The 115,343-nt window shown below is 48.3% G+C and carries 47 protein-coding genes, 1 tRNA gene and 1 pseudogene (2 of these 49 running past the window's edge); 7 read left to right on the top strand and 42 right to left on the bottom strand.

Annotated features, from left to right (window positions below):
* The 14 genes and pseudogenes from bamC to MJQ52_RS01900 all read right to left on the bottom strand — a co-directional run.
* Positions 1-3,585, bottom strand: partial view of a bacillomycin D non-ribosomal peptide synthetase BamC gene (gene bamC, locus MJQ52_RS01965; RefSeq protein WP_191073318.1) — the 5' portion only. 4,281 nt of this gene lie to the left of the window's left edge; only the first 3,585 of its 7,866 coding nucleotides appear in the window; the start codon lies at positions 3,583-3,585; its stop codon lies off the left edge, out of view.
* 83 nt (positions 3,586-3,668) lie between these two features.
* Positions 3,669-19,760, bottom strand: a pseudogene (gene bamB, locus MJQ52_RS01960) (bacillomycin D non-ribosomal peptide synthetase BamB).
* A 44-nt stretch (positions 19,761-19,804) separates the two neighbouring features.
* Positions 19,805-31,753, bottom strand: coding sequence for a bacillomycin D hybrid PKS/NRPS BamA (bamA, locus tag MJQ52_RS01955; protein ID WP_191073320.1), 11,949 nt, complete (start codon positions 31,751-31,753; stop codon positions 19,805-19,807).
* A 19-nt stretch (positions 31,754-31,772) separates the two neighbouring features.
* Positions 31,773-32,975, bottom strand: a complete 1,203-nt coding sequence (gene bamD, locus MJQ52_RS01950) for a bacillomycin D biosynthesis malonyl-CoA transacylase BamD (RefSeq protein ID WP_094246888.1) — start codon at positions 32,973-32,975, stop codon at positions 31,773-31,775.
* A gap of 558 nt (positions 32,976-33,533) precedes the next feature.
* On the bottom strand, positions 33,534-34,319 hold the full coding sequence (locus MJQ52_RS01945) for a 3-hydroxybutyrate dehydrogenase (RefSeq protein ID WP_070081905.1): 786 nt from the start codon (positions 34,317-34,319) through the stop codon (positions 33,534-33,536).
* A gap of 12 nt (positions 34,320-34,331) precedes the next feature.
* Complete coding sequence (locus MJQ52_RS01940) at positions 34,332-34,994, bottom strand: CoA transferase subunit B (RefSeq protein WP_094246887.1); 663 nt, start codon at positions 34,992-34,994, stop codon at positions 34,332-34,334.
* Between the two features lie 17 nt (positions 34,995-35,011).
* Positions 35,012-35,713, bottom strand: coding sequence for a CoA transferase subunit A (locus tag MJQ52_RS01935; protein ID WP_003153920.1), 702 nt, complete (start codon positions 35,711-35,713; stop codon positions 35,012-35,014).
* 24 nt (positions 35,714-35,737) lie between these two features.
* On the bottom strand, positions 35,738-37,183 hold the full coding sequence (locus MJQ52_RS01930) for a GntP family permease (RefSeq protein ID WP_094246886.1): 1,446 nt from the start codon (positions 37,181-37,183) through the stop codon (positions 35,738-35,740).
* A 302-nt stretch (positions 37,184-37,485) separates the two neighbouring features.
* On the bottom strand, positions 37,486-38,682 hold the full coding sequence (locus MJQ52_RS01925) for a cytochrome P450 (protein WP_094246885.1): 1,197 nt from the start codon (positions 38,680-38,682) through the stop codon (positions 37,486-37,488).
* A gap of 1 nt (position 38,683) precedes the next feature.
* The gene (gene bioB, locus MJQ52_RS01920) at positions 38,684-39,703 is read right to left on the bottom strand and encodes a biotin synthase BioB (protein WP_079004869.1); all 1,020 of its coding nucleotides are present in this window, start codon (positions 39,701-39,703) and stop codon (positions 38,684-38,686) included.
* Positions 39,704-39,705: 2 nt separating this feature from the next.
* Positions 39,706-40,407 carry a dethiobiotin synthase gene (bioD, locus tag MJQ52_RS01915; RefSeq protein WP_070081911.1) on the bottom strand — a complete coding sequence of 234 codons (702 nt, stop codon included), beginning with the start codon at positions 40,405-40,407 and terminating at the stop codon, positions 39,706-39,708.
* Complete coding sequence (gene bioF / locus MJQ52_RS01910; protein WP_094246884.1) at positions 40,404-41,564, bottom strand: 8-amino-7-oxononanoate synthase; 1,161 nt, start codon at positions 41,562-41,564, stop codon at positions 40,404-40,406. Before bioF ends, bioD begins: the two co-directional genes overlap by 4 nt.
* A complete protein-coding gene (gene bioA / locus MJQ52_RS01905; protein WP_094246883.1) occupies positions 41,554-42,900 on the bottom strand; it encodes an adenosylmethionine--8-amino-7-oxononanoate transaminase in 1,347 nt (448 codons plus the stop codon). The genes bioF and bioA overlap by 11 nt, the downstream gene beginning before the upstream one ends.
* Positions 42,897-43,667, bottom strand: a complete 771-nt coding sequence (locus MJQ52_RS01900) for a 6-carboxyhexanoate--CoA ligase (RefSeq protein WP_094246882.1) — start codon at positions 43,665-43,667, stop codon at positions 42,897-42,899. Before MJQ52_RS01900 ends, bioA begins: the two co-directional genes overlap by 4 nt.
* Positions 43,668-43,946: 279 nt before the next feature.
* Between MJQ52_RS01900 and MJQ52_RS01895 the strand changes: the two genes are divergently transcribed.
* The 3 genes from MJQ52_RS01895 to MJQ52_RS01885 all read left to right on the top strand — a co-directional run bounded on the left by MJQ52_RS01895 (position 43,947) and on the right by MJQ52_RS01885 (position 45,919).
* Positions 43,947-44,354 carry a GtrA family protein gene (locus MJQ52_RS01895; protein ID WP_094246881.1) on the top strand — a complete coding sequence of 136 codons (408 nt, stop codon included), beginning with the start codon at positions 43,947-43,949 and terminating at the stop codon, positions 44,352-44,354.
* A 6-nt stretch (positions 44,355-44,360) separates the two neighbouring features.
* Positions 44,361-45,254, top strand: a complete 894-nt coding sequence (gene galU, locus MJQ52_RS01890) for a UTP--glucose-1-phosphate uridylyltransferase GalU (RefSeq protein ID WP_094246880.1) — start codon at positions 44,361-44,363, stop codon at positions 45,252-45,254.
* A 74-nt stretch (positions 45,255-45,328) separates the two neighbouring features.
* On the top strand, positions 45,329-45,919 hold the full coding sequence (locus MJQ52_RS01885; RefSeq protein ID WP_003153904.1) for a DedA family protein: 591 nt from the start codon (positions 45,329-45,331) through the stop codon (positions 45,917-45,919).
* 54 nt (positions 45,920-45,973) lie between these two features.
* Here MJQ52_RS01885 and MJQ52_RS01880 read toward each other — a convergent pair whose 3' ends face one another.
* From MJQ52_RS01880 to MJQ52_RS01795, 18 genes are all read right to left on the bottom strand, one after another.
* Positions 45,974-47,503 (bottom strand): acyl-CoA carboxylase subunit beta, encoded by a 1,530-nt coding sequence (locus MJQ52_RS01880; protein WP_094246879.1) that lies wholly within the window; start codon positions 47,501-47,503, stop codon positions 45,974-45,976.
* A gap of 17 nt (positions 47,504-47,520) precedes the next feature.
* Positions 47,521-48,300: an enoyl-CoA hydratase gene (locus MJQ52_RS01875; protein ID WP_058906072.1), complete on the bottom strand. Its 780-nt coding sequence runs from the start codon at positions 48,298-48,300 to the stop codon at positions 47,521-47,523.
* 13 nt (positions 48,301-48,313) lie between these two features.
* Positions 48,314-49,213 carry a hydroxymethylglutaryl-CoA lyase gene (locus tag MJQ52_RS01870; protein WP_094246878.1) on the bottom strand — a complete coding sequence of 300 codons (900 nt, stop codon included), beginning with the start codon at positions 49,211-49,213 and terminating at the stop codon, positions 48,314-48,316.
* Between the two features lie 15 nt (positions 49,214-49,228).
* Positions 49,229-49,441 (bottom strand): acetyl-CoA carboxylase biotin carboxyl carrier protein subunit, encoded by a 213-nt coding sequence (locus tag MJQ52_RS01865; protein WP_007410121.1) that lies wholly within the window; start codon positions 49,439-49,441, stop codon positions 49,229-49,231.
* Positions 49,438-50,787 (bottom strand): acetyl-CoA carboxylase biotin carboxylase subunit, encoded by a 1,350-nt coding sequence (locus MJQ52_RS01860; protein ID WP_094246877.1) that lies wholly within the window; start codon positions 50,785-50,787, stop codon positions 49,438-49,440. The genes MJQ52_RS01865 and MJQ52_RS01860 overlap by 4 nt, the downstream gene beginning before the upstream one ends.
* 21 nt (positions 50,788-50,808) lie before the next feature.
* A complete protein-coding gene (locus tag MJQ52_RS01855) occupies positions 50,809-52,449 on the bottom strand; it encodes an AMP-binding protein (RefSeq protein WP_094246876.1) in 1,641 nt (546 codons plus the stop codon).
* A gap of 44 nt (positions 52,450-52,493) precedes the next feature.
* Positions 52,494-53,636 (bottom strand): acyl-CoA dehydrogenase family protein, encoded by a 1,143-nt coding sequence (locus tag MJQ52_RS01850; protein ID WP_003153894.1) that lies wholly within the window; start codon positions 53,634-53,636, stop codon positions 52,494-52,496.
* 140 nt (positions 53,637-53,776) lie between these two features.
* Positions 53,777-55,315, bottom strand: coding sequence for a glycoside hydrolase family 10 protein (locus MJQ52_RS01845; protein ID WP_094246875.1), 1,539 nt, complete (start codon positions 55,313-55,315; stop codon positions 53,777-53,779).
* 121 nt (positions 55,316-55,436) lie between these two features.
* Positions 55,437-55,817, bottom strand: coding sequence for a DUF1360 domain-containing protein (locus MJQ52_RS01840; protein ID WP_058906078.1), 381 nt, complete (start codon positions 55,815-55,817; stop codon positions 55,437-55,439).
* Between the two features lie 75 nt (positions 55,818-55,892).
* Positions 55,893-59,696, bottom strand: a complete 3,804-nt coding sequence (locus MJQ52_RS01835; RefSeq protein ID WP_094246874.1) for a non-ribosomal peptide synthetase — start codon at positions 59,694-59,696, stop codon at positions 55,893-55,895.
* 18 nt (positions 59,697-59,714) lie between these two features.
* Entirely contained in the window at positions 59,715-70,490 is a 10,776-nt protein-coding gene (locus tag MJQ52_RS01830) for a non-ribosomal peptide synthetase (protein WP_094246873.1), read from the bottom strand.
* Positions 70,491-70,515: 25 nt separating this feature from the next.
* The gene (locus MJQ52_RS01825) at positions 70,516-78,165 is read right to left on the bottom strand and encodes a non-ribosomal peptide synthetase (RefSeq protein ID WP_094246872.1); all 7,650 of its coding nucleotides are present in this window, start codon (positions 78,163-78,165) and stop codon (positions 70,516-70,518) included.
* Between the two features lie 15 nt (positions 78,166-78,180).
* Complete coding sequence (locus MJQ52_RS01820) at positions 78,181-85,878, bottom strand: non-ribosomal peptide synthetase (RefSeq protein WP_094246871.1); 7,698 nt, start codon at positions 85,876-85,878, stop codon at positions 78,181-78,183.
* A 25-nt stretch (positions 85,879-85,903) separates the two neighbouring features.
* Entirely contained in the window at positions 85,904-86,698 is a 795-nt protein-coding gene (locus MJQ52_RS01815) for a condensation domain-containing protein (protein ID WP_434181851.1), read from the bottom strand.
* Positions 86,667-93,563: an amino acid adenylation domain-containing protein gene (locus MJQ52_RS01810; RefSeq protein ID WP_434181850.1), complete on the bottom strand. Its 6,897-nt coding sequence runs from the start codon at positions 93,561-93,563 to the stop codon at positions 86,667-86,669. Before MJQ52_RS01810 ends, MJQ52_RS01815 begins: the two co-directional genes overlap by 32 nt.
* A gap of 479 nt (positions 93,564-94,042) precedes the next feature.
* Positions 94,043-95,518 (bottom strand): D-alanyl-D-alanine carboxypeptidase/D-alanyl-D-alanine endopeptidase, encoded by a 1,476-nt coding sequence (dacB, locus tag MJQ52_RS01805; RefSeq protein WP_094246869.1) that lies wholly within the window; start codon positions 95,516-95,518, stop codon positions 94,043-94,045.
* Positions 95,519-95,536: 18 nt separating this feature from the next.
* Positions 95,537-96,505: an aldose 1-epimerase gene (locus MJQ52_RS01800; RefSeq protein WP_077723164.1), complete on the bottom strand. Its 969-nt coding sequence runs from the start codon at positions 96,503-96,505 to the stop codon at positions 95,537-95,539.
* Positions 96,506-96,619: 114 nt separating this feature from the next.
* Entirely contained in the window at positions 96,620-98,008 is a 1,389-nt protein-coding gene (locus MJQ52_RS01795) for an MATE family efflux transporter (protein ID WP_094246868.1), read from the bottom strand.
* A gap of 228 nt (positions 98,009-98,236) precedes the next feature.
* On the opposite strand from MJQ52_RS01795, the gene MJQ52_RS01790 reads away from it, so the two are divergent.
* Positions 98,237-98,779, top strand: a complete 543-nt coding sequence (locus MJQ52_RS01790) for an IseA DL-endopeptidase inhibitor family protein (RefSeq protein WP_094246867.1) — start codon at positions 98,237-98,239, stop codon at positions 98,777-98,779.
* A gap of 145 nt (positions 98,780-98,924) precedes the next feature.
* On the opposite strand, the gene MJQ52_RS01785 is transcribed toward MJQ52_RS01790, so the two are convergent.
* The 3 genes from MJQ52_RS01785 to MJQ52_RS01775 form a co-directional block, all read right to left on the bottom strand.
* Positions 98,925-98,997: transfer RNA gene (locus tag MJQ52_RS01785), tRNA-Arg, on the bottom strand.
* 42 nt (positions 98,998-99,039) lie between these two features.
* Positions 99,040-99,585 carry a site-specific integrase gene (locus MJQ52_RS01780; RefSeq protein ID WP_003153850.1) on the bottom strand — a complete coding sequence of 182 codons (546 nt, stop codon included), beginning with the start codon at positions 99,583-99,585 and terminating at the stop codon, positions 99,040-99,042.
* 315 nt (positions 99,586-99,900) lie between these two features.
* A complete protein-coding gene (locus MJQ52_RS01775; protein WP_003153848.1) occupies positions 99,901-100,131 on the bottom strand; it encodes an excisionase family DNA-binding protein in 231 nt (76 codons plus the stop codon).
* Between the two features lie 243 nt (positions 100,132-100,374).
* Between MJQ52_RS01775 and ggt the strand changes: the two genes are divergently transcribed.
* Positions 100,375-102,150 (top strand): gamma-glutamyltransferase, encoded by a 1,776-nt coding sequence (gene ggt, locus MJQ52_RS01770; protein WP_077722426.1) that lies wholly within the window; start codon positions 100,375-100,377, stop codon positions 102,148-102,150.
* A 46-nt stretch (positions 102,151-102,196) separates the two neighbouring features.
* On the opposite strand, the gene MJQ52_RS01765 is transcribed toward ggt, so the two are convergent.
* The 4 genes from MJQ52_RS01765 to MJQ52_RS01750 form a co-directional block, all read right to left on the bottom strand.
* Positions 102,197-103,372: an MFS transporter gene (locus MJQ52_RS01765; protein ID WP_434181849.1), complete on the bottom strand. Its 1,176-nt coding sequence runs from the start codon at positions 103,370-103,372 to the stop codon at positions 102,197-102,199.
* Between the two features lie 143 nt (positions 103,373-103,515).
* The gene (locus MJQ52_RS01760; protein WP_007407355.1) at positions 103,516-103,818 is read right to left on the bottom strand and encodes an ArsR/SmtB family transcription factor; all 303 of its coding nucleotides are present in this window, start codon (positions 103,816-103,818) and stop codon (positions 103,516-103,518) included.
* A 31-nt stretch (positions 103,819-103,849) separates the two neighbouring features.
* Entirely contained in the window at positions 103,850-105,784 is a 1,935-nt protein-coding gene (gene thrS, locus MJQ52_RS01755; protein ID WP_025650406.1) for a threonine--tRNA ligase, read from the bottom strand.
* A gap of 387 nt (positions 105,785-106,171) precedes the next feature.
* Positions 106,172-107,038, bottom strand: a complete 867-nt coding sequence (locus MJQ52_RS01750) for a LysR family transcriptional regulator (RefSeq protein ID WP_094246864.1) — start codon at positions 107,036-107,038, stop codon at positions 106,172-106,174.
* Positions 107,039-107,156: 118 nt separating this feature from the next.
* Here MJQ52_RS01750 and MJQ52_RS01745 point away from each other — a divergent pair, with 118 nt between their 5' ends.
* Positions 107,157-108,137 (top strand): zinc-binding dehydrogenase, encoded by a 981-nt coding sequence (locus tag MJQ52_RS01745; protein ID WP_094246863.1) that lies wholly within the window; start codon positions 107,157-107,159, stop codon positions 108,135-108,137.
* 26 nt (positions 108,138-108,163) lie between these two features.
* Here the strand turns inward: MJQ52_RS01745 and MJQ52_RS01740 are convergent, their stop codons facing one another.
* The 3 genes from MJQ52_RS01740 to gltB all read right to left on the bottom strand — a co-directional run bounded on the left by MJQ52_RS01740 (position 108,164) and on the right by gltB (position 114,570).
* The gene (locus MJQ52_RS01740) at positions 108,164-108,316 is read right to left on the bottom strand and encodes a hypothetical protein (RefSeq protein ID WP_153986667.1); all 153 of its coding nucleotides are present in this window, start codon (positions 108,314-108,316) and stop codon (positions 108,164-108,166) included.
* A 196-nt stretch (positions 108,317-108,512) separates the two neighbouring features.
* Positions 108,513-109,994 (bottom strand): glutamate synthase small subunit, encoded by a 1,482-nt coding sequence (gltD, locus tag MJQ52_RS01735; protein ID WP_003153838.1) that lies wholly within the window; start codon positions 109,992-109,994, stop codon positions 108,513-108,515.
* A gap of 16 nt (positions 109,995-110,010) precedes the next feature.
* Complete coding sequence (gene gltB, locus MJQ52_RS01730) at positions 110,011-114,570, bottom strand: glutamate synthase large subunit (RefSeq protein ID WP_094246862.1); 4,560 nt, start codon at positions 114,568-114,570, stop codon at positions 110,011-110,013.
* Positions 114,571-114,715: 145 nt separating this feature from the next.
* Here gltB and MJQ52_RS01725 point away from each other — a divergent pair, with 145 nt between their 5' ends.
* A protein-coding gene (locus tag MJQ52_RS01725; protein WP_094246861.1) for a LysR family transcriptional regulator crosses the window boundary here: on the top strand, positions 114,716-115,343 show its 5' portion. Its footprint extends 275 nt past the window's final position; only the first 628 of its 903 coding nucleotides appear in the window; it begins with the start codon at positions 114,716-114,718; the stop codon falls past the right edge of the window.

The raw sequence follows: 115,343 nt of genomic DNA, 5'->3' as shown, positions 1-115,343 counted from the left end.
CGGGTGATCGGACAAATATTTGATCAGGCCGTAACCTATTCCTTTTTGGGGGATCTGACGCAAATTTTCTTTCACTGTTTTAATCCGCTCCGGGATATCCTGATCAGCTTTGATTTGAAGCGAAACCGGATATAGGCTTGTGAACCATCCCACCGTACGCGAAATATCGAGATCCGGAATGATAGACTCTCTGCCGTGTCCTTCAAGGTGAATGAGAATGTCTTCATATCCGGTCCAACGATGAACAGCAATTCCCAGACCGGTCAGTAATAAATCGTTCATATCGGTCGAATAAGCCCTGTGAGCGTTTTTTAATAAACGTTCGGTTTCCTCGACGGTCCATTGAACAATGACCGTTTCCTTGTCTTTGGCCAGACCGGTCTCCTGTCCATTGTCCTTTGGCAATGTATGTTGCGGATTATGTTTCTGTCTGAACCAGTATTGATTTTCCGCTTCGAATTCCTGACTTTCTGCATAACGATTCAACTGTTCAGCCCATAACAGGTAAGAGTCCGTTTTCTTCGGAAGCCGGATCGCTTCGCCGTTTTGAAGCTGCTCATAAGCTGCCGCTATATCCTCAAGTAAAATCCTCCACGATACGCCGTCGATGACCAGATGATGAACCGCAATCAGCAAATGATCTCCCTCTTGACACCGGAACAATCCCAGTTTCATGAGCGGTCCTTCGGCTAAATGAATGGATTGCTGAATCTCATTGGAAATGCTTTCTATCGTCTGGGACACATTTTTTTCTTCGCGTAATGAGATCACTTCAAGGCTGAACAGATCACCTTCATCGATCCCCCGATTTCGGGCTTCATATCCATCTTCTGTCGGAACATAGACCATGCGCAAAGCATCGTGATGCTCTGTGATCTTCTTCATGACGTCCCGAAGCTTGGATTCATCCAGTCCCTCTTTCCAATAAAGCATAATCGCTTGATTGTAATGGTGTAATTCCGGGTATTTCTGGTCGAAAAACCAATGCTGAATCGGTGTCAGCAACGCACGGCCTTTGATTTCTCCTTGTTCTGCGATTCGGGTTACCGGCTCTACGTATGGAACAAGCTCGGAGATGGTTGGGTATTTAAACAAGTGTTTGATTTCAAACTTATACCCGGCTTGGTATAATCTTGAGGACACTTGAATCGACTTAATGGAATCGCCCCCCAATTCGAAGAAATGATCTGAGATTCCGACCCGTTCTAAGCCTAAGACCGACTCCCACACCGCGGCCAGTATTTTTTCCAGTTCTGTTCGAGGAGCTTCATAGTTCATGCCTGTAAGATTCTCTCTTGGAGAAGGAAGGGATTTACGGTCTATTTTCCCGTTGAAAGTAAGCGGCATCTCTTCCAGCTGAACGAAATAAGCAGGTATCATATAGGATGGAAGCTGCCGGGACAGCTCTTCACGGAGCTCGCCTGCAGTTAAAGCATGTTGTGCGGTATAATAGGCGCACAAGGATGTTTCCCCATCGATTTCCCGGGCGATGACGATGGCTTCTTTGATCGCCGGAAGCTGAAAAAAAGCGCCTTCGACTTCGCCGATTTCAATGCGGTAACCGCGGATTTTCACCTGGTGATCAATCCGGCCCAAATACTCGATATTGCCGTCCGGCAGCCATCTTGCCAAGTCTCCCGTCCGGTATATCCGTTCTCCTGATGCAATCGGATGGTTTACAAACTTCTCGGCCGTCAGTTCGGGACGATTCAAGTAGCCCCTTGCAAGCCCGTCGCCCGCTATGCACAGTTCTCCCGCCACACCGATCGGCTGCATATGTTCCAAATCAGCATGTAATATATACAATTGAATGTTGGAAATCGGTTTGCCTATCGGAATCGTTGCATATGTTTCTTCCGTCTGGCAATCAAAGTATGATACATCAATTGTTGCCTCAGTCGGTCCGTACAAATTGATGATTTGAGCCTGGCTCACCGACGTGATGATGCGTTTGAAGCCTGCGACATGTACAGGCTTCAAAGCCTCACCGCTTGCAAACACATGTCTTAATGACGCTAATTTTTGTTTCAACATCCCGCTTGGCTTCTGATCCATGGATTCCAGGAAGGCATGCAGCATCGCAGGTACAAAATGCATTGTGCTGACGCCTTTTTGTGCAATTGTATCTAAAATCAGCTCGGGATTCTTTTCTCCTCCGCTTGGCAGCAGCACCAGTTTAGAACCTGCCAGCGTCCACCAGAACAGTTCCCACACTGATACGTCAAAGGTGATCGCAGTTTTTTGCAGAATCGCATCCCGCTCATCCAGAGGGTATTTTTCCTGCATCCACACCAGCCGATTGATGACCGACCGGTGCTCAACCATAACCCCTTTCGGCTTGCCCGTTGAACCCGATGTATAAATAACATAGGCCAGATGATCCGGACCAGCAGCCGGCTCTACATTCGACCCGTCTGCACAAAAGTTTTGGGGATCTTTCATATCCAGCACTTTTCCCGTAAAAGGTACTCTCTCTTGCGATTGATTCTGCACCAGTAACAACTTCGTATCCGAATCCTCCAATATGTATCGAACCCGTTCCTCGGGATAGCCCGGGTCAATCGGTACATACGCCCCGCCGGCTTTCAAGATCCCGAAGATCCCTAAAATCATATCCAGGGAGCGTTCGGCCATAATCCCGACCGGCTGATCCGGCTGCACGCCTTCAGATTGCAGTGTCCGAGCGAGTTGATTCGCCTTTTCATTCAATTCCCGGTACGTCAGACGGCTATCCTCGTAGACAACAGCCGTTTGATCAGGGGTGCGTTCCGCTTGTTCCTCCAAAAATTGATGAATCGTTTTTTCTGTTGGATACTCTGCAGCCGTTTGATTATAGGCGATGAGTTGATTTGTCTCTGAGTCTGACAGAATATTAAGCTGTCGGATCATAAGGTCGGGTTGGAATAACAAACTTGAAAAAACCCGGTTTACATGTTCGATCACTTGCATCATATACTGGCGATCATAAGCTTGTTCATTATAAGTTAACTTTAAATGAATCGAATCATTTTCGATGGAAAACTGAAATAACGTATCAGCAGCAGCCGTTTCTATAAAACGAATGGGATGAAGCTGATCTAGTGATACGATCGTATGGATCATTGGCAAATGATTTGAATCGTAGTTCAGATTTAATGGACCGGCCATTTTATCGAAAGGAACGTGCTGATTTAAGATGGCTCCGTTCAGCGTATGCTTGAATTCATTAAATATGGATTTAAATGTGCTGTCCGCATTTATGTTTTGTTTGATTAACATGACTTGATCTAAACGAAGGTCTTCATCGGTTTCGTCTTCAAAGGTCGGTACACCTACAATAACGCCCTCTTCCCCCGTATATTTGTACAAAAGACACTCGATTCCGACCAGGAGAACCATATAAACGGCCATTGGCGATTTATTCGTCATCTTCATGATGCGCAGGGATACATCGGAGCTCAATGAACTGTGAATACGGTTGGGTGCACTCGGCGCATCGTGCTCTATTGTTGAGTCCGACATTTGAAACGAAGGGATTGCACTGGGACGATCTTCCGCATCGAACATGCTGCTCCAGAACAACTCCTGTTGCTTGAATTCTGACATTAATATCCCTCCAGTGAGTTTTAGCCGGCTGACCGCTGTCCCCGTAAAAACATCATGCCGGGGACAGCCGGTACCGGCCGTTTTTAGAAATTCAATTCGATTTCGTTTGCAAAGTGTTCACTTTTATTTACTTTCTCACTTAATTGAATTTCTTTTAAAGGAATCGATGGGTCTTTTATGATCGCCGACAGAATCATGGCGTAATCCTTGCTCAGCGTAGCGATGGTTTTCTGTTTAAACAGCTTCGTGCAGTACTCAAAGCTTCCTTGAATCTCGTGCGGATTCATCACGAAAGTCAGCTGTAAATCAAATTTGGCCGCCGTATTTGTTTGTTCATATGGTCTGACCGCGAGAGAGTCCAATTCGATATCCGTTTGTTCCGTATTTTGCAGAACAAACATCGTATCGAATAACGGATTACGGCTTAAGTCCCGTTTCACTCCCAGTTTCTCAACTAATTCTTCAAAAGGATATTCTTGATTTTCATAAGCTTTCAGCATCGTTTCTTTTGTTTCCGTTACATAGTCCATAAAGGTCTTTTCTCCAGCCGGGGCAGTACGGATGGCCAGCGTATTCACAAACATCCCGATAATATGCTGTAAATCTTCATGCATTCTTCCCGCAATAGGCGTACCGACGACGATATCTTCCTGACCGCTGTATTTGGCCAGCAGTATGTTATAGGCTGACAGCAAGATCATGTAAGCGGTCGATCCGGTCAATTCTTCCATCTGTTTAATCCCCTGGACCACAGTCTCATCGAGAGCGAAATTGTATCGCTTGCCTTCAAAGCTTCGAATTCGCGGTCTGGCAAAATCTTTCGGCAGCTCAAATGGCGGGAGTTCCTCATGAAATACATTCAGCCAATAGTTCTCCTGCCTTTTGATGCGTGCCCTCTGCTCCGCCTGCTGCTGCCATACAGTGTAATCTTTGTATTGAATACGGAGCGGGGTTAATTCTTTGCCGTCATACAATTGAATCAGTTCTTCAACAAAAATATTCATAGAAGCGCCGTCTGAAACGATATGATGCATGTCAAACATGAAAACATGTCTGTCCTGTTCTAATTCGATGAGTCCGGCCCGAAGCAATGGAGCCTGACTGAGATCGAAAGGCCGCACGAAATTGCGGAACAGCTCCTCGACCTGCTTATCAGCTGCTTTGTACCTTTCTATAGAGAAATCCGCCTGCGGCTTGATCACCTGCACCAGCTCTCCCCGGACCATTTCAAATCCGGTTCGTAGCGATTCATGGCGCTGGATCAGACTTTGGAACGCAGATTGTAAACGATTCATGTCCATCCTGCCTTCCAATGTCAAAATCCCCGGCATGTTGTAACTTAGTTCTCCGCCTTCAATTTGTGTAGACAGGTAAACCATCTTTTGTACGGAAGATACAGGATAAACATCTTTGGCTTCTGCAACAGGGATTTCATCCGGTCCGCTGGTTTCCGCGCCCGCAATGACCCTCGCCATTTCTTCAACCGTCGGGTATTGAAACACTTCTCTCAATGAAATGCTTTTGCCGAATTGCTTATGGATCTTGGTAACGAGCGTCATCCCCCGTAACGAATGCCCGCCGAGATCGAAAAAGTTATCTTTGACGCCGACTTGTTCTAACTTCAATACTTCTTTCCAGATGTGAACCAGCTGCTCTTCCGGCTTTGTCCTTGGAGCAACATAGTCAATCCCGGTCTGCAAGCCTGCTTCAGGCAGCGGTAACGCGCTGCGATTCACTTTTCCATTGGAGGTTAACGGCATTTGTTCCAGTTGCATCAGGTATGAAGGAACCATGTAGCCTGGTATTTGATCGGAGAGTTTTTCTTTAAGCTGATTGATCGGCAGTGACTTCTCCCCTGTAAAATAGGCATACAAATCGCTTTGTCCCTCTGCATTTTCTCTGGCCAGGATCACCGCTTCTTGTACATGCTCGATGTTGAGAAGAGCGGCTTCCACCTCGCCAAGTTCGATCCGGTAACCGCGAATTTTGACCTGATGATCCTTTCTTCCGGCATATTCAATGTTCCCAACCGGCAGGTAACGGGCAAGATCGCCTGTTTTATACATCCGCTCTCCGATTACAAACGGATCGGCTACAAACTTTTCACCCGTTAATTCAGGCAAGTTCAGATACCCTCGTCCTACTCCGTCTCCGGCGATGCACAGCTCACCCTTTACACCTATAGGCAGCATCCGGTCATGGGAATCAACAATATACACACGGTTGTTGCCTAGCGGCTTGCCGATCGGCACGTAACCGCCGTCGTCAGCGGATGCCAATGTCTCCGGTACGATATGGAAGACCGATGCATCCACGCAGGTTTCCGTCGGACCGTATACATTGGTTATGAGCGGCATTGATGACCCGTTCGAAGCGAACAATTCAAGCAATTGCGCCACCGTCGCCTGCGGGAGCGCCTCTCCTCCAATAAGCATGTGCCGGATCGTTACCCCATGAAGGCTGTCTGCAGCGATAAGCAATTGCAAATGTGACGGTGTTCCGTCTGTTACGTCAATGCGGTGGGTGCGATAATAGTTTGACAAGGCATAACCGTCTGATACTGATGCTTTAGGGACGATATACAGTGCATGTCCCCCTAACAGTGCCGCGAAAATTTGCTTGACCGATGCGTCGAAATAGTACGGTGCCAACAGAGACACACGCAATCCCGAATCATAAGCACCGTACACTTGTCCGCGGAGCCCCTCCATCAAATGAAGTACCTGGCGATGCTCAATCAGCGTGCCTTTTGGCTTGCCGGTTGTGCCTGATGTGTAAATCACATACGCCAAGTGATCCGGTCCGGCTGCCGTCACCAGATTCGAGCCATCCCCGCTGTTCATTCGTTCGTCATTCAGCAGTAAAATCTCTCCGGCAAAGGATACACGATCTTGTAAATGGGGCTGTGCCAGCAGAACCTTTGCTCCTGAATCCTCCAGAATATAGCGGATGCGTTCCTGCGGGCTGTCCGGATCCATCGGCACATACGCGCCCCCGGCTTTCAGGATCGCCATAATCCCCACGATCATTTCCAGAGAACGTTCTGCCAGAATACCCACAGGCTGGTCAGGCTGCACGCCTTCGCTTCTTAAAATCCGTGCCAGGCGGTTGGCCCGCTCATTCAGCTCACGGTATGTGAATCGGCTTTTCTCGTAAACTGCGGCCGTAAGTTCCGGCGTACGCTCCGCCTGCTCCTCGAACAATTGGTGAATTGTTTTGTCCCTTGGGCAGTCTATTGCCGGTTGGCCCCATCTCTCCACAATCTGCTCTTTCTCCTTCGCGGTGATCATCTCCAGCCATGAAAGCGGCGCCTGCGGATCATTCGCAATCGCCTCGATCAATTGGATAAAGTGCTTTGCCATGCGTTCTGCAGTTTCCTGCTTATACAGCGCTGCCGCGTAACTGATCATACCTGTAATTCCGTCTTCATTTTCTGCCGCTTGGAACGTCAGGTCGAACTTCGCCATCGCATGGTTGTCCGGATAAGGGGTAAAACGCACATCATCGAGGCTCAATTCTCCACGTTCTGTGTTTTGCCATATGAACATCGTGTCAAACAGCGGATGGCGGCTGAAATCCCGGGACACATTCAGCTTGTCCACCAGTTCGTCGAATGGATACTCCTGGTTTTCGTACGCTTTTAATGTATGCTCTTTGACTTCCTGCACGTACTCCCGGAATGTTTTTTCCCCGATCGGTTTCGTTCGTATCGCCAGCGTGCCCACGAACATGCCGATTAAGCTTTCCAAATCCGAATGGGTTCTTCCGGCAATCGGGCTCCCTACTACGATGTCTTCTTGCCCGCTGTATTTGGCAAGCATGGTCGTATAAGCAGCCAGCAGCACCATGTACAGTGTGCTTTCGCTCTTCACCGCCAAGCCTTTCAGCTGTTCCGTCAGCTCCGGTCCGATAACAAACTCGATTTGTCCTCCTTCAAAGCTCCGCGCAGCCGGTCTTCCGTAGTCGGTTGGCATATCCAGCACCGGAACCTCTCCGCTGAACACATCCAGCCAATACGCTTCCTGTTTCTTCATCCGTTCGCTTTGCATATCCGCCAGCTGCCACGCCGCATAATCTTTATACTGAACCCGCAATGGCGGCAATTCTTTTCCTTCATATAATGAAACGAACTCTTCAATCAAATTCTTGATAGATACGCCGTCTGAAATGATATGATGCATGTCAAACAGCAGCAAATGGCGGTCTTTTGCAAGCTCAATCAGTCCTACCCGCAGCAGCGGCGCTTTCTCCAAGTCAAATGCCCGCACAAACCCATGAACGAGGACTTCCGCCTGTTCTTCTTTCGCCTGAGTGAATTCCACTGCAAATGGGACGTCGTCATAAATCCGCTGCACCGGTTCTCCGTCTATCAATTCAAAGCCGGTACGCAGCGTTTCATGGCGCTGAATCAGCTTGCGAATCGCCTTCTCGACAAGTTCCCGATCCAGAGCTCCATCGGCCCTCATGACACTCGGCATGTTGTAGCTCAGCTCTCCGCCTTTCAGCTGATTCAAAATGTACAGCCGTTTTTGCGCCGAGGAGACGGCATAGTATTCTTTTGCGTCAATGGTCGGGATAGATGTATATGCTGTGTGTTTCATTCCGGTAATCGTTTCTGCCATTTCTTCAATTGTTGGTGACCGGAACACTTCCCGCAGCGGCAGGCTGACCCCCATCTCTTTGTGCAGCTTCGCCGTCAGAGTCGTTGCCCGCAGCGAGTGACCGCCGATGTCGAAGAAGTTATCTTTCACGCCGATACGCGGAAGTCCAAGCACCTCTTTCCAGATATGCGCCACCTGCGCTTCCGCCGCTGTACGGGGAGCAACGTATTCGCCCCCTGTTTGCACGCCTCCTTCTGGTGCTGGCAATGCTTTGCGGTCGACTTTTCCGTTTGCCGTGAGCGGAATCGATTCAACAAAAGCCCATTTCACGGGAATCATATAGTCAGGAAGGTTTTTGGCCAGATCTTTCCGTAATGCTGAAGGATCAGTCGCTTTTGAGACGCTGCAGTACGCGCACAATTCATTTTCACCCAAAGCGTTTTTTTGAATAAGGACGGCTGCTTCTCTCACCGCCGGGTGATTGGCCAATATGACCTCAACTTCTTTCGGTTCGATCCGGTAGCCCCTTATTTTCGCCTGATCATCAATGCGGCCGATGTATTCGATTTGCCCGTCCTCACGCAGCCTTGCCAAATCTCCGGTGCGGTACATAACGGCTCCCTCTCTGAACGGATCAGGCAAAAATTTCTCTCCCGTTAAAGCCGGGTTATTCGCATAGCCTCTCCCGGTATTTGCTCCGGAAATATACAGTTCTCCCGCAATGCCCAAGGGCTGAAGCTGTTTGTTCTTGCTGATGACATACATATTGTTATGGCATATCGGTTTTCCGATCGGCGGAAATTCAGGAATATCATCTCCCGGTTGAATGGTATACGTCGACACCACATGAGTTTCTGACGGACCGTAATGATTGTGCAAATGCAAGCCGTGGGTGCGGAGCACTTGCTGAAATAAACGGGATACTGTCAATTGTTCTCCTGCTGTAATCAAATGCTTCACACAGCGCGGAAATGAATATGCATAGCTCTCTTCGCTAAAAAGCATTTTGGCAAAAGCAGTCGGGAAAAAGACGATGTCCGTCTGATGTTTATTAATAAACGAAAACAGCTGAGCCGCGTCCCGCTTTATTGATTCAGGCACGATGTGGAGTGTGCCGCCGCTGAGCAGGGCTGAAAACAGCTCTTGATAGCAGACATCAAATGCCGGAGATGCGTATTGAAGCACATTGGTTTTGAAATCGATGCCTGAGTTTGTAAATTGGTCATACAGCAAATTGGCCATATTTCTATGTTCAAGCAGCACACCCTTCGGTTTCCCCGTCGTTCCTGATGTATAAATAACGTAAAGCAGATCCTCCGCCGTGTTTATCGTCTGCACATTGCTCCCGTCCGGTTCTGTCACCGCTTCTTCTATGAATGTGACAATCTGCGTTGCTGCCTCGGGGACTGACCGGTCTTTCTCTGTTACAACATGAGTGCAACTGCTGTTTTCAATGATATAGCGGATTCGTTCGGAAGGATGGCTCGGATCAATCGGAACAATGGCACCGCCCGCTTTTAAAATGCCTAAAACAGCAATCGCTAATGATGGTGAACGCCCGGCGATCACAGCCACCGGCTCCTGATGCTTCACACCTCGCTTACGGAGAATCCGCGCCAGTTTATTGGCCGTTTCGTTCAGCTCTTTGTAAGAAATCTCCGCCCCTTCGTATTGAACTGCGATTTCTTGCGGCGTTTGTGCCGCCTGGCGTTCAAACATAGTATGAATCGTTTCGTATTCAGGCTTCTCTGTTCCCCCGGAAAGCGGAGTGAGCAGCTGTTCTTTTTCTTGCTGCGTCAGAAGTTCCATTCCTTCTATTTTGACAGACGGCTGCTGCAAAATTTGGTGAATGAGCTGTTCAAAATGTCCGCGAATCCGCTCTGCCTCTGATTGTCCATATTCATTTTGGTTGAAATCAAAATGAACGGTGAGTTGTTCGCCAGGGATGACAACTACATTAAAATCGTAATGGGTATGTTCTTCTATATGGAAATTCACGATATTTAAATCCGCAGCATCATGGCCCTTTTCGACTTGCTGCTCTATCGGATAATTTTCAAAGATCAGTATATGATCAATTAAGTTTTGCTTTTGTTCCGTTTGGGCCTGAATTTCGTATAAAGGATAGGTATCGTATGATTGGGAAGCCAGAGCGTTTTGTTGAACCATTTGCATCATATCAGCAAAAGTGCTGTCCTCATCGCAGCGGATGCGAACCGGAATGGTATTGATGAACAGGCCGATCATCTGTTCTACATCAGGAATTTCCGCCGGCCTTCCCGACACGACACTGCCGAAGATAACGTCTGCGGACCCGCTGTATTTCTGTAATAAAACTCCCCATAACGTTTGGATCAACGTATTTAATGTAACCTGATGCTGATTTGCGATCTGCTGTAATTGTTTTGTCTGTTCGTGATCAAATCGGCAGATCACATTGGCATAGGCGTATTCTTTTTGTTCATGCTGCTCTATTTTATGAAGAAGCGTGGTTTCACCTGTATATCCTTCAAGATACCCGCTCCAGTACCGCTTTGCCGCTCCCTGATCTTGGCGGTCAAGCCACTCGATATAGTCGCTGTAAGGAGCTGCCGATGACGGTTCTGGTTCCCTGCCTTCCTGTAAGGCGCGATAATGATCAAACACTTCCTTCGTGATAAGAGACAGGCACCAGCCATCCATCACAATATGATGGAAGCTCCAAATCAAATGATATTTGCGGTCTTCCATACGGAAAATCGCTATACGCATCAGCGGACCCCGAGCCAAGTCAAATCCTTTTGCCTTATCTTCTCTTTGATAGGCTGCGATTGCATCCTCTCTCAGGTGCTCCTCTATATCACGCAAATCTGCAAAATGAATTTGCGGTTTTTGCGTTTTATAGACAATTTGTAAAGGAGTATCGTTCCAGCCGCTGTAAAAACGGGTTCTGAGCACGGCGTATGTTTCAAATAATCGTTCAAGGCTTGCTTTAAACCAATCAATCTTTAATTCTCCCTGCAAATCGAACGATGCTTGTTCAAAATAAGAACTTGAGGCCTCGTCCAGCAGGCTGTGGAAGAGCATTCCTTTCTGCATCGGAGTGAGCGGATACACGTTTTCAACCTCACCTGCATGCGGCAGTTGAATGAGGAGCTGATCCAATTCGTCAATGGACATGCCTTTTAACAAAATATCGCTTGGCGTCAGTTCCGATTGTTCTTTATGAACGCAATGCGTAATGATTGTCCGCAGGCGGCTTTGAATCGTTTCCGATAACCGCATGATCGTTTCTTTTGCGTACTGTTTGCTGCTGTAGCTGATCGTAAGCTTCAGCCGGCAGTCGGTGATCATTCCGTTTATATTCAATACATACGGTCTTTCTTGATCTCCGCTTGAGTCTGAACCGCAAGAATAAGAAGATAATTGAACCCCATGCTGCTGTAAATCTTGGTCAAACTGTCCCAGGTAGTTAAAGCTGATCTCAGGATTGAGTTTCGATGGCATTCCGCCGCTTAAGTACCTTGCTATTCCATATCCGATCCCTTTATGCGGAATTTGGCGCAATCCTTCTTTGGTCGTCTTGATATAATCAGAGATCTCTTTGCCCGGATGCGCGTGCAGCACAACCGGATACAGACTTGTAAACCACCCGACCGTGCGGGAGATATCTATATCTTGTATAATCTGTTCTCGGCCGTGTCCCTCTAAATGAATCGGAATTTGTTCCAGTCCTGACCAATGCGATATGGAAAGACCCAGAGAAGTTAAGAGCAAATCGTTTATTTCCGTGTTATAAGCGCGATTCGCTTGTTTTAATAGCAGCTCCGTTTCCTCTTTCGTCCATTCCACAGTTGCTGTTTCACTGTCTTTTGCAGTTGTATGGGTTTCATGAAAATCTTTAGGCAGCGGTTTGACTTCGGTTTGTTCGATCTTTGTCCAATATTCCTGTTCCTGTTTTATGGTTTCACTTTGCGCATATTCTGAAAGTCTCTTAGCCCATAATTGGAAAGAGTCTGTTTTTTGCGGCAGTTGAATCACTCGCCCGTTCTCGGCTTGCTTGTAGCCGCTAACGATATCTTCCAGTAAAATGCGCCATGAAATCCCGTCTATAATCAAATGATGGATGGCAATGAGCAGATGATCTCCATTTGCGCATTGAAACAACCCGGCTTTCATTAACGGCCCATCACTTAAACGCATACTGCTTTGTATCTCATCAGCTTTGGCTTCAATTGTCCGTCCCGGATCGGAATCTTCTTTCAGATTCAGGACGTCTAAGCGGTACAGTCCGCTTTGGGCGATTTCTTCATTCTGTGCCTCGCAGCCATTTTCCGTAGTCCGGAACGTCATGCGGAGCGCATCGTGATGTTCAGCAAGCTTTTGCAGGGTTTGACGAAGCTGCGTTTCCTGAAAACCTTCCGGCGCATGCAGCATGACGGCTTGATTATAATAATGCTGATCTGTCGTTATGTGATCAAAGAACCAATGCTGAATAGGAGTCAGGCTGACTTTTCCTTTGACCTCACCTTGATCGGCTATACGCAGATTCTGCTTGATATGCGGACTCAATTCTGCAATTGTTGCATATTGAAACAAGTCTTTGATTTCCATTTTGTATCCTTGCTGATTTAATCTGGAGGATACTTGAATGGATTTAATGGAATCTCCGCCAAGGTCAAAGAAATTATCAAGAATACTGACGTTTTCAGCGCCTAATACCGATTCCCAGGCAGAAACTAATATTTCTTCCGCTTTTGTTCGGGGAGCTTTATACTCTGCTCTGTCCTGCAGCTCGAAATCCGGAGCCGGCAGCCCTTTTTTGTTTATTTTTCCGTTAGAAGTTAAAGGCATTTCATCAAGCTCGATAAAATAAGCCGGAACCATATAACTTGCAAGGGTATGAGACAATTGTTTCCGGAGCCGGGCAGCCGTTGTTTGCCCGCCGCTTACGTAATATGCACACAATTGTTTAAACCCGTGGACATCCTCTCTGGCTGTAACGACAGCTTCCTTGATCGCTTCTTCTTGAAGCAGTGCCGCCTCGATCTCGCCTAATTCGATACGATAGCCTCTGATTTTCACTTGTTCATCTATTCTGCCCGCATATTCAATGTTTCCGTCCGCCAGCCACTTCGCCAAATCTCCGGTCTTATACATCTTCGCTCCGGGTTCAAACGGGTCATCGACAAATTTCTCTGCCGTTAATTCGGGACGATTCAAATATCCTCTTGCCACACCGGCGCCGCTGATATAGATTTCTCCCGGCACTCCGATCGGTGCGGGTTTCATATTCTCATCAAGAACGTAAATGCTCGTGTTTGCCGCAGCGGTTCCGATCGGTACCGATTCCCGTCTGTCCTTTGCGGCATCATAACGGTAAATCATGCAGCCGACAACGGTTTCCGTCGGTCCGTACTCATTGCATATTTCAACCCGGCCTTCGAACTGTTCATGAATGCTGCGGGCTAACCGGGTGCTTAAGTTTTCCCCGCCCACAATCATTCTTCGGACAGCCGTTTGATCGGCAATGTTCATTTCTTTCAAAACCTGCAAATGGGCCGGAGTCAATTTAATGATATCCACCCTCGGGTCCCTCACAATCGATTCAAGCAGAGCTGTTTTATCTTCTCCGTCATAGACGATGATTGCATTTCCTGTGACAAGCGGCGTGAAAATAGAAGTCACCGTCAGATCAAAAGAAATTGACGAATACAATGGGAAGTTGGCTTTCTCGCCTTTTACATAAACCTCTTTCGCCCACCAAATATAATTGGTCAAGCCTTGGTGCTCGATTAGTACGCCTTTTGGCCGGCCTGTGGAACCTGACGTATAAATGACATATGCCAAATGGCTCACATCATTTATCGGAGCAAGGTCAGAGCCATCTTGGTGATAAGAACTTTCATCATCAAGTAAAACCGTGACGCCTTCATAGGCGAGCTGTTTCCTGACGTCCCGCTGCATTAAAACGATTCCGGCTTGGGAGTCATCCAGCATATACCGGATGCGGTCTTGCGGATATTCCGGATCTATAGGGACATAGGCTCCGCCTGATTTTAAAACGGCAAGGATTCCGACCACCGATTCGATGCTGTTTCTTGTGATGATGGCTACAGGCTGATCCGTCTGGACTCCTTTCGCTCTTAACGTTCGCGCCAGTCGGTTGGCCCGCTTATTGAGCTCTCCGTAAGTGAGCTGCCTGTCCTTATCAATGACGGCTGCTTGATCGGGCGTACGCTGCGATTGCTCTTCAAATAATTGATGAACCGGCGTCTGCGGAAACGGCGCGGCCGTGTCGTTAAGCGTCTGCAGAAGGGTTCTTCTTTCGCCTTCCGTTAACAATTCCGCTTGATCCACCCGGATATCCGCATCTGTCACGACTTGATGCAGGATTTGCATGAAATGTTCCCGAACCCGCTCTATGCTTGCCCGATCATACACATTTGCATTGTATTCAAAAGAGATGGTCATCTCGTCGCCCGGTATAACGGTCAAATTAAAATCGTAGTTGGTCTGTTCTTCCATTTGTACGTTGGAGATCGTGATGGATGTTCCGTTCTGGCGGCCTATGCTTTCCATATACTGATCAACCGGATAATTTTCGAATATCATTAAATGTGTAATTAAATCTTGTTTTTGCGTTGTACGCGCTTGAATATCGTACAGCGGGTGCGTCTCAAATTGTTGAGACGCTACAGCCCTTTCCTGCGCCTCTTTCATAAGCTCGGCAAACGTTGTCCCGGCTTCGCACCGGAACCGGACGGGAATGGTGTTAATGAATAAGCCGATCATGGTTTCCACGTTTGGAATTCCAGCAGGTCTTCCGGATACAACACTTCCAAACACAACGTCCCGGCTGCGGTTATATTTCTGCAGCAAAACCGCCCATGCCGTCTGCAGCAGCGTGTTCAGCGTGACATGATGCTCGCCTGCCGTCCGCTTCATTTTTGAAGTGAGATCGGAGCTTATGTCACACGTCACTTTTTCAGGAACGTATCGTCCGTCTTCCGCTGCATGGTGATCCTTAGGAAGGCCGGTTTGCTCCTCATATCCCTCTAAGTATTGATCCCAATAAGCCGTGGCCTTTTTCGCATCTTGCCGGCCGAGCCATTCAATATATTGACTGTACGGAGTAATTGATGATTGTTCAGGCTGCTTTTGCTGAAGCAAGGCAAAGTAATTCTCGAATATTTCTTTTGTAATCAGCGGCAGGCACCAGCCGTCCATCAAAATATGGTGGAAGCTCCAGATAAAACGGTATGTCTTTTCATCCGTACGAAGGATGAATAGCCGCATTAACGTGCCTTTTTCTAAGTCGAACCCCCGCATCTTATCTTCTCTGGCATACTGCTGAATCATCGCTTCTTTTTGTGATTCCTTCATCTCTCGTATGTCATTGAATTGAAAACCGATTTTTTTCGTTTTGAATATAATTTGGAGCGGCTGATCCTTCCAGCCTCTGTAAAAATTCGTGCGGAAAATATCATATTTTTGCGATAAGCCGTCCAAGCTTTTTGAAAATGAATCAATCTCCAGATCTCCATGCAGATCAAACATCGTTTGCTGAAAATAAGCACCTGAATTCGGATCAAATAAGCTGTGAAACAGCATGCCCTTCTGCATCGGCGTTAATGGATAAATATTTTCCGCTTCGCCTAATTCACGCGTCTGCTCCAAAAGCTGTTCCAGTTCGTCGATTGAGATATCTTTTAACAGGATGTCACTTGGTGTGAGAGAAGTCTGGCTGCCGGCTTACGCAATGCGCAATGACTTCTTGCAGACTTTCTTTCAACCCCCGGGCAAATTGCGCCATAGTAGATCTTTCGTATTGTTTGCGCTGTAGCTCAGTGTCAGTGATAATGTCCCTTCGGCAATCATGCCGTTCAAATCAAGCACGGCCGTTCTCTCTTGGTTTTCGTTCATCGATAACCCTGTGGAATATGGCGATATGCGCAAAGCCTGATGCTTCAGGTCTTGGTCAAATTGTCCCAAATAGTTAAACGATATCTCCGTATTCAGCTGCAGGCTGTCGGCTTCCGGGTGCCCGGATATATATTTGATGATGCTGTAATTCATTCCTTTATCAGGGATGCGGCGCAGCCCTTCTTTCACGATCTTGATTCGCTGCGACAGGTCTTTTCCGGCTTCCATCCTCAGGACGACAGGGTACTGGCTTGTGAACCATCCTATCGTGCGGGAAATGTCAGCATCCGGAATAATCGGTTCTCTCCCGTGGCCTTCCAAATTCACGACAATGTCTTCCGTGCCTGTCCACTTGTGAACGGCCAGCCCTAACGAAGTCAGCAGCAGATCGTTGATATCCGTGTTGTAGGCGCGGTTCGCTTGTTTTAATAATTGCTCCGTTTCCTCTTTTGTCCATTGAATCGTCACTTCTTCGCTGTCACTTAATAACGATCCTTCGCTGATAGTGTCCTTAGGCAATGGCTGAGGCTTTATGCTTGAAAGCTCAGTCCAATAAGCAATCTCCTCTTTCATGTCGGTTTCCGCTGCATGCTTGGACAATTGATCGGCCCAGAATGGAAACGAATCTGTTTTTTGCGGGAGCTGGATCGTTTGTCCGCGTTCTGCCTGCTCATAACCGCTTGCAAAATCTTCGAGCAAAATACGCCAGGATACTCCGTCAATCAGCAAATGATGAATTGCAATCAGCAAATGATCTCCGTCCGGACATTGGAACAAACCGAGCTTCATCAATGGCCCTTTGTCTAATACCATGCTGCTTTGAATCTCATTCGCTTTATCGGCAATCGCTTGAGCCGGATCGGTTTCCCCTTTATAATTCATCACTTCCAGATGGTATAGTTCACTTTCATCTGTTCCTGTAATTCGCGGAGCGTATCCATCCGGCGTTTTTTCAAAAATCATCCTCAAGGCATCGTGATGCGACGCGATCTGTTCCATCGTCCGGCGAAGCGGAGCCTCTTTAAAGCTTTCCGCCGAATATAACATGACGGCCTGATTGTAATGGTGTGCATGCGGCATGTTTTGTTCAAAAAACCAATGCTGAATCGGGGTCAGCTTGGTTCCGCCATTCACTTCTCCTTGATCAGCCACCCTGCTGACCGGCGCTACAAACTGACTAAGTTCAGCAATCGAGGGGTGTTTAAACAAATGCTTCATATCAACCTTGTATCCGGCTTGATACAATCTGGATGACACCTGAATTGACTTAATCGAATCTCCGCCAAAATCAAAGAAATTATCCAGAATTCCTATACGTTCTGCCCCTAATACTTCTTGCCAGATAGACGCCAGCAGTTCTTCTATTGTGTTCCGCGGGGCTATGTATTCGTATTCCGCCCGCGTATTTTCGTCAGCAGCAGGCAAAGCTTTCAGATCAATCTTCCCATTGGAAGTGAGCGGAATGCGTTCCAATGGGATAAAGCGGGAGGGAATCATATAATTCGGCAGTTCCCGGGATAATTCTTTTCTGAACTGCGCAGCGGTCAAAGAAGGCTCGCCGACATAATAGGCATACAATTGTTTGGCCCCGTCTGCGTCTTCCCGCGCGACGACTGCGGCTTCACGAACGTTTTCCAGATTGAACATGGCTGCCTCTACCTCGCCGATCTCAATCCGGTAGCCGCGAATTTTCACTTGATGATCAATCCGCCCTAAATATTCGATTCTTCCATCCGGCAGCCATCTGGCGAGATCACCCGTTTTATACATCTTTTGACCAGGGACATGCAGATGCTCCACAAATTTTTCCTCCGTCAATTCAGGACGATTGAGGTAGCCGCGGGCCACTCCCGCTCCTCCGACATACAGCTCTCCCGGTACGCCGATCGGCTGGATTTGATGGTGCGCTCCTAAAATATAAGCTTGATGGTTGGCCACCGGGCTGCCGATTGTGATCTGTTCATCAGCGGACTGAACAGGGTGAAATGTAGATACCACGCTGTTTTCTGTCGGTCCGTATTCATTATTGATCCGAATGCGAGGCTGCAGAGAATGCAGCTTCTCAACTGTATCTGTTTCCAGCTGCTCACCGCCTACAACAACATGCTGAACATGGATGAAGTCCTCTGTGTTCATCTGTTCGATCATCGTTTTCAGAAGACGGGGAGAAGTTGAGAAATGAGTAATTCTCTCTTGTTTTATGGCATTTTGAATGGCGAAAGTTTCTTTATTCTCTTCATTAGGCAATAGGTGCAAAGTTGCCCCCGAGATGAGCGGGCCGAAGAAATTTAAAATGAACGCATCAAAAACATACGGGTACAAGACAAGCACGCGATCCGCCGGAGAATGCTTAAAAAACGCCTTCTTCCATTGGAGCGAATTCACAATGCCGCCGTGTTCAACCATGACTCCTTTCGGCTTTCCTGTTGTACCCGACGTATAAATGACATAGGCTAAATGGCTGTGTCCCGCTACTGGTGATAACAATGAGCTATCGGCATGGTATGATGTTTCATCATTCAAATCAATCACCGGGCCGTCAAAGGTGAGACTGTTTTTTAAATGACGCTGAACAAGGAGAACGTCTGCATCCGCATCATGAAGCAAATATTGAAGCCGCTCTTTTGGATATTCAGGATCCAGGGGCACATAAGCGCCCCCTGCCTTCCAAACGGCTATAATGGATACGATCATCTCTAATGAACGATCGGCGAGAATGGCGACTAACGTATCAGGTTGAACCCCGCAATTACGCAATGTTCTTGCCAAACGGTTCGCCTTCTCATTCAGTTCCCTGTACGTCAAATGGTCGTTTTTAAACTTGACGGCCGCATGCTCAGGTGTTCTTTCTGTTTGCTCTTCAAATAATTGATAGACTGTTCTGCTCCCGGAGAAATCTCTGACGGTATCGTTAAAATCAAACAATAGCTTCTGTTTTTCCGCTTCCGGTAAGATCTCTGCCGTATGGATCGCGGCTTGAGGCTGAAACAGGATCACAGACAGCAGCTGATCCAAATGGGATACAATTTGATTGATATAGCGCTCATCGTACAGGTTGCCGTTATAAAAAAGCTTCAAATGAATCCCGTTGTTCTCCAAATCAAAGTGAAACAGCGTATCGGCTGCAGTATCTTCTTTAAATTGCAAGGAATGAATTTCGTTAAGCGAAACGACGGTATGAATCAACGGCAGATGCTCGTCATTGTATTGCACGCTCAGATGCTGAACCATTTTTCTAAACGGCAGGTTTTGATTTTTCAGAGAATCATTAACGGCTTCTTTCAGCTGTCCGAATACGGTTTTAAATGTACTCTCGTTTGAAAGCGTATTTTTTAAGAGGACAATGTTGTTAACGGCTGACTGGCCGGATTTTTGCTTCGATACCGTCGGAATGCCAAGAATCAGGCTCGTTTGATCCGTATATTTATATAACAAGCATTCAATACCCGCCAATAAAATCAGATAGGCCGCCATATCGGAATGATTCGCCATTGTCATGATTCTTTGAGATACTTCCGGAGATAAGGAACGGCAGATGCATTTTTCCTGGTAGCCGGTACGGGCCAACGACGCTTTATCCGCTGCTTTAAAGTAAGGGAATGCGCTTAGTCCGTCTTCTTCATCAAACAGGTTTTCCCAGTACGTTTCTTGGTTTTTAAATACCGACATTGGAGCACCTCATTTTATATAATTTAAAGAAATAATGCTTTTCCCTAAAAGTTCAATTGAATAGAATCAAGCGCGTTCTCTTCTTCCTCATTGCTGCCGCTCAATCCGATATGTTCGATTAGAATGCTTGGCTGTTCCAAAATCGCCGATAGGATGTGTAAGTAGTCGTTTGATAAAACCTCGATTCTGCTTTTCTTAAACAGTTTTTTCGAATATTCAAACAGTCCGTGATAGTTGTCGCGGTCCGCCTGAATCGACAAGGTCAAATCGAATTTCGCAACCGGATGATGAAATGGATACGGCTTGAGTTGAAGAGAATCGAAAGTCAATTCAGCATGATCGAGATTTTGCAGCACAAACATCGTATCGAATAAAGGATTGCGGCTTGAATCTTTTGGAAGATGCAGATGCTGAATTAATTCTTCCAACGGATAGTCTTGATTTTTATAGACGTTCAGCATGTTTTCTTTTACTTCGTTTAAGTAGGCATCAAATGTTTTACGGCCCGCCGGGTGATTGCGAATGACTAACGTATTGACGAACATTCCCACGACCGGCTCTACATCCAAATGAGTCCGCCCGGCAGATGGCGTTCCTACGATAATATCTTCTTGTCCGCTGTATTTGGATAAAAGAATCGTATAGGCTGCCAATAAAATCATATACAGTGTTGCTCCTGTGTCTTCTTCCATTTGGCTTAAACGCTGTTTCAAGTGTTCTGGTATAAGAAATTCAAATGATTCGCCTTCGTAATCGCGTATGGCAGGTCTCTCATAATCCGCAGGCATATCCAGTACAGGAATATCACCGTGAAACTGATCCAGCCAATACGCTTCCTGGCTCTTGATGTTCCGTTTCTGAATGTCCGATTGCTGCCAAACTGCAAAGTCTTTATATTGAATAGAGAGCGGGTCCGGTTCGTTCCCCTCGTAGATTCGGCTTAAATCTTTCATCAGAATATTGACGGACACGCCGTCAGAAATGATATGATGCATATCAACCACAAGCACGTGCCGCGCAGGTTCAATTTCAATCAGTCCGGCCCGCATCAGCGGCGGTTTGGCTAAGTCAAACGCTTTGATGAAATCCAGCACACGGTCTTCCGCTTCTTCTTCGCTTGCTTGAATCCGTTCTATCGTAAAGTCGACGTTCTGATGAATACGCTGTGCCGGCTCGCCTTCATATAAATCAAAGCTGGTCCGCAACGCTTCATGACGCGCGATTAATTTTCGGAAAGCGGCGTTTAACCGTTCGGGATCGATCGTCCCTTCCACATTCATGGCACCCGTCATATTGTAAGTCAGCTCGCCGCCTTCTGTGTGACTTAACAAATACATCCGCCTCTGAGCTGAAGAAACCGGATAATATGGCATTTCCTTTGCAGCCGGAATCGGTACATATCGATTTTTGTCCATGTGTAACGCCTTGTCAGCCAATTGTTCAATGGTAGGAAACTTGAATATGTCTTTGAGAGACAGATTCACATCCAGCTCTTTGTGAATTCTGGCGGCTAAGGCAGCCGCTCGGATGGAGTTGCCTCCGAGATCAAAGAAATTATGTTTGATCCCCGCTTGGCTTATTCCGAGCACTTCCTTCCATAAATCTGTCAGTTTGGACTCCGTCTCATTACCCGGCGGAACATATTCAGCTGTCAGCTGCAGACTCGCTTCTGGTGCTGGCAGTGCCTTACGGTTTATTTTCCCGTTGGACGTTAACGGCATATGCTCCAGATGGACAAAATAGGACGGAACCATGTAGTCCGGAAGCTCCGATGACAATTGTTCCCTAAGCTGCGCAGCCGCTATAGGCTTGTCGCTTACGTAATACGCGCATAATTGTTTTAAGCCGTCTTCTTCTTCTTTCACCGTAACCGCGGCTTTTTGCACCGCTTCCGCGTTATGCATTGCTGCTTCAATTTCACCAAGCTCGATTCGGTATCCCCTGATTTTGACTTGTTCATCAACGCGCCCGATATATACAAGATTTCCGTCCTTCAACCGCTTAGCCAAATCCCCTGATTTGTACATCTTCGCTCCCGGGACATACGGGTTTTCAACAAATTTCTCTGCCGTTAAATCCGGACGGTTCCAATACCCTCTGGCAACACCCGGTCCGCTGATATATATTTCGCCGATTACCCCGATCGGAACCAGGTTTCTGCTTGCATCGGCCACATAAATATCCGTGTTGGCAGCCGGAGTGCCGATCGGTACAAATTCCCGCTTGTCCCGTTCTGCGTCGAAGTGATAAATCATACATCCGACGACAGCTTCCGTCGGTCCGTATTCATTGAAAATGTCCAGCCGGCCTTTAAACTGCTCGCTGACACTTTTGGCCAGACGGGTGCTTAAATTTTCTCCGCCGACAATCATTTTCCGTATTGCGGTGCCGCCAGCGATATTCATCTCCTTGATGACGTGCAGATGTGCCGGGGTCAATTTGATCATGTCTATTCTTGAGTCCCGCATAATCTCAGAAAGCACAGCGCTTTTATCTTCGCCGTCAAAGACAATGATGGTATTTCCCGTAACCAGCGGTGTAAATATCGAGGTCACAGTCAGATCGAAAGAGATGGAAGAGTATAATGGGAAGTTGGTTTTCTCACCTCTTACATAAACCTCTTTCGCCCACCAAATATAATCAGCCAGTCCCTGATGCTCAATGAGTACACCTTTTGGATTTCCCGTGGAACCTGACGTATAGATCATGTAGGCCAAATCATGCGCATCGCTGTCCGATTCAAGATTCGAGTGATCCTCATGGTATGAGTTTTCCTCATCCAAAAGCACAACGTCACCATCATACGGTAATTGATCCAGCAGGCTGCGCTGTGTCAACACAACCTCCGCCCTTGAATCTCTCAGCATATATTGGATCCGATCTTCCGGATATTCAGGATCAATGGGCACGTATGCGCCGCCGGCTTTCAGAACAGCCAAAATTCCGACAATCAGTTCGATCCGATGCGGGCAGATGATGGCAACGAATTGATCCGCTTGTACGCCTTTTGTCCGTAACGTCCGCGCCAATCGGTTCGCCCGTTCATTGAGCTGTCTGTACGTATACCGCTCATTGCCAAAAATAACGGCTTCATGATCGGGACTCTGTTCCGCTTGCATTTCAAACCATCGGGTTACTGTTTCGTTATGCGGATACGGCGTCTTTGTGCCATTACACTCCGTCAGCAGTTGATGCCGTTCGGTTTCAGACAGCATAGGAACGGAAGACAATGTCATCTCCGGCTGCTCAACAAGACTGTTTAAAATGCCGGTATAGTGTTTGGTGATCTGTTCAATGGTGTCTTTTGTGAATCGTCCCGGTTTATAATCAAAATGCATCTCTATCTGTTGACCGGCATCTTCGATCGTGAGCATCAAATCATACAAAGAGACCCCTGGATTTCGTTCTTTCACTTTAAATGTACATTCATTGTGCCGGATTTCATGAAATTCAATGTTTTGAAACACAAACATCGTGTTAAACAGAGACTTTCCGGTTGTTTCCCGCTGCACATTTAATTTCTCCACAAGCCGGTCAAATGGATAGTCTTGGTTTTCGAAAGCGTCAAGCGTCTGCCGCTTTACTTCTTCCAGATAATCCGTGAACGTTCTATTGGCGTGCGGCTTCGTCCGGATTCCAATGGTTTGTATGAAAATACCGATGATCTTTTCGATATCCGGATGATTTCTTCCTGAAGCAGGCGTGCCAACGACAATGTCTTCTTGTCCCGTATATTTATGAAGCAGCACATTATAGGCGGCCAGAAGCACCGTATAGAGAGTGGTTTCCGCCTTTTGCGCCAAATCTTGAAGCGAGCGGATGACATCCGGCTGTAAGGAGCATGTCACACGCTGTCCCTCAGAAGACCGTTCTGCCGCTTTTGAACCGTCTGTCGGCAGGTTAAGGATGGGAATTTCGTCTTGAAATTGTTCCAGCCAATATGTCTCCTGCCGCTTCATAGCATCCTCATTCAGCCGTTGGTTTTGCCATTCTGCGAAATCTTTATATTCAAATTCAATGTCCGGTAATGGTTTCTGAAGATATAAAGCCAGCAATTCATTTGTAAGGATGTTGACGGAATAACCGTCCGAAATGATATGATGCATATCGATGAGCAGTTCGGCCTGCTCGTTTTCAATCTTGATCAGCTCCGCACGAACTAACGGAGCTTGGTCCAGGCGGAACGGTTTTACAAACCGGTCTGAATAGGCATCAAATTCGTCCCGGCTCATTGTCCGGACATGAACGTTAAAATCAACTTCGTTTTCAAGTTTCTGAACGATATCGCCATCTATAATGTCGAAATACGTGCGAAACGCTTCGTGCCGCTGCATCACTTGTTGAAGAGATGAGATCAGGGCTTGCTCATCGTACTTCCCTGTTATTGATATTTGGCCGAACATATTTTGCGCCAGCTGATCCGGTTCCAGCTGGTGCAGGAAATATACTCTTTGCTGCGCCGGCGATGTCGGGTAATACGCTTTTTTCTCGGCAGCCTTCATCGGGAGGTGCACGACTTTTGTTTCGTTCTGAATGAAATGTGCTAATTCCTTAACAGTCTGGTGATTGAAAAATTGTCCGATGGAAACCTTTTGATGAAATGTCTTCTGAACTTTGGAAAGCATAAGCGTCGCCTGGAGTGAGTTTCCTCCCAGAGCCAGGAAGCGATCTGATCTGCCGACCCGTTCAAGGCCGAAAAGTTCCTCCCAAATCCGCGCCAGCTGCCGCTCCGTTTCATTTACCGGCGCCTCGTAGGCTTCAGTGAAATTTGCTGTATTGCTTCCTATTGAAGAGACCCGCTTCTGGTGTTCGGCATAAAGTGCTTGTAAATCATGCTGTTCTTCATCGGAAAACAGCATCATGGCGTCAAGAGGGATTGAATCTCCCTCAACCATTTTTTGCAGCAATTTTGTAAAACCCGCTCCCCACTTTTTCATGATTTCCGGACTGATGACGTTCGTATTAAAGTCGAAATCAAGAACATATTCTTGATGCGCGTCTGTTATGTTAAGAAATAAATCATACAGGGTGCATTTTACCGGGTATGCAACGGGCTCCGCTTCCGCCTTTCCGAAATGCAGCTTTCGAAAAGGCCTGTCTAAATTAAAGATAATACGCATATCCGGCACTTGATCGTGCGGAAGCTCTCTGGCCACCAGTGTCATCGGGACGGCTTGGTGCTGCATTGCAAGATTCACGCTTTCTTTCATACTGCCAAGATAACCGGATAAAGTGCTTTCTGAAGAAGACGTGTTCTTCACCGGAATCATATTGACGCAATTTCCAATCAGATCATGCTGTTTCATATGCGATTGACCTGCTGCGGGGACCCCGATCACAAGGCCTGACTGTTTGGTAAGCCGGTGCAGAAAAAGATGAAATGCACCCAGCATCGTCACAAATACGCTATTTTTCATCTGAATGCTTAATGACCTTAAAGCCTCGCTCAATGGCCGTCCAAGCCTGACGGTACACCGGTCTCCCTCATACCCGTTCGGATAACGGACAGAAGCTGCGCTCGGCAGAATTGGCTGCTGTATCGGTTCAGAGAAATGACGCCGCCAATACCGGACCCCTTCTTCATAATGGCCGCTGTCAATCTGTACCTGCTGCCAGTCTAAGTATTGGCGAAACGAAACATCTGCCTCTTTCGGTGAAATCGGCTTTCCTTGTACAATTGCCGCGTAGTTGCTCTCCAGTTCTTGAACAAAAACGGCGATTGACCATCCATCGGCAATGATATGATGGAACGTGAGCACAATCAGATGTTCATTGTGAGCCGCAGTAAGCACATGGATTCTAAACAAAGGCTTTTGTTCATGGAAATGCAACGGCCGCTTGGCATCTTCTGTCAGCCATTTTTGAATTTCCGACTCCCGATGTTCATGCGGGTGACCGGTAAAATCAATGACTGGTATTTCTATATTCATCCGTTCCTGCACTTGCTGTACCTCGTCATCGGGATGAATCACCGTACGTAAAGCTTCATGACGGTCAACGATATGCCGGACGGCTTGTTTTAATGGCGTATGCTGCAGTTCGCCCTCCACTTTCAGCATAATGGACTGGTTTAAAGCGGCGGAAGCTTCATTCCCGTAATGGGATGCCATAACCAACTGCTTTTGTTCAGGTGAAAGCTCGCGCGTCCCGGACTTTTTACGGCCTCCGCCATCAGGGGAATCCGGGCCTTCCGGAATAAATCCGCCTCGGCGAAGATCCTCCACCGTGTCTTTCACCGCTTGAATAATATTTTCGATATCATCTGCGGTATGCGCGACGGACAAGAAGCAGTTGCGTCCTTCCCACACATAGACACCTTTATAGTTGAGATGGTAAAAGAACAAGTCATTATCAAGCGATGAGACAAACCGGAATAAAGAACCGAATCGAACCATGCGGATAGGCACTTGCGCTTGTTCGAAGCAGCGATTCAGCTCATCGACCAAGTAGGCTGTTTTTTGATTCAGCTGCTCATACAGATGTTCTCCCTCGGTTTGTAAATGACGAAGGACGGCTAATGACATTCTCATGGTAAGCGGATGAGTATTGAAGGTGCCGGCCACAAACGTGCGTTTCGCCTCGTCTTGCGGGTAGGAATCGTCCCCATACTGCCAGGTACCCCCGTCGATCGCATTCATGAACTCAGCTTTTCCGGCAACTACCCCTAACGGCTGTCCGCCGCCGATGATTTTTCCGTAGGTCACTAAATCAGCCTGAATGCCGAACCATTCCTGTGCGCCGCCGAGACCGATCCGAAATCCGGTAATAATTTCATCCATAATCAGAGCTGTTCCGGATTGCTGCGTGATCGCCCGCAATTCTTTCAAAAATGCCCGCGGCTGCAAATCCGGCCTGCGGCTTTGTACAGGTTCCACCAGTACGGCTGCCAATTCATCACCGAGACTGCGAATCACATCAAGCGAATCGGGATTGTTGTAATGTAAAATAATCAAATCATCCATATAGCTCTGCAGTATACCCGGAGCCAGCGGATTCGCAGACGAGGCTCCGCCTTTAGTGCCGGCAACCCCTAATACGCCGTCAAACGTGCCGTGATAAGATCCCGAGAACGCCACGACTTTCTTTCTTCCTGTTGCCGCCCGCGCCAAACGCAGGGCAACCATGACGGCCTCTGTTCCGGAATTATAGAAAGCGACCCTTTCCACCCCGGTACATGTGCGGATCCGGTCGGCAACTTCACCGGCGACATCTGACATCGGTCCGAGCGGAGGCAATGATGAACGGGCTGAATCATCGATAACCTGTGTAATAAAGGAAGGATGATGCCCGAAAAGGTTAACCCCGAATCCCATGGTGATATCGATATATTCATTTCCGTCAATATCCCACATTTTAGAACCGTCAGAACGTTCGGCGATAATCGGGTATACGATTTCCTTCCAATACGAACGGAAGCTGGACAAGTTGCGGTTGTTTGCATGAGCAAATCGGGTGTTGTCCGTATATTGTTTGGAACCTTTCGTTTTATCTGCGTATTTCTTGATGAAATCTTCTAAGTATTGTTTTTGCCGTGCGGTATAGTGTCCCTGATCATGCAGGTTCTGGGGCTGGAAAGGAACATAGGGTTTCGCTTCTTGAGCCGCTTTCTTTTCTGCTGTGACGGCCGGAGGCCCCTGCTTGACAGAAGGAATTGATTTCTCTTGCGCTTTAGCGTATTCTTTCTCATCGGAATGATGTCCGCTGTTTCTCAACAAATTAAAGCTATTTAATTGAGCTTGCAAGGTATCCTGAATTAATTGATTCTGAGAAGCGATTATTTTTTCGAGCATATGCTCTTGATGACCTTCTCTGCGATCCGATTCAGACTGTGCTTCTGAAATGACCTGTATTTCCTGCGCCGGAACATTCTCTTGAGGCGGAGCGGATGCAAAGGACGGTGGAACGGTCTCAGCCAAGTAATCTATGACACTTTGAAGGTTGTTCATCGTATCAAAAAAACGATCCATCGGGATGTCTGCCCCAAATTCGTCCGCGATAGCTTTTTTGACCTGTGACAGCATGATAGAATCCATTCCGAGTCCGATAAAATGAGCATTCAGATCGAGTTCCTCCGCTCTGATCCCCGAAGCATTGCTGATTACAGTTTTCAGGAAGGATTCAATGTGCGCCTTCGATTGATTGATATTCAATGCCGCTTCTCCTCTCTTTTCGTCCTCGTTTAAGCGCAATTGGTCAGCTTCAGCCCAGCATCGGCTCCGTTCAAACGGATACAGGGGCAATGGCGTCTTTTGTACAGTTTCACCGGAATAAAGCGCGCGCCAATCGATAACGGCTCCTTGCACAAATAATTCGGCAGTGCGATGCAGCCATGTGATCCGTTCATCTTGCGTACGTAAACGCTGCTTAATCAGTGCGGCTGCTTGTTGATTCAGCTCTTCTTTATGAACAGGCAGCATTTCCTTCATATTCTTGTAGCCGATGTATACACCGGGAAGGTTTCTGTCTCCCTGAATCAGGCTGGTCAGCTTATCCGATAGTTCTTGTTTACCGGATACAATCATGGCAATGCCATGATCCAAATGAGCCCTGCCCGTACTGGCTGTATAGCAAATGGACTTTAATGAAGCTTGGCTGTCATCCGATACATATTGCCGGTACTGCTGTGCGAGTTCATAGAGTGATTTTTCAGTATGAGCGGATAAAACAAATAGGTGCGGCCCATGTTCATCCTCGGGCGCATACTTACTTTGAGAAATATATTCTTCCAATACCACATGAGCGTTCGTCCCGCTAAAGCCAAATGAGCTGACTCCGCCTCGCAGCGGCTCTTCACCGGATGTGAACGCTGCAGCTTCCTGGTTTACGTAAAATGGTGAAGAGTGAAAATGAATGAGCGGATTAGGTTCATTAAAGTGCACTAACGGCGGATTTTTCTTGTGATTCAGCATGAGGACAGATTTGATCAGCCCGACGATGCCTGCCGCTTCAAACAAATGACCGATGTTCGATTTAACAGAACCAATCGCACAAAATTGTTTTTTTGCCGTATACTTTTCAAACGCTTTACAAAGCCCGTTAAATTCAACCGGATCGCCGAGCTTCGTTCCGGTGCCATGCGCTTCGATGAAAGACAGTGTTTCAGGGGCAATGCCCGCGTCTTTCCAGGCCGTCTCAATGACCTCAGTCTGAGCTGCCGGATTCGGTGCTGTAATCCCGGCGGTTGTTCCGTCTTGATTCAGCGCGCTTCCCTTGATTACGCCGTAAATATGGTCTCCGTCGCGAACAGCATCCTGCAGAGGTTTTAGCAGGACTGCGGCCGCGCCTTCACCTGTGCCAGTACCGTCCGAATCTTTGCTGAACGTTTTCGTGTACCCGTCCGAAGATTCCATATCAAGTCCGATACAGATCGGCAAGAGCGATGTCCGGATACCGCCGGCAAGAGCCATTTCACAATCGCCGGATATTAAAGATTTACATGCCATATGAACGGCGGCAAGCGATGAGGAGCATGCCGTATCGACTGTGACCGCCGGCCCTTTTAAATTTAGGAAATAAGCGATTCGGCTGGCTAACACGGAAGGAAGATTGCCCACGATATATTGATGAAGCTCCTCCGGATAATTCGCAGAAAGGAGACGTTCATAATCGTAGCCCACCTTCGAGTACCCTGCATATACCCCGACACGGCTCCCGTTCATGCTGCCGCCGGCATAGCCCGCATCTTCAATCGCATGCCATACAGACTGCAAAAACAGTCTTTGGTTAGGGTCCATAAACTGAGCCGTTTTAGGAGCTAAACCGAAGAACGAGTAATCAAAGCGGTCGATTTCATCTAAATAGCCGCCCTTCACAAACTGATTCTCATTGATTTCGCTTTGGATGGACTTTAAATAATCCGCCGCATCTTTCAGCCGGGATGCAGGGTATTCTCGAATGCTGTGCTCACCTTTTTCAAGCAGATTCCAAAAATCACTTTTCGTTGATGCTCCAGGGACATTGAGCGACATCCCGATAATGGCGATATCTTTCGGCGTCACATGGCTTGGTTTCGCTGCCGCGTCCTGCTTGATTTCAGCCCGGCTTTCAGACAGATATGCCGCTAAATCAGTGATAGAAGGATACGTAAAGAGATCTGAAACGGCAAGCTCGCGTCCGAATTTCTGTTCTATGCGCTCGGCAATCTGCGATAACTGTAATGAATTTGCTCCCATATCAAAATAACTGTCAGCGAGGTGAACCTTTTTCCCATTGAGCACATCGGAAAAGATAGACAGTAATTCCGTTTCAATTTCATGAATGGGAGTCTGTCCGGATGTTTCCGGGCTGCTCTCCAAACATTCATTGATAGCGGCAGACTCTGTTGAAAAATTCCCTGCCTCATACTGTCTGGCAAGTTCGTAGCGTTTAACCTTTCCGCTGGTTGTTTTAGGGAGTTTTCGGATCGGAAGGACTTCTTTTATGCTCCAGCCGCCTCGCTTGAGCAAATGCTTTTTTATCTCTTTGACAAGCGGAGCGAATTTTTCAGGTGATTTTTTGTAAACAACAAAGAGCACGATTTCTCCGCTTTGTGTCTTTTGATCATATACACCGCAGGCGGCAACTCTTCCTAAGTCAACCTCTTCCATTTCAATCGCGACCCGTTCAATATCGTGCGGGTAGATATTTTTTCCGTTCACGAAAATAATGTCCTTTTCTCTTCCGGTTACGACTAAGTTACCACTTTCACTAATGAATCCGAGGTCCCCCGTTTTTACCCAGCCGTCAGAAGTCAGCGCTTTTTCCGTACTCTCGGGGTTGTTATAATACCCTTGTGTCACATTGTCTCCTTTGATCTGGATATGGCCGATGATTCCGTCTTCTACTCTTTCATTTGCTCCATCGGAGATCCGAAGCTGACAATAGTCAATAGGTTGTCCCACTTCGACGAATGAAGCGCAATTTTGATCCTCTTTGCTTACTTTTACAGCTCTTTCACCAAGATTTAAATAGTCACGATGCAAATAAACGGGAACGAATTCTTTACCTAATTTAGAGAATGCTGCGCCGACCGAAGCTTCCGCTAAACCGTAAACATTCAAAATGGCGGATCTTTTCAGATTGAATGCTGCGCATCTTTTCAAAAATTCGTCACATAGCTCCGGCAATATCGGTTCTGCACCGTTTGCGATGACCTTGATGTGGGATAAATCCCAGTCTGGTTCGTTTTTCAGAAATTTAAGGAAGTAGTTGTACCCGAAATTTGGAGAGGATAGAATACTGGCTTTATGTTCATGAGCTTTTTTCATCCAAAGAATAGGTCTGCGAATAAATAATTCTGTAGGCATTAGATTTTGATTGATTCCGGTTATGAAGGGAACAAGGTGGCAGGCGATGAGCCCCATATCATGCGTTAAAGGCATCCACGATAAGAAAGAGTCTTTCGAATGAACGGCTAGGGCATTCCCAATGGCGCACGTGTTATGTATTAAGTTGTGATGCGTTAACATGACTCCTTTTGGATCTCCTGTCGATCCTGAAGAAAATTGGATAAAGGCGAGTTCATCCGCATCAGGTTCATAAAACGAAGCGGGGTAATCGTAGGTTTGATCTTGAATGATGTCAGATTTTTCGTTTAATTGATGATGGAAATCCTGTAAATCGTGTTCTGCAGCATATTTCTTTATTTTGTCCAATACTTTTTCAGAGGCAATCAGAAACGGATGATTTAATATATTCCAAATGCGCCAGACCTTCAGCTTATGGTCATCATCTTCTCCGATACTGACCGGCACCGGGATCATTCCTCCTAATATACAAGCCCAAAAAGCAACGACAAATGATTTGTTTTCTTGGATTTGAAATACGATTTCCTGCTTCGGCTGAATGCCGAGATGCTGTAAATAGCCAAGATACCTTTGCGCCTCTTCAAACAATTGGCGATAAGAGACAACCGTCTCGTTTTTATCGGATTCGATAAAACGGATCCCGCGATCAGAGATATTGCTTCTTTCCCGAATGACTTCTACTAAGGTTTGGAATTGACTGGTATACATAGGTCCCCTCCTGGGCGCTTTATTTTAAAATCCGCAATTCTTCCCAAGCCGGAAGCTGTTTAGCTTCACAAATTAATTTGCATAAATGGATCGAATGTTCGAGTTCTTGTTCTGAAAGCACGTCTTCATGCTTTTTCATTCTCTCTTTCAGCTCTTGGATTTGCGTAAATAATGGCGTCGTCATATTGGAATAAGCCGCTGAATCCTTGTTGTAATTGCGCGCAATGACGGATTGAATCATCAATTTATTCAGTTGTTTTTTGCGTAAACGGACAATATGTTTCTTTCTTTCCGCTGAATTGGAAAGCAAGTGAACATCAGATGTCTGTCCTAAGGGATAAGGTACAATGTGATTCGTTGTTTTTCTCAGCAGACCGGCTAAGACATTGTTCGGACCCATTTCGATGACTTCTGTGACTCCGTGTAAAAGCAAGTAATGCATCGATTCCGTCCATCTTACCGGCATCGTCATGTGCTGCTTGAGATGTTCGCTGATCGAATTTCCGCTGCTGTAAGGGCGTGCGGTGACATTTGAAATGATCGGCCATGCGGCATCCCGGAAGGAATACCGGTGTAATACAGTCTGGAATTGTTCAGATGCTGATCGTATCATCGGACTGTGAAAAGGCGCACTGACATTCAAATAAGTGTATGCCGCTCCCTTTTCCTCCGCCATCTTGATGACACGTTCCACAGCTTGCCGGTGTCCGGAAATCACATGCTGCTGTTCTGAATTCATGCAGGCTACTCCTGCCGGAAAGTCTTCCGTCGACACTTTCGAACATATTTCCTGCAACGTTTGAAGAGAGAGGTGAGTCACGGCGGCCATCGTCCCCTGCTGCTGAGGATCCGCATTTTGCATAAGAATTCCCCGCTGCCTTACAAGTGTAACGGCATCCTGAAAAGAAAGGGCGCCGGCACAGACAAGCGCTGAATATTCGCCTAAGCTATGACCTGCCAGGAAGCGGGGCTTCACCCCTATTTCCTGCATATACACTTGAAAAGCAATAACACTGACCGTTAAAATAGCGGGCTGCGCGTTCATTGTCTTTGTCAATTCATTCATATCTCCGTTAAAACACAGTTTTTTTACATCCAAGGAGATCGCATCGCTCGCTTCTTCAAACAATCTCTTTGCGAGCACAAAATCATTCCAAAATTGTTTGCCCATTCCTACAAATTGAGACCCTTGTCCAGGAAATAAAAAGGCAAGATTGTTCATGAGATTCCTCCGATCATATTGAACAGAAATACAATATCCTACAAATTATCCCTTTATCTAACATCCTAGCATGATTATAACAAATGTGTATAGAATACTTTCGGAGGAGTTATTGTTCGATTTTACAAACGAATTAGATATATTTATTCATAAAATAAAACATGGGGGTTTCACCGAAAATCAGTCTTAAAGAGAGATGATGAAAAGCCGGAGTGGAGCCTGTTACCGCCTCTTCTTCACTTAGGACGAGCTCTTCATGTTTCATATGTTTTAGGGCTATTGGCGTTATTGTGTCAGAAATTACATATTTTCTGTTTATTGTAAAAATTCATTTGTATATCTGTGAAGGATTGTAAACTGAGGGCGTTTGATTATAAATGCGGCGCAAGAGATGGATCTGGTGAGGAAAATCTGCAAGGACAAAATACGCCGCAGAACAAGTAAATGACCCAGCCCGGATACCGATTGACGCAGTAAATCGGCCTATTGAGTGAACAAGGTTTTCAGGCATAAAAAAAACAGCCGTTCAGAGCGGCTGTTTTTTAAATAGTACAAGAACTATTGAGCGGTATACCCGCCGTCCATGACTACGGCCTGACCTGTGACCCCTTTTGCTTTGTCGCTGGCCAAAAATACGGCGTAATCAGCGATTTCCTTCACTGACAGCAGCCGTTTTTGGGGAACGAGCGGAAAGATGACGTCCTCAAGCACCCGCTCGTACGGTACATTCCTTGTTGCGGAAATGTCCTTTAACTGATTGCGGACAAGCTGAGTGTCCACATATCCCGGACAAAGCGCATTGACGGTAATGCCGTCAGCCGCGCCTTCAAGTGCACCGACTTTCGTTAAACCGATGACGCCGTGCTTGGCGCTGTTATATGCCGCTTTCCCGTGAAAACCGATCAGCCCGTTGACAGACGCCATATTAATGATTCGACCGAATTGCTGTTTTTTCATAATGGGGAATGCATGCTTCATTGCGATAAATGGCGCAGTCAGCATGACACGAATGAGCCGTTCAAACTGTTCGGTGGGAAATTCCTCGATGGGCGCGACATGCTGAATGCCCGCATTATTCACAAGGATATCGAGACGTCCGAATTGTTTCTCGACCGTCTGCAGCATGTCGGCCACTTGCTTTTCATTTGTTACATCGCATGTGATGCTGACTGCTTCACAGCCTTCATCTTTAAGTCCTGCCGCCGCTTCTTTCCCCGCTTGTTCGTTTACATCAGAGATGATGACGGCTGCTCCTTCACGGGCGAATTCTCTTGCAATTTCAAGCCCGATTCCTCCGGCTGCTCCTGTTACAACGGCTGTTTTTTCAATAAGCAATGAATCCATGGCGGCACCTCCTCATTTTGGTCTGACCCCGTTTTTTAACGACTGGCTGACAGTAAAATGACCTTCTGTTTTCTCAAAGACCTCCTCCATTGTTACACCTTCCTGCAGTTCGGTGAGCGTCATACGACCATCATGAAAATCGAATACAGCCAAATCTGTGATCAGCCGATCGACCACCTGCCTGCCGGTTAAAGGCAGCGTACATTCCCTTCTCACTTTAGATTCCCCATATTTATTAACATGCTCCATAATGACAATAATCCGTTTTGCTCCGTGCACCAGGTCCATGGCGCCGCCCATTCCTTTGATCATTTTTCCGGGGATCATCCAGTTCGCCAAATCTCCCCGTTCGGAAACTTCCATCCCGCCGAGAATCGCTACATCAATGTGGCCGCCGCGAATCATGGCAAAGGATTCGGCACTGTCAAAATACGAGGCTCCCTTTACCTCGGTAATGGTTTCTTTTCCCGCATTGATCAGATCGGGGTCAACCGTTCCTTCCGCCGGATAAGGCCCGATCCCGAGCAAGCCGTTTTCAGACTGAAGCAGGACGTTATAATCATTCGGTATCTCATTGGCTACAAGCGTCGGCATCCCTATTCCCAAGTTCACATTCATTCCGTCCTTAATTTCCTTTACAGCCCGTTTGATCATTCGTTTTCTGCTATCTCTCATTCTGTCAGCCTCCTTTATCATGCTTGCCGGACGGTGCGGCGTTCAATCCGTTTTTCATGAATCCCGCCAAGCAGCACATGCTGCACAAAAATACCCGGCGTATGAATTTGATCCGGATCAAGCTCTCCGGCATCGACGATTTCTTCAGCCTCTGCAATCGTCACTTTGCCTGCCATTGCAGCGAGCGGATTGAAATTTCTCGCCGTCTTTCTGAACATCAGGTTGCCCAGAGGATCGGCTTTCCAAGCCTTTACGATGGCGGCGTTCCCTGTAATCCCTTTCTCCAGAAGATAGGTGCGCCCGTCAAATGTCTTATGTTCTTTTCCCTCGGCTACTGATGTTCCGACGCCCGCAGGTGTATAAAACGCCGGAATGCCCGCCCCTCCCGCGCGAATTCTTTCTGCGAGCGTTCCTTGGGGCACCAATTCGACTTCCAGCTCTCCGCTTAAAAACTGCCGTTCAAAGGTTTTGTTTTCTCCGACATAGGATGCGACCATTTTTTTGATCTGCCGGTTTGCAAGCAGGAGGCCTAACCCCCAATCATCAACACCGCAGTTATTACTGACAACGGTCAAGTTTTTCACGCCGCTGTCCCTGATCGCGAGAATTAATTGTTCCGGAATGCCGCACAGGCCGAAGCCTCCTGCGATGAGGGTGTCTCCATCCTTGATCAGTGCAGCAGCATCTTTATAAGAGTCCATCACTTTTCCTTTTCCCATATTCGTTTCCCCTTTCTGTTTTGGCTACACAAGGCCCGTCAGACTGTAAATAGCGATGATGACAAACACAGCTGCTGTTTTAATGACGGTAATGGCAAAGATATCCTTGTAGGATTGGCGGTGGGTCAACCCGGTGACCGCGAGCAGCGTAATGACGGCGCCATTATGCGGAAGAGTGTCCATCCCGCCGGAGGCCATCGAAATCACCCGGTGCATGACCTCCGGCGGGATGTGGAATGTATTGATTGCTTCTGTATACGCTGCTGACATCGTGCTTAAAGCGATGCCCATTCCTCCTGATGCCGATCCTGTAATCCCGGCAAGCGCAGTGGTCGTCACCGCTCCGTTGACGAGCGGATCAGTAAACGTCTGCGATATGCCGCTGCTGACCATTTTAAAGCCGGGAAGCGCCGCAATGATGCCGCCAAATCCGTATTCGGCTCCTGTATTCATCGACGCCAGCAAGGCACCCCCGATGCCCTCATTCAGTCCTTCTTTCAAATTAAAGAGCACTTTTTTCCAATCGAACAAAATCGTTGTCATGATTCCGATGAACAGTGCGAGTTCTACTGACCAGATCGCAGTGACGGAGGAAAGGTCAATCTTCCCGAACGCTTCTAAACCGAGCTGCGCAAAATCAAATCCGTCAGGGTACCAATGCGGGAGCCACATCGTGAAGCATTTGTTCATGACCCCCACAAGGATAAGCGGAACAAAAGCGAGCACTTGCCGCGCGGGGCTGGGTTCTGCCTCCTGCGGTAAAACAGGCGTATGTTTTTCATTAGCCAGACCTGAGGGTTCCTCTGCAGCGGAAACTTCAGATTGAAATCCAGCATAGCCTTCTCCGGCATTGGCCGCTTTTTTGCGCCGTGATTCTAAATAAATCATTCCGGCCGTAAGCACAAATGCTGCACCAATCAGTCCGAGCCAGGGAGCGGCATAAATGTTTGTTTTAAAAAAAGCTGTCGGAATGACATTTTGAATTTGCGGTGTGCCGGGAAGTGCATCCATTGTAAAAGTAAAGGCGCCCAATGCAATCGTACCGGGTATCAGACGCTTGGGAATATCAGCTTTAATAAATAGGTTTTTAGCAAACGGATAAATGGCAAACACCGCTACGAAGAGACTGACGCCGCTGTACGTTAAAATCGCACCCATTAAGACGATGGCGAGAATGGCTCTTTTTGCTCCCACAAGCCTGACGATTGTTTTTGCAATCGACTCGGCGAGCCCGGATATTTCAACAACCTTGCCAAAAACGGCCCCTAAAAGAAATACGGGAAAATACAGCTTAATAAATCCTACCATCTTCTCCATAAATATATTCGAGAAGAAAGGAAGTACGAAGCTTGGATCTGTAAGAAGCACGGCAAACAGCGCACAAATCGGGGCGAATAAAATGACTGAAAAGCCCCGGTAAGCCGCAAACATCAGCATGCCTAATGCCAATAAAATAATAACAATGTCCACAAATCCCCCTCTTTTCTGCTCAAAATTAGTAAGCGCTTACAAAAATCGAGAAAATAAAGCAAAAAACATGCCGGTTTTGCACAGTTTCTGAGGCTGAAAAAATGTGCATCACGGTGAATTTTCCGTTTTGGCGAAAAAAAGGAGACCCTTGCTTCATGATATTGATTGGCTGAGCAGTGAGTTTTTTTAGGGATAGTGAGATGGATCAGAGAGGATTTTTGCTTTATAAATATGTATTCTTTTTTCTTTCATTTATTTCCTGCAAGAGGAACCGATAAAATCCGGCCCTCCTGCATGGTCATTCAGCCAAGGACAACCGGAAGCTCTTTGAGCGACCTAAAACCAATGAGCTTGCGGTATTCAAGGCGGTGTGCGGCCAGCCGAAGCTTAGGCATCCGCTCAAACAGTGTGAGAATTGCAATTTGTGCTTCGATGCGCGCTAATGAGGAGCCTATGCAAAAATGGGCGTTCTTTCCGAATGCAAGATGCGGATTCGGTTTTCTTTGGATGTCCATTTTATGAGGCTGATCGAATATGCTTGGATCGCGATTGGCTGCTCCTAAAAAGATGTATACCTGCTCTCCTTTTTTTATGGTTTTTCCATTTATTTCACAGTCTTCTGAAGCGGTGCGTGCCGTCAGCTGCGCGGGGCTGTCGTAGCGCAGACATTCCTCGACAGCAGTTTCAATAAGCGAGGGGTTTTCTCTCAGTGCGCTAAGCTGTTCAGGGTGTTTCAATAAAGTAAACACACCGTTGCTCATGAGGTTTACCGTCGTCTCGTGTCCGGCTATGACAAGTAAGATACATGTCGCGAGCACTTCGTCTTTTGAAAGCTGTTTCCCCATGATAAACCTGCTGATTAAGTCTTCCTGAGGATGTGCTTTCCGCTCGTGAATCAAATCTCTGAAATATGCAGTCAGCCTGCCTGCGGTGTCGCTTGCTCTGACTAACGTCTTTCTTGACCGGGTAAGATCAATGGCCTGAATGACGTCTGCCGTCCATTGTCTGAATTGATATCTCTCCTCTTTCGGCACTCCGAGTATCTCCGCAATGATGAGGCTTGCCAATGGAAAGGCAAACTCTGAAACAAGGTCTGCGGTTTTTTTGTTTTGGATTTGATCCAACAAGTCATGAACCGTTTCTTTTATACAGGGGCGAAGTGATTCCGCCGTCTTTGCGGTAAATTCTTTACCTATAAGCATCCGCATCCGCTTATGGTCTGATTGATTTTTAAATAACAGCATATCGTGCTGGATATGCGATAGATTTTGATATTTCGTTGAAGCTTCCGGAAGAGGAATGCGGTTTTTAAATCGGGTGTCTTTCAGAATCGATGCCGCCTCTTTGTACCCGGTGACATACCAGCCCGGATGTTTTAATACGGTTCCTTTATAAACAGGATCAATGGATCGCAGTTTTTCATAAAACGGGTAAGGGTCATTCCAAAAATCCGAATCCGCATGGAGAGACGGATGTGCACTTGATAGGCCAGCCGTCATCTTATACCTCCGTATTGCAGGCGGATTGCAGGCCGGCTTTCATTTCTTCAACGGATTCGACTTCAAACCCTAAATCATGGAGCATTTGATGATCCTCTGTTTCATGCTGCCCTGCTGTCGTTAAGTAATCTCCGACGAAAATCGAATTTGCGGCGTAAAGTCCCAGCGGCTGCAGCGAACGAAGGTTGACTTCCCGGCCTCCTGAGATACGGATTTCTTTTGTCGGATTGATAAAACGGAACAAGGCGAGCACTTTCAGGCAATACACCGGATGTAATTCGCTTACCCCTTCTAACGGAGTTCCGTCAATCGCATGCAGAAAATTAACCGGGATGCTGTCGGCGTCAAGCGCTTTTAAGCTGTTCGCCATATCAATGACGTCCTGTTTCGTTTCTTTCATGCCGACGATGACACCCGAACAAGGCGACATCCCCGATTGTTTCGCCGTTTCCACTGTATTGACCCTGTCGTCATACGTGTGGGAAGTCGTAATGTTTGAATGATTCCTTTGTGATGTATTGATGTTATGATTGTACCGGTCTACTCCTGCCTGTTTCAGCCGCTCTGCCTGTTCCGGCTTCAGCAGACCGAGGCATGCGCAGATTTTTAAACCGTACGTTTCTTTAATTTCTTTGACAGCATCAACAACTTGATCTACTTCTCTGTTCGACGGTCCCCGCCCGCTGGCGACGATGCAGTATGTCCCTATATTCAGGTCGTGGGCGCGTTTTGCCCCCTTAAGCAATATATGCTTATCCACCATCCGATAAGACTCGATCGGCGCTTTTGATATTGAAGATTGTGAACAGTACCCGCAATTTTCCGGACACAGACCTGATTTTGCATTCATAATCATATTCAGCTTTACTTTTTTTCCGTAAAATCGTTTTCTGATATGAAAAGCGGCATGCATCAGCAATAAAAGATCCTCATCAGGACAATTTAAAATGGCCAGCGCTTCTTGATTCGTTACTTCCGCCCCGTCCAGCACTCTCTCTGCAAGATCCATCCATTGATTCATGTTTATCTCCCCATTTGTGTCAGATTCATGAAAGAGGAAACATCTATATGTTTCTCAATCATGTGTTGAATGTTTTCCGGTGAAACGAGATCCAGCTTCGGTGTGATTCCCAAAATCGGAACTTTGCATAATGTTTCAATCATGCTCGGGTTTGTCTTCTCGTCCAGCCCCGGCCTGTTCCTTACGCCGTTGATCATAATGCCGAGAACCTCTATCCCCATGTTTTTCGCATATTCAACGGTTAAATATGTGTGGTTGATGGTTCCGAGATCAGGCCTGGCGACAATCACTGCCGGTAATTCCAAGGCTTTTATCAAATCACTGACTAAGTAATTTTCACCAAGCGGAACGGAAATGCCGCCTGCCCCCTCGACGATGAAACACTCATGACGATTTTTGATCTTACTCCAGTGGGCCATGACTTCATCCATGCTCACGCATTTCCCCTCAAGCATGGCGGCCGTGTACGGCGCAAGCGGCTCTTTCCATTCAAATGGCGTAATTTCTTCATGAGACAGTGCGGTTTGTGACATGTTTTTCAACAGCGAGGTGTCACTTTCCGGATGAGTCCGCGGCACGCCGCTTAAAAACGGCTTAAACACTCCGATATCCGCCTGTTTCTGCCTGAATGCCGCGGCAAGTCCGCAAGAAACGATGGTTTTTCCGACGCCGGTATCTGTTCCTGTGACAAAAAAACTTCTCATTTGTTTATATTCAGCTCTTTTCTAATGGAATCAAATGCTTCTGTCAGCTCGTCTATGTCCTGTAAGCTGCGATCCGCCGTAACGGTCAGCCTGATTCTGCTTTCGCCTTCCGGAACGGCGGGCGGGCGGATGGCCGGGGCGCAGATTCCCTTTTTCTCCAGCAGCGCAGCGGCTGAAACCGCTGTTTTTGCATCACCGATGATAACGGGGATAATCGGTGTATCCCCGCCTCTTACGATAAAGCCCATATCGGCCAGACGCGTTTTTATCTTTTTGACAGACGACTGCAGCTCACGGCGCGTATCGTGCATATCTGATATGAGGTCAAATGCCGTATGCGAAGCCGCACAAATTGACGGCGGGAGGGCCGTCTGAAAAATAAACGTCCGCGCCTGATTCAGCAAAAAATCAATAAAAATGTTTGATCCCGCGGCAAAACCGCCTTCCGTTCCTACAGCTTTGCTTAATGTGCCGATGACAACATCAGGACAAACACCGAAATAGTCACTGGTTCCTCCGCCGTTTTCCCCGAGTACACCGGTTGCATGCGCGTCATCTGCTATCACAAATGCCTGGTACTGCTTTGCAAGCGCCATTATGCGGTCAAGAGGCGCAATTGTGCCGTCCATGCTGAAAACGCCGTCTGTGACGATAAAGCGGCGGTTCCGCGTCTGGACGGAGGCAAGTTTTTTCTCAAGATCATCCATATCAATATGGCGGTACACGATGGTTTCCGCTTTTGATAAACGGCAGCCGTCAACAATGCTCGCATGGTTCAGTTGATCGCTTAAAATGACATCGCCTTTTTGAGGCAGTGAGGCAAGCACGCCGATATTCGCCAAGTAACCGCTTGAAAATAATAAAGCCGCTTCCGTCTGTTTAAAGTCCGCGATTGTTTGTTCAAGTTTTTCGTGCCACACAGTATTTCCTGTCGTTAACCGTGAGCCGCCGCTTCCCGCTCCGAACCGGCTCAGCGCTGTTTGCGCGGCTGTGATCAGCCGTTCATCTTTTGACAGGCCTAAATAGTCATTGGACGCCCAGGTCTGCCGCTTTTGCCCCTTGGTTTTAAGAGCGGTTTCCTGTGTTCGCAGCGTCCGATACAGCCCGTCTCTTTTCACCGCATCGAGCCTTCCGAGGAGCCATCCGTCAAAATCCACGGCCGGTCACCTCGGCTATCGCTTCTTTCATAATGGAGATCATGGCTTGTAACTGGTCGGTTGTGCTGGCGAGCGGCGGAAGAAAGGCGATGACGTCACCGAGCGGCCGTGTCAGCATACCCAGCTCTCTCATTTTCAAGGACACCTTGTATCCCATCCGCTTTTCAGGCGGATAAGGCTGTTTTGTCCCCTTATCCTGCACAAGCTCTATGCCGCACATCAAACCGAGCTGGCGGACATCGCCGACATGAGGAAGCTGCTTCAGATCATGAAGAAATTTCGCAGCCGTTTTTGATTTTTCGGCGACTCGTTCAACGATGCGCTCTGATTCGAATAAACGCAGATTTTCAATTGCCGCGGCACAGCCAAGCTGATTTCCTGTATAGGAATGGCCGTGGAAAAATGTTTTCATTTTGTCGTAGTCATCGTAGAAGGCTTCATAAATGGCTTCTGTGGCAAACGTCACAGCGATCGGCAAATAGCCTCCCGTAATGCCTTTCCCTGCCGCCATCAAGTCCGGCTGGACATTTTCATGCTCGCAGGCAAACATTTTTCCGGTGCGGCCGAACCCCGTCGCCACTTCGTCAACGATCATTAACACATCATATGCCGTACACAGCTTTCGTACGCCTGCCAGAAAGCCTTCAGGCATGACGATCATCCCGGATGCGCCTTGCACCATCGATTCAATCGTAAGTGCGGCAATCTCTTCGTGGTGCTTTGCAAGCAGCTGTTCGAGCGCGTGAAGGCATTCATCCCGGCACTGTACGGGGTCGCCGCTTTCAGATCTGTATACATAAGGAATCGGGGCTTTGTAGCTTTCAAACATCAGCGGGCCGTACACATGGTGGAAGAGTTCAATGGAGCCGACGCTGACGGCTCCGATCGTATCGCCGTGATAGCCGTTCTGCATCGAAATAAACGACTGCTTCTTAGGTCTCCCTACGTTTTTCCAGTATTGAAAGGCCATTTTCAGAGCGATTTCCATTGCTTCCGCTCCGCTGTCGGAGTAAAAAACGCGTGTCAGCTTTTCCGGTGTGATGCCCGTCAGCATCTCGGCAAGTTCTGTTGCGGGAACGTTCGTCATACCCAGCAAAGTCGAATGAGCGATTTTTTCAAGCTGTTTTTGAATCGCTTCATCCATTTCTTTTTTGCGGTGGCCGTGTACATTGAGCCATACTGAAGAAAAGCCGTCATAATATTCTTTGCCGCTGATGTCTTTCAGCATGATCCCGTTTCCGCTTTCAATGATTAACGGATCTTCATCGTAATCTTTCATTTGTGTGAAAGGCAGCCAAAGATGCTGTTTGCTTTTTTCAATCATTGATTGTTTCATATGTTCCCCTCCCGCTGAATGAATACAGGCTGCTTCTCTAAAAAATGGATACAGCTCTCCGTATCTATAGAGCCATCAGTAAAGAAAATCCGGCATCCGCTTTCATCTCCGGCATTCTTCATCTTGGCAATCCGCTGATATCCCAGCTTCTTTGCGGCAACGTAGCCTGTTATGTAATCAGGGTCATCTGACCAGCACAATTCGGCAATAATTCCCGGATGTGCGCAAACTTTTGCCGCGATGGCATGTGCTTCTTTTATTCGTGAATTTTCCGGCATGTTGTGAGTAAAAGCCCATTTTTGAAAATCATGTGACGGCCAATCCACTCGGGATACCCGCACACCTCTATTTCCTCTGCCGTCAATGCGTTTTCCTGCCCGGATATCAAACAGGACCGCTCCTCTTGCTTCTGCATATTCCGTAATGTTTTCGTACGCTTTCTCTATCATGTGCGGAGGAATCCCCGCCTTTTGCAGAAGCTTGCGGGCAATTGCTTGTCCTTTTTCCGGCGTGTCTGTTTGATGGAGGGCAACCGGCAAAGGGCGGATCGTTTCGATCGGTTCATGAACGCTTTCAAGCTGAATCTGCATAAAATCAGGTATCCCTCTTGAATGTGAGAAGCCTTTATGTAATAAGCCATCTACCGCTTCCTGTAAACCGCTGTAAGTGATGAGCCGTTCTCCGCCGGAAATATGTTTTCCGCCCTGCTCATGGGGGGCGTTTCGGGAAGCTCTCATTCTGACGCTGTAATAGGTCTCTTCCCGCATGAAAATTTCCCTCCTTTCTTTTATTTCGAAATTTAATGTTAACCAAAATAATAAAAGGTTAACACTCATACAGAATATTAGTGTCTTGCACGTAATATGTCAACCTAAACTATAAAACTGTTAACTTAATGGGTTTTACAAAGCCTCATTACGTTTTCATGTTTTGTTCATATTTTAGTAATTGTTTATTCAACACTGTCCGCTAAAGTAATCCATATCAACAAATAGGACAGCGATCCGCATCTTACTTATGAAGGGAGGTCAAAACCGGATGCCGTTATGCTGAAAGAAAAAGTAAAGACTGCAGGCCGTTTTTGCACCGTGGGCGCCGGCAATACGCTGATCGATTTTGGTGTCTTCTTTCTTCTCACCGCCTGCCATGTCCCCTATCTGCCGGCGCAGATCTGCTCCTATTCGGCAGGGATCATCAACAGCTATGTGTGGAACCGGAAGTGGACGTTTCGTGTAAAACACAAGGCTGACGGGAAAGAGATCGTGCGCTTTCTCATCATTAATCTTGCCGCGTCGGGAATCACCTTTTTGCTGCTGTACGCATTTCAAAAAGGCGGCTGTTCGCTTTTGGTGAGTAAGCTCGCCGCCACTATCGGCGGAATGATGATGAATTTTATCGGAAACCGAATCTGGGTATTTGGAGATTCGCTGAAAAACATACAGGATCAGGAGTGAAGATGAATGAGAAAAAAAGTGAGAAAAGCGGTCATCCCCGCAGCGGGTTTAGGAACGAGATTTCTGCCGGCGACAAAGGCGCAGCCGAAAGAAATGCTGCCGATCGTCGACAAACCGGCAATCCAATATATTGTCGAAGAGGCAGCAGCGTCAGGAATTGAAGATATACTGATTATTACAGGGAGAAACAAACGCTCGATTGAAGATCATTTTGACCGGTCGGCGGAGTTGGAATTCAATCTTGAGGAAAAAGGCAAGTCAGAGACGCTGAAGGAAATGCAGCGGATTGCCGATTTGGCCAATATTCATTACATCCGTCAGAAAGAACCGCTCGGACTAGGCCATGCAGTGCTGTGTGCGGAGCATTTTATCGGAGATGAGCCTTTTGCCGTTCTCTTAGGTGATGATATTATGGTATCTGACACTCCCGCTCTTTTACAGCTCATAGACGTCTATAACCAACACGGCACAGAAACGATCGGCGTACAGCCCGTCGATCCTGCTGATGTCAGCAAATATGGTATTATACAGACGGGGCGGCAGAGCGGTCATGTGTACCGGGTTGAGGATCTGATTGAGAAACCGGCTGTTGAAAAGGCACCCTCTCATATTGCCGTGTTGGGCCGCTACATATTAACCCCTGCCATTTTTAAAACGCTGAAGACGATCGGAAGAGGCGCGGGCAACGAAATCCAATTGACAGACGCGCTGCGCGAAATATGCCGCACCCGAAGCATTTACGCGCGGGAGCTTGAAGGAAGCCGGTTTGATATAGGAGATAAGTTCGGCTGTTTTAAGGCCGGCACGGAGATCGGGCTTCTGCGGGAAGAAATGAGACCGAAACTTTTAGCTTATTTAGAAGAGGTGTTAAAAAGAGAATCTGAAGAAATCGTGCGTTAAAAAATAATTTGTAACCATTTTGCTTGTCAATCAGTCATATAATTGGGTAAAAAGATAAAGAGGTTGTGAACAGTGTGGGCAATTTTATTAATGAAATATTATCCTGGCTGACAAGTATGGGCTATTTAGGGATTGCGCTCGGATTAATGATCGAAATCATTCCGAGTGAAATCGTTCTGGCTTACGGAGGCTATATGGTGTCAGAAGGCACGATCAGCTTTATCGGCGCCATTGTCGCCGGTGTGATCGGGGGAACGATCGCGCAGTGCTTTATTTACTGGATCGCCCGTTATGGGGGACGGCCGTTTTTGGACAAGTACGGCAAGTACTTACTTCTGAAAAAGCATCATGTTGATGTTGCGGAAAACTGGTTTCGCCGTTACGGCGCCGGCGTTGTGTTCTCGGCGCGGTTTATCCCGGTCGTCAGACATGCGATTTCCATCCCGGCCGGCCTTGCGAAAATGCCTCTTTCCAAGTTTGTCATATTGACGACGCTTGCCATTATTCCGTGGTCTGTCATTTTCGTTTATCTCGGGTATCAGCTCGGGGGACAGTGGAAAGACGTAGACAGCTATGCCGGAATGTATACAACTCCGATCATTATATTGGCTCTCGTATTTATTGTTGTTTATTTTGTTGTGAAGAAAATGAGATCAAGACTGTGAAAAAAGACTGCATAAGAACGGCTGCCGAGCCGGATCTATGCAGTCTTTTTTTATTTATACCGGGTATACGGGGTGTTTCCGGTGTGTGAATGTCAGTTGTTTGGACATGTAAGCAGTGAGGCGTTTATTGAGTTCTTCCCGCAAGGAATCAGCAGGAACAATGCCGTCAATCACCATTTCAGAGGCAAGCCGGTAAAGGTTAATGTCTTCCTTATATTCATCACGCTTTTCTTGAATAAAAGCCGGCCTTTCTTCAGGGGCCAGCTCGCTGATTTTGTTTGCGTAGACCGCATTCACCGCTGCTTCAGGACCCATTACGGCAATTTGCGCAGTCGGAAGCGCTAAACAGCAGTCCGGTTCAAAAGCAGGCCCCGCCATCGCGTATAATCCGGCACCGTAGGCTTTTCTGACGATAACGGAAAGCTTCGGAACAGTCGCTTCCGCCATTGCGGAGATCATTTTTGCGCCATGCCTGATGATGCCCGCCTGCTCAACCTTCGTTCCGATCATGAATCCGGGAATGTCTGCTAAAAACAGAAGCGGAATATGGAATGCGTCGCACAAAGCGATAAATTTTGCGGCTTTATCCGCCGAATCGAGAAATAAAACTCCGCCTTTGACACGCGGCTGATTGGCGATAATGCCGACCGGCTGTCCGTGAATCCGCGCGAGCCCCGTTATTAATTCCTGCGCAAATAACGGTTTAATCTCAAAAAACGAGTCTTCATCAATGACACGTTCAATTAAATCCATCATGTTGAACGGTGCGTTTTGATGTGCCGGGATGACATCTGAGAGCGGTTTTTCAAAAGCTTTCGGGTTCTTAGATTTGTTGACGGGCGCTTTTTCAGTATAATTTGCCGGAAAGTAGCTGAGATATGTCTGCGCCATCATGATTGCTTCCTGTTCCGTCGGGGCGAGGAGATCACCGCAGCCTGATACGGAACAATGCATACGGGCGCCGCCCATTTCTTCAAGCGATACTTTCTCGCCGATCACCATTTCTGCCATGCGCGGGGAACCTAAGTACATGGATGCATTGCCTTCGACCATAATGACAATGTCGCAAAAGGCCGGAATGTAAGCGCCGCCCGCAGCGGAAGGACCGAACAATAAACAGATTTGCGGAATGCGGCCCGACAGCTTTACTTGATTATAAAAGATGCGGCCGGCTCCCCTTCTGCCCGGGAACATGTCAACCTGATCCGTAATTCTCGCACCTGCGGAATCGACTAAGTACAAGAGCGGACACTGAAGCTTCTCCGCCGTCTCCTGAATGCGGATGATTTTTTCCACCGTTTTCGCGCCCCACGAGCCCGCCTTTACGGTTGAGTCGTTTGCCATCACACAAACGGTTCTGCCGCCGATGGTTCCGATCCCGGTAACGACCCCGTCAGCCGGCAGTCCGTCTGACATGCACTCGGCGAAAAAAGCGTCTTCAACGGATATGCCGTCATCCAATAAAAGCTTCAGCCTGTCTCTTACAAAAAGTTTTCCCTTCTTTTCATTGCTTGCGTGATATTTCGCGGCTCCTCCCTTTTCAATCGTTTTGCTGCGTGTCTGCCGTTCTTTTTCGTAATCCATCCGAGTCCCTCCATGTTTTATTTTCCTTTGTATTCAGGGGGTCTTTTTTCTTTAAAAGCGCGCAGGCCCTCTTCTCTGTCAAGTGTGGGGATGACTTGTTCATATGCTTTTCGTTCGATTTCGAGCCCTGTATTGAGATCTGTCTCCAGACCCTTGTTTATCGCGGATTTTGCTTGTCTGACGGCGATCGGCCCATTAGCGGCGATGCGGCCGGCCAGTGCTTTTGCTTTTTCCATAAGTTCATCGGCTTCACAAACATGCTCGATCAGCTTCATGTCTTTTCCCTCTTCGGCAGAAAGCCTTCGGCCGGTATAGATCAATTCTTTTGCCGCGCCGGGGCCGATAAGCCGGGGCAGTCTCTGCGTTCCGCCCGCCCCGGGAATGATTGCAAGCCCTGTTTCAGGAAGGCCGAGGCCCGCCCGGCTGACGGCTGTTCTGATATCGCAGGCGAGAGCGAGTTCAAGGCCTCCTCCGACAGCGGTTCCGTTCAGCGCTGCAATGACCGGCTGCGGGAGAGCTTCAATGGATGCAGCCGTTTCACCGATACGCCTGACGCTTTTCTTAACTTGTTCATGATTCATCCCCGCTCTCTCTTTTAAATCAGCGCCGGCGCAAAATGTGTTTCCGGAGCCAGTGAGAATGACACAGCGAATGGATGGCGAGTTTTTGATGTCTTCAATCACACGCTGTAAATGATCAATCATTTCTGATGACAGTGAGTTGGCCGCATGCGGGCGGTTCAGCGTGATCAGACCGATCGTTTCTTGACAGACAGAATACAAGACGCAATCTCCCATGGCTTCTCCTTTCTCATTTCGTTCTGAATGCCTGCAGGTTTCTGCTTGGCAGATCTTTGCCTATTTTATCCGCGATCCAGCCGGCGGCATAAAGAAGTTTATTCATGTCCGTCCCGGTATCAATCCCCATTTGTTCGAGCATATAAATGACGTCTTCTGTGGCGGCGTTTCCTGCTGATCCCGGAGCATACGGACAGCCGCCAAGCCCGCCTGAGGAAGTATCGAAGGATGTAATCCCCATATCAAGAGCGGGAATGATATTCGCTAGAGCCGTTCCTCTTGTATCATGGAAATGGAGTGCGATTTTTGAGGCGGGAATTCTCGGCAAAAGGGCTTCAAGCACGGCTATGACCTGCAAGGGGTTTGCCGCGCCGATTGTGTCGCCGAGCGATATTTCATCAACATCCATTTCGAGCAGGGTGTCTGACAGGCGGATGACTTGTTCGACCGGCACGTTCTGTTCGTACGGACAGCCGAACACAGTAGACAGATAAGCTCTCGTCGCCATTTTTTCAGCTTTTGCTTCAGTAATAACCCGCCTGAGCTCTTGAACGGTCCGGTCAATCGGTTTGTTTACGTTTTTTTGGTTATGGGTTTCGCTTGCAGATAAAAATACACAGGCCTGATCGATTCCGCCTTCTGCAGCATGCTCCAGTCCGATGAGGTTCGGAACGAGAGCCGCGTAGACCGTATGTTCAGATCTGGCAATGCCTTTTGCGACGTCCAGGCTGTCACGAAGAGCCGGAATCCATCTCGGATGCACGAATGATGTCACTTCGATATAGGGAAGTCCTGTTTTTGACAGCATATTGATCCACTCAATCTTATCTTCTGTATCCACCCACGCCGATTCATTCTGCAAGCCGTCACGCGGTCCTACTTCATTGATGCGGACATGTTTCGGACAGTTCATGCTGCACCTCCCGTTTTATTGAAGTTCAATCAGGACCTCTCCTTCATCAGTGAAATCACCTTCTGATTTTTTCACTTCTTTCACCGTACCCGCTGCATCAGCGATAATCGGAATTTCCATTTTCATAGATTCCAAGATGGCCACTTCCTGTCCTTCTTCAATGACATCACCGGGCTTCACATGAATTTTCCACAGGTTTCCCGCCATCTGAATTTTTATGACGCTCATTTTGACGCCCCCTCGTTCATTGTTTGTAAAAAACCGGTTGTTGCCTCACCCTTTTCAAACACTTCTGAATGGGCAATTTTTGTCAGCAGCGGAATGTTGGTTTTAATCCCTTCTACATGATATTCGCCAAGGGCGGTTTTCAGTTGTTCAATGGCTTGTTTTCTCGTATTCGTCGTGACGATCATTTTAGCAATCATCGGATCGTAAAACGGAGAAATGACGCTTCCCTTTTCTACGGCGCATTCGTGTCGCACTGACGGGTGTCTTAAAACGGAAAAAGACGAGATGGCACCGGGTGACGGGTAAAAGGTGACCGGATCTTCCGCATAGATCCGCACTTCTATCGCATGACCGCGGTGGTTGATATCTTTCTGCGAGAAAGTCAGCGCCTGCCCGGCGGCGATTTTCAGCTGTTCTTCCACAAGATCCAGTCCTGTAATTTCTTCTGTCACCGGATGCTCCACCTGCAGTCTTGTGTTCATCTCTAAAAAATAGATTTGTTTCTTTTGGTCGACGAGAAATTCTATTGTGCCTGCATTTTGGTAGCCGATCGATTTAGCGGCTTTAACGGCGGTTTCACCGAGTCTTTGTCTTAATTCATCGTCAACAAACGGCGACGGCGCTTCTTCTATCACTTTTTGGTGGCGCCTTTGTACTGAACAGTCACGTTCAAACAGATGAACGGTGTTTCCGAAAGAATCTGCGAGAATCTGAATTTCAATATGACGGGCATTTTCAATGACCTTTTCCATATACATTGCGCCGTCTCCAAAAAAGGACGCGGCCCGCTTTTGATTGCCTTCGAACGCTTTGGCCAGCTCTTCTTCTGAATGTACGATCTGCATGCCGATTCCGCCTCCCCCTGCAGACGCTTTCAGCATGACCGGAAAGCCGATGGCACGGGCTTCGGCTAAGGCGGAGTGAACATCGGGCAATGGCTCTGAAACACCGGGAACAATCGGGACCTTTGCTTTTTGCATCGTTTTTCGGGCTTCTATCTTGCTGCCCATCTTGGCGATGATATCACCGGGCGGGCCGATAAATGTGATTTGTTCCTTCCGGCAGCGTTCGGCGAACAGGCTGTTTTCTGACAGCAGCCCGTAGCCCGGATGAATGGCGTCCGCTCCGGCGGATTTGGCGGCTTCTATGATTCTGTCGATATGTAAATAGCTTTCATTTACTCTCGATTTACCGATCGGATAGGCCTCATCAGCCATTTTTACATGCAGCGCGTCCCGGTCGGCTTCTGAATACACAGCTGCCGAGGGGATGCCGAGACGTTTGCAGGTGCGGATAATTCTTAAGGCGATTTCTCCTCTGTTGGCAATCAGGACTTTTTTAAACAAATGTGAAGCACTCCTTTTTCATTAAGTTAATTTGAGCTCTTCAATCGTTTTTTCCCGCAGCTTGAATTTCTGAATTTTTCCTGAGGCTGTCATTGGATATTCATCTGTAAACAAAACATACCTGGGGACTTTATAGCGGGCGATATGTTCTTTGCAAAAGGTTCTGATGTCTTCTGCGGAAGCGGTTTGTCCGTCTTTGAGCCTGACCCACGCCGCGGCCTCTTCTCCGTATTTCGGATCAGGCACGCCGACGACCTGAACGTCTGCCACTGCGGGATGCCGATATAACATTTCCTCAATTTCGCGCGGATAGATATTTTCGCCGCCTCTGATCAGCATGTCTTTCAGACGGCCCGTGATTTTGCAGTACCCGTCCTCGTCCATGACCGCCAAATCACCGGTATGCAGCCAGCCGTCTTTGTCTATCGCTTCTTCGGTCGCTTCTTGATTTTTATAATAGCCTTTCATGACATGGTATCCGCGGGTGCAGAGCTCTCCTTGTTCACCCCGGTCGGCTTCTCCGGATGTTCCGGGCCGAACGATTCTGACTTCGATATGAGGAAGTGCGCGCCCCGCTGTTTCCACTCTTCTTTCAAACGAATCATCCGTTCTTGTCTGCGTAATGACAGGTGATGCTTCGGTCTGTCCGTAGGCAATGGTAATGTCGGTCATCCCCATTTTGCCGATCACTTCTCTCATGACTTCCGCCGGGCATGGCGAGCCTGCCATAATCCCGGTTCGGACGTGGGAAAGATCATATTCAGAAAAACGGCTGTCATTTAGGAGGGCGATAAACATCGTCGGTACACCGTGCAGAGCCGTGCAGGCTTCTTGCTCCACCGTTTTCAGAACGGCCGGCGGAGAAAACTGTTCGATCGGGATCATCGCCGCACCCGCGGAAACACACGCCAGCACGCCGAGCACACACCCGAAGCAGTGGAAAAACGGCACGGGAATACATAAACGGTCACTTGAAGTAAGCTTCATGCATTCTGCGATATTGGCCGCGTTATTTACGATATTAAAATGTGAGAGCATGACGCCTTTCGGAAATCCGGTCGTACCTGATGTATATTGCATATGAATGCAATCATCCTTTTTCAGGCTGTCCATCCTTCCGTCAAGCGCTGCATCCGTTACAGCTTCGCCTTCCTTCAGCAAAGAATCCCAGCGGTGCATCCCGGGCGGGCTTTTATCACCGATATATAACACCGTCCGTAAAAAGGGGTAACGTTTCGAACGCAGCCTGCCGTGCTCACAAGTTTTCAGCTCCGGAATCAGCTTATTCACCAACTCAACATAAGATGTCTGCCGGTAGGAATCCATGATTATCAGGGCCGAGACGTCTGAATGCGCCAGCAGGTAATCGAGTTCTGCGATTTGAAAATTTGTATTGATGGTGACCAGAACGGCGTCGATTTTCGCCGTTGCAAATTGCGCCGCGAGCCATTCCGGTATGTTGGATGCCCATATGGCCACATGATCTCCTTTTTCAATTCCCAGTTTCATCAGCCCTTTTGCGGTTTGCCGGCATAACCGGTCAAACTCGGCATACGTATAACGAAGGCCGCACTCAGGGTAAACAACCGCTTCATGATCCGGAAAAAGCTCCGCGGTCCGCTCAAGCAGCTTTCCGGCTGTTAAATGGATAAGTTCAGCCATATGACCTGCCCCCTTCCATCCCTGTCTTAGTAAACGTTTTCATTTCACTTCAAAAGCTGTCTTGCGATGACCATTCTTTGAATTTCTGACGTTCCTTCGCCAATCTCCATCAGCTTTGCGTCACGAAGCATACGTTCGACACCGCATTCCTTCATATAACCGGAACCGCCATGAATTTGGATGGCCTGAAGGCAGGTTCTGACGGCCATTTCTGAAGCATAAAGCTTGGCGAATGCCGCTTCTTTCGTAAATGGCAGGTTTTGATCCTTCAGCCATGCCGCTTTAAGCACCATTTGTCTGGCAAGGTCAATTTCCATCGCCATATCGGCCAGCTTAAATTGAATGGCTTGAAATGACGATATCGGACTGCCGAACTGCTTGCGTTCCTTCGCATATGACAGCGACGCCTCCAGTGCGCCTTGAGCGATACCGACAGCCAGTGCCGCAATCGAGATCCGCCCGCCGTCTAATGTATATAAAAATTGTTTAAAACCTTTTTCAGGATCACCGAGCAGGTTATCGGCAGGCACCCTGACATCCTCCAGCACAAGCTCGGCCGTATCCGATCCTCTCACACCCATCTTGTCGTACGGATTTGTGATCGTAAATCCCGGTGTGTCTGTCGGGACGATGAGAGCTGAAATGATCGGTTTTCCGGCGGAGTTCTTTCCCGTAACGGCGGTGACAATGACCGTGCGGGCGTAATTTGCGTTTGTGATCCAGCATTTTTCTCCGTTTATCACATAGTCATCGCCCTTTTTCTCGGCTTTTGTCTGGGTGCCGCCGGCATCTGAACCGGCATTCGGCTCTGTCAGCCCGAATGATCCGAGCGCTTTTCCCGAAGCAAGCGGAATAAGATGTTCTTGCTTTTGCTGTTCAGTACCGAAATAGTATAATGGGCTTGCGCCGAGTGACACGGCTGCCGCGTAGCTCAGCCCCGTGCTGCCGCAGGCTTTTCCGATTTCTTCAACCGCTGCTGCATATGAAATGGTGTCACCGCCCGCCCCGCCGTATTCTTCCGGAAACGGAATTCCGAGCAGCCCGAGTTCGCCTATTTTTTTAAATGTGTCTATCGGGAAGACGGCTGATTGATCAACCTCATGGGCTTTCGGGGCAATTTCATTTTTGGCGAAATCTCTGACCATTTCGCGCACCATCTGCTGTTCTTTTGTCAGTTGAAAATTCATTAACCTTCCTCCTTCTGCTGCTTTCTACATTTTATTAATGGGGGTCTTTATTCATTCCATCCAAATAAAGTCTGAACATTCGGACTCATCCATCGCAAAAAAACTGACAGCGCGGCAACTGTCAGTTTTATTAATAATGGCTATTTAATCGTCCGTTTTGCGGAGGGACGGCTCTCATGGTGAAGCCTGTCAACGGAAGTAACGATATAGGTGCAGGCTTCTTTGCCCCGAATATCAGTATCTGAAAATGTCTGCGTCCGTGACGATGTTTTTCTGACTGTATCCACTAAATAAGGCTGCTTTCCCTTTTCTGCGCGGTAAATGGCGTAATAAGCCGTTTTTTTACCGTTGGATTTCGCATCTTCGATATAGAGTGTATGGCCTGAAGCGTTCTTCTCCGCCCGTTTGACAGACGGTTTTTTTAAAGCCGACTGTCCGAGCCAAGGCATCTCGGGAATTAATGCGGGCCGGCTGTACATGTCTTTGATCAAACGGTTTTTTACATCGAGCGGATTACGGTTTAAATCCTTTAAACTGAAATGCATGCTTCCTTTAATCCAAGCTGATCCCCTGTTTAGAGTAATCTGTCTTCCGTATTCCCCCGGGTCGGCCCATGCCGGATCAGCATTGTTGTTGATTTTATAAGCTGCCTGCCCGATATATAAATGCACCGGCCGATTATTCACTTCTTTTCCCCACCAATCCGCTAAGACGTCATATGCCGCCGCTTTAAATCCGATACTCCAGTAAATTTGCGGTGCGATGTAATCAATGTATCCTTTTTGGATCCATTCTCTTGTATCAGCATATAAGTCATCGTAGTTCCGCACCCCGGCGGCCGTTTCGGAGCCTGTCGGGTCATCTGCGGCATTTCTCCATACGCCGAACGGGCTGATTCCGAATTTGACATAAGGTTTTTCTCGTTTGATGGTTAGGTTGATTTCTTTTACAAGCCGGTTGACGTTATCCCTGCGCCAGTCATCAATTGATGCAAAGTGAGCTTTTCCGTACCGTTCGTATTCCGCCTGATCGGGGAATTCCTGTCCGGCAATTTTATAAGGATAAAAATAATCATCCATATGAACCGCATCAATGTCATAACGGCTGACCACCTCTTTGATTCCATCCGTTATAAATTGTCTTACTTCCGGAATTCCAGGATTATAGTACAGCTGTTTTCCGTATGCAGCGACCCAGTCCGGATGAGAACGCGCGGGATGATCGTCTGAAAGCGCATTCAAATTTGTGTGATTCATCGTGATCCGGTAAGGATTGAACCAAGCGTGAAATTCAAGATTCCGTTTATGTGTCTCTTCAACTAAAAAAGCAAGCGGATCGTAGCCGGGATTTTTGCCTTGTGTTCCTGTCAGATACTCTGACCAAGGCCCGTAATCTGATGGATAAAAAGCATCAGCCGCAGGCTTAATTTGGACGATAACGGCGTTCATTCCCATCTCCTGAACGTCATCCAGCAGCTTGCTGTATTCTCTTTTTTGCTCTTCCGGTGACAGCCCTTTTTTAGAGGGCCAGTCGATATTAGTGACAGACGCGATCCAGACGGCTCTCATTTCTCTCTCCGGCTGAGCGCCGCTTGCTTGTGCGGATGCTGAGAACGTAAAGATGCCGGCTGTCAGTACAACGGCCAAAAACCATATCATGCTAAAACGGCAGCTTTTCATGTTTTTCCCCCTCTCTGCTTTACGGTATTCCGAAGCATTCCGGGCGGTGAATCAGAAAGCCTGCTTTGCTCCTCTCAGCCTAAAAGGGAAAGAAAAAAGTCCTAAAGCGAATCAAAACGCTTCAGGACTTTTTATGTTTTATGGCGGCGAGCACGTCAATGACCTTCGTTCCGACGCCGACGCATGTTTCAAGAATGGCCTGCGCTCCGGCAATGGACAAAATGAAAATAACCGGATGTGCATAGCGGGGCCAGACCAAATAGCAGATGCCAATTAATATGGCGCACCAGATGCCCGCACACCAATAACATTGCAGCATATAACCGAATGCGGAGGAAGGGACTTTTTTTTGGACGGCGCGCCCGTTTTGATCGACGGTTTTTTCTTGTTTTATAAAGGGTTTTCTTATGAATTCCGTAATCTTATCAAATACGATCAAATGGGTCAGCCGGTAGCTGGCAAGAATAATCATTACATACGTAAGCCAAGATAGGTTCGTCATCTCAAAGCCTCCAAAAAAAACTGAGTGTGATTCCCCTATCTTGCCCTTTGTCTTCTTCAGTCATTCTGCCGGATGTTACAGATTCCGCGCCAAGCGTCTTCCGCTGTTTGCAATGATGTCCAGTATGATCTCGGCATTTTTGTGTGCAAAGGCGGGTTCAAACATATCTTTATGAGCTCCCTTGCCCTGATATTCCTGGTAGAGTCCCGTTGTGGCGCCTTCCCATTTCTTCGGCTCAGACTCAGCATTGTGCTCTTCCTTTAAGCCGGCCTCGATAAAATGGAGGTTTGCCGCAATTTGGCCGTCATTTATCAGTTCCGCCCAGTACGTTTGATAGCGCTCTGTTTTTCTGATGACCGCTTCCCTGACGGCTTCCGGGACATTTTCGGCTGTTGCGTTTGTTGGCTGCTGCGGCAGTGCGTCAAGCTTTCTGTACGCGTCTGCGATAATGACGTCGCTGATTTCTAAGCCGCGCTTTTCCATCGCTTTTGCAGCCTCGAATGCCGTATTGCCGCCCGCTGAATATCCGAAGAGGATGTAAGGGCCTTCCGGCTGGATTTCCAGCATTTTATCAATGTATTGTTCCATTCTGCTGTCTTCTTCAATAAAGTTAAAACCGTACACAGCAGCCCGTCCATTTAATGCCGCCGCCAGATCTTTAAAGAAAATGCCGAAACCTGAGATAGGCGGAAAACAGAAAAGATTGCGGCCTTTCGGCTGATTCAGTCTGCTGATATGCTGTTCGGCAGCTTCTGACAGTGTGTTTGAATACAGCTTTTCAGCCAATTGTTCGATTGTCGGATATTCAAATATCATTTCAATCGGGACGTCCATCTGCTGCCTGGTCTTCAGCTGATGAATCACTTGCAATGCTTTCAAAGAATGGCCGCCCAGCTCAAAGAAGTCATCCTGTATGCCCAGCTCCCCGCAGCCGAGGATCGGCGTCCAAATGTCGATCAGCTCACGCTCTACCCAGTTTCGTGGCGGAACGGCTTTTGATGAAGCTTTTTTCCGTTCCGGCGCAGGCAGCCCGCGGCGGTCCACTTTGCCGTTTGCGGTAAGCGGCATACGGTCAAGCTTCATCACATACTGCGGAATCATATAGTCGGGAAGCGACCTGGCCAATAGGGATCGAATGGCTCTTTCTTCAGCATGTGCGCCTGTATAATACGCACAAAGGGTTGCTTTTTGTCCTTCGTCTGACACGATGACTGCAGCTTCCCTGATTCCATCAATTTCAGTCAGCCGCGCTTCGATTTCGGCCGGCTCGATACGCTTCCCGCGAATCTTGAATTGACGGTCGATACGGCTGATGTATCCGATGCTTCCATCAGGCAGCCAGTGTGCCAAATCCCCTGTTCTGTAGATCTTTTCTTCAGGATGAACCGGGTGGCTGACAAATGCTTCACTTGTTAAGTCAGGCCTGTTTAAATAGCCTTTGGCAACCCCGTCCCCGCCGACACAAAGCTCACCGGGCACGCCGATCGGCGCAAGTCCGCCATTTTTATCAATGATATACGCGGTTGAATTGCTGATCGGTTTTCCGATTGGGATCGGCTGAGAAAAATCGTGCCTGATTTCGTAAAAGGTAGAAAAAGTCGTATTTTCCGTCGGCCCGTATATGTTATAAAGGCTGAGATTCGGACAGCGGTGTCTGACCTTATTGATGAGCGCCGGGGACAATGCTTCTCCGCCGACATATAAGGTGTGCAAACCGGAAAACATCTCCGGATCCGCCTGGGCAAACTGGTTAAAGAGCGCCGTCGTCAAAAACAGAATCGTAATACGATTGGAACAAAGATAATTGCCGAACCTCTCAGGCGCAAGCATTGTCGTGCGGTCAACCACATGAAGGCACGCTCCGTTCAATAGCGCTCCGAAGATTTCAAACGTCACTGCGTCAAAACCGATGGACCCTGTCAGAATGAGACGGTCCGTCGTGCCGGCTGACGTGTAATTGCTGTTTGACACGAGCGATACGACGTTGCGGTTGGAAATCATTACGCCCTTCGGTTTTCCTGTTGAACCGGATGTATACATAATATAGGCAAGATCATCAGGTGACGTAACGGTATTCAGTTTTCCTGCATCAGCGGTTTGTTTTTCAGCTGCAGCCGGGATAGAGATGATGTGAGAAAAGTCAACGTCAGTCTCAATCCCTTTTTGTACCGTTAACAGCTGTGCTCCGCTCTCAGTGAGCATATCGGCGATCCTGTCGGATGGCAGTTCTGCATCGAGCGGAAGGTACGTCCCTCCCGCTTTCAATACAGCGAGAACAGCGATGATAAATTCCGGTGAGCGTTCGGCAAGAATTCCGGCAATTCCTTTTGGCGCCAAACCGTTTTCCAGCAGGATGCGGGCGAACGCAGTTGACCGTTCATCGAGCTCCCGGTACGTAATCGTCAGCCCGCCGGCGTGAAGCGCCTGATGGTCCGGGGTTTTCTTCACCTGTCGGCTGAACAGGCTGATGATGCTTTCGTCTCTTTCATAAATTGTTTTCGTGTCATTAAATTCGCCGATTATTCTTGATTTTTCCTTTTGTCCGAGCATCGGAAGCCGATCAGCGGGAACATCGGGATTGAAGGCGGCGCCGCGCAGCGCTTCTTCCAAGTGTCCTTTTACGCTCTCTATCCATACTTCGTCATAAACGTTCGCATTGTAGCTGAATTTGATGATCAGCTCATCGCCGGGCGCTATGATGAGGTTAAAATCGTAGCCCGATTGTTCCGAAACATTAACATTCCCGATCCGGAACGGTGCATCCGATTCCTTTTCCGCGTCTCTCATCTGCTGCTGAATCGGATAATTTTCAAACACGATGATATGGTCGATTAAATCCTGTTTCAGCTCAGTCTGAGATTGGATGTCAGCAAGCGGATGATAACTGAACGCCTCTGAATCAAGCATTTCTTTCTGGCTGCGGCCCAGCAGTTCTCTAAAGCTTTCGTCACCCGTTTTAATGCGTACCGGCACGGTATTGATAAACAGCCCGATCATGCTTTCCACGCCGTCAATGACGGAAGGCCGCCCTGATACGACGGCGCCGAATACGGCATCGTCCGTCCGGTTGTAGCGCTGCAGCATCAGGCCCCATACAGTCTGCATAAGAACCGCGAGCGTAGCGCCCTCTTCTTTGGCGATGGTTTTCAGCCTGTCTGTCAGATTTTGATCTAAAGAAAACAGGAGCTCTTTCTTACGGTAGCCTTTTTCCTGGGGACGGGCCGATATTTTCGGGAGTCCTGAGGGTGTCTCGCAGCCTGCTAAATATCCTTTCCAATACTCAGAAGCCGCGTCTTTGTCCTGATCAGTCAGCCATGTAATATACGTGCTGTAAGGCTTTGCGGGCGCCAGTGTGACAGGTGAGCCTGATTCAATCGCCCGGTACATATGCATGAATTCCTGAAGGACGATGCCGAGGCACCAGCCGTCCATAAGGATGTGATGGTGGCTCCAGACGCATACATATTTTTCGTCAGCCGTTTTAAACAAAGACACACGCATCAGCATATCCTTTTGCAAGTCAAAGCCTTTTAAGCGGTCACGTTCCTTAAATCGCTGTAAGTAGGCGCTCTGTTCCGCTTCATCCAAATGTGTAAGATCTTCGCGGTGCAGCCGGAATTCCCGCTCACGCAGCACGACTTGGCGGGGGCCGTTCAGCTGAGCGACATGAGGTAAAAAAACCGTTCTGAAAATATCGTGGCGGCTGATGACAGACTGTACGCTTTGCTCAAACAATTCCGGACGAAGCCGGCCTTTTATGGTGAAGACGGATTGCTCGATATATGCAGCCCCCTCCTTTTGCAGAAAGGAATGAAAAAGCATTCCTTCCTGCATTCGGCTGAGGGGATAAATATTTTGGATATTTTTTGTTTTGTCCATGTGTTCCTCCCGCTCGGTTTAGTGGAAGCTGAGTAAGTCGGCAATATCCTGCAATGCTTCCTCAGTCAGCTCCCGATCATCAAAGTCACTGACGGTCTTCTCCGTATCGGTTTTGCTGAGGCAGTGTTCCGACAGTTTCAGGAGATAATACCGGCAGCTTTCGGACAGCCGTTCGATCGTACCTTGCCGGAAGCGTTCCGTTTCATATGAAATGCTGACGGTCATCCGGCCTTTTGCCGCAATCGCGCTGATTTCAAGTGACTGCTCCCGTTTCCATGTATCTGTCACATCATCTCCGCCTCCCAAAGGAGAAAACTGAAACGCGTCAGGCTGTTCCGTTTCTGCCGGATTCCCGCCGGGCGCATCGAATTGTCCGAGATAATTAAAGCTGATCTCCGGTGCTTTCCCGAAAGTCATCCCGGCAAGCTTCGGCGGTGTTAAATATTTGAGGACGCCGTATCCGTTCCCTTTATCCGGAATGCGCCGCAATGTGTCTTTAACGGTTTTCAATGTGCGAATTTCATATTCTTCAAGAGGTTCATAAACTCCGCTCCGGACAAGCACCGGGTAAATGGAAGTGAACCACCCCACTGTCCTGCTGATGTCCGCACCTGCCTGCTCCGATTGGCGTCCGTGTCCTTCAAGGGCGATTTTCAAAGCGTGCCGCGGCGACCACTTTTGAACGGCAAGCACAGCGGAAGCCAACAGCACATCTTGCGTATCCGTATTGTAGGCGCTGTGCACATCTTTCAACAGGGCGTCCGTTTCACTTTCTGTCAGAGTGAAGGATACCGTGTTCCGTTTTTTTGCAGGGGTTTGAGATAGACCTGCCTGCTCGTAAGGAAGACTTTCTGTTTCATAGTGTTCAATCTCCCGCCAATACTCCGCCTGCTGAAGAAGCTGTCTGCTTTCGGCATAATCGGCCAGCTGCTCCGTATATGTTTTGAATGACATGGTTTTCGGAGGGAGTTTGATTTCCTGTCCAGAGGCGGCCTGCTCATAAGCAGAAGCCAAGTCTTCCAATAAAATCCGCCATGATATCCCGTCGACAGCGAGATGATGGACGGTCAGAAACAAGTAATCTTCTGCTTCAGAGCGGAACAGCCCCGCCTGTACCAGCGGCCCGTTCTCCAAATCCATGTTTCTCTGAAGCTCTGCGACGCGGCGTTTTATAACACGTTCCTTCTCATGCTCATCGCCTTCCGTTTCTAATATGGTCAGGTTGTAAAGCTGCTCATCTGCGAGGTCAGCCGGTCTGTTGAAGAGGAGAAGACCTTTCTCTTCGTCTTTTTTGCAGACAAGGCGCAAGGCATCATGATGAACGGTAATGGCTTTTAACGTTTTCCTCAGAGCCTCTTCATCTATTGAATTTGTTCTCGTCAGCATGACGGACTGGTTAAAATGATTTGCTTCCTTCATGTCTTGTGTGAAGAACCATTTGTGAACCGGCGACCACTTCACTTCTCCTTCTGCGGGAGCTTGGCTGACCGGCTGCCGCTCTGTACAGACATAAGGAGCCAGCTCTCTAATTGTCGGCCGGCTGAAAATATCTTTTACGGCGATCTGTTTTCCTGCCTGATGTAATCGGGCTGATACTTGCAGGGCTTTGATGGAATCGCCGCCCAGTTCAAAAAATGATTGATCCGCGGCAATGTTTTCAGTTCCGAGCACTTCGCTCCAAATCGCGGAAAGCTCTTTTTCCAAGTCGCTTTCAGGCTCCGTAAATGCCCGTCCGGTGTGCGCTTTTTTCCGCGGCTCAGGAAGCGCGCGGCGGTCAAGCTTCCCGTTCGGTGTGACAGGCAGGGCTTCAAGTGTTTCAAAGAATGCCGGCACCATATAAGCGGGCATTTCATTTCTGAGTGCCTGCTGCACGGTTTCACTTTCTGTTCCTTCTTCTGTCACGATATAAGCGCATAGTTCCGTTTGGCCTGCTGATGCGGACAGAGCGGTAACGGCTGCTTCCTTGACACCTTTTATGCCTGTTAAGGCCGATTCAATTTCTTTCAGTTCCACCCGGTAGCCTCTGATTTTGACTTGCTCGTCCATTCGGCCGATATATTGCAGCGTGCCGTCCGGCAGCCATTTTGCCAGATCGCCCGTGCGGTACATGCGCCGGTTCTTGTGGAACGGGTCTTGGACAAAGGCTTGGGCCGTTTGCTTAGGAAGATTGCGGTACCCTCTTGCAAGGCCGGAACCCGAAATGCAAAGTTCTCCCGTTACACCGATCGGCTGCGGGTGATCCCCGTTTAAAATATAAACGTGTGAATGCTCAATCGGACGGCCGATCGTAATGTTCTCACTTTGTTCTATATGTCTTGCCGCTGTAGTGGCGACGCTGTTTTCCGTCGGGCCGTACTCATTGGCAAGCTCCGTGTGAGGACAAACTGATAAACTGCGGCTGATAATGTTTTGGTCGACAGCTTCTCCAGCTAATGTGACAATTCTGAGAGACTCTGCATCCCCCGGCTCCAGTACGTCAAGCAGTGTACGGTACAGTACGGGAACAATGATCATGTGAGTGATGCGGTAAGATGCAAGATAGTGTTTAATGGCAAGAATATCTCTTGCTTCATCTTCAGCTGGAACGGCCGCCTTCGCACCTGAAATCAGCGGTGTGAACATACTTGTTACAAAACCGTCAAAGGAAAATGAAAAAAGCTGAAGAACTGTATCTTTCTCATTCAGATCATAAAATCCGCTGCGCCATTGAAGGGTTTTGCTGACGGAACGATGTTCGACCATAACCCCTTTCGGCCTGCCTGTCGTCCCGGACGTGTAAATGATGTAAGCCAAATCTTCCGGTGCTGATAATGGCTGAACCGGTGATGCGTCTTGTTCTTGGATATCCTCCAGTGCGAGCACTTCACCTTTAAAATGATCAGGCACTTGATCTATCGCGCCGTGTACGGTAAGGAGAAGCGCTGTGCCGCTGTCTGAAATGATATATCGCTTGCGTTCCTCCGGGTATTCAGGATCTATCGGGACGTAGGCGCCCCCGGCTTTCCAAACCCCGAAGACTGCGGCGACTTGTTCCGGTGATCTTGGTATCACAATGCCGACGGCGGCATTCGGTCCGATCTGCCGTTTTTGCAGAGCTCTGGCGATTTTATTCGACCATTCATCTAATTCTTTATATGTGACCAACGTTTCCCCGCTGATAAGGGCTGCCGCATCCGGTGTTTTTCGCGCCTGAGTGATGAACAGTTCATGAACTGTTTTTTCAGGCAGCTGTTTATCCGTCATGCCGTTAAAGTCCGAAAGAATTCGGTCCCGTTCCGCAGCAGTCAGCATGCTGATCGCTTGTATAGAAGTTTCCGGTTCACGGACAATGTGTTCAAGCATCGTCATAAAGTGGGAAGCCCAGCGCTGCATCGTTTCTTTCCGGAATAAAGACGCCGCATATTCAAACAGAAAATGAATCTGTCCCCCGCCTTCAGAAGCCTGCAAAGTGACATCAAATTTGGAAACCGGACGGGACACGTCCGCAGGCTGAATATGCAAACCGTCCAACAGCAATTCCTCATGTTCCATATTCTGAACGACAAGCATGGCATCAAACAGCGGATTACGGCTTGTGTCCCGCTGCACGCCGATCCGCTCCACAAGCTCTTCAAACGGGTAGTCCTGATGTTCATACGCCTCAAGCGCCGCCTGGCGGACTTCCGCCAAATAATCGGTGAACCGTTTGTCCCCCTTCGGCTCCGTTCTGATGGCCAGCGTGTTGACGAACATGCCGAGAATCGGTTCAAGGTCTTTATGCGGACGCCCGGCAATCGGCGAGCCGACGATGATGTCTTCCTGCCCGCTCAATCTCGCGAGTAACGTATTGTACGCGGCGAGAAGCACCATATACAAAGTGGAGCCGTGATCCCGGGCGATGCGGTGAAGGCCGGATGCCGTTTCAGCGTCAAGCGTGCACGATACGCTGCCGCCCGCAAAGCTTCTGACAGCCGGACGGGGCTTGTCAGCCGGAAGCTCCAGCACCGGAAGCTCTCCTTCTAGCCGCTTCAGCCAATACGCTTCCTGCTTCTGATACCCTTCTTTCTGCTGAAACGACCGCTGCCAGACGGCATAGTCTTTATATTGAAGGCGCATCGGCGCAAGCGAACGGCCTGCGTACAGCTCGCCGAATTCTTTAATCAAGGTGTTGACGGACACACCGTCAGAAATAATATGATGCATATCCGTTAATAAAAGATGGCGTTCGTCCGATTCTTTCACGAGGGCCGCACGGAAGAGCGGCGCTTCCTCCAGACAAAACGGCCGGACGAATGCGTCAGCTGACTCGGCCTCATCGAGCTGAAACGGTACACTGTCATGGATGCGCTGCACCGGTTCGCCGTCAGGCCCCGTTTCAAAGGACGTTCTGAGCGATTCATGCCGCTCCACAAGCTCCCGGAACGTCGCCTCCAGCCGGACACGGTCAAGCGGGCCCGTCAGCTCCAGCACAGCTGGCATATTGTAGCCGACACCGCCGTCTTCAAGCTGCTGGAGCACATACATCCGTTTCTGCGCCGAAGACACCGGGTAGGTATCTTGTGTTTGCGCAGGCTGAATCGCTTCATACGGGCTCTCTTCCAATTCCTGAATAACCGAAGCGAGCTCTTCCACCGTCGGCCGGGCGAAGATGTCCTGTAACGGCACCTGAACACCGAACTCTTTGGCGATGCGGGAGACGAGAGCCGTCGCTTTTAACGAATGGCCGCCCCGCTCAAAAAAGTGATCCCGGATGCCGACGGGTCCGTTTTTCAGCACCTCTTCCCAAAGAGCGCAAAGCTTCATTTCCGTGACGTTCCGCGGGGCTGTGTACGCCCGTCTGTCTGCCGATCCGCCGGGAGCCGGCAGCGCGCGGCGGTCAAGTTTTCCGCTCGGCGTGACCGGCCATTCGCTCATCTCTATAAACTGAGCCGGCATCATGTAGGCCGGAAGGCGTGCCGCGAGCTCCGCCCGCACGTCATCGCTTTTTCGTCCTTCAATATAGGCGTAAAGTGCGGTTTCACCGTGTTCGGTCCGGGCGGTGACCGCCGCCTCACGAATGCCGTCAATTCGCCGGATCGCCGCTTCGATTTCTCCCGGTTCAATCCGGTAGCCGCGGACTTTCACCTGTCCGTCTGAACGGCCGAGCCATTCGACAAGGCCATCTTCTGTCCAGCGTGCAATATCGCCCGTCTGATACATGCGTTCTCCCGGGTAAAACGGATCATCGAGAAAGCGCTCCTCCGTCAGCTCAGGCCGGTTCAGATAGCCCCGGGCCACGCCTGTCCCCGCGATATACAGCTCTCCGATACAGCCCGGCGGCAGAAGCTGTCTCTTTTGATTTAAAATATACAGCCGCATGTTATGTCCGGAAATGCCGATCGGAACATTGTGAAATTCCTTTCCTTGCGGCAAATCAAAGTACGCCGCTTCTACCGTCGCTTCCGTCGGACCGTAGGAATTTGTCAATTCCGTTCCCGGCAGAAGGTCATAAAAACGGGAAACCAAGTGCGGGCCCAATTGTTCGCCGCCGGCAAAAACCCTTTTCAAGCAGGTCTTTTTGATCGGCTGTTTTCTGGAATTTATATATTCCAAGAAAGCATGAAGCATGGATGGCACAAAATGAGCTGCCGTTATGCGGTTTTTCTCCAATGCGTTCAGTATCATTTCAGGGTCTTTCTCGCCGCCTTGCGGAAGGAGAAAAACAGAAGCTCCCGCGATCGGCCACCAAAACAGCTCCCAAATCGAAGCATCGAAAGAGTATGATGTTTTATGCAGAATGGTGTCGGAATCCTTTAATCCATAACGCGTTTGCAGCGAGTATAAAAAGTTTACGGCTGACTGATGTTCAACCTGCACGCCTTTTGGGCGTCCCGTAGAACCGGATGTATAGATGATATAAGCCAATGAATCAGGTTTTACCGGAACATTGGGGTTGGCCGCAGCTTCCGGGTTTCCTGTTTGCCCGCTTTTCAGAGAGATCGTTTCTCCCTCAAAAAGATCTGGTGCGAAAAGTTCTGGTTCTGCCAGTAAGAATTTCACGCCGCTGTCTTTCAGTAAAAAGCGAATCCGCTCTTCCGGATAATCCGGATCAATCGGCAGATATGCACCGCCTGCTTTTAAGACAGCGTAAATGCCGATCAGCATGTCAGGAGAACGCCGGCCCATAATGGCAGTTTTATCCTCCAGCCTTATTCCCCGCTTGATCAGCCGGTGCGCAAGCTCATTCGCTCTTTCGTTCAGCTCCTGATACGTAATCGAAATGTCATCAGTTAAAATCGCCGGACGGTCCGGCGTTTTTTCCGCCTGTTGTTCCAGCAGATCATGAAGAGGCTGATGAAGCGGAAACGCCGTTTTCTGCAAGGGGCTGAATTCTTGAAGCAGAGACACTTCTTCTTTTTCTGACAAAACAGAAATATCGTCTAATTCCAAACTCGGATCAGCTGCGGCGTTTTCGGCAAGTGTCGTGAAAAATTCCGCCCATTTTTGAATCGTTTTTCTCTCAAACAAATCGGTGCTGTATTCAAACTGGCAGTACAATTCACCGGCGTTTTCGGAGATGTACAGCGATAAGTCAAATTTAGAAATCGGCAGGCTGACGTCTGCCGGCTGCAGTTCAAGTCCGGCTGCCCTAAGCTTCTGCTGTTCCATATTTTGCAGCGCAAATGTTGTGTCAAACAGCGGATTTCTGGACATGTCCCGCGGCACACCGAGCTTATCGACGAGCTCTTCTAACGGGTAATCCTGATGTTCGTAAGCCTCAAGCGCTGTTTGGCGAATTTCCTTTAAATATTCTTTGAACGTCATGCTTCCGTCGGGACGCGTCCTGAAAGCGAGCGTATTGACAAACATGCCCAGAACGGCGTCAAGGTCGGCATGAGGCCTTCCTGCAATCGGAGACCCGACAATCATATCTTCCTGTCCGCTTAAACGGGCTAACAGAACCGTGTACACACCGAGCAGCGTCATATAAAGTGTGCATTTGTTTTCTTTCGCCAGCTTTTTCAACTGTGCTGTATGTTTTTCGCTGATGACAAATGACACCCGGTCACCGGAAAAGCTCCGCACCGGGGGACGCGGCTTATCAGCCGGCAATTCAAGCACGGGAATCTCCCCGGCAAGCCGGTTCAGCCAGTACTCCTCTTGTTTCCGATATGCGGCGCCCGCCATAAATGATTGCTGCCAGACGGCATAATCTTTGTATTGAATCCGTAACGGCGGCAGACTTCTCTCGGCATACAGCTCACTGAATTCACGTATCAAAAGATTGACGGATACGCCGTCTGAAATAATATGATGCATGTCAGCTAAAAGCAGATGCCGGTCTTTTTCTATTTGGACAAATCCCGCCCGGAAAAGAGGCGCTTTGCCGAGATCGAACGGCCGGATAAACGCTTCGGCTGATTGTTCTTTTGTAAATGCAAACGGCACTTCATCATGAATCCTCTGCACAGGCCGGCCGTTTTTTTCTTCAAAGGACGTTCTGAGCGGTTCATGCCGCCGGATCAGCTCCTTGAACACGGCTTCCATCCTGTCTCGGTCAAACGGCCCCTTCATTTCTAATACGGCTGGAATGTTATAGCTGACACCGCCATTTTCAAGCTGGTGAAGGACATACATCCGTTTTTGAGCGGATGAGACGGGATAAGTTTCTTTTGTTTCTGTCTTTTCTATGGATGCGAACGGATTCTCTTCTGCTTCACCGATGATTTTGGCGAGTTCTTCTACAGTCGGATAGCTGAAGACATCACTCAGCGGGATTTGCACGCTGCACTCTTTAGCTATTTTTGCAACGAGTGCCGTCGCCTTTAATGAATGGCCGCCAAGCTCGAAAAAGTGATCGTGAACGCCGATCGGGCCGGTTTGAAGCACTTCTTCCCATATGCGGGTAAGCTTCAGCTCGGTCACATTCCGTGGAGCTGTATATCGACGGCCCGCTGCGTACGCCGAAGCTTCCGGAAGGGCCCGCTGATCGACTTTGCCGTTTCCAGTGAGCGGAATCGAGTCAACGAAAGCCCATTTGACCGGAATCATATAATCAGGCAGCTCCTTGGCCAAATCACTTCGCAGCTGAGAAGGATCAGTCGCTTGTGAGACGCTGCAGTAGGCGCATAATTCATTTTCGCCCGACTCATTCGTTTGAATCAGCACGGCAGCTTCTTTCACGGCATGATGATTTGCCAGGACGGTTTCAATTTCCTTTGGTTCAATCCGGTACCCTCTGATCTTCACTTGATCATCTGTCCGGCCGATGTATTCAATTTGGCCGTCCGCACGCAGTCTTGCCAAATCTCCGGTCCGGTACATGACGGCGCCCGTTCTGAACGGATCCGGCAAAAATTTCTCTTCGGTCAGCGCCGGATTGTTCACATAGCCTCTTCCTGTATTCGCTCCGGAAATATACAATTCTCCCGCAATTCCGAGAGGCTGAAGCTGTCTGTTTTTGCTGAGAATATACATTTTGTTATGATGGATCGGTTTCCCGATCGGCGGATGTTCAGGTATGTCATCTCCCGCAGAAATCGTATACGTTGAAACCACGTGGGTTTCTGACGGGCCGTAATGATTATGCAGCTGCATACCGTGTAAACGGAGCGTCTGCCTGAACAAACGTGAGATAGTCAGCTGCTCCCCGGCCGTAATGACATGCTTCACACAGCGGGGAAAAGACTGTGCATAACCTTCTTCATTGAAAAGCATCTTGACAAACGCAGTCGGGAAAAACACCACTTCCGTTTTGTGCTGATCGATAAACGAATACAGCTGAGAAACATCCCGTTTGATAGATTCGGGCACGATACAAAGGGTGCCGCCGCTCAAGAGTACTGAAAATAACTCCTGATAGCAGACGTCAAACGCCAAAGATGCGTACTGCAGCACATTTGTGCAAAAATCAATGTCTGTGTTCGTCAATTGGTCAGAAAGAAGGTTGGCCATATTTTTATGTTCGAGCAGCACGCCCTTCGGTTTCCCTGTCGTACCGGATGTATAAATCATATAAAGGAGGTCGTCCGCCGTATTAATGGATTGCACATTGCTTCCGTCCGCTTCCGTCCCGGCCTCTTCTATATATGTAACCTGCAGCGTTTGTTCCGCGGGGAGTGACTGATGCCGCTCTGTTACAACATGGATGCAGCCGCTGTTTTCAATAACATATCGGATACGCTCCTTTGGACTGCCGGGATCTATCGGGACAAAGGCGCCGCCCGCTTTTAAAATACCGAGAACGGCCGCCGCTAAAGAAGGGGAACGGCCGAGCATGACGCCTACCGGCTCCTCCCGCTTTAATCCGCGTTTTTGCAGCAGACGGGCCAGCTTATTAGCCGATTCATTCAGCTCTTTGTACGTCACTGACCCGCCTTCATACCGGATCGCGATTTGATCCGGCGTTTGTGCGGCCTGCCGTTCAAACATCGCATGAATCGTGTCATACTCAGGCTTTTCAGTTTCTTCAGAAATCGGAGCAAGCAGCTGCTCTTTTTCCTCAGGAGTGATGATTACAAGCTTATCCGGCGTGATATCAGGTTTGTCGAGAATCTGGGAAACGATATGTGTCAAATGACCTTTGATATTTTCGATAAATTGGCGGTCATACACGCTTGAATCGTATCTCATTTTCAAATGAATCTCGTCACCCGGCGCCACCATAAGATAAAAACTGTAATTGGTTTCGTCTTCCATGCTGAAATCATGGATGTGAAAAAGGTCTTTCGTTTCCCCGTTGCTGTTCAGCACATCGAGCTCCTGTTCAACCGGATAATTCTCAAAGACGAGAATATGGTCAATTAAGCCTTGTTTTACCTGTGAATTCGCCTGTATATCATAAAGCGGATGATAGCTGTATGCCTGTCCTTTCAAAGCGTCCTTTTGCACGTTTTTGATCAGCTTTTGAAACGGGATGTCCGCCCCGCTGATCCGGACAGGCACGGTATTAATGAACAGGCCGATCATTCGCTCGATGCCTTCGATTTCAGACGGCCTTCCGGAAATTACAGAACCAAAAACCGCATCTTCTGTCTGGTTATACACCTGAAGCAAAATGCCCCAGAGCGTGTGGAAAATGGTGCTCAGCGTGACCTCTTCTTTCACGGCCAGATCTTTCAGCTTAGCCGTGTCCTCTTTTGAAAAGGAAAACGTCACTTCCTCTTGTCTGCTTTCGCCGGCTTTTTTCTGCTTCGGCAGAACAGTCTGCTGCTCAAAGCCTTCAAGGTATCGCTCCCAGTACGAAGCGGCTTTTTCTTTATCTTGCTCCATCAGCCACTTGATGTAGGTCCCGTACGGCACAGCAGGCTCAAGCGTTAACGGTGTCCGGCGGAGGCGCGAGGCGTATATCTGGAAGAACTCTTTCAGCACGATCCCGAGACACCAGCCATCCATAATAATGTGATGAAAACTCCATATGCACGTATATTCACATTCTCCGGTTTGAAGCAGCGTCACCCGCATCAGCATGTCTTTTTGCAGGTGAAATCCTTTCTTTCGGTCTCTTCGTTTGGCTTCTTCAATATGCTTGATTTGATCAGCCTTGTTTAAATTGGTGAGATTTTCCTCAATGATGCTGACGTTCCGCTCTTTTAATACGACCTGCTGCGGCACTGACACGTTCTGGCTGATAAAGATCGTTCTGAAAATATCATGTCTTTCGAAAAGGGCATGAACGCTCTCTTCAAACACGCGGGTGTCAACCTTCCCTGTTATTGAAAAAGAGGCCTGCTCGGCGTAAGCTTGTGATTCCTTTTGCAGGAGGGAATGAAAAAGCATTCCTTCCTGCATATAAGACAGCGGATAAATATCCTGAATTGCATTCTTTTTTGTCATGTTATAATCTCCCCGTCGCCTTTTTCTACAGTTCCTCGACAAAACTCGCTATGCTGTCCAAATCATCAGATGTTAACGTTTTGCTGCTAAAATCACTAACGGTTTTTTCTGCTTCCTCTTTGCCGGTGCAGTGCGCCATAATATCACGCAAATATTGCTGTAAGGTTTGCAGCAGCTGTTCCATCGTTTCTTTGCGGAAGCGGCTCGGCGGATAGCTCAAACTGAAGTGCAGTTTATGTTGTGCAGCCATCGCGCTCATTTCCACCGCTTGTTCCCGCTGCCATGTCGGCGTGATGTCGTGCCCGCTCGCAAGACCGGATAAACTGAATGTGTGCTGATCTTCTGTATCATTGAATTGCCCTAAATAGTTAAAGCTGATTTCAGGCGCTTGTCTGAAGCGGATTGTTTTTTGTTCAGATGGTGTCATGTATTTTAAAATGCCGTAGCCTATTCCTTTATCCGGTATTCTTCCGAGTGTGTCTTTGACCGTTTTTACAGCCGTTCCAAGCTCAGCGCCTGCTGTGTTCAAGTCAATGAGCACCGGGTACATGGAGGTAAACCAGCCTACGGTGCGGCTGATGTCGAGCTCCGGCATGATGTGCTCTCTCCCGTGCCCTTCCATCGCGATGCGCAGTCTGCCGCCCCCTGTCCAGTCCCGTAAAGCCAAAGCTGCGGCAGTCAGAAGAATATCTTGCGTATCGGTATGGTAGGCCCGGTTGACCTGCTGAAGCAAAACGGACGTTTCTTCTTCTGTAAGCGTAAAGCTTACCGTTTGCCGAACGCTGTCGGCTCCCGTCTGATACTGCGGTTTTTCATAAGGAAGTTCGGCGGCTGTTTCTTCTTCAATAAAACGCCAATATTCTTCTTCACGCATCAGCTTGCTGCTTTTTGCGTATTCTGAAAGCCTTACGGCGTATTGCTTAAACGAATCGGTCTTTGGCGGAAGCTGGACCGGCTGACCTTTTACGGCTTGTGTGTAAGCGGCAGATAAATCCTCCAGCAGAATACGCCATGACACTCCGTCAACCGACAGGTGATGTACGGTGATGAATAAATAATCCCCTGACCGGGTTTTGAACCATCCGGCTTTTAATAACGGCCCTTTTTCAATATCCATCCGCTGTTGGAGCGCAGCCACTTCATCTTCTATTTCTCTTTCCCAAGTATCTGTCTCAGACAGATCCCAAATGTCCAAGCTGTACAGTTCTTCTTTTTGAATACCGTGATTGATTTGTCTGATACTTTCGTTTTCTGCACTGACGGTGATCCGGAGTGCATCATGATGAATGACAAGATGCTCCAAAGCTTGTTTGAGCGGCTGTTTATGCAATGCGTCAGAGCTGAACATCATGACGGACTGATTGAAATGATTTCTGTTTTCCATCCGCTGTGATAAAAACCAGTGCTGAACGGGTGTCCAAGGTATGTCTCCTTCCACCGGCCGCTGATCGATGACTCTTTCCGCTTTCCGGATAAGAGGCGCGAGTTCCTTAATGGACGGATGCCGGAATAAGTCACTTGCCGTCATTTTCCACCCGTAGCGTCCGAGCCGTGCGGCAACTTGCAGCGCTTTGATTGAATCGCCGCCCAACTCAAAAAATGAATCCTCAATCCCGACTTGTTTTGTGCCGAGCACTTCCTGCCAGATCACGGAAAGCTGTTCTTCAAGCTCATTGCGGGGAGCTGTGTACGCGGTTTGAAGCGCAAGCTCCGGTTCGGGCAGATTTTTCCGATCCAATTTACCGTTCGGCGTAAGCGGCAGCTTCTCAAGTTCCATCATATAGGCCGGAACCATGTAATTCGGCAGTTGCTTAGAAAGTGAAGAACGCACTTTTTCTGTATCCATGTCCGCCTGCAGACTCATATATGCGATCAGTTCTTTATTGCCGGACTGCCCGGTTCTGACTGACACGGCAGCTTCTTTCACGCCGTCCAGGCTCCTCAGTGCGGCTTCAATCTCTCCCAGCTCGACCCGATAACCGCGGATTTTCACTTGATCATCCATCCGTCCGGCATATTCAATCGTTCCGTCCGGCAGCCAGCGGGCTAAATCTCCGGTGCGGTACATCCGTTCTCCGGGAACAAAAGGATTAGGGACAAATTTTTCTTCCGTCAGCTCAGGGCGGCCGAAATATCCTCTTGCCACACCGTCTCCGCCTGTGCATAATTCGCCGATGACGCCTATCGGCTGCGGTGTTCCCCTGCTGTTTATGATATATGCGGTTGAATTTCCGACAGGGCGGCCGATCGGGATTGAATGATCGTATGATTGTTCAATCAAAAAGCAAGTCGAGAACGTCGTGTTTTCAGTCGGTCCGTATCCATTCCATACTGAGAGATGCGGCAGCGCATTCCGAACCCGGTTTACATGGCTCGGGGACAGTGCTTCCCCGCCGATAATCAATCGGGACAATCCTGAAAACACGTATTCATTTTGTTCTGATAGATGATTGAACAAAGACGATGTCAGCCACAGTGTCGTAATGCCGTTTTGCTGTATAAATGTGTCCAGAACATCAGAGTCGAGATAGGTTTCCTGGTCACTTACATATAAAGAAGCGCCGTTTAAAAGCGGGCCGAATATTTCAAATGTCGTTACATCAAATCCTAATGATGAAGTAAACAACAGTCTGTCTTCCGGCGTAAAATCAATATAATTGCTGTTTTTCACAAGGCGGATCACGCTTCGCTGTTCAATCATGACGCCTTTTGGCGCACCTGTTGACCCGGACGTATAAATCATGTAGGCCAATGATTCAGGTCCGCCGAGCGTTTCGGAATTTTCCGAACTCAAGCCGGCCTTTGTTTGAATATCCTCTATGAATAAACGTTTTCCTGAAAGCGGCAGACCGTCAAGTTTATCAGATTGGAGAAGAATATCAGCTTTACAGTCTTTAAGCATCCACTCAGCCCGTTCCCGAGGCACATCGTCACCGATAGGCAAGTAGGCGCCTCCCGCTTTTAATATTCCGAGGATTCCGGAAGCAAGCTCTGTTGTGCGGCCGGTTAATAAGGCGACAACACTTTCCGGACCGACGCCATTTGATCGGAGAGCCGCCGCTATTCTGTTAGCCCGTTCGTTCAGCTCACGGTATGTCAAGATTTGTCCATCATATACAACTGCCCGGGCATCGGGGGTTTCTTCAGCCTGACGCTCAAATAAACGGCTGATGGTTTCGTGTCTTGGGTAATCGCTTTTCGTCTGATTAAACTGATAAATGACGCGATTTGTTTCAGCATCATCCAGTACGTGAATGTCACCAAGCGGTATTGTTTGGTCTTCAATTACTTTTGTAAGAATTCGGGTAAAGTAAGAAAGCCATTTTTCGATTGTCTGTTTTTGATAGATATCTGTATTGAATTCAAAATCAAAGCTGATGGAACCGTCAGACCCTTCCGCCGCGTAAAGCGTGGCATCAAACTTTGCGGTTTTATGACCTGTATCCGCAGCTTGAGTCAAATGCAGCTCATTTAAATTCAGGGATTCACGCTCCATATTTTGGAGCACAAACATCACGTCAAACAGCGGATTACGGCTTGTGTCCCGCTGCACGCCGAGCCGTTCCACCAGCTCTTCAAACGGGTAGTCCTGATGTTCATACGCTTCAAGCGCCGCCTGGCGGACTTCCGCCAAATAATCGGTAAACGGTTTGTCCCCCTTCGGCTCCGTTCTGATGGCGAGTGTATTGACGAACATCCCCAGAATCGGTTCAAGGTCTTTGTGCGGACGCCCGGCAATCGGCGAGCCGACGATGATGTCTTCCTGCCCGCTCAACCGCGCGAGTAACGTATTGTACGCGGCGAGAAGCACCATATACAAAGTGGAGCCGTGATCCCGGGCGATGCGGTGAAGGCCGGATGCCGTTTCAGCGTCAAGCGTGCACGATACGCTGCCGCCCGCAAAGCTTCTGACCGCCGGACGGGACTTGTCAGCCGGAAGCTCAAGCACCGGAAGCTCTCCTTCTAGCCGCTTCAGCCAATAGGCTTCCTGCTTCTGATATCCTTCTTTCTCCTGAAACGACCGCTGCCAGACGGCATAGTCTTTATATTGAAGGCGCATCGGCGCAAGCGAACGGCCTGCGTACAGCTCGCCGAATTCTTTTATCAAGGTGTTGACGGACACACCGTCAGAAATTATATGATGCATATCCGTTAATAAAAGATGGCGTTCGTCCGATTCTTTCACGAGAGCCGCACGGAAGAGCGGCGCTTCCTCCAGACAAAACGGTCGGACGAATGCGTCAGCTGACTCGGCCTCATCGAGCTGAAACGGTACGCTGTCATGGATGCGCTGCACCGGTTCGCCGTCAGGCCCCGTTTCAAAGGACGTTCTGAGCGACTCGTGCCGCTCCACAAGCTGCCGGAACGTCTCCTCCAGCCGGACACGGTCAAGCGGGCCCGTCAGTTCCAGCACAGCCGGCATATTGTAGCCGACACCGCCGTCTTCAAGCTGCTGGAGCACATACATCCGTTTCTGCGCCGAAGACACCGGGTAGGTATCTTGTGTTTGCGCAGGCTGAATCGCTTCATACGGGCTCTCTTCCAATTCCTGAATAACCGAGGCGAGCTCTTCCACCGTCGGCCGGGCGAAGATGTCCTGTAACGGCACCTGAACACCGAACTCTTTGGCGATGCGGGAGATGAGAGCCGTCGCTTTTAACGAATGGCCGCCCCGCTCAAAAAAGTGATCCCGGATGCCGACGGGTCCGTTTTTCAGCACCTCTTCCCAAAGGGCGCAAAGCTTCATTTCCGTGACGTTCCGCGGGGCGGTGTACGCCTGTTTGTCTGCCGTTCCGCCGGGAGCCGGCAGCGCGCGGCGGTCAAGCTTTCCGCTCGGCGTGACCGGCCATTCGCTCATCTCTATAAACTGAGCCGGCATCATGTAGGCCGGAAGACGTTTCGCAAGCTCCGCCCGCACGTCATCGCTTTTTCGTCCTTCAATATAGGCGTAAAGCGCGGTTTCGCCGTGTTCGGTCCGGGCGGTGACCGCCGCCTCACGAATGCCGTCAATTCGCCGGATCGCCGCTTCGATTTCTCCCGGTTCAATCCGGTAGCCGCGGACTTTCACTTGTCCGTCTGAACGCCCGAGCCATTCAACAAGGCCGTCTTCTGTCCAGCGTGCGATATCGCCCGTCTGATACATGCGTTCTCCCGGATAAAACGGATCATCGAGAAAGCGCTCCTCCGTCAGCTCAGGGCGGTTCAGATAGCCCCGGGCCACGCCGGTCCCCGCGATGTACAGCTCTCCTGCCACGCCCGCAGGCTGGATGGCTCCTCCGCTATCTAATACATACAGACGGGCACCAGGAACGGGTTTTCCGATCGGAAGCCGCGTCCGTCCGCTGTCCCGTTTTCGATCACAGACGTAAAAGGCCGCATCGACCGTCGCTTCCGTCGGCCCGTAGCCGTGAATAAGCACGGTCTCCGGCAGAAGATCGGCAAACCGGGCAGCCGTAAGCGGGGAAAGAGCTTCCCCTCCGGCAAACACGCGTGTCAGTGTTCTGCCGAGGCGGGTTCTTGTTTCTGCAGGCTCAGTTTCCAGCGCGTCTAAAAAGCTGTTGACCATCGCCGGAATAAAATGTGCGGTCGTCACCTTTTCAGAAGAAAAAGCTTCAATCATCTGCACTGGATCTTTCTCCCAGCCGGCCGGAAGCAGATACACGGAGGCGCCGGACATCGTCCACCAAAACAATTGCCAGATGGAGGCGTCGAATGAAAAGGATGATTTCAGCACGATAATATCCTCTTCCGTTAACGGAAACTGCCCTTGCATCCCTGATAAAAAGGCGGCGGCTTGACGGTGTTCAACAGCCACTCCCTTCGGTGTTCCCGTCGAACCGGACGTATAAATGATATAAGCGAGCGAATCAGCATCCGCTTCGTCAGAGACAGCCCCTGTCTCCGTCTCACTTGTCAGAGAAGAAAGAGACACTTCTAGCGTTTCGCCGGAAAAACCGGAAACGGATAACCCCGGCTGTGCAAGCAGGAGACAAGCGCCGCAGTCATCGAGCATATAGCGCAGCCTGTCCTCAGGATAGTCAGGGTCAAGCGGCACATAGGCGCCGCCCGCTTTTAACACGGCAAGCACAGAAACCGCCATCTCCGGCGAGCGTTCGGCGAGTACGCCGACCATGCTTTCTTTGCGGACGCCTTTTTGGCGGAGCCGGACGGCGAGCCTGTCCGTATACTGATCGAGCTCGGCGTACGTCAGCATACCGTCCGGAAAACGGAGCGCCGGACGATGCGGCGAAAGCGCGGCGCGGCGGGCAAACAGCCCGTGAAGAGTCGGAGCCGGCGGTTCAACCGTTTCTGTATGGTTAAATGCATCCATCATACTTCTGGCTTCACACGCATCCAGCAATGCGATCTCGGAAGCGCCGATTTCAGGGTCGGAAATGACTGAGTTCACCATATGCCGTAAAAATGTTTCGATATTCTTCATAAAAACATCGTCGTATATACCGGTATCAAATTTTAAGCGGATATAAAGAGAATTGCCCGGAATCACCTTTATGCTGCATCCGTAGTTTGTGACTTCTTCCATCGTGAAATCCTCTACCGCAAAATCAAATGAACCGGCCTGACTCACATTTTCAATTTCACGCTGGGCCGGCACATTTTCAAACACGATAATATGGTCAAACAGCGCTTGCTTCAGAGGGCTTTGCGCCTGAATGTCATACAGCGGATAATAGCTGTAAGCTTCTGCTTGCAGCGTCTCCTGCTGCAAATGCCTGACAAGCTCCAGAAAAGAAAATGAACCGCTTTTCACCCGTACGGGAATCGTATTAATAAACAGTCCCACCATTTTTTCCACGCCTGCGAGATCCGACGGCCGGCCGGAAACGACAGAACCGAAAACGGCATCATCACAGCGGCTGACACGCTGCAGCAAAATGCCCCACAGTGCCTGGAACACTGTATTCAGCGTTGCTCCAGCCCTTGCCGCAATGTTCTTCAGCTTATTTGTCTGCTCTTCAGAAATGGTGAAAACCGCCTGCTCAAGTTCGCCGTTTGGTTCCGCGGATTTTTTCGGAAGAGACGCCGATTGCTCAAGATCGGCAAGTCTCGTTTTCCAAAAAATCTCGGCTTCTTTACGATCCTGCTTCATGAGCCATTTAATATACTTCCCATATGGCTGAACAGGCTCGAGAGACGGAAGCCGTCCGTCTCCCAGAGATTGATAGATCATCAGAAATTCCTTCATGACAATTCCGAAGCACCAGCCATCCATGACAATATGATGATGGCTCCATATACAAACATAGCGTTCAGGCGCTTTTTTCAAAATGGAGACTCTCATGAGAGGATCTGATTGCAAATCAAAGCCTTTATCTTTATCTTCTTTTCTGAACCGGTCGGCATATTTGTCTTGCGCCTTCTCGTCCAAATGAGAAATATCATGAAACTGAACGCGGCTCGGCCTGTTTTTCAACACGACTTGGCGGGGCTTCGCCACATTCTTATGAATAAATGTCGTACGGAAAATATCGTATCGTTCAAAAACAGCATCTATACTTTTTTGGAATCGTTCCCGGTCAAGCTGTCCGCTGATCGTAAACACCGCTTGTTCGAAGTAGGCTCTTGAGTCATGATCCAACAGAGAATGAAAAAGCATGCCCTCCTGCATAAAAGACAAAGGATATATATCTTGTATTTCCGGTTGCTGCCCCATTGCGCCACTCCTTTTCTATAGTTTGTTGACGGCTCCCATAATGTCATTCAGATCTTCCAGCGTTAACTCCTCGTCACTGAAATCAGCGGCGCTCCATTCACGCTCCTCTTTGCCTGTGCAATGCGTGATGATCTGCTTGAGAAAGGTATGAAAATATCCCGTCAAAACTTCAATCGTTTCTTTTTGATACTGAAAACGGTTGTACACGACATGCATGCTGAGACATTCCGACGATACGGAGCCGCTGATATCAAGTGTGTACGGACGTTCCCAGTCTGGGCTGACTTCATTTCCCGCTTTTACGGGAGAAACACCGAAGCCGCTGGAACGGATTTCCCGGTCAAACTGTCCCAGATAGTTAAAACTGATTTCAGGAGAATCAGATTCAGTCTCTCCCCAGAGTTTGCTTATATATTTCAGCACCCCGTATCCCGCTCCTTTATGCGGTATGCGGCGCATCATGTCTTTTGTCCGCTTAATGTGATAGCCGAGACGCTCGCCGTCATCAGGCTGATCTTGAAAACTTGCGTCAACCAATACCGGATAAATTGACGTAAACCAGCCGATGGTTCTGCTGATATCAAGATGCTCCAGATGCTCTTCCCTTCCATGGCCTTCCATGCTGATTTTGAATGTCTCGTTTCCGGTCCATCTGTTCAGCGCTAGGCTTAACGCGGCAAGCAATAATTCGCCCGTCTCTGTTGTGTATGCTCTGTTTGCTTCCGTTAACAGCTGCTCAGTCTCCTGTTTTGTCAATGTAACGGTCATCACATCTGTATCTTTCAGAAGATTGGAAGAGGTGCGGGCATCTTTCGGAAGCGGTTTGACCGCCGCTTTTTCTCTTTCGGACCAGTAGTCTGCTTCCTGTAACAGCCGGCGGCTTTTTGCATAATCAGAGATTTGCTTTGCGTAAGTCTGATAGGAATCGGTTTTCGCCGGAAGCGCGGTTTCTTTTCCTTCGAGCGCCTGCCTGTAGCACGCGGTGAGATCTTCAAATAAAATCCGCCATGACACCCCGTCAATGACAAGGTGATGAATGGAAAGCAGCAGATGATCGCCATCAGCGGCATGAAATAAGCCGACAGCTACGAGCGGACCCGTCTCCAGCCGAATGGAAGTTTGAATACAGGCGGCCGCCTGTTCAATTGCGGCGTGCTCCTCTTGTAATGAACCTTTCTCTCTTACGTCATGCGTTTCAAACGTAAAGAGTTCTTCTTCAGAAAGGTTTTCTGCTCTGTTATATTGAATCACTGATCCGTTTTGTGTGCCGCATACCATCCGTAATGCGTCATGATGAACCGCGAGCTGCGCCAGCGCTTTTCTCATAGCAGATTCATTGATTCTGTCCGCACTGCGGAGCATAACGGACTGATTAAAATGATCATACGGCAATGATTGCGAAAAGAACCAGTGCTGGATCGGCGTCAGCGGCACGTCTCCCGTGACGGGAGACTGATCAATCACGCGGCGGACTTTCCGGAGCCGCATCGACACTTCTCCCAGTGTCTGATGCTCGAACAGCTCGCGGACGGTCGTTTCATAGCCCTGCTGTTTCAGCCTCGCACATACTTGCAGCGCTTTAATCGAATCCCCGCCGAGATGGAAGAAATGAGCATTGGGGCCGAGTCCTTCAACACCTAAGAGTTCTTCCCAGATGTCAGCCATCATTTCTTCAGTTTCATTTCTCAGGCTGATATCATCTCCAAGGCTTTCATTTAATTCAGGCTGCGGGAGTGCCTTCTCGTCCAGCTTCCCATTCGCCGTCAAAGGCAGTTCATCAAGCTCTATCAAGCGTGCGGGAATCATATATTCCGGCAGAAAAGCTCTGAGAGAGGCCTGAACCTCTGCTTCTTTTATTTTTTCATTCCCGTGTAAGACCGCGTATGCGTAAATGGAGTGCTGACCGTGCTGATCAGCACGTGTGATCACGGCGGCCTCTTTCACGAAGGAAAGCTCCTGCAGCGCTGATTTTATTTCTCCCAGCTCAATTCTGTGGCCTCTGACTTTTACTTGCGCATCTTTCCGCCCGACATATTCCAGCTCGCCATTTGAGAGTCTTTTGGCAATATCGCCCGTCCGGTAGAGCCGCATGCCGGTATTGTGCGGATTCGTGATGAACCGGGAGGCGGTTAAATCATCCCTGTTTACATATCCCCTCGCGACGCCTTCCCCGCCGATATAAAGCTCACCTGGAATTCCGATCGGCTGCGGATTCATATAGGCGTCCATGACAAAAGCATGAAGGGTTTCCAGCGGTCTGCCGATATTGCTTTTATTTCTCTCAATATCATCCATCTTCAGTTTTTTGCATGTGACGTGAACCGTGGTTTCCGTAATGCCGTACATATTAACAAGCTCCGTCTCCGGGTACTTCTCTTTCCAGCTTTTCAGCATGCCGGGCTGAAGCGCTTCTCCGCCGAAAATGACATATCGAAGCTTCAGCTTGTCCGCATGCCCGGCCTCTTCATGAATGAGTCCGGAAAAAGCCGTCGGCGTTTGATTCAGCACCGTTACGCCTTCACTTTGCAGCAGCTGCCGGTACAAATGCGGATCACGGGCTGTTTCTTTCGGCACGATAACTACCTTTCCGCCGTATAAGAGCGCGCCGAATATTTCCCAGACAGAAAAATCAAAACAATAGGAGTGGAACAGCGTCCAGACGTCTCCAGAGCCGAAATCAAACGGCAGTCCTTTATGTGTGATAAGGCTGATGACATTGCGGTGTTCCGTCATAACGCCTTTCGGTTTTCCGGTTGTGCCCGATGTGTAAATCACGTAAGCCGGCTGTTCAGGCGTTATCATTTCTTTCGTTCTGTCTGCTGAAACGGATTCAGGCTTATCAATGTATAATACCGGCAGCCCGTCCATTCCGGATATCCCAAGACCCGATTGCGTCAACAGAACACGCGCGCCGCTGTCAGTCAGCATAAATGAAATCCGCTCGTCCGGATAGTCAGGATCAATCGGCAGATAAGCCCCTCCCGCTTTTAAAATACCGAGAATCCCAATCAGCATATCCGGGGATCGTTCGGTCATAATTCCGACAATCTGTCCGGAGCGGATGCCGTTTTCCGACAGCATATCAGCGATTCGATCCGCCTTGTCATTGAGCTCGCGGTATGTGAGACGCTCATCGGACATAACGGCTGCAATTTGATCCGGCATTTTTTCCGCCTGTGCTTCAAATAAACTGACGATCGTCTCATGCCTCGGATACTCAGCTGTTTGATTTTCCGCTTGAAGAAGCATCTGCCGCTCGTTTGTGTCCAGCAAATGAATGTCAGACAGCTTCTGCTCATCATCCGATGCGATTTGTCCTAAAAGCTCTTTAAAATGACCGGCCCACCGTTCGATCGTATCTTTTTCAAACAACGCGGTACTGTATTCAAAATGAAAATCCAGTGAGCCGTCCGGCTGTTCCTCGGCATGAAGCGTCAAGTCGAATTTTGAAATGTCATGTTTCACTGCATGTGAAGAAACGGATAAGCCCGGAAGGTTCACTTTGAAATCATCACTGTTTTGCAAAACGAGCATGGCATCAAACAGCGGATTGCGATTGACTTCCCGGTGTGTATCAAGCTTTTGGGCAAGTTCTTCAAACGGGAAGTCCTGATGTTCGGCTGCGCCGAGGGCAAGCATTTTCACCTCTTCTAAATAAGCGCGGAATGTCTTATCCCCTTTCGGCCTGCTTCTCATTGCTACGGTATTTACAAACATGCCGATGACCCCATCAAGCTCAGCGCGGCTTCTGCCGGCCGCAGGTGAACCGACGATAATGTCTTCCTGCCCGCTCAATTTAGAAAGGAACAAGGAGTAGCCTGCCAAAAGAATCATATACAGCGTCGAACCCGTCTCATCCATAAGCCGGCGCAAATTCTCCGCCGTTTCTTTTTGAAGGCGCGTTCGTACAACGGACCCGCTGAAATCAGGAAGCTGCGGGCGCTTTTTATCGAGCGGCAGATCAAGAACGGGAATGTTTTCCCCGATCGCATCCAGCCAATACCGCTCATGTCTTTTGAATTCTTCAGCGGCGAACCGCTCATGCTGCCAGACGGAAAAATCTTTGTACTGAAGTTTTAACGGCCGCAGCTCTTTTCCTCTGTACAAATCCGTCAATTCTTGAATCAGAACGCTCATTGACACACCGTCTGCGATAAGATGATGCATATCAAGCAGCAGAAAATGACGTTCTTCAGTGGCTTTGGCTAAAGTCACTCTCAAAAGCGGCGCTTGTTCCACGTCAAACGGCTTGACGAAAGTTTCCATTGTCGCTTGAAGAAGTGTCCCGGATGGCATATGAATCTCTGTGAGATCGAGATCGACATGTGAATGTATGTGCTGCATCGGCTCCCCGTTTCGCAAAACAAATGATGTGCGTAACGCTTCATGCCTTTGTAACAGCGCTGAAAAGGCTTCGTGCAGACGATCACGGTTGAGTCTGCCGCTCAGCTCCAGACAAGCGGGCATATGATAGCCCGTACTGTCCGCCGCAAGCTGATGAAGGGCATAGAGCCTTTTTTGCGCAAAAGATAGCGGGTACAAGTCCTTTGCCTCCGCAGGCGTGATTTCTGCATATTCTCCTCTTTTCCTCTGTTCTAGGAAGCGGGCCATGCTCTCGATAGTCGGATGTTCAAAAACATGGCGGACGGCAAGTTCAATTTGCAGCCGTTTATGTATCTTTGAAACAAGCGACGCGGCTTTCAGCGACTGTCCGCCGATTTGGAAGAAATCATCTCTCATACTGATGTGTTCCCGTTTCAGCACTTCTTGCCAAATAGACAGCAGCTCAGTCTCAAGCATTGTGCGCGGAGCTTGATAATCACCGGTTCTCTCGGCTTCTTTCGGCTCAGGAAGTGCGGCCCGGTCAAGTTTTCCGCTCACAGACAGCGGCATTTCCGTCAATTTGGTAAAGCTTCCCGGGATCATATAAGCAGGTAATCTCCCGGCCAATTCGGCATGAGGATCAAATGTCACACCCGCGTTTTCCAGTACGACATAAGCTGCAAGCTCCTGTTCCCCGTCCGCCGTTTTGTGCACGATGACTGCCGCCTCTTTTACCCCGGACAGACTTCTGAGTGCCGTTTCGATTTCCCCTAATTCAATTCTGTAACCTCTTACCTTCACTTGATCGTCAAAGCGTCCCATATATTCAATCGTTCCGTCCGGTAAAAATCGGGCTGCATCTCCCGTTCTGTACAGCCGTTCACCTTTACGAAACGGATGAGGGGTAAAGACTTTGTCCGTCAGCTCTTTTTGCTGAAAATATCCGTCCGCCAGACCTTTTCCGGAAATACACAGTTCACCGACGGCTCCGACCGGCTGCAGCCGATCTCCGTGCATCATATAGACAGAAGTGTTGGCAATCGGGCGCCCGATCGTAATCCGGCTGCTTTTTTGCAGGTTGCGCAGAACCGTCGTGGCCACACTGTTTTCCGTCGGGCCGTATTCATTCAGCAGCTCGGCATTCGGGCATATGTTGCGGCTCGCTTCCACGATATCAGGGGTGGCCGCTTCCCCGGCAAATGTCACCGCCCGAAGCGTCTGCGCATCCTTTTTCGTCAGCGAATCAAGCAGAACGCGATACAGAGACGGAACGATCAGAAGATGGCTCACTCCGTGGCGGGCGATTTTCTGTTTTATTGAAAGGACGTCTTTCGCATCATCTTCATCAGTTAACAGTACACAGGCGCCCGACAGAAGCGGAGTGAAAAGACTCGTTAATGACCCGTCAAATACGTATGAAAAAAGATGAAGCGCTATGTCTCCTTCTGTCATCCCGTATTCTTCACGCCGCCATTGCAATGTATTGCTGATCGCTTTGTGTGGTACAAGCACCCCTTTCGGCCGGCCTGTCGTTCCGGAGGTGTAAATGACATACGCCCAATTTCCGCTGTCAGACACCGGCGGAAGCGGTGCGGTCTGCTGGGAAACCGTTTCCTCCATGATGACGACGCTGCCCTTGAAATGCGGCGGAATGAGGGGGAGCAGGTCTTTTTCAGTCACGAGCAGTGAGGCTTCACTGTCTCTCAGTAAAAATGAAATCCGTTCAGGCGGAAATTCCGCATCAATCGGCATATAGGCGCTGCCCGACTTCCAAATTCCGAGCAGAGCGGCAACCGTACTCATTGATCGGCGCAGCATAACAGCGGTGATCTGATCGGAACGGGCGCCTTTTTCCCTTAACGCATGGGCAATCTGATTCGCCCGCTGATTTAATTTTTTGTAGCTCCAGCTTACTCCGTTATATCTCAACGCCTCTTGGTCAGGCGTTTTTGCCGCCTGTTCTTCAAACAGCCCATGAACGGTTGTCTCAGGGTACGGACGGTTCGTTTCGTTAAACGAATGAATCAGGGCTTCTTCCTCCGGAGGTACGAGACTGATGCTTGATAAAAGCCTGTCCGAATCTTCCGTTACACAGGAGATGACCTCCAGAATATGCCCTTTGATCCGTTTCATGTCTTCCCGATCGTAGATGCCCGCATTGTAGCTGAATTTTACATAAAACTCTTCTCCCGGAACGATGACGACGTTAAGATCGTAATTGGTTTCTTCCGCCATCGAAAAGTTTTCAAGTGAGAGCGCACTGCTTTCCGTTTGCTGCCAGCCGTTTACCGCAGCCTGCATCTGAACCGGATAATTTTCAAAGACAAGGATATGGTTCAAGAGATCTTTTTGCAGACCGCTCTCGTTTTGGATGTCATAAAGCGGATAATAGCTGTGCTCTTCCGCAGCGAGTGACTCTTTTTGCACCTTTTTGAGAAGAGAAGAAAAAGTCATATCCCCAGCCGCGCGCACCCTTACCGGCACGGTATTGATAAACAGTCCGGCCATGGATTCAATGCCGGCGATAGCTGACGGCCTGCCGGAAACAACTGAACCGAATACCGCATCTTCAGTGCCGTTGTAACGATGGAGAAGCAGACCCCAAATGCCCGTAAATATAGTATTCAGCGTGACCCCAATGCCTCGGGCAATGTCTGTCAGTTTTTGTACGGTTTCAGGCTCAAGGGAAAATTGAAAATGCTCAGATGCATAACCGTTTTGCGCCGGCTTATTCTTCGTCTGCGGAACGGAAACGGTTTCTCCGTAATCTTCCAAGCAGCGCGACCAGAACGCTGACGTTTCTTCTTTATTCCGGCTTCGGAGCCATTTGATATAAGCGCTGTAAGGAGCCGGACTGCCGAGGTTTACAGGCCGCCCGTTCCGGATCGCATAATACATGCTGAAGAAATCTTTCAGTACAATGCCCAAGCTCCAGCCGTCCATCATAATGTGATGATGAGTCCAAACGCATGTATGGCGGTTTTCTCCCGTTTGAAAAAGAGTCAAGCGCATTAAGGGGCCTTTTTGCAGATCAAACCCCTTATGCCGGTCGTTTTCCTTAAATTCGTCAATGATGCTTTGCTGCCGTTCTTCCGAATAGTCTGAAATGTTCTCAGTCTGTACGGCAGTGTCACGGCGTGAAAGGACAACCTGCTGCGGCCCTTCAAGGTCAGGCACTTCTTTTATGAAAATCGTTCTGAAAATATCATAACGGCTGACAAGCATATCCAGACTTTTTTGGAATGTATCAATGCATAAATCCCCGCTGACTGTAAACGAAATCTGCTCGACATATGCGTTTGATCCGGAATCCAGAAGCGAATGAAACAGCATGCCTTCCTGCATATATGATAAAGGGTAAATATCTTGAATTTCTGTCGCTTGTGTCACGAATGCCACACACCTTTTTATGAAATTAAAGTCCTTTTACGAGATCTTCAATGCTTGATAGTGCTTGAGCGGTCAATTCTGTATGGCTGTAATCCGTTAATGTTTTTTCCCGCTCTTTCTTGCCGGAACAATGGGCGATGATGTCCTCGAGGTAAGTATGGAAACGATTCATGAAGAACTCGATTGCCCCCGGTGCAAATACATCGGTATAAACGGCTTTTACCTCCAGTTGCCCGGCCGCCACCATCGCGTTAATATCCAGATCAAACTCGCGGATGCGCCCGGATGCTATATCATGCTGCGGCTTGAACGGTGACATCTTCAGCGTCCCCTCAAGACCGTCAAACGCACCGAGATAGTTAAAGCTTATTTCTGGGTCTTTATAAAGAATGTTTCGCGAATATCTCAGCAGCCCGTAGCCGGTTCCGTGATGAGGAACCCGTCTCAGCATGTCTTTTACCGTCTTTATGCGGTGCGCGGTTTTTTCGCCTGAGCCGTCCGGCACTCTCATATCCAAAAGCACCGGGTAAACAGATGTAAACCAGCCTGCCGTTCTTGACATATCAATGTCAGGAATATGCCCTTGGCGTCCGTGTCCTTCAGTGCTGATAAGCATCTGTTCGGAACCCGTCCACTCATGAAGCGCCATTCCAAGCGCCGTTAAAAGCAATTCATGAACATCCGTTCCGTATGCCTGCTGTGTTTCCAACAGCAGCTGCTTCGTGACTTCGCTGCTTAATATCCACGATGCAGTGCGCGCGTTTTCCTGCAATCGTCCGGCGTTTTCATCAGTTTTTTTTCGGCAGCGGCGCTGTTTCACCAGACATCACGCTGTCCCAGTATGCGGCTTCCTCCAGCAATGCTTTGCTCTTGGAAATGTCAAAAAGCTCTTCAGCATACTTTATATAAGAATCGCTTTTCGGCGGCAGTTCGATTTGTTTGCCGTCCAATGCCTGCTGATAAGCTGTCTGCAGATCTTCAAGCAATATCCTCCATGACACGCCGTCCGTGATAAGGTGATGAATCGTGATAAGCAGATGGTCGGCTTCTTTCAGCCTGAACACTCCGAGATGAAGAAGAGGGCCTTGATCAAGGCGCATAGCCTGCTGTATTTCTTTTTCCTCAGCAGCTATCCGTTTTTCCGGCTGTGTTTCTTCTGAAAGATCTATGACGTTAAGCGTAAAGATTTCTTCATGCTGCTCTGTGATTCCGCGGTTATATTGAACAACTTCCCCATGCTCATTTTCAGTGAAAGTCATTCGCAGCGCATCATGATGTTCTGTCAGCGCGCAAACCGCCTGATACAGCGCATCTATTTCGAGGCTGTCTTCACTGCACAGCATGACTGATTGGTTATAATGAAGCTCAAATGCACCCGGCTCCTCAAAAAATCTCTGCTGGATCGGTGTCAGCGGAGCGCTTCCTTCTATCGGGCCCTGATCAGCCGTTGCAACAGCCGGCGTGAGGTGCTTCGCGAGTTCTGCAATCGTCGGGAACTGAAACAAATCGCGGATCGACATGTTCCAGCCTTCTCCGGCGAGTCGGGCTGACACTTGAAGCGCCTTAATGGAATCTCCCCCAAGCTCAAAGAAAGAGTGATGAATTCCCGCTTTCTGTATATGAAGCACATCTTCCCAAATCCGGCATAGCATTGCCTGTTTTTCATCGCCGGGCGCGACAAATGCCTGTGATGAATGTATCTCTTCTGCCGGCAATGCCGATTTATCAAGTTTGCCGTTCAGTGTCAGGGGCATGCTGTCTAAACCGATAATATGAGACGGCATCATATAAGCCGGAAGCTCCTGCATAAGAGACTGGCGGAGTGATGAGATATCGGCCTCTTTAGGAACGATGTATGCCGCTAATCGGGCTTGTCCTTCGGCATCTTTCATCACGGTAACAGCCGCTTCTTTGACTTGATCGTGTTTCAAAAGCACACTTTCTATTTCTCCCGTCTCAATTCTGTATCCCCTGATCTTCACCTGCTTATCAATCCGCCCTTTAAAACGAAGAGTTCCATCCGGCAGCCAGCAAGCCTGATCTCCGGTTCTGTAAAGTGTTTCTCCCGTTTGTAACGGGTCACTGAATGCGTCCTCTGTCAGCTCAGGCTGTCCCCAATATCCTTTGGCGACGCCGGCGCCTCCGATATACAGCTCTCCGAAAACGCCGATCGGCTGGACCTGTTTGTCTTTGTTTAAGACGTACATTTGCACATTCGGAAGCGGAACACCGATCGGCACATCATCTTCCCGCGGCTCTTCGCTCATTCCGGCTTCATAATACGAAGAATCAATTGTCGCTTCTGTTACACCGTAGCTGTTAATGATCCGCATTTCTTTCCCAAAGCGTTCATGAAGCGTATAAAAATCTTGCGACTTGATCATATCTGAACCAAGTACCAGTATTTTTACGCTTTGCAGCGCGAGTTTCCGGCGGTATATATATTCCATAAACGGAACAATCAGCGCGGGTGTCGACTCCATAAACGTGATACGGTGCTGATCAATGAGTCGATAAAGCTGCTGCGGCTCAAGCCGGACGTCATCCGGACAAATGATAAGCGTTCCCCCGTTCAGCAGGGCGCGTGCAAGATCCCCTGAAAATACATCAAATGAGAAACTCGCCATCTGCAGCACTCTGACCGGTATAAGATCAAGCTCATAAATCCTGCGCCATGCAAGTGCTGCATGGGTAAAGCTGCGATTTCTGACTTCGACTCCCTTCGGCGTTCCCGTTGTTCCCGAAGTATATATGATATATGCGGTATCATCCGGTGACGCTGCCGGCTGAATATTCTTTGCAGAAATATCGTATTGATCTTCATGATCAAGCTGAATGAGAAATAAATTGTGATCCGTCAGCTGTGAAGCAAGTTCTTTGTATTCTGACTGCACCATCAAGACGGATGCCGCGCTGTCTTTTAATAAATAGCGAATCCGTTCCTCAGGATAATGGGAGTCAACCGGTATATACGCCCCTCCTGATTTCATGACCGCAAGAACACTGACGATCGCTTCAATCGAACGGTTTGCCAATATGGCAGCTCTTTTTCCCGGACCGAATCCATTTTTCTGCAGTGTTCGGGCAAGACGGTTTGCCCGCTCATTGAGCTGCAAATAGCTGATCTGTTGTGCTCCTTCAATAACAGCGGTCTGATGAGGCGTTTCTTCTGCTTTCTCTTCAAACAGCTGGTGAAACAGTTTGTGTTTTTCCATGAATTCGGTTTGTGTGTTATTAAACTCAATCAGTAACTTTTGTTTTTCTTCTTCATCCAAAATGTCAGCTTTCGATAGTGTGACTTCCGGTTCGGCGGCAACATGGCGCAAGAGATTCAGTAAGTGGCCCATCCAGCGTTCAATCGTTTCTTTCATAAAAAGCTCGGTGCTGAATTCCATCTCAAAGCGGATGTTTCCGTCGGATTCAGCCGCTGATAAGGTCAGGTCAAAACTTGATACATCATGTTCGGTATGCTCTGATCGTGACGCCTTCAGACCGGCCAGATTTATCTCCTCTCGCTCCATATTCTGAAGAATAAACATCGCGTCAAACAGCGGATTGCGGCTCATGTCCCGCTGCACGCCGAGCCGTTCCACCAGCTCTTCAAACGGGTAGTCCTGATGCTCATACGCCTCAAGCGCCGCCTGGCGGACTTCCGACAAATAATCGGTAAACCGTTTGTCTCCTTTCGGCTCCGTTCTGATGGCCAGCGTGTTGACGAACATGCCGAGAATCGGTTCAAGGTCTTTGTGCGGGCGCCCGGCAATCGGCGAGCCGACGATGATGTCTTCCTGCCCGCTCAATCTCGCGAGCAGCGTATTGTACGCGGCGAGAAGCACCATATACAAAGTGGAGCCGTGATCCCGGGCGATGCGGTGAAGGCCGGATGCCGTTTCAGCGTCAAGCGTGCACGATACGCTGCCGCCCGCAAAGCTTCTGACAGCCGGACGGGGCTTGTCAGCCGGAAGCTCAAGCACCGGAAGCTCTCCTTCGAGCCGTTTCAGCCAATACGCTTCCTGCTTCTGATACCCTTCTTTCTGCTGAAACGACCGCTGCCAGACGGCATAGTCTTTATATTGAAGGCGCATCGGCGCAAGCGAACGGCCTGCGTACAGCTCGCCGAATTCTTTTATCAAGGTGTTGACGGACACACCGTCAGAAATAATATGATGCATATCTGTTAATAAAAGATGGTGTTCGTCCGATTCTTTCACGAGGGCCGCACGGAAGAGCGGCGCTTCCTCCAGACAAAACGGCCGGACGAATGCGTCAGCTGACTCGGCCTCATCGAGCTGAAACGGAACGCTGTCATGGATGCGCTGCACCGGTTCGCCGTCAGGCCCCGTTTCAAAGGACGTTCTGAGCGATTCATGCCGCTCCACAAGCTGCCGGAACGTCTCCTCCAGCCGGCTGCGGTCAAGCGGGCCCGTCAGTTCCAGCACAGCCGGCATATTGTAGCCGACACCGCCGTCTTCAAGCTGCTGGAGCACATACATCCGTTTCTGCGCCGAAGACACCGGATAAGTGTCCTGTGTTTTCGCCGGCTGAATCGCTTCATACGGGCTCTCTTCCAAGTCCTGAATAACCGAAGCGAGCTCTTCCACCGTCGGCCGGGCGAAGATGTCCTGTAACGGCACCTGAACACCGAATTCTTTGGCGATGCGGGAGACGAGAGCCGTCGCTTTTAACGAATGGCCGCCCCGCTCAAAAAAGTGATCCCGGATGCCGACGGGGCCGTTTTTCAGCACCTCTTCCCAAAGGGCGCAAAGCTTCATTTCAGTGACGTTCCGCGGGGCTGTGTACGCCCGTCTGTCTGCCGCTCCGCCGGGAGCCGGCAGCGCGCGGCGGTCAAGCTTTCCGCTCGGCGTGACCGGCCATTCGCTCATCTCTATAAACTGAGCCGGCATCATGTAGGCCGGAAGGCGTGCCGCAAGCTCCGCCCGCACATCATCGCTTTTTCGTCCTTCAATATAGGCGTAAAGCGCGGTTTCGCCGTGTTCGGTCCGGGCGGTGACCGCCGCCTCACGAATGCCGTCGATGCGCCGGATCGCCGCTTCGATTTCTCCCGGTTCAATCCGGTAGCCGCGGACTTTCACTTGTCCGTCTGAACGCCCGAGCCATTCAACAAGGCCGTCTTCTGTCCAGCGTGCGATATCGCCCGTCTGATACATGCGTTCTCCCGGATAAAACGGATCATCGAGAAAACGTTCCGCCGTCAGTTCAGGACGGTTCAAATAGCCCCGGGCCACCCCTGTCCCCGCGATGTACAGCTCTCCGGCAACGCCCGCAGGCTGAACGGTTCCCCCGCCGTCTAACACATAAAGACGGGCACCCGGAACGGGTTTTCCGATCGGAAGCCGCGTCCGTCCGCTGTCCCGTTTTCGGTCACAGACGTAAAAGGCCGCATCGACCGTCGCTTCTGTCGGCCCGTAGCCGTGAATAAGCATGGTCTCCGGCAGAAGATCGGCAAACCGGGCAGCCGTAAGCGGGGAAAGAGCTTCCCCTCCGGCAAACACGCGTGTCAGTGTTCTGCCGAGGCGGGTTCTTGTTTCCGCAGGCTCTGTTTCCAGTGCGTCTAAAAAGCTGTTGACCATCGCCGGAATAAAATGTGCGGTCGTCACCTTTTCAGAAGAAAAAGCTTCAATCATCCGCACAGGATCTTTCTCCCAGCCGGCCGGAAGCAGATACACGGAGGCGCCTGACATCGTCCACCAAAACAATTGCCAGATGGAGGCGTCGAATGAAAAGGATGATTTCAGCACGATAATGTCCTCTTCCGTTAACGGAAACTGCCCTTGCATCCCTGATAAAAAGGCGGCGGCTTGACGGTGTTCAACAGCCACTCCCTTCGGTGTTCCCGTCGAACCGGACGTATAAATGATATAAGCGAGCGAATCAGCATCCGCTTCGTCAGAGACAGCCCCTGTCTCCGCCTCACCTGTAAGGGCAGAAAGAGACACTTCTAGCGTTTCGCCGGAAAAACCGGGAACGGATAACCCCGACTGTTGAAGCAGGAGACAGGCGCCGCAGTCATCGAGCATATAGCGCAGCCTGTCCTCCGGATATTCCGGGTCAAGCGGCACGTAGGCGCCGCCTGCTTTTAACACGGCAAGCACTGAAATCACCATCTCCGGCGAGCGTTCAGCGAGCACACCGACCACGCTTTCTTTGCGGACGCCTTTTTGGCGGAGCCGAACAGCGAGTCTGTCTGTGTACCGGTCAAGCTCGGCGTACGTCAGCATACCGTCCGGAAAACGAAGCGCCGGACAATGCGGCGAAAGCGCGGCGCGGCGGGTGAATAGCCCGTGAAGCGTCGGGGCCGGCGGTTCAGCCGTTTCTGTACGGTTAAACGCAGTTAACACCCGTTTCTTTTCTTTTTCATCCGCCATATCAATATGCCGAATCAGCCGGTTTGGATTTCTAACGGCATTTTCAACGATCGTCAGCAAATGAGTTTGAATCCGTTTAATCGATGTTTCAGTAAATAAAGCGGATTGATAATCAAAATTCAGCTCAATCAACCCCGTATCTGTCCGCTCCTTAATTAAAATGGACAGCTCATTTGCCGTATGCCCGCTGAAAAACATCGCCGTTTCATAATCGAAGCCCTCCGCCTGATGCCACGCGAGAGGCTGGTATTGCATCGAAATCCCGATGATATTTTGCAGATCGTGATGAACCTGCCTTAATTCATTGACAAAAAGATTGTAAGGATATTTCTGGTGCCGCATAACAGACAGCTGCTCTTTTCCTACGCTGCGGACAAAGGACAGGAACTCCGCATCAGGATCTGCCGTCATTCTGATCGGCAGTGTGCTGACGAACATGCCGAGCATATCCTTTTCGAGCCTGGAGCCCCGGTTTCCGTAATAAGTGCCGATGGCAATATCTTTTTTAGCCGTCAGACGGCTGATGCATATGTATAACGAAGCCATAAACAGAGAGATGATGCTGATATTATTTTCTTTGCAAAAACGCCGGATAGATTGTTCTAAGGAGTGAGAAAGAGTGATTGTATCTCTGGAAGCCGCAGTGCTTTGTCTAAGATGAGAGGTTCGTTCCGCCAGTGAAAGGTGTTCCGGAACGGTTCGGTATGTTTCAGTCCAAAATAAACGGTCCTTTTGAAAACGGGAAGACTGTAAGTATTGCTGTTCTTTTTCCATGTAGCTGAGATAGGAAGGCCTGTGATGTTCAGCTAAATCCTCGCCCCGCATGATCTTTTGGTAGATATCAATGAGCTGGTTGCCGAGCAGGTTGAGCGAGATGCCGTCCATGATAATATGGTGAAATTTTGAATAAAGCCAAACTTCTTCGTCTGACATGACAAGCAGAGTAAATTGATACAGAGGTGAATGAAACAGCTTGAACGAAACACGGGTCTGCGTGTCAATCCATGCGTCCCGCTCTGAGTTATCAGTATGAGTAAAATCAACAGTCTCTAGAGAAATCGGCCGATGCCCGGCCAGATACAGCTGGGGTTCTGATCCGTCCCCTTCTGTCAGTTGAAACCTGAGCGAATCATTTTGCGAGATAGAAAAATCTAAAGCATGGCGCAGTACGTCAAAATCAATGTCCCCCCTGAATTTGACGCATGCCGCGAGATTGCAGATACTTGTGCCCGGTTCGAGCAGCTCGGTAAACCACACTCTTCTTTGTGCGTGAGTTAAAGAATAAACAGTGTTCTTCAATGGAATCCCTCCGCTTCAATTTAAGAGGATAAGAAAGTGAAATAATTACAATTAAATTTCGACAGCATATGACTAAATCATCCATATAAGCATTATTTTAAAACATATTTTAGAAATCACAATAAAAAATTAAATTTTCTCTAACATTTTTTAGAATATAGTATATATTCCTCACTTCATTTCTTCATTTCTATAATCTTTATACCATGTAAAACGGTATGTATGCACACTGCAAACTGGTTCTTAAACACTATAATAAGGAATAAAATGTATAATTAATTGCGCTTTTAAAAAGGTTTTGCCTCCTGAAAAGAAGTTTCATGTTAGAAAATGAAAAACCGGTGAACAAGTAAGAAAGTAGTATGTAAAAAAAAGGAAGTATATTGCGATATTACTTTTTGAAAAGATTGATTCATAATCGCAATATAATGTTTTACAGACATCAAAAAAAGCCGAACCCTCTAAGGATCCGGCCCTTCTTATTGATTTGCCAGCACGACTGCGATTTTGTCTTCAATGTCTTTTCCGTCATCTTCGTCAAGCAGCCCGTTTTGAAGCACGGAAAAAATAAGCGTATCTCCTGTTTTTGTGTCTGCATAGCCGGCAATCGAACTGACTGATGTTAGTGACCCGGTTTTCGCTTTAATTTTGCCCTCTGCCGGAGTATTCTTCAGCCGGTTCCGAAGAGTGCCTCCCGTCATTCTGTCGCTTGCACCGGCGACAGGGAGCGAACGAAGGAAAGCCGGGTACCACTTTTCTTTCTGAACCGCATACAAAAGCTCTCCGATTTGGCCGGCGGATACGCCGTTAATATGAGAAACGCCGGATCCGTCTCTTGCAATCAATTCATCCGGATTCAGCCCGAACGATTTGAGCTCCGATTTCATCACGTCCAAGCCCTTTTCCCAGCTGCCCTCCCCTTTTTTCACTTTTCCCATTTCCTTGATCAGAATTTCGGCGTGCCCGTTGTTGCTCAGTTTCATAAACGGGATCAATAATTCTGAAAGAGGCATGGATGTCCGTGATGTGACAAGCTGGGTGCGGTGCGGCATTCGGCCTGTTCTGATTTTCCCTTTTACAGTTATACCCTGTTTAGTAAGCGCTTGTTTCCATAAATCTAAAGCATAGGACGACGGGTCCCACACTGCCGCCCATTCTCTTGCCTTTGCCGAGCCGGCAGGTATGGTTCCCTTTATCGTAATCACATTGCCACCGTGCTCCCGTTCAACCGTCAATTCTTTCTTTTCATCAGAAGCGACCGTTTTCACTTCATTTTTCACACGAACGACGTCCGTATGGGGAGAGATCGAAATGCGCGGCTTTTTACCGGGCTGTTTTGCCGGGCTGATTTCCGCAATCACCGTTCCGGTATCATAATCCTCATTTGGGGAAGCGGTAAGAGCTGATACTTGCGCGCCATAATATTGGCCTTCATCACTCCACGGAAGATCAACTGAATACCTGGTATCGTCATACCACGAATCATCCCCGACCAGATCTCCTTTAATGAAATGGATGCCTCTGGCTTTGACTTGTTTAGCCATCTTCTCAAAATCAGAAGCCAATAGGGTCGGATCGCCTTTTCCCCTGAGATAAAGGTTTCCGCGCAGCTGTTTTCCTTTCACGGCGCCGTCTGCCCGTACTTCTGTCTTAAAGGTGTAATCTTCTCCGAGAACGGAAAGCGCCGCAGATGCCGTCAGCAGTTTCATCAATGATGCAGGCCTCAGCCGCATATCTTCCCGGCTGCCGAACAGCACCTCCCCTGTTTTTGCTGACCGGACACTGACGCCCGCTGAAGCTCCCTTTAAAGCGGGTTCTTCATCCAGAATGTGTTCCAGCTCTTTTTGCAAAGTATTTTTTTGTTCAGCCGCCTTAGCCGCATCATCAATATAAGGAACTTCGGCAATGATCAAAAGCAGAATCACCGCGCACAAGCGTTTCACATATGTTTTCAATGTTATCCCGCCTCTTTCCTATTCTTCGTCATGCAAAATGGTGATCCTGGATGACGCAGCCGCTTCTTCGCCCGGTTTCAGAATCTGAAGCCCTGTCAGTGATGCAGGCTGATTCAGATTAAAAGCATCTGTAACGGAAGTATAAGGCTCAAGACTGACAAACCCCTGCTTTCCGTCGCCGTTATATACCACCCAATGCTTGAAAGACGTGTCCGCTTGATACAAAACGGATAATTTCTCATTCGGATGATAAATAACAGCTTCGTTATTGCCGCCATTCCGTCCGGAAGAAAGAAAAACATCGTCAAACTGTTTATTTTTCAAAGACATCCCGTGACGGAACGCTTCTTTATCAGGCACATCCAATAAACGGCCTGTCGGTACGAAACGTTCATTTAATTCCCACATGCGGTCAGCCGTCAAAAATAGACGGGATCGCTCTTCATTGAAAACAAATGTGGAATGATAGCCTAGCCCCCAAGGAAAAGCCTCCGTTCCCTTATTCATAATCAGCGCCCGCTGCGTAAACACATTGTCTTTTAATGTATAGGTCATCCGGACAATGACATCGTGCGGAAATTGTTTATGAACACGGGGAATCTTTGAAAGATCAATTTCTGTTTCGACTGTCATTCCATCGCCCTCTTCTTTCGCTGCCGCCGCTTTCCAATGCTGATTGTGAAGAAAGCCGTGAATATGATTATGTTTATCCTCTTCGTTTATCTCGAATTGATACGCGCGGCCGTCAAAACGAAACGTCCCGTCCGTAATCCGGTTCGGCGGGAATAAAACGGGAATGCCGTACAGCATCGGTTTTTTGAGGAATTCCTCCGCAGTTTCCGGTTCTCTCAGAAGCCGCATACCGGTTCTTTTATCCCGAAGCGATATGACATTTGATCCCCACTCCGGCACAATGATGCATTCAGCCTGATCAGTCTCCGCCTTTATGGCTGAAACTCCTAAATAAGTCGTATGTTCAATCGTCATAAGCACCTGCCCTTTCCTTGTTTTCTAGCATGTATAGGAATTCCATTTTCTAAACTCATTTTCCTTCTCTAAAAAAACATCGCCCGTATGAATTGAGCGATGTGCGGTAAAACCTTATTGAATCAGCCGGGTAATCTGTTTTTTCTTCCATACAAACCGGTAATATCCGTATTGCAGCAACAGGCTGACGACAAAAGCCGCCGGATAACCGACCCAAATGCCGAGAATGCCGAGATTCGTATAATGAGAAAGAATAAAGGCCACAGGCACTTCAATTCCCCAAATCGTAAAAATGCTGATAATCGTCGGCCATAACACCGTACCGCTCGCCCGCATTGTTGCTGAAACAATCTGAGCGTGACCGAAAATCAAATAGCTCCAAAGGGTAATCATAATCAGATTGCGGGCAATGTGGAGTGTATCCTGATCTGTTAAAAACAAAGCCAGTATCTGCCGGGAGAAGGTGTAAATCAGCACAATCAAAACCCCGCCGATCAAATAATTCAGGCCGATGCCGACTTTGATGACCTGCTTCAGCCGGCCGAATTGATTTGCTCCTATGGATTGGGCGGCAAAAATTGAAACGGCGATACCGAGGCTTACCGCCGGCATCTGCACATAACTCGCCACTTGGTTGACAACCCCGTAAGCAGCCGTCGCGTTTGATCCGTAATGATTGACAAATGAAATGACCGCAATTTCAGAAAGTGACACGAGAATCATATTGATGCTTGACGGAATACCGAGACGGAGTAAAAGCGCGAGCAGCTTTTTGTCCATTTTAAGAGAACGGAGCGCAGTCCGGTCAAATGCCAATGGATGTTTCCTTTTCCGCAAATAAACCATGAGTACGATAAATGTCACGATGTTTGAAATCACGGTTGCATACGCCGAACCGTAAATGCCGAACTTCGGAAGTCCGAAAAGCCCGAGAATCAATAAGGGCAAGAGCCCGATGTTTATGACTGTACTGACGATTAACGTATAAAACGGAGTCTTTGAATCTCCCGTTCCGCGTAAAAATGTCGTATACGCAAAATATAAAAACATCAGCGGCATTGCGCAAAACAAAATGCGCGCATATCGGACACTGACATCTATTACGTTTCCTGGCGTTCCCATCAGCCGCAGAATATCAAGCGTAAACACACTGCCGACAACTGCCAGAACAACACCGAGCATAAAGGTAAAAGTCAGTGTAGTGCCGACAATCGCCTTCATCCTCTCTTCGTTTTTCGCGCCGTAAGCCTGACCGATCAGAATGGAACTTCCCGAACCGATTCCGATCGTAAAGGAGATCAGCAGAAAAAACAGCGGAAAAAAAGACGATACGGCGGCAAGCGCATCGACTCCAAGCCACCTTCCGACAAATACCATTCCGACCAATTGGCCGACAGATTGCAATACATTGCTTAAAAGCAGCGGCACTAAAAACAGTGACATCGATCGCCAGACAGACTGGCCGCGGCCTTCCGCTGTTTCTAAATGATCTTGTACTTCCATATGTAGGACTCCTTTTTTGATTTTCTTCCATTTTATTATTCAGCAGACAGCTTGTAAAAACCTTTTGTTCAATGAAACTCTTTATCTTTTTCTCACGTCTTACATGGAAATAAACCATAAAAATAAAAAGACCGGAAAATATTTCTGAAAAGGTATTGTAATCTTAGCGTAATTATTGTAACATTTGTAACATAAGAGAAAGAGATTGATTGAAGGAGAGATTATATCATGAAAAAATGGCTATTATTCCTCACTACTATTACATTGATTCTGTCATTGGGCACTGCGGCGACCGCAAAAAATGCATCTAATGACCTTACACAAAAACAAGCACTTCAACTGGCCCTGTCAGCGAGAGAACATTTCTGGAACACGATGAGCGGCAGTGCGATTAAATCAAACGCAAACTGCACATCTGAACCGTTTGAATATCAAAATCTTCAATACGTATTTATGTGCAAAGACCTCGGAACAAAAGCGAAAGCCGTAAAATATCTGACACCCGCTTTTACAAAGCAAGCGATTGACAAAGGGCTCAAAGATTACCACTTCACTGTAAAAGACGGCAAATTGGCTGTTCCGGTCGGCGACGGAGATAACCTCCTGAATTGGAAAAAAGCAAAAATGACTCTTCTTTCTAAAAAAGGAAGCGTTCAAACATACCGCTTCACTGTACCGACTCTTGACGGTTCCCCGTCAGCAAAACGCGATGTAACATTCGTAAAAGAAAACAACGTTTGGAAAGTTAATCAATTTGATGCTGTCATATAAGAAAAAGCCCGCTTGCTTACAGCGGGCTTTTTTCACATCATTTCCACCAGGTTCTTGCAAAATATTAAACTCAAAAACCCCTTGTATAACAAGGGGTTTTCTGTTTTGCCGACATTATTAATCTGCGCCTATCTTATACAAAAAACGCTCTAGGAGAGATTCGAACTCCCGACCTGCAGTTTAGGAAACTGCTGCACTATCCGCTGTGCTACTAGAGCCTGCTTCTATTATAGTAACGCTGGCGGCCGTTTTTTTCAAGCCTACAGCCCTCCGAAAACTTTATAGGCGGCTCTCGTCGTATCTTCATCTATTCCGATATAACGCATTGTAATAGACGGAGAAGAATGATTCAAAATCCTCTGCAGTTCAGCAATGTCTTTTGTCCTCTGATAAAAATGATACCCGAACGTCTTTCTAAGCGTATGCGTCCCGATTTCCTCCAATCCGCAAGCGGCTGCCGCTTCCTTTAATATTCTGTATGCCTGAATCCGGGAAATGGGCTTATTCGTCCGTTTCGATTTAAACAAATAGTCATCCTCTTTCATGTCTTTTGTATAAGCGTATATGTCGGCCTTTAAAGACTCCAGTATCAGAATTTTTCTTTTCTTTCTCGTTTTGCTTTCGGTTGCCCACACATGGTCTTTGTTCCTTACATCCCTCACGCGAAGCGGCAGAACATCAGAAATCCGCAGTGCGCTGTTCATGCCGAAAATAAATAAAAAATAATCACGATCACTTTTCTTCATTAAATACTGTTTGACTTCCTGGATCTTCTCCAAACTTCGGATCGGCTGTACGATATGCATCAAAAAACCCCTTATAATTGGTAAAGTAACATATTGAGCATTATGTTACTATTATAGCCGAAACCTGTTGAATGATAAAGGATAAAGGGCCTTATGTAACATAATATACATAGTGTTACATAAGGGGAATAAGGCATGCAGTTTCATCGAAGTCTTCAAAAACATCATTTTCGACCCGGTGGCGGGCTTTTAAATCAATAGATACTCACGGTATTAAAAAAGAAAAACAACGTCCTTAAAACGAAATCTGAGCATTCGTTTTTTTGTGAGCAACCGAAAAAAATGAAAAAAAAAGACACAATATGAAATTGTGTCCTAGTCTTCATCTTTTACATCAATGTCTTCAGGAAGCGGCTCATTTAAAAACTCTTGAATCATTTCCTTATATTTTTCCAGCTGTTCGAGATGGGTTTGAAATTGTTCCTTGTTGATTAAATATTGCTGTCCGTCATGGACGGCCCTTATTTTATTCGTCAAAACAAGATTGTGCACATATTCTTCAGGAAGACTGGTAAACTCAGCTGTCTCTTTGATTGTTAAATACATGGCTCACGTTCCTTTCATATGTCATGTGAGTGAATTCTGTTTTGTTTATTGTAGCTTATTTTTTGTCTTTATGCTTGTTTCACAGCTTTTTCTGTCCGGTTTCCCATTTAGCCTATTTGCGACTGATTACATTCACACAGAAACTCCGGCTTTTTGCGCACCGGACTATTCCGTTTGTCACTTGTGAAAACAGCACATTTTACTTACTCTATAATTGTAAGCGGAAAACAAAGGAGGCAGACTATGAAAAAGAAAAAGTTTATGAATCTCTGTTTTATCGTTCTGCTCAGTACTTTGCTCGCGGCCGGAAGCATCCCTTATCACGCTCAGGCTAAGAAACACCCGTTTTCCTATGACGACTACAAACAGGTAGATGTCGGCAAAGACGGCATGGTTGCCACCGCCCATCCTCTCGCTTCACAAATCGGTGCCGACGTGCTGAAAAAAGGCGGCAATGCAGTTGACGCCGCGGTCGCCATTCAATTCGCATTAAACGTAACTGAACCTATGATGTCGGGAATCGGCGGCGGCGGATTTATGATGGTTTATGATGCGAAGACGAAAGACACCACCATTATCGACAGCCGGGAACGCGCACCGGCAGGCGCAACACCGGATATGTTCCTTGACGAGAACGGCAAAGCCATCCCTTTCTCCGAACGCGTTACTAAAGGGACTGCAGTCGGTGTTCCGGGAACATTAAAAGGACTTGAAAAAGCGCTCGACAAATGGGGCACACGCTCCATGAAACAACTCATCACCCCTTCCATTAAACTTGCCTCAAAAGGCTTTCCGATCGATTCGGTTTTAGCTGATGCCATCTCAGATTATAAAGACAAATTATCACACACCGCTGCAAAAGACGTGTTTCTTCCGGACGGAGAACCTCTGAAAGAAGGAGACACACTCATCCAAAAAGACTTAGCCAAAACATTTACAGCTATTAAGTACAAAGGCACAAAAGCATTCTATGACGGTGCATTCTCCAAAAAGCTTGCGGAAACAGTGCAGGAATTCGGCGGCTCAATGACAGAAAAAGATATTAAAAACTTCAATGTGACGATTGACGAACCGATCTGGGGAGATTACCAGGGCTATCATATCGCAACTGCTCCTCCTCCAAGCTCGGGCGGTGTTTTCCTGTTGCAAATGCTGAACCTCCTGGATGATTTTAAGCTTTCTCAATATGATATCCGTTCTTGGCAAAAATATCAGCTTCTCGCAGAAACGATGCATTTGGCTTATGCTGACCGCGCCGCATTTGCCGGGGATCCAGAATTCGTCAACGTCCCTCTCAAAGGCCTCTTGAATCCAGATTATATCAATGCCCGCAGACAGCTGATAGATATTGATAAAGTCAATAAAAAACCGAAAGCCGGCGACCCTTGGGCCTATCAGGAAGGTTCTGCAAACTATAAACAAGTGAAGCAGCCGACTGACAAACAAGAAGGCCAAACGACTCACTTCACGGTAACCGATCGCTTCGGCAATGTCGTATCTTATACGACAACGATTGAACAGCTGTTCGGTTCCGGCATTATGGTTCCCGGATACGGCGTTGTGTTGAATAATGAGTTAACAGACTTCGATGCGGTGCCTGGCGGCGCAAATGAAGTGCAGCCGAATAAACGTCCGCTCAGCAGCATGACTCCGACTATTTTATTCAAAAATAACGAACCTGTCCTGACTGTCGGCTCTCCCGGCGGAGCAACGATTATTTCTTCCGTCCTGCAAACGATCCTGAACAAAGTTGAGTACGGCATGGATCTGAAAGCGGCGGTCGAAGAGCCGAGAATTTACACAAACAGCATGACATCCTATCGATATGAAAAAGGAGTGCCGGAAGAAGCCCGCACAAAACTGAACGAAATGGGGCATAAATTCGGCAGCAGCCCGGTTGATATCGGTAATGTGCAAAGCATCCTGATCGACCGTGAAAACGGCACCTTCACCGGAGTTGCCGACTCAAGCCGAAACGGAGCCGCAATCGGCGTAAACTTGAAACAATATAAAAAATAACTAGACAAAAAGCCTCGTTTCTCAAGCTGAGAAATGAGGCTTTTGTTTAGTCTGCACTGTATTCAGATGAGGGTTTTTCAGATGTTAACGAGGCAAGTGAAAGCACGCCGCACATCGCGATGACAACACCCGCTGATCCGATCCATGTCACTGACGCAAGAGACAGATGAGTGACAACAAGGCCCCCGATGCCCGCCCCGGCCGCCATAGCCAGCTGCATCACGGACTGGTTGAGGCCAAGTAATACACCCGATGATTCAGGCTCCATCGTTGCCAAATGATACTGCTGAGCAGGCCCAGATGACCAGGCGGCGAAGGACCAAAATATAAGCACTGCCGCCGCTCCGAAAGCAGAATATGTGACAAACGGCAATAACATGAGTATGATAGCATGAAGCGCCATTCCGCCGGTTAATGTCATACGCGCCCCCCATTTGTCTGCGCTGAAACCGCCTGCTTTAGAACCGGCAAGACTTGCAACACCGAAAATAAGCAGCAATGTACTCAGTATTCCGCTGCCGATATGAGTGACGTTCAGTAAATACGGAGAAAGGTACGTATACGCAACCGAATAGCCTCCGAGCCAAAAAAACGTAATGGCCAGCCCGACAGCCACCTTTCGTTTCTTCAAAAGAGAAAATTGCTGAATGAGCGGCACCGGTTTATCTCCTTTTATCTCAGGCAGCGCGAAACGTATAATAAGCATGGCAATGATTCCGATTGCCGCAATTCCGGCGAAAACCACCTTCCAGCCGAAAGCTTCAGACACGGTTCTTCCGATCGGAACACCGATAATGAGCGCCGCCGTAAACCCCATAATGACGGTTGCGAGAGAACTTGCCTGTTTTCCCGGGGGAGCGATTTTTGCTGCGATCGTAAGCGCGGTGACCACCACAGTTCCTGCTCCAAGCGCCATGATCACCCGTGCTCCCGCAAATAAGCCGAATCCCTGCACAAGGAAAGAAATGATATTCCCGATAACAAACAGCCCCAGAGCATAGATCATGAGCTTCCTTCTGTCCAGTTTTGCTGTAAGGGCCATCATGACAGGCGTTCCGATTGCATAAACAAGTGAAAAAATCGTAATCAGCTGCCCTGCCGCTGCCACAGTAACTCCCAAGGAACCTGCAATTTTATCAAGCATCCCGGATATCACATATTCAGACGTCCCCACTAAAAAACTGATAATTGCCAAAATGTAAATCTTCCAGGTATTTTGCACCTGACACACTCCTTCATTGATGATTTATATAAAGATATATTGTGATATATCGATATAAAGAGTTGAACAAACAGAAACAAATCGCAATATGTCGATGTGTAGTCGGAAAAAGAAACTGAATCCCTCTTCTAAAGGATTCAGCCCTACATTTCGCGCTGAAAATAATCGGCCATCGCCTTTATCGCTTCTTCATCTCTTTTATAATAGGTGTATTTGCCAATCCGTTTTGTTTGGATAAGGCCCGCCCGCTGAAGAATGGAAAGATATTGAGACGCCGTTGACTGTGTCATCTGAAGCTTATCGGTGATCTGGCTGACACATACTCCGATCTCATTCATATCAATGCCATCATGCGGGGCGAAGTGACGGTCCGGCTCTTTCAGCCATTGTAAAATCTCAAGCCGTGACTCATTAGACAACGCTTTAAAAACATCAATAGGTTTCATACGCTTTATTATATCGTGATTTTACGATATGTCAATGTTGTTTTTCTTCAATCTCTATTTTTTGTTTTGCCTCTCTTATGATCCGGGACATAAAATCACTCACATTCTCTTCAAATGTGTCTTCCCGCCCGTATTGCCGTACATGTACAGATTGATGGCGGCACTCTTGATCCCCCACAACCGCAATATACGGTATTTTTTTCATTTGTGCTTCTCTGATTTTATAGCCGAGTTTTTCATCGCGCTGATCGAGCTCAGCCCGGATACCCGCTTTCTTCATTTGCAAGTGCACCTGTTCTGCGCAGTCCAGGTGTGCGGTGTTTGATACTGGGATGATTTTTGCCTGTACCGGTGCAAGCCATAAAGGGAACGCTCCCCCGAAATGTTCTGTAATGATTCCGAGAAATCTGTCGAGAGATCCGAATACCGCCCGGTGGATGACAACAGGACGGACTTTTTGGTTTTTTTCATCAATATATGTTAAATCAAATTTCTCCGGCATTTGAAAATCCAGTTGGACAGTGGCACATTGATGGCTCCGGTTCAGCGCATCTTTTATATGAATATCAATTTTCGGTCCGTAAAATGCGCCATCTCCCCGATTAAACCGAAAACGATATCCCTGTTCTTTTAATACTTTTTCTAATGCGCTCTCAGCCCTGTTCCACAAGCGTTCGCTTCCCATGTAATCTTCCGGTCTTGTTGACAGCTCAATATCATAGGAAAAACCAAATGCGGTGTACACCTCGTGAATCAGCTGCAGCGCCGAAGCGATTTCACTCTCGATCTGATCCTGCGTTACAAAAATGTGTGCGTCATCCTGGCAAAAAGATCTGACGCGGAGCAGGCCATTAAGCGCCCCGCTGAATTCGTGACGGTGCACCTGACCGAACTCAGCCATCCGAATCGGAAGATCACGATAAGAACGAAGCTTTTCTTTAAATATGAGCATGTGGCCGGGGCAGTTCATCGGCTTTAACGCAAAGCGCTGATGATCGGCTTCTGAGAAATACATATTCTCTTTATAATGATCCCAGTGGCCGGATTGCTCCCAAAGACGCTGGTTCATCATCATAGGGGTACGCACTTCCTGATAATGATAGGCATCCTGCTTTGAACGCAGAAATGATTCAAGCGTGTTTCGGATAAACTGACCGTTCGGCAGATAAAAAGGCATACCCGGCGCCTCTTCCGAAAACATAAAAAGTTGTAACTCCGCTCCCAATTTCCGATGATTTCTCATCTCCGCCTCTTTCAACAGCTGAAAATGTCTGTTCAGCTCCTTTTCTGAGGAAAATGCTTTCCCATAGATGCGCTGGAGCATTTTTTGGTTGCTGTCGCCGCGCCAATAAGCCCCTGATACATGAGTGAGCGAAAAAGCTTTTATCTGTCCGGCAGACGCCAAGTGCGGACCCCGGCATAAATCAATGAATTCGCTCTGGCGGTATATACTGATTGTATCAGTCTGCGGAATACCCGCTAAGAGCTCAAGCTTCAGCGGTTCATGAGCAAACAGCTGCTCTGCCTCTTCTCTGGGGATTTCTTCTCTGATAATTTCCGGATTTTCCGAAATGATTCGGTTCATCTCTTTTTCAATGACGGCCAGGTCTTTTTCAGTAATCGTTTCATCCATATCAAAGTCATAATAAAAGCCATTGTCAATAACGGGTCCGATCCCTAAACAAACCTTCGGATACAGACGTTTTACCGCTTGCGCCAATACGTGTGCTGCTGTGTGTCTCATCACTTCCAGTCCTGCTTCAGACTGAAAACTGCACAGTTCAATCGCCGCATCCTTATGAATGCTTCTTCTAAAGTCATATAACGATCCGTTTACCTTTCCGGCGGCAGACGCCTTTTTCAGACTCGGACTGATTGATTGAGCGATCTCTTCTAACGTAACGCCTTTCCGGTATTTTTTTTGTTTTCCATCAGGAAAAGTAATCACAATGTGTGGCTTCTTCACGGTCTGATCTCTCCTTTATTTTTAATAAAATAAAAAACACACTCATCCCAAAGAAAGGGACGAGTGTGTGTCAGACCCGCGGTTCCACCCAAATTCCCGCCACTTTAAGTGACGGCTCATTTTTGCCGTAACGCAGCTATACGGTATCGGCTGCTTTCGTTCACCGATACAGCTCAAAAGGCGGTAAGCTCATTCTTCGTGCCGGGAAGGTCTCAGCCGCGCCTCCCCTCTCTGTATGGCCGGTTAAAATGTCTCATGTCCTTATCATTGCAGATTCCTTTATACGAAAAACTTTCTTTTATTATACATAAATTTCCCGAAAAAGAAAGTTTTTTAAGAAAAACCGGAACGAAAAAAAAAATTGGCGTACACAGCTGTCCTGTTTTCTCATTTTCCGTTCGATAATGTTTTTAATCTATTCAGCAGTTCTCCAAACGCCGATGTCAAAAATAAATCACTCCGGTAGATGAATGATATATTCATATTCCGAAAATGTTCAGGGAGCTTATGAAGAAAAAGATTTTTCCTGTTTTGAAAATAACGGACGGCTGATGCAGGCAGAAAGGAGACCCCCATCCCCGCCTGCACCGCCCCAATAATGGCTTCCAACGTACCGAATTCAATGATTTTATGTGCGGGCACTGCCTCTTCTTTCAGTATGTTTTTTATTTTGCGGCGGTGCGAACAGCCCGCGGCAAAATACAGAATCGGCTCTCGCAGCAAGTCTTGCAAACTGCCTTCCCGCTTATTTGAAACCAAGACCAATTCTTCTTGAAATACAGCGAATTGCTCAAGATCTTCATATTCGACCGGTCCGTAAACAAAAGCGCCGTCCAGCTCATAGTGTAGAACGCGCTGCACTAAGGTATGTGTATCACCGGTTGACAGTGACAGCTGTACTTTCGGGTAGCGGCTGCAATACTCCGTGAAAAATTGAGGGAGATGGACGGCTGCCGCCGTTTCAAGAGAACCGATTCGAAGCGGCCCGTTCGGATCGCCTGCCTCTCGCGCTGTTTTTTGCGCCTCATGCAGCAATTGAAGGATTCTGTCTGCGTCTTTTAATAAGTTTTCACCTGCTGGCGTCAGCGTCATTCCCCGATTTGTGCGGTAAAAAAGCTGTGTTTGCAATTGCCGTTCCAGCTGCTGAATCCGGTTTGTCACATTTGATTGAACATAATGCAGGCTTTCTGCCGCCTTTGAAATACTTCCTTTGCGGGCGACAGCCTGAAAAATCTTTAAGTCTCCGCTTTCCATGTAAGGGCACCTTCTTGCTATGATTTTTATTGATAGCCGGCTATCAATTTTCATTTATTTACTGCAGCTGATACAGCCTGTAAAATTTTTCTCATCAATCATAAAGGAGAGAAGAATCATGAATGTCCTTATCATACACGAAAATGGCTTTAATTTCAGGCAGGCACCTGACAAAAGGCCGGGAAACGGCGAAGTAAAAATAAAGCTGAAAACAGCCGGATTAAACCATCGTGATTTGTTTTTAATAAAAAAACACGAAACCGGAAACCATGAATTTATTCTCGGTTCAGACGGCGCGGGAATCGTAACCGAAATAGGACACGGCGTCCGGTCTCATTTACTGAATGCAGAAGTCATCATCAACCCGGTGCTGAATTGGAAGACTGTTGAGGACGTACCAGCCGTCCCTGATATTTTAGGCGGTCCGAGCGACGGAACATTTTCACCTTATGTCATCGTTCCTGCAGAAAATGCCGTTTTAAAACCCGAACACCTGACTTGGGAGGAAGCGGGCGTCCTGCCGTTATCAGCATTAACCGCTTATCGCGCCTTATTTACAAAAGGACAATTAAAAAAAGGCGAACACCTTATCCTTCCGGGCATCGGAAGCGGCGTGGCAACATACGCCTTATTCATGGCAAAAGCTATCGGAGCGACAGTCAGCGTCACCTCCCGCAGTGAAAACAAAAAACAAACCGCACTGTCATACGGTGCAGACCGGGCGATTGACAGCTACGGTGACTGGAATGAGGCGCTGAATGGCGAAAAAGCAGATATCATACTTGACGGTGTAGGCCCCGCCTTATTTCAACACTATCTTGACATTATTAAACCGAATGGCCGGATCGTAACATTCGGCGCCAGTTCAGGCGATCAGCTCGGATTTCCCATTCGCTCGCTGTTTTTTCCGCAGATTCATATTCTCGGTACATCAATGGGAAGCAATGAGGAATTCGCGGATATGCTGGAATTGATAAACCGCTGCGGCATCCGTCCCATTATCGACCGCATGTACCCTCTCAGTGAAGCAGCTGCCGCTTTTAACAGGATGCGGGAAGGACGGCAGTTCGGCAATATTGGCTTTCGTGTAGATGTCTAAAAAAAGGAGCGGACCCGTCCGTTTCCTTATTTGTTTATTAGCGTTTCCGCTTGAAATTCAAAATGTTGTTCTTCATCGATTAAAATCTGCCCGCAAATCGACTGCAGACACACAGAGCCCGTCACGTTTTTTAAGGCGTCGTAATAAACGGCGGCGATGACTTCCGCCGTCAGCAGCACCGTGATCGACAGCTCAAGGCTTGCAAATCGTCTCAGTCTCCGGAAGAAAACAATCTCTCCGCTCTGTAAAACAAAATTCCATATTTATCTTCCATTTCCATATTTCCTTTATATGACCAATACAAGAAGAAGGAGGTTCCATTTCAATACGAAAAACCGGCTGTTCCCAGCCGGTTTTATAAATAAACCCCTTTATTTACGGTAAAACAGTGCTCCCCATTAAATAACTGTCGACTTCGCGCGCTGCTTCCCGGCCTTCATTAATCGCCCATACAATCAGGCTTTGGCCCCTTCTCGCATCCCCTGCGGCGAAAACACCGTCAACATTCGTTTTATAATCCCCATATGCCGCCTGAATTTTATGATTTGCCGAATCGACACCGAACTGTTTCAATAATGGCTGTTCTGTTCCTTCAAAACCGATGGCGATGAACACCAGCTGAGCAGGCCAGACTTTTTCTGTACCGGGCAGTTCATGAAATTCATACTTTCCGAATTCGTTTCTGACTTTTTCCATTTGGATGGTGTGGATCTCTTGTAAGCGGCCCTGCTTATCGGCCACCATTTTTGTCGTCTGAATTGAATATTCTCTCGGGTCTTTGCCGAACTTTGCCTGCGCTTCTTCATAGGCGTATTCAAGGGTAAAGACGTGCGGCTGTTCAGGCCACATATTGTCGTTCGTGCGCGTCTGAGGAAGTTTAGGATGTTTCCCGAACTGGTGCACGCTGCGCGCTTTTTGGCGCAGCGCGGTTGCCACGCAGTCAGCTCCTGTGTCTCCTCCGCCGATCACGATGACATCTTTCCCTTTAGCGTCTATAAATTGTTTGTCTTTGAAGTTGGAATCTAAATAGCTTTTCGTCGCCAGTGTTAAATAGTCCATCGCATAATGGACGCCTTTTGCTTCCCGGCCTTCAATCAGCAGATTACGCTGCTTTTGGGCGCCTGTGCACAAAATGACGGCATCAAATTGTTCTTTCAGCTCATCTGCCGTTATGTCAACGCCGATTTCGGTATTTGTCACAAAATCTATACCTTCCTGCGTCAAAAGCTTAATACGGCGTTCGACGACATTTTTCTCAAGCTTCATGCTCGGAATGCCGTACATCAGCAGGCCGCCGGCTCTGTCGGCACGCTCGTAGACCGTTACGGAATGACCGGCTTGATTCAGCTGATCAGCGCTTGCCAGACCTGCCGGGCCTGAACCGACGACAGCGACTTTTTTACCTGTGCGTTTCGCGGGAATTCTCGGCTGAATCCATCCATTTTCAAAACCTTTGTCAATGATCGTCCGCTCGATGTTTTTAATTGAAACAGCCGGATCTGAAATGGCCAGCGTACAAGATCCTTCACAAGGAGCGGGACAGACCCGCCCTGTGAATTCAGGAAAGTTATTCGTTTTCAGAAGGCGTTCCAAGGCTTCTTTCCAGCGCCCCCGATAGACGAGGTCATTCCACTCCGGTATCAGATTATAAATCGGGCAGCCGGAGGTAAAACCGTTGATATCAGCGCCGATTTGGCAAAACGGTGTGCCGCAATCCATACACCGCGCCCCCTGCCGCTTTGACGCTTCATCTGAAAATGGAGCCGAATACTCTTTCCAATCCTTTAAGCGAGTGAGAGGGTCCCGCTCAGCCGGTTTTTCTCGTTTTTCTTCCATGAATCCAGTTGGTTTCCCCATGTTCCTCTCCCCTTTCTTACTGTACTACCGCTTGTTTTTGATCTTTGGCAGGCGTTTGGAGGACCTTTGTATTGGCTTCAAAAGCATACATAATTGCGTCTTCTTCTGATAAACCCGCCGCTTTTTGTTCTTCGATGCTGAGGAGCATTTGTTTATAGTTTTTCGGAATGATTTTGATAAAGGTTTCTGCGGCTTTTTCCCAATTGTCCAGGAGATCTGCGGCTTTTTTGCTGTTTGTCAGCGCCGCATGCCGTTTGACCATTTCTTGCACTTCTTTGACCTCCGCCTCATCCGTCAGCTTTTCAAATGAAATCATTTCCATGTTGCATTTGCGTTTAAATGCTTTGGCATCTTCACTCAGGACGTATGCGATACCGCCTGACATTCCCGCCCCGAAGTTTTTGCCGACTTCGCCGAGGACGACAACCCGGCCGCCTGTCATGTATTCACAGCCGTGGTCTCCGATACCTTCTACAACGACATTGACTCCGCTGTTACGGACTGCAAAACGTTCACCGGCGCGCCCGTTAATGTACGCTTCCCCGCTTGTTGCTCCGTAAAATGCGACGTTCCCGATAATAACGTTATCGTGTGTTTCACAATTGAAGGCATCAGGCGCTTTCACGATGATTTTTCCGCCTGAAAGCCCTTTGCCTACGTAGTCATTTGAATCCCCGTTCAAATGAAGCGTCATCCCTTTAGGGACAAATGCTCCGAAACTCTGTCCGGCTGATCCGGTAAAATGAAGTCTGATCGTATCATCCGGCAGGCCTTCCGCTCCGTAGCGTTTAGAAATTTCACTTCCCGTCACGGTTCCGGCTACGCGGTTTGTATTATTGATCTTGATTTCAGCTTCCGCTTCCTGACCGGCTTCAATTGCAGCCTGCACCGCCGGAAGAATAACCGTCATATCAAGCGACTCGTCGATTTTATGGTTTTGCGCCGTACGGAAAGTGCGTATGCCTTCAGGCTGGTACAGCAGTGTGGATAAATCAAGCTGGCCCGCTTTCCAATGCGCTTTCGCACGTTCACTGACATGAAGAACGTCTGTCCGTCCGATCATTTCATCAAGCGTCTTAAAGCCTAACTGCGCCATATATTCTCGCACTTCTTCTGCGACAAACAGCATGTAATTTACGATATGGTCAGGATCGCCCATGAATTTTTTGCGGAGCTCCGGATTTTGCGTCGCGACACCTACAGGACATGTATCTAAATGGCAGGCGCGCATCATGACGCAGCCGAGAACGACAAGCGGCGCTGTAGCAAAGCCGAATTCCTCCGCACCGAGCAAGGCGGCCATCACGACATCTCGGCCTGTCATCAGCTTACCGTCCGTTTCCAATACTACGCGATCCCGTAAGCCGTTCAGCATCAGCGTTTGGTGAGCTTCTGCAAGACCAAGCTCCCACGGAAGACCCGTATGTTTAATACTCGTTTTCGGCGATGCGCCCGTTCCGCCATCGTAGCCGCTGATGACGATGACATCCGCAGTGCCTTTTGCCACACCGGCCGCAATCGTGCCGACACCGGCTTTTGACACGAGCTTGACGCTGATTCGCGCGCTTCGATTTGCATTTTTTAAATCATGGATCAGCTGCGCCAAATCTTCAATTGAATAAATATCATGGTGAGGAGGCGGTGAGATCAGCCCTACACCTGGTGTAGAACCGCGGACATCCGCGACCCAAGGATATACTTTGTTCCCCGGAAGCTGACCGCCTTCTCCCGGCTTCGCCCCTTGCGCCATTTTGATCTGCAATTCATCCGCATTGACGAGATAATGGCTCTTTACGCCGAAACGGCCGGAAGCGATCTGTTTAATCGCACTTCTTCTGTCGTCGCCATTTTCATCCGGAACGAAACGTTTCGGATCCTCGCCGCCTTCTCCGCTGTTGCTTTTTCCGCCAAGCCTGTTCATCGCTACCGCTAAAGCCTCATGGGCTTCCTTGCTTAATGAACCGAATGACATCGCTCCTGTTTTAAAACGTTTCACGATGGACGCAGCTGATTCAACTTCCTCTAATTTTAAAGGCTTGCGGTCTTCTTTGAAGGCGAACAGATTGCGTAAAAATCCGATTCGTTCTTCATCCGCTGCTTGAGAATACTGCTTAAACAGGCTGTAATCATTTTTTCGGCAGGCCCATTGCAGCGTATGGATGGTTTTCGGGTTGAAAGCGTGGTGCTCTCCCCCGTTCCGCCATTGGAATTCACTTCCCGGATCAAGAGTTTGGCTGTAATCATCCTTGTACGCCGCTTGGTGGCGCTGTTTCGCTTCTTGCGCAATCGTCTCAATATCGATTCCGCCAAGCTGAGATGCAGTACCGGTAAAGTATTTGGCGATAACGTCTTCACCGATGCCGACCGCTTCAAAAATTTGGGCGCCCCTGTAACTTTGCACAGTTGAAATCCCCATTTTTGACATCACTTTCACGACGCCTTCTGTTACGCTCTTTCCGTATTTGCTGACAGCTTCTTCATACGGAATATCAAGCCGGCCTTCATCGATTTCCTGCTTATACGTAGCATAAGTCAAATACGGATTGACAGCATCGGCACCATACCCGATGAGAGCCGCAAAGTGATGAACTTCACGCGCTTCCCCGGATTCAACGATAATGCTTGCTTTTGTTCGCAGGCCTTGACGGATCAAATGCTGATGCAGCGCACTGACGGCCAAAAGCGGCGGAATCGGCGTCAATTCCTTACTCATTGCCCTGTCAGATAAAATTAACAGAGATACGCCTTCCTTGATCGCTTTTTCCGCTTGCTGAAACAAATCCTTCAGGCCTTTTTCCAGGTCATCGGAAAACAGCGTGCGGATGTTCTGGCTCTTAATGTCAGGGTGCACAAGTGTTTTCAGCGCATAAAACTGTTCGTTTGATAATACAGGAGTATACAATTTTATGCGGCGTGCATTTCTTTCACTCGGATGCAGCAGATCGCCTTCAGCTCCAAGCCATGTCACCGTAGAGGTCACAAGCTGCTCGCGGATCGCGTCAATCGGCGGGTTTGTGACTTGCGCAAACAGCTGTTTAAAGTAATGAAACAGTGATTGGGCGCGATCGGATAAAACGGCGAGCGGCGAATCATTTCCCATAGAGCCGAGCGGGTCCTTGCCTTCTTTAATAACAGGAATTAAATACTTCTGAATATCTTCATACGTATAGCCGAACGCTTTTTGACGGACGAGAAGATCATCGAATTGTTCCTCTTCCCGGATTTCCGGGTCAGGATCCACTTGAACCAATTCTTCTTCAAGCCATTTTTGATACGGGAATTCATTGGCGATTTCTGTTTTTACTTCTTCATCTGAAATAATCCGGCCTTCCTCTAAGTCAATGAGCAGCATTTTTCCGGGCTCCAGACGTTTTTTATGAAGAATGTTCTCCTGCTCCACTTCAATAACGCCGACCTCAGATGAGAAAATAATATGGTCATCTTTTGTCACATAGTAACGTGCCGGACGCAGGCCGTTACGGTCAAGGATGGCGCCGATCTGTTTTCCGTCCGTAAACGAAATGGCGGTCGGCCCGTCCCACGGCTCCATTAAAGAGCTGTGATATTCATAAAAAGCCCGTTTCGCTTTAGACATGTGAGTGTTTTCCGTCCATGGTTCCGGAATCAGCATCATTGCCGTATGTGCCGGTTTCCGCCCCGCCATCACGAAAAATTCAAACGCATTATCAAGAATGGATGAGTCACTGCCCTCAGCATTTAAAATCGGCAGCACTTTGTGAAGATCGTCTCCGAAGCTTTCTGAAACGAACTGCTGCTCCCTCGCTCTCATCCAATTGATGTTGCCCCGGAGCGTATTGATTTCTCCGTTATGAATCAGATAGCGGTTCGGATGGGCACGTTCCCAAGTAGGAAAGGTATTTGTGCTGAATCTTGAATGCACGAGTGAAAATGCAGATACGAAGGTCTCATCCTGCAAATCCAAATAAAAAGCGTCAACCTGCTCAGGCGTTAACAACCCTTTATAAACAATAGTCTGGCTTGACAGGCTTGCGAAGTAAAAATCAAGCTGTTCTTGAACGCCCCAATTTTCCGCCTGCTTCCGGATGACATACAATTTGCGTTCAAAAGCAAGGCTGTCTTTCAAATCGTTTGCGGCTCCGATAAATACTTGACGCACATACGGGCAAGTGCTTTGTGCCACTGTTCCGATTTTTCCGACATTTACAGGGACGGTTCTCCAGCCGAGAACGATCTGTCCTTCCTGCTCAATGAATGCATTCACCTGTTTTTCGATCTTTTTTCTTTCCTCTTCATTTTGCGAGAAAAAGACCATTCCTACCCCGTAACGGCCTTTTTCCGGCAGCTTCATTTCTCCGCACTCTTTCTTAAAAAAAGCATCAGGGATCTGAACCATCAGGCCGGCGCCGTCACCCGTATTCGGATCACTGCCCTGTCCTCCTCTGTGATCCAGCTGGCAAAGCATCTTCAGTCCTTTTTTGACAATGTCATGTGAAGGTTTCCCTTTTAAATGGGCATACAAGCCGATTCCGCATGCATCGTGCTCAAATTCCGGACGGTAGAGACCTTGTGCTTTCGGCATTTGATTGTAAGTCATAATTCCTCTCCCCCGATCAGTTTCCGTTAATTATCGGTCATAAAATCTGACAACTTTAAATTAATTGTAAGTTTTCAAAACAATATAAACAATATATAATTTAGATCAAATACATCTCAAAATGAGATAGATGGGTGTGAACGCAATGGAATTACGCCAGCTTCGTTATTTTATGGAGGTAGCAGAACGGGAACATGTGTCAGAAGCGGCTGATCATCTGCATGTCGCACAATCCGCCATCAGCCGGCAGATTGCAAATCTTGAAGAAGAGCTGAAAGTCACTTTATTTGAACGGGAAGGCAGAAATATTAAATTAACGCCGATCGGCAAACAATTTTTAGAACATGTTAAAACGGCGATGAAAGCAATTGATTATGCGAAGGAACAAATTGATGAATATCTTGATCCGAATCGCGGAACCGTCAAAATAGGATTTCCGACGAGCCTTGCAAGCCAGCTTTTGCCGACTGTGATTTCGGCATTTAAAGAGGAATACCCGAACGTTGAGTTTTTGCTCCGCCAGGGTTCTTATAAGTTTTTAATCGAAGCGGTAAGAAACAGGGATATAGATGCTGCGCTGCTCGGCCCCGTTCCCACGGAATTCCCCGACATAACAGGCAATATCTTATTCACGGAAAAGATTTACGCGCTTGTTCCGCTGCACCATCCGCTTGCCAAACAGAAAAATATTCATTTAATTGATCTGCGCGGCGACCAATTCGTTTTATTTCCTGAAGGGTTTATTCTCCGAAATATGGCGATCGACGCTTGCA

Source organism: Bacillus sp. jun7, assembly GCF_051034795.1.
GTDB classification, from domain to species: Bacteria; Bacillota; Bacilli; order Bacillales; family Bacillaceae; genus Bacillus; species Bacillus velezensis.
The sequence above is the reverse complement of the archived record's forward strand: the minus strand, read 5'-3'. Positions and strand labels throughout refer to the sequence as shown.

What these genes read in the sequence shown, in the direction of transcription:
- MJQ52_RS01855 (WP_094246876.1), bottom strand. Translation starts at nt 52,449, where the DNA reads ATGGCTGAACTTATCCATTTAACAGCCGGAAAGCTGCTTGAGCGGACC.
- MJQ52_RS01795 (WP_094246868.1), bottom strand. Translation starts at nt 98,008, where the DNA reads ATGGAAGTACAAGATCATTTAGAAACAGCGGAAGGCCGCGGCCAGTCT.
- MJQ52_RS01750 (WP_094246864.1), bottom strand. Translation starts at nt 107,038, where the DNA reads ATGGAAAGCGGAGACTTAAAGATTTTTCAGGCTGTCGCCCGCAAAGGA.
- MJQ52_RS01800 (WP_077723164.1), bottom strand. Translation starts at nt 96,505, where the DNA reads ATGACGATTGAACATACGACTTATTTAGGAGTTTCAGCCATAAAGGCG.
- MJQ52_RS01830 (WP_094246873.1), bottom strand. Translation starts at nt 70,490, where the DNA reads ATGACAAAAAAGAATGCAATTCAGGATATTTATCCGCTGTCTTATATG.
- bioA (WP_094246883.1), bottom strand. Translation starts at nt 42,900, where the DNA reads ATGAAACAATCAATGATTGAAAAAAGCAAACAGCATCTTTGGCTGCCT.
- MJQ52_RS01780 (WP_003153850.1), bottom strand. Translation starts at nt 99,585, where the DNA reads ATGCATATCGTACAGCCGATCCGAAGTTTGGAGAAGATCCAGGAAGTC.
- bioD (WP_070081911.1), bottom strand. Translation starts at nt 40,407, where the DNA reads ATGAGAAGTTTTTTTGTCACAGGAACAGATACCGGCGTCGGAAAAACC.
- bamD (WP_094246888.1), bottom strand. Translation starts at nt 32,975, where the DNA reads ATGAACAATCTTGCCTTTTTATTTCCTGGACAAGGGTCTCAATTTGTA.
- bamA (WP_191073320.1), bottom strand. Translation starts at nt 31,753, where the DNA reads ATGTATACCAGTCAATTCCAAACCTTAGTAGAAGTCATTCGGGAAAGA.
- MJQ52_RS01760 (WP_007407355.1), bottom strand. Translation starts at nt 103,818, where the DNA reads ATGAAACCTATTGATGTTTTTAAAGCGTTGTCTAATGAGTCACGGCTT.
- bioB (WP_079004869.1), bottom strand. Translation starts at nt 39,703, where the DNA reads ATGAATCAATGGATGGATCTTGCAGAGAGAGTGCTGGACGGGGCGGAA.
- MJQ52_RS01850 (WP_003153894.1), bottom strand. Translation starts at nt 53,636, where the DNA reads ATGAATTTTCAACTGACAAAAGAACAGCAGATGGTGCGCGAAATGGTC.
- MJQ52_RS01870 (WP_094246878.1), bottom strand. Translation starts at nt 49,213, where the DNA reads ATGAACTGTCCGAAACATGTCCGCATCAATGAAGTAGGACCGCGTGAC.
- MJQ52_RS01840 (WP_058906078.1), bottom strand. Translation starts at nt 55,817, where the DNA reads ATGACGAACCTATCTTGGCTTACGTATGTAATGATTATTCTTGCCAGC.
- MJQ52_RS01865 (WP_007410121.1), bottom strand. Translation starts at nt 49,441, where the DNA reads ATGAGCGTCATAAAAATTCAGATGGCGGGAAACCTGTGGAAAATTCAT.
- gltD (WP_003153838.1), bottom strand. Translation starts at nt 109,994, where the DNA reads ATGGGGAAACCAACTGGATTCATGGAAGAAAAACGAGAAAAACCGGCT.
- MJQ52_RS01845 (WP_094246875.1), bottom strand. Translation starts at nt 55,315, where the DNA reads ATGAAAAGCTGCCGTTTTAGCATGATATGGTTTTTGGCCGTTGTACTG.
- MJQ52_RS01925 (WP_094246885.1), bottom strand. Translation starts at nt 38,682, where the DNA reads ATGACGGCTGGCCTATCAAGTGCACATCCGTCTCTCCATGCGGATTCG.
- MJQ52_RS01825 (WP_094246872.1), bottom strand. Translation starts at nt 78,165, where the DNA reads ATGGGGCAGCAACCGGAAATACAAGATATATATCCTTTGTCTTTTATG.
- galU (WP_094246880.1), top strand. Translation starts at nt 44,361, where the DNA reads ATGAGAAAAAAAGTGAGAAAAGCGGTCATCCCCGCAGCGGGTTTAGGA.
- gltB (WP_094246862.1), bottom strand. Translation starts at nt 114,570, where the DNA reads ATGACTTACAATCAAATGCCGAAAGCACAAGGTCTCTACCGTCCGGAA.
- MJQ52_RS01875 (WP_058906072.1), bottom strand. Translation starts at nt 48,300, where the DNA reads ATGGGAGATTGCGTCTTGTATTCTGTCTGTCAAGAAACGATCGGTCTG.
- MJQ52_RS01935 (WP_003153920.1), bottom strand. Translation starts at nt 35,713, where the DNA reads ATGGGAAAAGGAAAAGTGATGGACTCTTATAAAGATGCTGCTGCACTG.
- MJQ52_RS01745 (WP_094246863.1), top strand. Translation starts at nt 107,157, where the DNA reads ATGAATGTCCTTATCATACACGAAAATGGCTTTAATTTCAGGCAGGCA.
- MJQ52_RS01790 (WP_094246867.1), top strand. Translation starts at nt 98,237, where the DNA reads ATGAAAAAATGGCTATTATTCCTCACTACTATTACATTGATTCTGTCA.
- MJQ52_RS01835 (WP_094246874.1), bottom strand. Translation starts at nt 59,696, where the DNA reads ATGGACAAAACAAAAAATATCCAAAATATTTATCCCCTCAGCCGAATG.
- MJQ52_RS01940 (WP_094246887.1), bottom strand. Translation starts at nt 34,994, where the DNA reads ATGAGAGATAGCAGAAAACGAATGATCAAACGGGCTGTAAAGGAAATT.
- MJQ52_RS01775 (WP_003153848.1), bottom strand. Translation starts at nt 100,131, where the DNA reads ATGTATTTAACAATCAAAGAGACAGCTGAGTTTACCAGTCTTCCTGAA.
- MJQ52_RS01880 (WP_094246879.1), bottom strand. Translation starts at nt 47,503, where the DNA reads ATGGATTACGAAAAAGAACGGCAGACACGCAGCAAAACGATTGAAAAG.
- MJQ52_RS01895 (WP_094246881.1), top strand. Translation starts at nt 43,947, where the DNA reads ATGCTGAAAGAAAAAGTAAAGACTGCAGGCCGTTTTTGCACCGTGGGC.
- ggt (WP_077722426.1), top strand. Translation starts at nt 100,375, where the DNA reads ATGAAAAAGAAAAAGTTTATGAATCTCTGTTTTATCGTTCTGCTCAGT.
- MJQ52_RS01945 (WP_070081905.1), bottom strand. Translation starts at nt 34,319, where the DNA reads ATGGATTCATTGCTTATTGAAAAAACAGCCGTTGTAACAGGAGCAGCC.
- MJQ52_RS01900 (WP_094246882.1), bottom strand. Translation starts at nt 43,667, where the DNA reads ATGCGGGAAGAGACCTATTACAGCGTCAGAATGAGAGCTTCCCGAAAC.